The sequence below is a fragment of the Comamonas sp. JNW genome (genome assembly GCF_003105075.1).
GTDB classification, from domain to species: Bacteria; Pseudomonadota; Gammaproteobacteria; order Burkholderiales; family Burkholderiaceae_C; genus Comamonas; species Comamonas squillarum.
Genome location: NZ_QETI01000006.1, coordinates 110,693 through 224,108 on the forward strand (window position 1 = coordinate 110,693; position 113,416 = coordinate 224,108).

Annotated in this window: 104 protein-coding genes, 2 tRNA genes and 1 riboswitch (2 of these 107 cut by a window edge); of the genes, 73 read left to right on the forward strand and 33 right to left on the reverse strand. The window is 63.6% G+C overall.

All coding sequences use genetic code 11. The features are described 5' to 3' along the window. The 10 genes from thrS to DCO45_RS10900 all read left to right on the forward strand — a co-directional run. Positions 1-1,337, forward strand: partial view of a threonine--tRNA ligase gene (gene thrS, locus DCO45_RS10855; RefSeq protein WP_116925857.1) — the 3' portion only. The gene continues 595 nt to the left of window position 1, outside the view; 1,337 of the gene's 1,932 nt are visible here — the last part of the coding sequence; its start codon lies off the left edge, out of view; the stop codon is at positions 1,335-1,337. A gap of 86 nt (positions 1,338-1,423) precedes the next feature. After that, on the forward strand, positions 1,424-2,041 hold the full coding sequence (gene infC, locus DCO45_RS10860) for a translation initiation factor IF-3 (RefSeq protein WP_021025159.1): 618 nt from the start codon (positions 1,424-1,426) through the stop codon (positions 2,039-2,041). A 245-nt stretch (positions 2,042-2,286) separates the two neighbouring features. Then, the gene (gene rpmI / locus DCO45_RS10865) at positions 2,287-2,490 is read left to right on the forward strand and encodes a 50S ribosomal protein L35 (RefSeq protein ID WP_021025158.1); all 204 of its coding nucleotides are present in this window, start codon (positions 2,287-2,289) and stop codon (positions 2,488-2,490) included. A 26-nt stretch (positions 2,491-2,516) separates the two neighbouring features. After that, on the forward strand, positions 2,517-2,876 hold the full coding sequence (rplT, locus tag DCO45_RS10870) for a 50S ribosomal protein L20 (protein WP_021025157.1): 360 nt from the start codon (positions 2,517-2,519) through the stop codon (positions 2,874-2,876). Positions 2,877-3,019: 143 nt separating this feature from the next. Continuing rightward, positions 3,020-4,075 carry a phenylalanine--tRNA ligase subunit alpha gene (pheS, locus tag DCO45_RS10875; RefSeq protein ID WP_021025156.1) on the forward strand — a complete coding sequence of 352 codons (1,056 nt, stop codon included), beginning with the start codon at positions 3,020-3,022 and terminating at the stop codon, positions 4,073-4,075. Between the two features lie 150 nt (positions 4,076-4,225). After that, positions 4,226-6,679 carry a phenylalanine--tRNA ligase subunit beta gene (gene pheT / locus DCO45_RS10880; protein WP_116925858.1) on the forward strand — a complete coding sequence of 818 codons (2,454 nt, stop codon included), beginning with the start codon at positions 4,226-4,228 and terminating at the stop codon, positions 6,677-6,679. A gap of 22 nt (positions 6,680-6,701) precedes the next feature. After that, entirely contained in the window at positions 6,702-7,028 is a 327-nt protein-coding gene (locus DCO45_RS10885; protein WP_021025154.1) for an integration host factor subunit alpha, read from the forward strand. Between the two features lie 113 nt (positions 7,029-7,141). Further along, positions 7,142-7,573 (forward strand): MerR family transcriptional regulator, encoded by a 432-nt coding sequence (locus DCO45_RS10890; RefSeq protein WP_116925859.1) that lies wholly within the window; start codon positions 7,142-7,144, stop codon positions 7,571-7,573. Between the two features lie 18 nt (positions 7,574-7,591). Continuing rightward, a tRNA-Pro gene (locus DCO45_RS10895) sits at positions 7,592-7,668 on the forward strand. Positions 7,669-7,873: 205 nt separating this feature from the next. Continuing rightward, positions 7,874-10,309, forward strand: coding sequence for a DNA polymerase II (locus DCO45_RS10900; RefSeq protein WP_116925860.1), 2,436 nt, complete (start codon positions 7,874-7,876; stop codon positions 10,307-10,309). An 85-nt stretch (positions 10,310-10,394) separates the two neighbouring features. Here the strand turns inward: DCO45_RS10900 and DCO45_RS10905 are convergent, their stop codons facing one another. From DCO45_RS10905 to DCO45_RS10925, 5 genes are all read right to left on the reverse strand, one after another. Beyond that, positions 10,395-11,996 carry a bifunctional aspartate transaminase/aspartate 4-decarboxylase gene (locus DCO45_RS10905; RefSeq protein ID WP_116925861.1) on the reverse strand — a complete coding sequence of 534 codons (1,602 nt, stop codon included), beginning with the start codon at positions 11,994-11,996 and terminating at the stop codon, positions 10,395-10,397. A gap of 103 nt (positions 11,997-12,099) precedes the next feature. Next, on the reverse strand, positions 12,100-13,785 hold the full coding sequence (gene aspT, locus DCO45_RS10910) for an aspartate-alanine antiporter (RefSeq protein ID WP_116925862.1): 1,686 nt from the start codon (positions 13,783-13,785) through the stop codon (positions 12,100-12,102). A gap of 636 nt (positions 13,786-14,421) precedes the next feature. Next, positions 14,422-15,546: an NADH:flavin oxidoreductase/NADH oxidase gene (locus DCO45_RS10915; RefSeq protein WP_116925863.1), complete on the reverse strand. Its 1,125-nt coding sequence runs from the start codon at positions 15,544-15,546 to the stop codon at positions 14,422-14,424. A 139-nt stretch (positions 15,547-15,685) separates the two neighbouring features. Further along, the gene (locus tag DCO45_RS22690) at positions 15,686-15,913 is read right to left on the reverse strand and encodes a hypothetical protein (protein WP_133248134.1); all 228 of its coding nucleotides are present in this window, start codon (positions 15,911-15,913) and stop codon (positions 15,686-15,688) included. A 208-nt stretch (positions 15,914-16,121) separates the two neighbouring features. Beyond that, entirely contained in the window at positions 16,122-17,018 is an 897-nt protein-coding gene (locus DCO45_RS10925; RefSeq protein ID WP_116925865.1) for a LysR family transcriptional regulator, read from the reverse strand. A gap of 510 nt (positions 17,019-17,528) precedes the next feature. On the opposite strand from DCO45_RS10925, the gene DCO45_RS10930 reads away from it, so the two are divergent. The 6 genes from DCO45_RS10930 (at position 17,529) to DCO45_RS10955 (ending at position 24,595) form a co-directional block, all read left to right on the forward strand. Then, positions 17,529-17,822, forward strand: a complete 294-nt coding sequence (locus DCO45_RS10930; RefSeq protein ID WP_116925866.1) for a DUF3649 domain-containing protein — start codon at positions 17,529-17,531, stop codon at positions 17,820-17,822. A gap of 1 nt (position 17,823) precedes the next feature. Continuing rightward, positions 17,824-19,524, forward strand: coding sequence for a PepSY-associated TM helix domain-containing protein (locus DCO45_RS10935; protein ID WP_116925867.1), 1,701 nt, complete (start codon positions 17,824-17,826; stop codon positions 19,522-19,524). Further along, the gene (locus DCO45_RS10940) at positions 19,521-19,865 is read left to right on the forward strand and encodes a DUF3325 domain-containing protein (RefSeq protein WP_116925868.1); all 345 of its coding nucleotides are present in this window, start codon (positions 19,521-19,523) and stop codon (positions 19,863-19,865) included. Before DCO45_RS10935 ends, DCO45_RS10940 begins: the two co-directional genes overlap by 4 nt. 94 nt (positions 19,866-19,959) lie before the next feature. After that, positions 19,960-21,138 (forward strand): efflux RND transporter periplasmic adaptor subunit, encoded by a 1,179-nt coding sequence (locus DCO45_RS10945; protein ID WP_116925869.1) that lies wholly within the window; start codon positions 19,960-19,962, stop codon positions 21,136-21,138. Then, a complete protein-coding gene (locus tag DCO45_RS10950) occupies positions 21,132-23,189 on the forward strand; it encodes an ABC transporter permease (RefSeq protein WP_116925870.1) in 2,058 nt (685 codons plus the stop codon). Before DCO45_RS10945 ends, DCO45_RS10950 begins: the two co-directional genes overlap by 7 nt. Before the next feature lie 2 nt (positions 23,190-23,191). Beyond that, positions 23,192-24,595 (forward strand): efflux transporter outer membrane subunit, encoded by a 1,404-nt coding sequence (locus tag DCO45_RS10955; protein WP_116925871.1) that lies wholly within the window; start codon positions 23,192-23,194, stop codon positions 24,593-24,595. Between the two features lie 4 nt (positions 24,596-24,599). On the opposite strand, the gene DCO45_RS10960 is transcribed toward DCO45_RS10955, so the two are convergent. Together DCO45_RS10960 and DCO45_RS10965 are read right to left on the reverse strand one after the other, a co-directional pair. Continuing rightward, positions 24,600-25,406 (reverse strand): carboxymuconolactone decarboxylase family protein, encoded by an 807-nt coding sequence (locus DCO45_RS10960; RefSeq protein WP_243419317.1) that lies wholly within the window; start codon positions 25,404-25,406, stop codon positions 24,600-24,602. Next, complete coding sequence (locus DCO45_RS10965) at positions 25,384-25,851, reverse strand: cupin domain-containing protein (protein ID WP_116925872.1); 468 nt, start codon at positions 25,849-25,851, stop codon at positions 25,384-25,386. The genes DCO45_RS10960 and DCO45_RS10965 overlap by 23 nt, the downstream gene beginning before the upstream one ends. A 352-nt stretch (positions 25,852-26,203) precedes the next feature. Between DCO45_RS10965 and DCO45_RS10970 the strand changes: the two genes are divergently transcribed. Further along, entirely contained in the window at positions 26,204-26,827 is a 624-nt protein-coding gene (locus DCO45_RS10970) for an HAD family phosphatase (protein WP_116925873.1), read from the forward strand. 131 nt (positions 26,828-26,958) lie between these two features. Here DCO45_RS10970 and DCO45_RS10975 read toward each other — a convergent pair whose 3' ends face one another. The 3 genes from DCO45_RS10975 to leuC are packed head-to-tail and all read right to left on the reverse strand — an operon-like array spanning position 26,959 to position 29,928. Beyond that, entirely contained in the window at positions 26,959-27,837 is an 879-nt protein-coding gene (locus tag DCO45_RS10975) for an alpha/beta hydrolase (RefSeq protein ID WP_116925874.1), read from the reverse strand. Then, positions 27,837-28,520, reverse strand: a complete 684-nt coding sequence (gene leuD, locus DCO45_RS10980; RefSeq protein WP_116925875.1) for a 3-isopropylmalate dehydratase small subunit — start codon at positions 28,518-28,520, stop codon at positions 27,837-27,839. The genes DCO45_RS10975 and leuD overlap by 1 nt, the downstream gene beginning before the upstream one ends. Then, positions 28,513-29,928, reverse strand: coding sequence for a 3-isopropylmalate dehydratase large subunit (gene leuC, locus DCO45_RS10985; RefSeq protein ID WP_116925876.1), 1,416 nt, complete (start codon positions 29,926-29,928; stop codon positions 28,513-28,515). The genes leuD and leuC overlap by 8 nt, the downstream gene beginning before the upstream one ends. A gap of 98 nt (positions 29,929-30,026) precedes the next feature. Between leuC and DCO45_RS10990 the strand changes: the two genes are divergently transcribed. Continuing rightward, positions 30,027-30,947 carry a LysR family transcriptional regulator gene (locus tag DCO45_RS10990; protein WP_116925877.1) on the forward strand — a complete coding sequence of 307 codons (921 nt, stop codon included), beginning with the start codon at positions 30,027-30,029 and terminating at the stop codon, positions 30,945-30,947. A gap of 86 nt (positions 30,948-31,033) precedes the next feature. On the opposite strand, the gene DCO45_RS10995 is transcribed toward DCO45_RS10990, so the two are convergent. The 4 genes from DCO45_RS10995 to DCO45_RS11010 form a co-directional block, all read right to left on the reverse strand. Further along, positions 31,034-31,825, reverse strand: coding sequence for a DUF4198 domain-containing protein (locus DCO45_RS10995; protein WP_116925878.1), 792 nt, complete (start codon positions 31,823-31,825; stop codon positions 31,034-31,036). 3 nt (positions 31,826-31,828) lie between these two features. After that, a complete protein-coding gene (locus DCO45_RS11000) occupies positions 31,829-32,353 on the reverse strand; it encodes a hypothetical protein (RefSeq protein WP_116925879.1) in 525 nt (174 codons plus the stop codon). Positions 32,354-32,383: 30 nt separating this feature from the next. Then, positions 32,384-34,756, reverse strand: a complete 2,373-nt coding sequence (locus DCO45_RS11005) for a TonB-dependent hemoglobin/transferrin/lactoferrin family receptor (protein ID WP_116925880.1) — start codon at positions 34,754-34,756, stop codon at positions 32,384-32,386. A gap of 185 nt (positions 34,757-34,941) precedes the next feature. Further along, positions 34,942-35,901, reverse strand: a complete 960-nt coding sequence (locus tag DCO45_RS11010; RefSeq protein WP_116925881.1) for a LysR family transcriptional regulator — start codon at positions 35,899-35,901, stop codon at positions 34,942-34,944. 199 nt (positions 35,902-36,100) lie between these two features. Here DCO45_RS11010 and DCO45_RS11015 point away from each other — a divergent pair, with 199 nt between their 5' ends. Then, on the forward strand, positions 36,101-36,499 hold the full coding sequence (locus DCO45_RS11015) for a hypothetical protein (protein ID WP_116925882.1): 399 nt from the start codon (positions 36,101-36,103) through the stop codon (positions 36,497-36,499). Between the two features lie 92 nt (positions 36,500-36,591). Then, positions 36,592-37,674 (forward strand): linear amide C-N hydrolase, encoded by a 1,083-nt coding sequence (locus tag DCO45_RS11020; protein WP_116925883.1) that lies wholly within the window; start codon positions 36,592-36,594, stop codon positions 37,672-37,674. Between the two features lie 51 nt (positions 37,675-37,725). Here the strand turns inward: DCO45_RS11020 and DCO45_RS11025 are convergent, their stop codons facing one another. Continuing rightward, positions 37,726-38,715: a LysR family transcriptional regulator gene (locus tag DCO45_RS11025; protein ID WP_232539402.1), complete on the reverse strand. Its 990-nt coding sequence runs from the start codon at positions 38,713-38,715 to the stop codon at positions 37,726-37,728. Between the two features lie 42 nt (positions 38,716-38,757). Between DCO45_RS11025 and DCO45_RS11030 the strand changes: the two genes are divergently transcribed. Continuing rightward, complete coding sequence (locus DCO45_RS11030; protein ID WP_116925885.1) at positions 38,758-39,771, forward strand: NAD(P)H-quinone oxidoreductase; 1,014 nt, start codon at positions 38,758-38,760, stop codon at positions 39,769-39,771. Between the two features lie 15 nt (positions 39,772-39,786). Continuing rightward, positions 39,787-40,995, forward strand: coding sequence for an MFS transporter (locus DCO45_RS11035; RefSeq protein WP_198424333.1), 1,209 nt, complete (start codon positions 39,787-39,789; stop codon positions 40,993-40,995). Between the two features lie 13 nt (positions 40,996-41,008). Here DCO45_RS11035 and DCO45_RS11040 read toward each other — a convergent pair whose 3' ends face one another. Then, positions 41,009-41,374 carry a VOC family protein gene (locus tag DCO45_RS11040; RefSeq protein WP_116925886.1) on the reverse strand — a complete coding sequence of 122 codons (366 nt, stop codon included), beginning with the start codon at positions 41,372-41,374 and terminating at the stop codon, positions 41,009-41,011. Between the two features lie 400 nt (positions 41,375-41,774). Here DCO45_RS11040 and DCO45_RS11045 point away from each other — a divergent pair, with 400 nt between their 5' ends. Together DCO45_RS11045 and DCO45_RS11050 are read left to right on the forward strand one after the other, a co-directional pair. Next, entirely contained in the window at positions 41,775-44,201 is a 2,427-nt protein-coding gene (locus DCO45_RS11045) for a TonB-dependent siderophore receptor (protein ID WP_207788070.1), read from the forward strand. A gap of 356 nt (positions 44,202-44,557) precedes the next feature. Continuing rightward, positions 44,558-45,874, forward strand: a complete 1,317-nt coding sequence (locus tag DCO45_RS11050; protein ID WP_133248135.1) for an Ig-like domain-containing protein — start codon at positions 44,558-44,560, stop codon at positions 45,872-45,874. 85 nt (positions 45,875-45,959) lie between these two features. On the opposite strand, the gene DCO45_RS11055 is transcribed toward DCO45_RS11050, so the two are convergent. Continuing rightward, entirely contained in the window at positions 45,960-46,874 is a 915-nt protein-coding gene (locus tag DCO45_RS11055; protein ID WP_116925888.1) for a LysR family transcriptional regulator, read from the reverse strand. A gap of 89 nt (positions 46,875-46,963) precedes the next feature. On the opposite strand from DCO45_RS11055, the gene DCO45_RS11060 reads away from it, so the two are divergent. Continuing rightward, the gene (locus tag DCO45_RS11060; RefSeq protein ID WP_116926001.1) at positions 46,964-48,319 is read left to right on the forward strand and encodes an MFS transporter; all 1,356 of its coding nucleotides are present in this window, start codon (positions 46,964-46,966) and stop codon (positions 48,317-48,319) included. Then, the gene (locus tag DCO45_RS11065) at positions 48,312-48,716 is read left to right on the forward strand and encodes a DUF4440 domain-containing protein (RefSeq protein ID WP_116925889.1); all 405 of its coding nucleotides are present in this window, start codon (positions 48,312-48,314) and stop codon (positions 48,714-48,716) included. Before DCO45_RS11060 ends, DCO45_RS11065 begins: the two co-directional genes overlap by 8 nt. Positions 48,717-48,945: 229 nt before the next feature. Here DCO45_RS11065 and DCO45_RS11070 read toward each other — a convergent pair whose 3' ends face one another. Genes DCO45_RS11070 through imuA form a run of 3 tightly spaced genes read right to left on the reverse strand, consistent with a single transcriptional unit; the run spans position 48,946 to position 54,364 of the window. Next, the gene (locus tag DCO45_RS11070; protein ID WP_116925890.1) at positions 48,946-52,074 is read right to left on the reverse strand and encodes an error-prone DNA polymerase; all 3,129 of its coding nucleotides are present in this window, start codon (positions 52,072-52,074) and stop codon (positions 48,946-48,948) included. Positions 52,075-52,098: 24 nt separating this feature from the next. Then, positions 52,099-53,631 (reverse strand): DNA polymerase Y family protein, encoded by a 1,533-nt coding sequence (locus DCO45_RS11075; RefSeq protein ID WP_243419318.1) that lies wholly within the window; start codon positions 53,629-53,631, stop codon positions 52,099-52,101. After that, positions 53,549-54,364 (reverse strand): translesion DNA synthesis-associated protein ImuA, encoded by an 816-nt coding sequence (gene imuA, locus DCO45_RS11080; RefSeq protein ID WP_165841177.1) that lies wholly within the window; start codon positions 54,362-54,364, stop codon positions 53,549-53,551. Before imuA ends, DCO45_RS11075 begins: the two co-directional genes overlap by 83 nt. A 241-nt stretch (positions 54,365-54,605) precedes the next feature. Here imuA and DCO45_RS11085 point away from each other — a divergent pair, with 241 nt between their 5' ends. Then, the gene (locus DCO45_RS11085) at positions 54,606-55,577 is read left to right on the forward strand and encodes an MlaD family protein (protein WP_116925892.1); all 972 of its coding nucleotides are present in this window, start codon (positions 54,606-54,608) and stop codon (positions 55,575-55,577) included. Continuing rightward, the gene (locus tag DCO45_RS11090; protein ID WP_116925893.1) at positions 55,574-56,254 is read left to right on the forward strand and encodes a hypothetical protein; all 681 of its coding nucleotides are present in this window, start codon (positions 55,574-55,576) and stop codon (positions 56,252-56,254) included. Before DCO45_RS11085 ends, DCO45_RS11090 begins: the two co-directional genes overlap by 4 nt. A 30-nt stretch (positions 56,255-56,284) precedes the next feature. Here DCO45_RS11090 and DCO45_RS11095 read toward each other — a convergent pair whose 3' ends face one another. Continuing rightward, positions 56,285-56,524 carry a hypothetical protein gene (locus DCO45_RS11095; RefSeq protein WP_116925894.1) on the reverse strand — a complete coding sequence of 80 codons (240 nt, stop codon included), beginning with the start codon at positions 56,522-56,524 and terminating at the stop codon, positions 56,285-56,287. A gap of 218 nt (positions 56,525-56,742) precedes the next feature. On the opposite strand from DCO45_RS11095, the gene DCO45_RS23360 reads away from it, so the two are divergent. Both DCO45_RS23360 and DCO45_RS11100 read left to right on the forward strand, forming a co-directional pair. Next, a complete protein-coding gene (locus DCO45_RS23360; protein ID WP_260719959.1) occupies positions 56,743-56,871 on the forward strand; it encodes a hypothetical protein in 129 nt (42 codons plus the stop codon). A 54-nt stretch (positions 56,872-56,925) separates the two neighbouring features. Next, positions 56,926-57,246, forward strand: a complete 321-nt coding sequence (locus DCO45_RS11100; RefSeq protein WP_116925895.1) for a plasmid stabilization protein — start codon at positions 56,926-56,928, stop codon at positions 57,244-57,246. A 54-nt stretch (positions 57,247-57,300) separates the two neighbouring features. Here DCO45_RS11100 and DCO45_RS22945 read toward each other — a convergent pair whose 3' ends face one another. Next, a complete protein-coding gene (locus DCO45_RS22945) occupies positions 57,301-57,450 on the reverse strand; it encodes a hypothetical protein (protein ID WP_165841178.1) in 150 nt (49 codons plus the stop codon). A gap of 169 nt (positions 57,451-57,619) precedes the next feature. Between DCO45_RS22945 and DCO45_RS11105 the strand changes: the two genes are divergently transcribed. Together DCO45_RS11105 and ykgO are read left to right on the forward strand one after the other, a co-directional pair. Continuing rightward, entirely contained in the window at positions 57,620-58,678 is a 1,059-nt protein-coding gene (locus DCO45_RS11105; protein ID WP_116925896.1) for an SDR family oxidoreductase, read from the forward strand. A 111-nt stretch (positions 58,679-58,789) separates the two neighbouring features. Continuing rightward, positions 58,790-58,939, forward strand: a complete 150-nt coding sequence (gene ykgO, locus DCO45_RS11110; protein WP_116925897.1) for a type B 50S ribosomal protein L36 — start codon at positions 58,790-58,792, stop codon at positions 58,937-58,939. 45 nt (positions 58,940-58,984) lie between these two features. Here ykgO and DCO45_RS11115 read toward each other — a convergent pair whose 3' ends face one another. Together DCO45_RS11115 and DCO45_RS11120 are read right to left on the reverse strand one after the other, a co-directional pair. Next, positions 58,985-59,380 carry a low affinity iron permease family protein gene (locus DCO45_RS11115; protein ID WP_116925898.1) on the reverse strand — a complete coding sequence of 132 codons (396 nt, stop codon included), beginning with the start codon at positions 59,378-59,380 and terminating at the stop codon, positions 58,985-58,987. 69 nt (positions 59,381-59,449) lie between these two features. Continuing rightward, complete coding sequence (locus DCO45_RS11120; protein WP_232539399.1) at positions 59,450-60,355, reverse strand: LysR substrate-binding domain-containing protein; 906 nt, start codon at positions 60,353-60,355, stop codon at positions 59,450-59,452. Between the two features lie 137 nt (positions 60,356-60,492). On the opposite strand from DCO45_RS11120, the gene DCO45_RS11125 reads away from it, so the two are divergent. From DCO45_RS11125 to DCO45_RS11280, 32 genes are all read left to right on the forward strand, one after another. Further along, entirely contained in the window at positions 60,493-61,725 is a 1,233-nt protein-coding gene (locus DCO45_RS11125) for an amidohydrolase family protein (RefSeq protein ID WP_116925899.1), read from the forward strand. A 24-nt stretch (positions 61,726-61,749) separates the two neighbouring features. Then, on the forward strand, positions 61,750-63,108 hold the full coding sequence (locus DCO45_RS11130; RefSeq protein ID WP_116926004.1) for an MFS transporter: 1,359 nt from the start codon (positions 61,750-61,752) through the stop codon (positions 63,106-63,108). Continuing rightward, the gene (locus DCO45_RS11135; protein ID WP_116925900.1) at positions 63,105-63,641 is read left to right on the forward strand and encodes a GAF domain-containing protein; all 537 of its coding nucleotides are present in this window, start codon (positions 63,105-63,107) and stop codon (positions 63,639-63,641) included. Before DCO45_RS11130 ends, DCO45_RS11135 begins: the two co-directional genes overlap by 4 nt. Before the next feature lie 134 nt (positions 63,642-63,775). Beyond that, positions 63,776-64,498: an AzlC family ABC transporter permease gene (locus tag DCO45_RS11140; RefSeq protein WP_116925901.1), complete on the forward strand. Its 723-nt coding sequence runs from the start codon at positions 63,776-63,778 to the stop codon at positions 64,496-64,498. After that, entirely contained in the window at positions 64,495-64,824 is a 330-nt protein-coding gene (locus DCO45_RS11145) for an AzlD domain-containing protein (RefSeq protein ID WP_243419319.1), read from the forward strand. The genes DCO45_RS11140 and DCO45_RS11145 overlap by 4 nt, the downstream gene beginning before the upstream one ends. A 132-nt stretch (positions 64,825-64,956) precedes the next feature. Beyond that, positions 64,957-65,223 carry a 30S ribosomal protein S15 gene (rpsO, locus tag DCO45_RS11150; RefSeq protein WP_116925902.1) on the forward strand — a complete coding sequence of 89 codons (267 nt, stop codon included), beginning with the start codon at positions 64,957-64,959 and terminating at the stop codon, positions 65,221-65,223. A gap of 209 nt (positions 65,224-65,432) precedes the next feature. Beyond that, entirely contained in the window at positions 65,433-67,688 is a 2,256-nt protein-coding gene (pnp, locus tag DCO45_RS11155; RefSeq protein ID WP_116925903.1) for a polyribonucleotide nucleotidyltransferase, read from the forward strand. 99 nt (positions 67,689-67,787) lie between these two features. Further along, a complete protein-coding gene (locus tag DCO45_RS11160; protein WP_116926006.1) occupies positions 67,788-68,783 on the forward strand; it encodes an NAD(P)H-quinone oxidoreductase in 996 nt (331 codons plus the stop codon). Beyond that, positions 68,777-69,520, forward strand: coding sequence for a triose-phosphate isomerase (gene tpiA / locus DCO45_RS11165; protein ID WP_116926007.1), 744 nt, complete (start codon positions 68,777-68,779; stop codon positions 69,518-69,520). The genes DCO45_RS11160 and tpiA overlap by 7 nt, the downstream gene beginning before the upstream one ends. A 44-nt stretch (positions 69,521-69,564) precedes the next feature. Next, positions 69,565-70,023 carry a preprotein translocase subunit SecG gene (secG, locus tag DCO45_RS11170; protein WP_116925904.1) on the forward strand — a complete coding sequence of 153 codons (459 nt, stop codon included), beginning with the start codon at positions 69,565-69,567 and terminating at the stop codon, positions 70,021-70,023. Positions 70,024-70,138: 115 nt separating this feature from the next. Continuing rightward, positions 70,139-70,223, forward strand: a tRNA-Leu gene (locus DCO45_RS11175). 73 nt (positions 70,224-70,296) lie between these two features. Next, positions 70,297-70,656 (forward strand): NADH-quinone oxidoreductase subunit A, encoded by a 360-nt coding sequence (locus DCO45_RS11180; protein WP_021028557.1) that lies wholly within the window; start codon positions 70,297-70,299, stop codon positions 70,654-70,656. 22 nt (positions 70,657-70,678) lie between these two features. Then, positions 70,679-71,158, forward strand: a complete 480-nt coding sequence (locus DCO45_RS11185; protein WP_021028558.1) for an NADH-quinone oxidoreductase subunit B — start codon at positions 70,679-70,681, stop codon at positions 71,156-71,158. Positions 71,159-71,166: 8 nt separating this feature from the next. Then, complete coding sequence (locus DCO45_RS11190; RefSeq protein WP_116925905.1) at positions 71,167-71,775, forward strand: NADH-quinone oxidoreductase subunit C; 609 nt, start codon at positions 71,167-71,169, stop codon at positions 71,773-71,775. 27 nt (positions 71,776-71,802) lie between these two features. Beyond that, positions 71,803-73,056: an NADH-quinone oxidoreductase subunit D gene (locus tag DCO45_RS11195; RefSeq protein ID WP_116925906.1), complete on the forward strand. Its 1,254-nt coding sequence runs from the start codon at positions 71,803-71,805 to the stop codon at positions 73,054-73,056. Then, positions 73,053-73,544: an NADH-quinone oxidoreductase subunit NuoE gene (nuoE, locus tag DCO45_RS11200; RefSeq protein ID WP_116925907.1), complete on the forward strand. Its 492-nt coding sequence runs from the start codon at positions 73,053-73,055 to the stop codon at positions 73,542-73,544. The genes DCO45_RS11195 and nuoE overlap by 4 nt, the downstream gene beginning before the upstream one ends. After that, entirely contained in the window at positions 73,541-74,896 is a 1,356-nt protein-coding gene (gene nuoF / locus DCO45_RS11205; protein ID WP_021028562.1) for an NADH-quinone oxidoreductase subunit NuoF, read from the forward strand. The genes nuoE and nuoF overlap by 4 nt, the downstream gene beginning before the upstream one ends. A gap of 14 nt (positions 74,897-74,910) precedes the next feature. Continuing rightward, complete coding sequence (gene nuoG, locus DCO45_RS11210; protein WP_116925908.1) at positions 74,911-77,025, forward strand: NADH-quinone oxidoreductase subunit NuoG; 2,115 nt, start codon at positions 74,911-74,913, stop codon at positions 77,023-77,025. After that, positions 77,022-78,098 carry an NADH-quinone oxidoreductase subunit NuoH gene (nuoH, locus tag DCO45_RS11215; RefSeq protein ID WP_116925909.1) on the forward strand — a complete coding sequence of 359 codons (1,077 nt, stop codon included), beginning with the start codon at positions 77,022-77,024 and terminating at the stop codon, positions 78,096-78,098. Before nuoG ends, nuoH begins: the two co-directional genes overlap by 4 nt. A 15-nt stretch (positions 78,099-78,113) precedes the next feature. Beyond that, complete coding sequence (gene nuoI, locus DCO45_RS11220; protein ID WP_021028565.1) at positions 78,114-78,626, forward strand: NADH-quinone oxidoreductase subunit NuoI; 513 nt, start codon at positions 78,114-78,116, stop codon at positions 78,624-78,626. Between the two features lie 35 nt (positions 78,627-78,661). Continuing rightward, on the forward strand, positions 78,662-79,330 hold the full coding sequence (locus DCO45_RS11225) for an NADH-quinone oxidoreductase subunit J (protein WP_116925910.1): 669 nt from the start codon (positions 78,662-78,664) through the stop codon (positions 79,328-79,330). Beyond that, positions 79,327-79,635, forward strand: a complete 309-nt coding sequence (nuoK, locus tag DCO45_RS11230; protein WP_021028567.1) for an NADH-quinone oxidoreductase subunit NuoK — start codon at positions 79,327-79,329, stop codon at positions 79,633-79,635. The genes DCO45_RS11225 and nuoK overlap by 4 nt, the downstream gene beginning before the upstream one ends. Positions 79,636-79,663: 28 nt before the next feature. Further along, the gene (gene nuoL, locus DCO45_RS11235) at positions 79,664-81,703 is read left to right on the forward strand and encodes an NADH-quinone oxidoreductase subunit L (protein ID WP_116925911.1); all 2,040 of its coding nucleotides are present in this window, start codon (positions 79,664-79,666) and stop codon (positions 81,701-81,703) included. 12 nt (positions 81,704-81,715) lie between these two features. Continuing rightward, positions 81,716-83,185, forward strand: a complete 1,470-nt coding sequence (locus DCO45_RS11240) for an NADH-quinone oxidoreductase subunit M (RefSeq protein WP_021028569.1) — start codon at positions 81,716-81,718, stop codon at positions 83,183-83,185. A 27-nt stretch (positions 83,186-83,212) separates the two neighbouring features. Continuing rightward, a complete protein-coding gene (gene nuoN, locus DCO45_RS11245; protein WP_116925912.1) occupies positions 83,213-84,706 on the forward strand; it encodes an NADH-quinone oxidoreductase subunit NuoN in 1,494 nt (497 codons plus the stop codon). A 32-nt stretch (positions 84,707-84,738) separates the two neighbouring features. Continuing rightward, positions 84,739-85,065: a DUF2818 family protein gene (locus tag DCO45_RS11250; protein ID WP_116925913.1), complete on the forward strand. Its 327-nt coding sequence runs from the start codon at positions 84,739-84,741 to the stop codon at positions 85,063-85,065. A 4-nt stretch (positions 85,066-85,069) separates the two neighbouring features. Then, complete coding sequence (locus tag DCO45_RS11255) at positions 85,070-85,588, forward strand: DUF1178 family protein (protein ID WP_116925914.1); 519 nt, start codon at positions 85,070-85,072, stop codon at positions 85,586-85,588. A 329-nt stretch (positions 85,589-85,917) separates the two neighbouring features. Further along, the gene (locus DCO45_RS11260) at positions 85,918-86,688 is read left to right on the forward strand and encodes an ABC transporter ATP-binding protein (protein ID WP_021028573.1); all 771 of its coding nucleotides are present in this window, start codon (positions 85,918-85,920) and stop codon (positions 86,686-86,688) included. Between the two features lies 1 nt (position 86,689). After that, positions 86,690-87,412 carry an ABC transporter ATP-binding protein gene (locus DCO45_RS11265; RefSeq protein ID WP_116925915.1) on the forward strand — a complete coding sequence of 241 codons (723 nt, stop codon included), beginning with the start codon at positions 86,690-86,692 and terminating at the stop codon, positions 87,410-87,412. A 74-nt stretch (positions 87,413-87,486) separates the two neighbouring features. Beyond that, a complete protein-coding gene (locus tag DCO45_RS11270) occupies positions 87,487-88,683 on the forward strand; it encodes an ABC transporter substrate-binding protein (protein ID WP_116925916.1) in 1,197 nt (398 codons plus the stop codon). Between the two features lie 130 nt (positions 88,684-88,813). Continuing rightward, a complete protein-coding gene (locus DCO45_RS11275) occupies positions 88,814-89,698 on the forward strand; it encodes a branched-chain amino acid ABC transporter permease (protein ID WP_021028576.1) in 885 nt (294 codons plus the stop codon). Between the two features lie 9 nt (positions 89,699-89,707). After that, positions 89,708-90,691 (forward strand): branched-chain amino acid ABC transporter permease, encoded by a 984-nt coding sequence (locus tag DCO45_RS11280; protein ID WP_116925917.1) that lies wholly within the window; start codon positions 89,708-89,710, stop codon positions 90,689-90,691. Positions 90,692-90,770: 79 nt separating this feature from the next. Here DCO45_RS11280 and DCO45_RS11285 read toward each other — a convergent pair whose 3' ends face one another. After that, positions 90,771-91,994, reverse strand: coding sequence for an ABC transporter substrate-binding protein (locus DCO45_RS11285; protein ID WP_116925918.1), 1,224 nt, complete (start codon positions 91,992-91,994; stop codon positions 90,771-90,773). A 187-nt stretch (positions 91,995-92,181) separates the two neighbouring features. After that, a riboswitch (TPP riboswitch) is annotated at positions 92,182-92,303 on the forward strand. Between the two features lie 297 nt (positions 92,304-92,600). Here DCO45_RS11285 and thiC point away from each other — a divergent pair. Next, the gene (gene thiC, locus DCO45_RS11290; protein ID WP_116925919.1) at positions 92,601-94,535 is read left to right on the forward strand and encodes a phosphomethylpyrimidine synthase ThiC; all 1,935 of its coding nucleotides are present in this window, start codon (positions 92,601-92,603) and stop codon (positions 94,533-94,535) included. Positions 94,536-94,674: 139 nt separating this feature from the next. After that, positions 94,675-95,340, forward strand: coding sequence for a nitroreductase (locus DCO45_RS11295; RefSeq protein ID WP_116925920.1), 666 nt, complete (start codon positions 94,675-94,677; stop codon positions 95,338-95,340). Between the two features lie 18 nt (positions 95,341-95,358). Here the strand turns inward: DCO45_RS11295 and DCO45_RS11300 are convergent, their stop codons facing one another. Together DCO45_RS11300 and DCO45_RS11305 are read right to left on the reverse strand one after the other, a co-directional pair. Beyond that, the gene (locus tag DCO45_RS11300) at positions 95,359-96,042 is read right to left on the reverse strand and encodes a YitT family protein (RefSeq protein ID WP_116925921.1); all 684 of its coding nucleotides are present in this window, start codon (positions 96,040-96,042) and stop codon (positions 95,359-95,361) included. A gap of 173 nt (positions 96,043-96,215) precedes the next feature. Beyond that, positions 96,216-97,433, reverse strand: coding sequence for an ABC transporter substrate-binding protein (locus DCO45_RS11305; RefSeq protein WP_116925922.1), 1,218 nt, complete (start codon positions 97,431-97,433; stop codon positions 96,216-96,218). Positions 97,434-97,749: 316 nt separating this feature from the next. Here DCO45_RS11305 and DCO45_RS11310 point away from each other — a divergent pair, with 316 nt between their 5' ends. Next, positions 97,750-100,905, forward strand: coding sequence for an IPTL-CTERM sorting domain-containing protein (locus DCO45_RS11310; RefSeq protein ID WP_165841180.1), 3,156 nt, complete (start codon positions 97,750-97,752; stop codon positions 100,903-100,905). A gap of 326 nt (positions 100,906-101,231) precedes the next feature. On the opposite strand, the gene DCO45_RS11315 is transcribed toward DCO45_RS11310, so the two are convergent. From DCO45_RS11315 to yjgA, 3 genes are all read right to left on the reverse strand, one after another. Beyond that, positions 101,232-102,440, reverse strand: coding sequence for a multidrug effflux MFS transporter (locus tag DCO45_RS11315; RefSeq protein ID WP_116926008.1), 1,209 nt, complete (start codon positions 102,438-102,440; stop codon positions 101,232-101,234). A 299-nt stretch (positions 102,441-102,739) separates the two neighbouring features. After that, positions 102,740-103,336, reverse strand: a complete 597-nt coding sequence (gene mog / locus DCO45_RS11320) for a molybdopterin adenylyltransferase (RefSeq protein WP_116925924.1) — start codon at positions 103,334-103,336, stop codon at positions 102,740-102,742. Between the two features lie 22 nt (positions 103,337-103,358). Continuing rightward, positions 103,359-104,045, reverse strand: coding sequence for a ribosome biogenesis factor YjgA (gene yjgA, locus DCO45_RS11325; RefSeq protein ID WP_116925925.1), 687 nt, complete (start codon positions 104,043-104,045; stop codon positions 103,359-103,361). Between the two features lie 80 nt (positions 104,046-104,125). Here yjgA and pmbA point away from each other — a divergent pair, with 80 nt between their 5' ends. Together pmbA and DCO45_RS11335 are read left to right on the forward strand one after the other, a co-directional pair. Continuing rightward, the gene (gene pmbA / locus DCO45_RS11330; RefSeq protein WP_021028588.1) at positions 104,126-105,526 is read left to right on the forward strand and encodes a metalloprotease PmbA; all 1,401 of its coding nucleotides are present in this window, start codon (positions 104,126-104,128) and stop codon (positions 105,524-105,526) included. Positions 105,527-105,646: 120 nt separating this feature from the next. Next, the gene (locus tag DCO45_RS11335; RefSeq protein WP_116926009.1) at positions 105,647-106,354 is read left to right on the forward strand and encodes a riboflavin synthase subunit alpha; all 708 of its coding nucleotides are present in this window, start codon (positions 105,647-105,649) and stop codon (positions 106,352-106,354) included. Positions 106,355-106,533: 179 nt separating this feature from the next. Here DCO45_RS11335 and tam read toward each other — a convergent pair whose 3' ends face one another. Further along, positions 106,534-107,295, reverse strand: coding sequence for a trans-aconitate 2-methyltransferase (gene tam, locus DCO45_RS11340; RefSeq protein WP_116925926.1), 762 nt, complete (start codon positions 107,293-107,295; stop codon positions 106,534-106,536). Between the two features lie 98 nt (positions 107,296-107,393). Between tam and DCO45_RS11345 the strand changes: the two genes are divergently transcribed. The 4 genes from DCO45_RS11345 (at position 107,394) to DCO45_RS11360 (ending at position 111,541) form a co-directional block, all read left to right on the forward strand. Continuing rightward, positions 107,394-108,323, forward strand: coding sequence for a LysR family transcriptional regulator (locus DCO45_RS11345; protein WP_116925927.1), 930 nt, complete (start codon positions 107,394-107,396; stop codon positions 108,321-108,323). 1 nt (position 108,324) lies between these two features. Continuing rightward, positions 108,325-109,236 carry a LysR substrate-binding domain-containing protein gene (locus DCO45_RS11350; RefSeq protein ID WP_116925928.1) on the forward strand — a complete coding sequence of 304 codons (912 nt, stop codon included), beginning with the start codon at positions 108,325-108,327 and terminating at the stop codon, positions 109,234-109,236. Positions 109,237-109,334: 98 nt separating this feature from the next. Beyond that, positions 109,335-110,522 carry an alpha-hydroxy acid oxidase gene (locus tag DCO45_RS11355; protein ID WP_116925929.1) on the forward strand — a complete coding sequence of 396 codons (1,188 nt, stop codon included), beginning with the start codon at positions 109,335-109,337 and terminating at the stop codon, positions 110,520-110,522. 86 nt (positions 110,523-110,608) lie between these two features. Beyond that, the gene (locus DCO45_RS11360; RefSeq protein WP_243419325.1) at positions 110,609-111,541 is read left to right on the forward strand and encodes a tripartite tricarboxylate transporter substrate binding protein; all 933 of its coding nucleotides are present in this window, start codon (positions 110,609-110,611) and stop codon (positions 111,539-111,541) included. 13 nt (positions 111,542-111,554) lie between these two features. Here the strand turns inward: DCO45_RS11360 and DCO45_RS11365 are convergent, their stop codons facing one another. Together DCO45_RS11365 and DCO45_RS11370 are read right to left on the reverse strand one after the other, a co-directional pair. Continuing rightward, entirely contained in the window at positions 111,555-112,838 is a 1,284-nt protein-coding gene (locus tag DCO45_RS11365; RefSeq protein ID WP_116925930.1) for an MFS transporter, read from the reverse strand. 140 nt (positions 112,839-112,978) lie between these two features. Then, positions 112,979-113,416 carry the end of a PQQ-dependent sugar dehydrogenase gene (locus DCO45_RS11370; RefSeq protein ID WP_243419320.1) on the reverse strand. It continues 834 nt past the right edge of the window, so 438 of the gene's 1,272 nt are visible here — the last part of the coding sequence; its start codon lies off the right edge, out of view — the gene reads right to left on this strand; its stop codon occupies positions 112,979-112,981.

A 113,416-nucleotide genomic window follows, 5' to 3' on the forward strand; every position in this document is an offset into this window, starting at 1 on the left:
TCAAGCTGATGAAGGTGGCCGGTGCCTACTGGCGCGGCGACCACAACAACGAGATGCTGCAACGCATCTACGGCACGGCCTGGGCCAGCAAGGACGATCTGCAGCAGTACCTGACGATGCTCGAAGAGGCTGAAAAGCGCGACCACCGCAAGCTCGGCCGCGAACTCGACCTGTTCCACATCGACGAGCATTCGCCCGGCACCGTGTTCTGGCACCCCAAGGGCTGGTCGATCTGGCAGGAAGTCGAGCAGTACATGCGCAAGGTGTACCGCGACAACGGCTACCAGGAGGTCAAGGGCCCGCAGATCCTGGACAAGACCCTGTGGGAGAAGACCGGCCACTGGGACAAGTACCGCGAGAACATGTTCACGACCGAGTCGGAAAAGCGCGAGTACGCGCTCAAGCCGATGAACTGCCCCGGCCACATCCTCATCTACAAGCAAGGCATCAAGAGCTACCGCGATCTGCCGCTGCGCTTTGGTGAGTTTGGTGCCTGCCACCGCAACGAGCCTACCGGCTCGCTGCACGGCATCATGCGCGTGCGCGCCTTCACGCAAGATGACGGCCACATCTTCTGCCTGCCCGAGCAGATCCAGGCCGAGGTGACCGCGTTCACCGCGCTGCTGCAAAAGGTGTATGCAGACTTTGGCTTCACCAACATCCTCTACCGCCTCTCGACCCGCCCTGAAAAGCGCATCGGCAGCGACGAGAGCTGGGATGCGGCCGAAGCGGCGCTGGCCGAAGGCCTGCGCGCCTCGGGTTGCGAGTTCGAGTACCTGCCCGGTGAGGGCGCGTTCTACGGCCCCAAGATCGAGTACACCTTGAAGGACGCGCTGGGCCGTGAATGGCAGTGCGGCACCATCCAGGTCGACCCGAACCTGCCCGAGCGCCTCGATGCCGAGTTCGTCGGCGAAGACGGCGAGCGCCACCGCCCCATCATGCTGCACCGCGCGATCGTGGGCTCGCTCGAGCGCTTCATCGGCATCCTGATCGAGCAGCACGCCGGCGCGCTGCCCGCCTGGCTCGCGCCCACGCAGGTGGCAGTGCTCAACATCACCGATGCGCAAGGCGCCTACGTGCAGGAAGTGGCCGACAAACTGCGTAAGGCCTTGCCCAGCCAAGGGCTGCGTGTGGTTACCGATCTGCGCAACGAGAAGATTACGTATAAAATACGGGAGCATTCGTTGCAAAAGCTGCCCTATATTCTTGTCGCTGGCGACAAGGAGAAGGCAGCCGGAGCCGTAGCAGTGCGCGCCCGGGGCGGGAAAGACCTCGGTGTGATGTCCATCGATGCATTCGTCGACTTGATTGCCAAGGACATTGCCGCTAAAGCCTAAGCAGCCTTTTTCTGGTTCGTCAAAGCTTTGGACAGCGTGGACTGCGTTTTGAGCAGCTACGCTGTCGTAGTTTTTAAATTTTTAGGGTGAAAGCCATAGCTACTGAATTCCGTGATCGCCGCCACCGCGAAGAACGCAAACACCGTCTGAATCGTGAGATTCAGGCACCAGAAGTGCGTCTGTCCGGTCCTGATAATGAACCGCTGGGCATCGTGCCGCTGATGGAAGCGCTGCGTATGGCCGGAGAGCTGGACGTCGACCTGGTGGAGATTGTCGCCACGGCCACGCCTCCGGTTTGCCGCCTGATGGACTACGGCAAGTTCAAGTATCTGGAGCAAAAGAAGGCGGCCGAGGCCAAGGCCAAGCAAACCGTCATCGAAATCAAGGAAATCAAGTTCCGCCCCGGTACTGATGATGGCGACTACAACGTCAAGATGCGCAATATCCGCCGCTTCCTGGCCGAAGGCGACAAGGTCAAGGTGACCCTGCGCTTCCGTGGTCGTGAAATCACCCACCAGAACCTGGGCATGGACCTGCTCAACCGCATCCGCGACGAGCTCGCCGACCTGATCCAGGTCGAGCAGTTCCCCAAGCTCGAAGGCCGCCAGATGATCATGATGATCGCTCCGGCGCGCAAGAAGCCCGGTGGCGCTGCAGCTGGCAAGCCGGTCGAGGGAAATTCCTCGCCAGTAGCCACAGCTTAAAGAAGCGGTTAGAATACTGGATTACCGACAAGCGGCTTAGGCCGCTTTCGGTTTTTAGCAGGGTAGCGGCAGTGCTTGCCTGAGTCTGGGGTTTCGGCTCTGGTGCTTAGGATAGGCGCAGCCAACACCTTGCGCATTGATAGAGTAGATCTAATCTAGGTCTGTCACAGAAGTGGCTCGGGGCCAAATCAAGTTTCATCATGGCGATGGAACGCCTCACGAGCACAAACATAAGGAGCATTCACATGCCCAAAATGAAGACCAAAAGCAGCGCGAAGAAGCGTTTTCGCGTTCGTCCAGGTGGCACCGTCAAGCGCGGTCAAGCCTTCAAGCGTCACATCTTGACCAAGAAGACCACCAAGAACAAGCGCCATCTGCGTGGTGCAACCGCTGTGCATGAGACCAACATGGGTCACATGGCACAAATGTTGCCCGGCATGGGCCTGTAATTCACTGACGAACTAGGAGAAAACACATGCCTCGCGTCAAACGTGGTGTAACGGCACGCGCCCGTCACAAAAAAGTTCTGGCCCTTGCTAAGGGTTTCCGCGGTCGCCGTGGTAACGTCTTCCGCGTTGCCAAGCAAGCGGTAATGAAGGCAGGCCAGTACGCCTACCGTGACCGTCGTACCAAGAAGCGCGTGTTCCGCCAATTGTGGATCGCCCGTATCAATGCCGCTTCCCGTGAACTGGGCCTGACCTACAGCCAGTTCGCCAACGGTCTGAAGAAGGCTGCCATTGAAATCGACCGCAAGATGCTGGCCGATATCGCCGTGCACGACAAGGCTGCTTTTGCAGCTATCGTCGACCAAGTCAAAGCCAAGCTGGCTGCCTAAGGTCACGATCGGTAGTTACTGTTGATTTAGTAGCTGCTGGTGCACACACAGCAAGGGCTAGGGCTTGAAAAGGCGCTAGCCCTTGTTTTTTTATCGCCAGGCTGCTTTTTGGTGGCCCGGCATTACAGTCGATAAGAGTCGATATGAACGAGTTGGATTCTCTGGTCGAAAGCGCGCAGCAACTGTTTGCGCAGGCCCATACCCCCGCTGATCTGGAAAACGCCAAGGCGCAGTTTTTGGGCAAGTCGGGCAAGATGACCGAGCTCATGAAGGGCATGGCGCAGCTTTCCGTCGAAGAGAAAAAATCGCGCGGTGCCGCCATCAACGTGGCCAAGCAGGCGATTGAGGCGGCCTTGACGGCACGCCGCAAGGCGCTGGCCGATGCCGAGCTGCAAGCCCACCTCAAGGCCGAAGTGCTGGACGTGAGCCTGCCCGGCCGCCGCCGCGGCAGCGGTGGTCTGCACCCCGTATCCATCACGATGGAGCGCATCGAAGGCATCTTCGGCTCCATGGGCTTCGATGTGGCCGAAGGCCCCGAGATCGAATCCGACTGGTTCAACTTCACCGCGCTCAATACGCCCGAAGACCATCCCGCGCGCTCGATGCACGACACCTTCTATGTCGAAGGTGGCACCCAGCACGCGCCCAATCTGCTGCGCACGCACACCAGCCCGATGCAGGTGCGCCATGCGGTCCAGCACGTCAAGCGCTACCGCAACCTGATCGACGCGGGCCAGACCATGCCCGAGATCCGCGTGATCGCGCCGGGCCGCACCTACCGCGTGGACTCGGACGCCACCCACTCGCCGATGTTCCACCAGTGCGAAGGCCTGTGGATCGGCGAGAACGTGAGCTTCAAGGACCTCAAGGTCGTGTTCACCGACTTCTGCAAGACCTTCTTCGAGCAGGATGACCTGGTGCTGCGCTTTCGCCCCAGCTTCTTCCCGTTCACCGAGCCCTCGGCCGAGATCGACATCCAGTTCCAAAGCGGGCCGCTGGCCGGCCGCTGGCTGGAAGTCTCGGGCGCCGGCCAGGTACACCCCAATGTGGTGCGCAACATGGGGCTCGATCCCGAGAAATACATTGGCTTTGCCTTTGGCATGGGCCCTGACCGCCTGACCATGCTGCGTTATGGCGTCAATGACCTGCGCCTGTTCTTTGACGGCGACATCCGTTTCCTGTCGCAGTTCCAGTCATGAGCACGGAGCGGTCAATGCTGCAGATCTGCAATGTGATCCCCAGCCCCCGGGCAGCATGCGCTGCCAGCCGCTCCCGATTGAAAAGCAAGAACGCCCGGCCTGCCGCTGCCCAAGACGGCGCAGCAGGCCTGAACGCCAAAGAGTCCGACTATGCAATTTCCTGAATCCTGGTTGCGCCAATACTGCAACCCGTCGCTGACCACCCAAGAGCTGGCCGATACCTTGACCATGGCAGGCCTCGAGGTCGAAGAACTCGACCCCGTAGCGCCACCGTTCACCGGCATCGTTGTCGGCGAGATCAAGGAAGCGGTGCAACACCCCGATGCCGACCGTCTGCGCGTCTGCCAGGTCGATGTCGGTGGCCCCGAGTTGCTCAATATCGTCTGCGGCGCGCCCAATGCGCGCGTGGGCATCCGCATCCCTTGCGCGACCGTGGGCGCCGAGCTGCCCCCCGGCGCGGACGGCAAGCCCTTCAAGATCAAGATCGGCAAACTGCGCGGCGTGCAAAGCTTTGGCATGCTGTGCTCGGCCAAGGAGCTGGGCATTGCCGACGACCACGGCGGTCTGCTGGAGCTGCCCGCCGATGCGCCACTGGGCCAGAACGTGCGCGAATACCTGAACCTTGATGACACCTTGTTCACCCTCAAGCTCACGCCCAACCTGGCACACTGCCTGTCGGTCTATGGTGTGGCGCGTGAGCTGTCGGCGCTGACCGGCACGCCGCTCAAGGCGCTGTCCTTCCCGGCGGCGGCTGTGGCTTCGCAAGACAAGCTGCCCGTCAAGATCGAAGCGACCGACCTGTGCGGCCGTTTCTCCGGCCGCATCGTGCGCAACGTCAACACCCAGGTCAAGACCCCGCAGTGGATGGTCGACCGCCTGGCCCGTTGCGGCCAGCGCGCCGTCAGCCCCCTGGTCGATATCTCCAACTACGTGATGTTCGAGCTGGGCCGGCCCAGCCACATCTTCGATCTGGACAAGATCAGCGGCGGCCTGAGCGTGCGCTGGGGCAAGCAGGGCGAGACGCTCAAGCTGCTCAACGGCAACACCATCGAGATCGACGACTTCCCCAAGGTCGGCGTGATTGCGGACGCGCACGGCCTGGAGTCGCTCGCCGGCATCATGGGTGGCGATGCCACTGCCGTGTCCGACGACACCAAGAACATCTACATCGAAGCGGCTTTCTGGTTCCCAAAGGCCGTTGCCGGCCGCTCGCGCCACTTCAACTTCTCGACCGACGCGGGCCACCGCTTCGAGCGTGGTGTGGACCCGCAGTTCACCACCGAGCACATCGAGCGCATCACCCAGCTGGTGCTCGAGATCTGCGGCACGCCCGAGACCCAGGTGGCCGCCATGGACGACCAGCAGCCCAACATGCCTGCACCCAAGACGGTGCAGCTGCGCGTGGCGCGTGCAGCCAAGGTCATCGGCATGCCGGTGACCCAGCAGCAGTGCCTCGATGCGCTGAACGGCCTGGGCCTGCCCGCCACCGTGGCGCAAGAAGGCGTGATCAGCGTGACCGCGCCTACCTTCCGCTTCGACATCAACCTGGAAGAAGACCTGGTTGAAGAAATCGCGCGGATGATTGGCTACGAGAACCTGCCCACCAGCAAGCCGCTGGCGCCGATCTCGCCCAAGCTGCGTGCCGAGAACTCCCGCAGCCCCTATGCCGTGCGCCATGCGCTGGCCGGCCTGGGCTACCAGGAGACGATCAACTTCAGCTTTGTCGAAGAAAAGTGGGAGCAAGAGCTGGCGGGCAACAGCCAGGCCATCAAGCTGCTCAACCCCATCGCCAGCCACCTGAGCGTGATGCGCTCGTCGTTGCTGGGCTCGCTGCTGCAGGTGCTCAAGTTCAATGTGGACCGCAAAGCTCAGCGCGTGCGCGTGTTCGAGCTGGGCCGCGTGTTCTTCAAGGACGACTCGGTCGCCGAGTCCGACACCACCGTCAAGGGCTTCCACCAGCCCATGCGCGTGGCGGGCCTGGCCTATGGCGCAGCCGACCAGCTGCAATGGGGCCGCAGCGAGACCAAGGTCGATTTCTACGACGTCAAGGGCGATGTCGAGGCACTGCTGGCGCCGCTCAAGCCGGTGTTTGAAGCGGCTGAGCACCCCGCGCTGCACCCTGGCCGCTGCGCCCGCGTGCTGCTGGACGGCAAGGCCATCGGCTTTGTTGGCGAGCTGCACCCCCAGTGGCGCCAGGAATGGGATTTGGCCCAGGCGCCAGTGATGTTCGAGCTGGCCCTCGATGCCGTGCTGGCACGCCAGGTGCCGGTGTTCGCACCGGTGGCCAAGCACCAGATGGTCGAGCGCGACATCGCTGTCGTGGTCAAGGAAACTGTCACCCACGCCCAGATCATGCAGGCCATCACGGCTGCCAGCGCAGGTGCTATCCTGCGCAGTGCCGTGCTGTTCGATGTGTTCCGGCCCAAGAAGCTCAAGGCGGGCGAAGAGGCCGCTGCCGGCAGCCTGGCCCAGGACGAGAAGAGCCTGGCCGTGCGTCTGAGCCTGGGCCATGACGAGCGCGCGCTGGAAGACACCGAGATTGAAGCGGCCGTGCAGGCCGTGGTCGAACAACTCACACAAAGCCTGGGTGCGCGTCTGCGCTGATCCCACACGCGAGGATTGCTATATGGAATTCACCGTTGAGAGCCTGGAACAACCGGCGCTGACCAAGGCGCAGCTGGCCGATATGCTGTTTGACAACATCGGCCTGAACAAGCGCGAAGCCAAGGACATGGTCGATGCCTTTTTCGACCTGATCTCGGAGAGCTTGATCAAGGGCGAGGATGTGAAGCTGTCAAGCTTTGGCAATTTCCAGGTGCGCATGAAGAAGGCCCGCCCCGGCCGCAATCCGCGCACCGGCGAAGAGGTGCCGATCGAGGCGCGCCGCGTGGTCACCTTCCATGCCAGCGGCAAGCTCAAGGATTCGGTGCAGGCCCCCGCCGACATGGAGTGACGCAGGCCCTGGGTGCGCGGCCGCCTGCAGTGCGTGGGCACTGAAGGTCAAACCGTCGCCCGCTTTCGCCTATATGCAACACGGCCGCTTTCGCGGCTGTTTACAATTTGTCCATGGAAAAACAGCTGCCCCCCATCCCTGCCAAGCGCTATTTCACCATCGGTGAGGTGTCGGTGCTGTGCGACGTCAAGCCGCATGTGCTGCGCTACTGGGAGCAGGAGTTCACGCAGCTGCGCCCGGTCAAGCGCCGGGGCAACCGCCGCTACTACCAGCACCATGAGGTGCTGATGATCCGCCGCATCCGTGAGCTGCTCTATGAGCGGGGCTTTACGATCAGCGGGGCGCGCAACCAGCTCCAGTCACTGCCGCGCGGCCAGGCCATGCTCGATGCGCTGGAAGACGACAGCATGTTCGCACTGCAGGACGAAGGTGCTGATGTGCTGGCTGCCGGCATGGCTGAAAGCGCTGAACCGCTGAGCTGGCAGCAGGCCGCGATCGAATTGCAAGAAATTCGTCGCATTCTTTCCGGGGACCCTGAAAACTAGGTATATAATTCAAGTCTTCGGAATGTAGCGCAGCCTGGTAGCGCACTTGCATGGGGTGCAAGGGGTCGCGAGTTCGAATCCCGCCATTCCGACCAAAAAGACAAGGACTTAGCTCGAAAGAGCTAAGTCCTTTTTCTTTTGTCCAAACAGGCTCTGGAGCCAACATCTGCCACCCATGTGCAGGCGCTGCGGCACGCCGGCGATATCATCGGTGCGCAAGCCCGCCGAGGCTTTCGGCGCTTGATGCCATCGCAGCGATGGCTGCGGTTTTCGCCCCTTTTTTGCTTAGCCTGATCTACCGTGCCCACCACCCCCCTCCAAGGATTCATCCTGACCCGCCATTGGCGGGACGCGGCTGCAGGCACCGAGATGGAGTACTGGCTGGCGACCGATGCCGGGCCGCTCAAAGTGCTGCTGACGCGGCAGGTCTCGGTGGCGTTTGTCGAGGCGCGGCACCGGGTGGTGGTGCAGACGCAGCTGCTGGCCATGCCCGGTATGGAGCTGCGCGAGCTGGCCCTCAAAAATTTTCAGCAGGAGCCGGTGCTGGGCGTCTATGCCACGCATTACCGGCAGTTGGGCAAGCTCGCGCGCGGCTTGAAGCAGCTCGATGTATCGCTTTTGGAAGCCGATGTGCGGCCCCATGAGCGCTATTTGATGGAGCGCTTTATCACCGCTGGCGTGCAGGTCGAGGGCGGACAGCTGCAAGGCAATACCGTGGTGGACTGCAGACTGGTGCCGGCGCCCGCCTACCGGCCTGCGCTCAAAGTCGTGTCGCTCGATATCGAAACCAGCCAGCACCAGGATCTGTACTCGATTGCGCTCGATGGCGTGGGCGAGCGCGTGGTGTACATGCTGGGCGATGCCCCGGTACCCGATGCACCGGCGCCCGACGCACCGGCGCCCGACGCACCGGCGCTCGCTGCACCGGCAGAGCAGGCTGAACCCACCAGCGATTTCAGGCTGGTGTATTGCGCCAGCCGCAAGGCGATGATCGAAGAGCTCAATGCCTGGTTTGCGCGCCATGACCCCGACGTCATCGTCGGCTGGAATGTGATCCAGTTTGACCTGCGGGTGCTGCAAAAGACGGCGGATGATTGCGCCACCCCGCTGCTGCTGGGGCGCGAGGGCCGGCCCATTGCCTGGCGCGCGCACCCGGGCAAGCAGGACTACTGGTTTGCGCCGATGCCGGGCCGCGCGGTGATCGATGGCATCGAGGCCTTGCGGGCGGCGGTGTGGAGCTTTCCGTCATTCAGCCTGGAGAACGTGGCCCAGGCCTTGCTGAGCGAGGGCAAGGACATTGGCGACGAGTACGACAAGATGGCCGAGATCGAGCGCCGCTACCAGCAGGACAAGCCCGCGCTGGCGGCCTACAACATCCGCGACTGCGAGCTGGTGCTGCGCATTTTTGACAAGGCCCAGCTGCTGCAGTTTGCGATGGAGCGGGCGCATGCCACCGGCCTGCAGCTGGACCAGTTTGGCGGCTCGATTGCCGCGTTCAGCCACCACTACCTGCCGCGCATGCACCGCCAAGGTTATGTGGCGCCCAATGTGGGCGATGTGCGGGGCAAGTCTTCGCCCGGTGGCTATGTGCTCGATTCGCGGCCCGGCTTTTATGACTCGGTGGTGGTGCTGGACTACAAAAGTCTCTATCCGTCCATCATCCGCACCTACCTGGTCGACCCGGTGGGCCTGGCCGAAGGCCTGCATGCCAGCGATACCGCATCGCCGATCCACGGGCCGATGGACACGCGCTTTTCGCGCGACAAGCACTGTCTGCCCGAGATCGTCACTACGCTCTGGCGCGCGCGCGATGAGGCCAAGCGCACGAAGAACGAGCCGCTGTCCCAGGCGCTCAAGCTGGTGATGAACTCCTTTGCCGGGGTGTTGGGCGCGACGGAATGCCGCTTCTTCAACCCAGCGCTGATCTCGTCGATCACCCTGCGCGGCCATGAGATGGTCAAACGCACCAAGGCGCTGGTGCAGCAGCGCGGCTACGAGGTCATCTACGGGGATACCGATTCGATCTTTATCTGGCTGGGGCGTGCCCACAGCAACCAGGAGGCCCATGCGGTGGCCACATCGCTGGTCGGCGACATCAATGCCTGGTGGACGCAAGGCCTGCGCCAGGAACAGAACCTCGAGAGCTTTCTCGAGATCGAGTTCGACACGCACTACAAGAAGTTCTTCATGCCCACGATCCGGGGCTCGGACGTGGGCAGCAAAAAGCGCTATGCGGGCTTGAGTGTGGATGCCGATGGCAAGGAGGCCATGGTCTACCGGGGCCTGGAGATGGCGCGCAGCGACTGGACACCGCTGGCGCGCCAGTTCCAGGAAGGGCTGCTCTCACGGGTCTTTCAAGGCGAGCCCTACCGTGACTTTGTCATCGACTATGCGCAGGCGACCCTGGCTGGCCAAAAGGATGACTTGCTGGTCTACCGCAAGCGCCTGCGCCACCGGCTCGATGCCTATGTGGCCAACCTGCCGCCGCAGGTGCGCGCGGCCCGCATGGCCGATGACTACAACCGGCGCCTGGGCCGCCCGCTGCAGTACCAAAGCGGTGGCTGGATTCGCTATGTGATGGGCAAGAACGGGCCCGAGCCCTTGGAAGTGCGCCAGTCGCCGATCGACTACGAGCACTACCTGAGCAAGCAGCTGCAGCCGATTGCCGATGCCATCTTGCAGCCGCTGGGGGAGGACTTCAACGGCCTCACCTCGATGCAGCAGGAGTTGTTCTAACGGCCTGCTGCAGCCGCTGATGGGAGCTGGGGCGGGCAGCGCAGGGGGGCGGGCCTGCGCTGCCGCGTTGATGCGCCAGAGCGGCTCAGGGCTTGGCGGCTGACTGCGCCTGGAACAGCGCATACAGCTCGTCCACCATCTGGCGCAAGGCGCGGCCAATGGCGGCGTATTCGTACTCGTTGAGGTTGGCCAGCGACGCCCGGCCCGATGGCCTGTCCGAGCCAAAGCCCCGGCCCGGCAGCAGCACAATGCCGGTCTCGTCGGCAATGCGGAATAGCATGTCGCCGGTCGAGGACTGCTGCACGGCCCAGTCGGAAAACGCCTGGCCATAGAGCCGGCAGGTGACGCTCTGCAGGTCGATCAGGGTGTAGTAGTTGACGGAGTTGGGGTTGTGCAGCGGCGGCATGCCCAGCTCGCGGTACAAGGTGGCCTCGCGGCGGCGGATCAGCTGCTTGAGCGCCTGCTTGTAGGCATCGGCTTCATCGATCAGCGCAAACAGCGAGAACAGCACCATCTGCACCTGCTGCGGGGTGGATAGGCCGGCCGTATGGTTCAGCGCCACCACGCGGCTGTCGGCCACCAGGCGGTCGATGAACTTGAGCGAGCGCACATCGGGCAGTAGCGAGCGGTAGCGGTGGTCCAGCTCGACCTTGGCGCTCTCGGGCAGCTGGGCCAGCGCCTTGTCGAAGACGTTTTCCTTGTGCGCGGCAATCACGCCCAGGCGCCAGCCGGTGGCGCCAAAATACTTGGAGAAGGAGTAGACCAGCAAGGTGTTGTGCGGGCATACCGAGAACAGCGACTGGAAGTCATCGGCAAAGGTGCCGTAGACATCGTCGGTCAGTACCATCAGATCGGGCCGGTGGTCGGCAATGATGGCCTTGATGCGCTCCAGGCTGCGCTGGTCCATCTTGACCGACGGCGGGTTGCTGGGGTTGACGCAGAAGAAGATCTTGACGGCCGGGTCGCGCAGCTTGTCCAGCTCGGCGTCAGAGTACTGCCAGCCATTGTCCGGGTCGGCATGGATGGGCACCTCTTCCAGTGCGTACTGGGCCAGCTCGGGGATCTCGATATAGGGCGTGAACACCGGCATGCCGATGGCAACCTTGTCACCGGCCTTGAGCAGGCCGCTGATGCGCAGGCTCTCGAAGATATAGGCCATGGCAGCGGTGCCGCCTTCGACGGCAAACAGGTCGACCGACTCCACCGGCACGGCGCCGCCGGCCATCTCGCGCACGATGTACTGGCGCACAATCTTCTCGCTCACGGTCAGCATGCGCGGGGGCACCGGGTAGTTGCAGCCCAGGATGCCGTCCACCATCTCATGCAGAAAGGCAGCCGGGTCCAGGCCCAACTGGTCGCGCACATAGCTGAGCGCCTTGGCCAGAAAGCGCACGCCTTCCTGGTCGCGGTGCTCGGCGGTGTAACGCTCAAAGCGGCTCTCAATGCCTTCAATCTTGGCCAGGCCGCCAACCCCTACCGTCATGTACGAGTACGACAGCTCGGACTCGGCCGCCGCAAACAGCCCCAGGCGAAAGAACGCGCGGCGCGGCGTGGTCGCCAGAAAGTTCGGGTTGCCGCGACCGGCATTGAGCATCAGCCGATTGGCCTTGCCCGATGCCACCTTGATCAATTCATCCTTGAGCTCGAACGGGCTCAAATGGGCCAGACGCTGGTAGTCCTGAGACATGGTGCAACTCCTTGCAGTCGTTGATAAACGGGATAAACGGAAAGAGGGGAGGCGGTGCAGCGCCGCCTGGAAATCCCTGAAAAAGAGAGCGCAGCAGCGCCCCTCATGCAAACGCGATGACCAGCGGGCCCAGCAATGTCAGAAACACATTGGCCAGCGCATAGGTGATCGCAAACGGCACCGTGGGGATGGCGTTGCCCGCCTTGTCCAGCACCTCGCCAAAGGCGGGGTTGGCGCTGCGCGCGCCCGACAGCGCCCCAGCAAAGATGGCCACGTTCTCATAGCGCAGCACATACTTGCCAAACAGCATCGCAATCAGCAGCGGCACGATGGTCACCACCATGCCCATCAGAAAGAGGCTCAGGCCTTGCTCCATCACCGTGCTCACCGCCTGCTGGCCCGACTGCAGGCCGACCATGGCCACAAAGCCGGCCAGGCCCAGGTCGCGCAGCAGGGCAGAGGCGGCAGTGGGCATATTGCCCAGGGTGTGCTTGCGGCTGCGCCACCAGCCAAACAGCAGACCCGCCAGCAAGGCGCCACCGCCGCTGCCCAGGGTGATGGGGATGGAGCCGATGCGTAGCACGAGCAGCCCAATCAGCAGCCCGACAGTGATGCCCAGGCCGTGGAAGACAAAGTCCGTCTTGTCACTGGGAATGAGGATGGGGCCCACCGACTGCGCGGCGTTCTGAACATCCTGGGGCGTACCAAACAGGGTCACCACATCGCCTGGCACGATCAGCGTGGCGGGCGTGATTGGCAGCGGTGAGCCCGAGCGCGTCAGCGCCACCGCATAGACGCCATGCTTGAAATCGGGCGTGAGGCTGTCCAGAATGTCCTTGACGCTGCGGTTGAGGTACTGGCTGTTGGTGATGGACACATCACGGCGCACCATGACCACGTCCATGTCTTCGGCGCTTTGCAGCTCATCACCGATGTTGGCACCCAGCGCCACCACCGCCGCGCGCCGGCCCACCAGCAGCGCAATATCGCCCGCTTCCAGCACCAACTGCGGGTCCACGCCGACCAGCGCATTCTTGCGGCGGATACGCTCGATGGTGACCGAGCCTTGCGGGGTGCTGGCCTCCAGCTCAGTCACCGTGCGGCCTGACTGCTTGACCTTGAAAATGCGGCCCACCAGATCGGGTGCCGCAGGCGATTCGCCCGCGCCATAGACATGCACGCCCTTGAGCATTTCCTGCTCGGCCTGGATGGCGTCGTCATGGATCTTGCGGCCGGTGAGCCACTGCAGCACATTCACGCACAGCAAGATGGCGCCGAACGAGCCAAAGATATAGGTCACCGCATAGCCAATCGCCACATTGGCCTGCATGCGCTGCACCTCGTCGGCGGCCAGGCCCAGCTTCTCGATGGCCGAGCCTGCCGTGCCGATGATGGCCGACTGCGTCATGCCGCCGGCAGCCAGCCCTGCGGCCAGCCCCTTGTCCAGGTGGAAGACCCGCGCCAGCACCACGACGGTGACGAGGCCCGAGATGGCGACCACGGCCGCCATCAGGATCTCCTTGATCGACTGCCGCCCCAGCGAGCGAAAGAACTGGGGCCCACTCTCAAAACCCACGGCATAGATGAACAGCGCAAACAGCACCGCCTTGATGCCCGAGTCGATCTGTACCCCCACCTGGCTGATCAACACAGCCGCCAGCAGCGAGCCCGCCACGCCCCCCAGCTGGAACGAGCCAAACCGCAGCTTGCCGACGCCATAGCCAAGTGCCAGCGATGCAAACAGCGCGATCTCGGGCGCCTGGTGCAAGATACCTCTGAGCCAATCCATAAGAGCCTTTCAGGTCAAAAGAAGGGCTGCTCTACCGGCTATATCCAAAGTCGCCCGGTGTACAGCTTGTTAGGAATTGTTTGCAATGGGGTGCTGCCACGTTAACCGAGTCCACGAAAATCTGTATGTAGGAGAGGGCTGACAAAGTCGTTGAATGCGCTGCGCTTGTCATAGATCAGAAATTGAACTTTTTCAAGGATTTAGCATGGCATACTGCATGCGCTGATCCGGTTTTCGGTGCTTGCTCTGTGCTGGCGCATCAGTGAGTGAACACCCGCATTGGGGCGATCCAGACCCCGTTTAAGCGTCGCAAGCGGGCTGGTCATTGCTGATTTTTACGCGCGTGGAAGCCGGCCGTGCTGATGTGTTCTTGCCACAGTACAGCCCATGTTTATAGATCTGATCGATGAGTGCAAGCAAGATTGGCTTGAATGACGAAAGCCGAATTTTGGTGTGCATGTTGCTGCGCTGGGGCTGCACCGCGCCGGTTCTCCATGCCCCGGATCAGCCAGCCGCTGCACGGTGCCTCCCTCGCCTGTGCCTGCTGGCGAGCTGAAGGGCGCGCTACCGGTTCTAAAAAGCGGTAGCGCGGACCGGCCAGGAGAGGCTTGGCCGGTCTTGGAGGGTGAGGGCCGCTTAGGCCGCCACCGCCGCCTGCTTGCCCGCACCACGGTAGCGCTCCAGCCAGTGGGCGTAAGGCGCAGGCAGCACCCAGTCCGGGCGGGCGGCCTTGAGCTGCTGGGCCAGCGTGTAGGGGTAGTGCGGGTTGGCCAGCATCGAGCGGCCCATCATCACCAGCGCCATCTGGCCTTCGGCTACGACGCGCTCGGCCAGCTCGGGGTCGTCAATGCCCCAGCTCGATGCGACAGGCAGGCCCGCTTCGCGGCTGACGCGCTGGGCAATCGGGGCCAGGAAGGCGGGCTCGCTCCAGGGGATTTGCACGCCGGGGATGACAAAGTTCACGCTGACATTGAGCAGATCCAGGCCGCCTTCGCGCATGCGGCGCACCAGCTCGATCGATTCGGCCAGGGTTTCCTCATCGCGGCCATCGTATTCAATGACGCCAAAGCGGGCGGTCAGCGGCAGGTTTTCGGGCCAGACTTCGCGCACGGCGGCCAGCGTTTCCAGCGCAAAGCGGGCGCGGTTGTCAAAGCTGCCGCCATAGGCGTCCTGGCGCTGGTTGGCGTGGGCCGAGAAAAAGCTCTGGGCGAGGTAGCCATGGGCAAAATGCAGCTCCAGCCACTTGAAGCCGGCGGCCAGCGCGCGGCGGGCGGCGGCTACAAAGTCGGCTTTGACGCGTTCGATATCGGCCAGGGTCATCTCCCGGGGCACGCGGCCCAGGTCTCCACCAAAGGCGATGGCCGACGGCGCAATGGTTTGCCAGGCGCGCGGGTCGCTCTCGGGAATATGGTCGTCGCCTTCCCAAGGGCTGTTGGCGCTGGCCTTGCGGCCGGCATGCGCGATCTGGATGCCGGGCACGGCGCCTGCCGCCTCGATGCCGGCGGCAATGCGCGCCAGGCCGGGCACATGGGCGTCATCCCACAGGCCCAGGCACGCAGGGCTGATGCGGCCATCGGCCGACACGCCAGTGGCTTCAACAATCACCAGGCCCGCGCCGCCCCGGGCGATCGAGGGGTAGTGCACCTGGTGCCATTCGTTGCTGAAGCCATCGGTGGCGCTGTACTGGCACATCGGTGGCACGGCAATGCGGTTGCGCAGGGTGACGTCTTTGAGGGTAAAGGGGGTAAACAGGGCTGACATGGCAATGCTTGGGGTGGAAAAATAAGGGATGGAACGGCCGCCGAAGCTGCCGCCCGCAGATCGCTTTCACATCTGCAAGGCGGGGGGCGCCAGCCCAAACAGGGGCTGCTCCGGCCGTCCATCGCCTGCAATTGAGGTGCTACAGCCATAAATCAAATGCTGGTTTTTTATGGCGGCCATATGCCTGGCTGATATCAGGCGTGCCCCTTGCTGCGGCTTTCAAAATGCGCAGCGCCACGCCTGGCATTGAAATTTTCCCCGGCGTCACCAACACCGCCATGGGCCAGCTCACACCCAGCACAAGCCCCTTGAAGACAAAAGACTGGAACGACACGCTGGAGAAAGAAATTTGGCGCAGCGACGCCAAGAAATCAGGCGACTACTGCAACGGCGGTAAAGCCTGGTATGCCGTAGGCTGGCGTAGCTGCCAAGGCGCTCCAGCGCAGCAGCCTGCTTGCTGGGACCACTACATCCAGTCGCCGCCCTGGGCAGCGCCATAAGCGCCGCAACCCTGTTGCTAGGCGCTCATGCGGCGATCCAGAGGAGCTGCTGCATGCGGCCCCCAACCGGGGCCGCTATACCTGGGTCGCGGAAAACAGCAGCTCGCGCAGCCAGCGCTGCGCCGGGTTGTGGTGGCTGCGCTCATGCCAGACGGCCAGCTTGCTAAAACCTGGCACCTCCACGGGCGGCTTGCAGACCGACAGCCCCTCCATGCCAGCGACCAGGCGGCTGGGCAGCACGGCGACCAGGTCGCTGGAGCGCAGGATATCGGGCAGCACCACAAAGCATTTGAGCGACAAGGTCACATCGCGGCGCTGGCCCAGCTTCTCCAGCGCTTCGTCCACCACGCCGTGGAAGCCGCCGCCCTCGTACGACACCAGCGCATGGTCCAGCGCGCAGAACTGCTTGACGCTGAGCTTGCGGCCCGCAGCGGGGTGGCCTTCGCGCATCACGCAGACATAGTGCTCCTGGAACAGCTGGCGCGCATGCATGTCCTGGGGGGTGTTGTCACCAGTCAAAAACGCCAGGTCGATATCGCCGCGCTCGAGCTGGCCCTGCACCAGGCGCGGCTCCAGCGGGATCAGCGAGACGCGAATGCTGGGCGCCTGGCGCTTCAAGGCCGCCAAAAAGGGCACGGCAATGGCGCGCAGCGCATAGTCGGTGGCGGCGATGCGGAAGGTGAGCCGGGCGGTGCTGGGGTCAAATACTGGCGGCTGCAGCAGCGCATCGATCTCGCACAGCATCTGCTTGATTGGCAGGGCCAGATCCAGCGCGCGCTGCGTGGGCACCATACCGCGCTGGACGCGCGCAAACAAGGGGTCGGCAAAGCTCTCGCGCAGGCGCTGCAGCATGCCGCTCATCGCCGGCTGGGTCAGCCCCAGCCTGCCGGCGGCGCGCGTCACGCTGCGCTCATCGAGCAGTGCGTCCAGCGCCTTGAGCAGGTTCAGGTCCATCTTCTTGATATCTCGCATGCTTATCGAAGTTTACATATGGCTAAATTTGGCTGATATTGTCGCGACCCAACCATGCCAGTGGGCGCTAAAGGATTTGCCAGATCGGAAGGTGTTTTCATAGGGAGATTACTTTTTTCTGCTGTGGATATTGAGAATGATTCTCTTTACATGGCTTATGATCCAGCCCCATGGAATTGTCTGCCTCCTTCACCCGCGCGTTATGGAGCGGTTTGCGCTGGCCCTGTGCCGACCTGCTGTGGGTGGCCTGGCCAGGACGGGCAGAGCATGCCCCAGTCTGTAGACATGTTGACGAGCTTGGTGACCAGCCCCTCATGAGCGACAGGGACTGATGGGCACCTACCTGGCCTGCCGGACGGTGTGGGCGAGCCGGGGAGTGCTGGACAGCCGCTTACAAACCATTTGGCCCTTTTTTGCATCTCGCGTGTCAAGTAAGAGGAGAAGCTTTGGCGCTTCGCTGGCGCACCAAGCGCAGCTGTTTCTTATCCCACCACCACGATGCCCTTATCCATGTACCCCCTTCCTAACGCACCCAGCGCCCACCCGGGCCTGTCCGTCCTGAGCCGCTTGCTGGCCGCCTTCTTTGGCGGCTATGCATTGGCGAGCGCCTTGGCCGTCTTTTTAGCGGCTGTGCTGCCCGCTGCCCGCGCCGAGGCCGTGCTGGCTGGCATGCAGTGGAGCTTTGCGCTGCATGCGCTGGCGGCAGTGTGGGCGTTCTCGCCGGTCTCGCCGGGCAAGGTCTGGCTGGGTATTGCACTGCCCGCGCTGCTGCTGGCAGCGGGCGCTTTGGTGTTGGGGCGCTGACATGGGCAAGACCGTGATTGACAGGCGGCCGGGCAGCGGCGCAGGGCGGGGCGGGTTTCGCCAGGCGCAGGCCTGGCTGCACACCTGGTGCGGGCTGTGGTTCTCCTGGCTGCTGTATGCGGTGTTTCTGACCGGCACCCTGGCGGTGTTCCAGGAAGCGATTGGCCACTGGATGACGCCCGAGCACCATGCCGAAGAAGCGGCGCATGAGGCCGAGCAGGCGGCTGCCGAAGCGGCGGGCCTGGCCTCCAGCCGGGGTCAGCGCCTGGCCTGGGGTGCGGCCTTTATGGAAAAGCACCACCAGGGCGCCGAGATGTGGGAGATCTGGCCGACTGATGCCAAGGGCGGCGGCGAGCTGAAGGTGTACTGGTTTGACCAGCAGCGCCAGTACGCCGATGCCGAGCTGGACACCCGCACGGGCGAGCCTTTGGACGAGCACCACCATGGCGCGATGCGGGCCACGATGGGCGGCGAGCATTTTGTGCATTTCCACTACGAGCTGCATGCCGGCCAGGCCGGGCTGTGGGTGGTGGGTGTAGCCGGCATGGCGATGCTGGTGGCGCTCATCAGTGGCGTGGTCACGCACAAGCGCATTTTTCAGGACTTCTTCACCTTCCGCACCCGCAAGGGCCAGCGCAGCTGGCTCGATGCGCACAACGCGGTGGCGGTGCTAACGCTGCCGTTCCAGCTGATGATTGCCTATACCGGCATTGCGATCTCGGCGATGAGCTTTATGCCCGTCGGTATCTGGAGCCAGTACGGCACCGCGCCCGCCGCGCGCCAGACCTTTGCCGCCGAGCTGGGCGAGCCGGGCAAGCCGCCGCGCTCGGGCCAGGCCATGGTGGTGCCCGATTTGGAGCCCTTTGCCGCACGTGGCCAGGCGCTGATAGGCCAGCCCGTGCGGGCCGTGGTGGTGGACCACCCCGGCGATGCGGCTGCGCGCGTGGGCATCTATGGCTGGAACAGCGATGCCAACGCCGACAAGCGCCTGAGCCCCAACACCGGCATGGCCATGTTCTCGGCCGCCAGCGGCGAGCTGCTGCAGCTGCGCATGCCCGGCCAGGCCGAGGGCGGCGGCGCGTCGCTCGCCCAGTCGGTGATGGGTGGGCTGCACATGGTCAAGTTTGGTGGCTGGGTGATGAAGTGGCTGTACTTTGTCTGTGGCCTGGCGGGCGCCGCGATGATGGCCACCGGCGCCATTCTGTTTGTCGTCAAGCGCCGCAGCAAGCACATGGGCGAGTTTGGCAGTGCCACGGCCGCCGTCTACCGCTTGATCGAGGGGCTGAATGTGGCGGTCGTTGCCGGCCTGGGCGTCGCCTGTATCAGCTACCTATGGGCCAACCGCTTGCTGCCGCTGGAGCTGCCGCAGCGCGCGCAGTGGGAGCTGGGCGTCTTCTTTGGCCTGTGGCTGGCCGCGCTGCTGCATGGCCTGCTGCGCGCGCCGGCCAAGGCCTGGCTGGAACAGATGGCGCTGCTCGCTGCGCTGTGCCTGCTGCTGCCGGTGCTCAACGCCGTGACCGTGGGTGACCACTGGCCCGCCCAGCTGCTGCGCGGCGACTGGGAAAGCGCCGGCGTGGAACTGGTCGCCTGGGCCTTTGGCCTGGCCGCCGTCTGGGCCTGCCGTGTGCTGTGGCGGCGCCGGGCGCTGGTCGCGGGCAATGAGGCGTCTTCCGCCGCCAACAACGTACAGGTGGGCGCATGAGCAGTTGGCAAGCATCGGCGTATGCACTGGCGCTGGCCTTTGCCGGCATGACGGCCCTGGCCTTTGCGATGGAGCGCCACCATGAGCAGTTGACGGGCGAGCGAGAAATACCACGGCGGCGCGGCCAGCTGCTGCGACTGCTGGGCAGCTTGCTGCTGGCGGCCGCCGCGCTGCCCAGTGTGGGCGGCTGGGGCGCCACCGTGGGGGTGGTGGCCTGGCTGGGTTGGCTATCGGCCGGGGCGCTGGTGGCCGTGCTTTGGATTGCGGCTGCGCCGCGCTGGGCAGCGCGTGCAGCGGTTGCGCTGGCGCCGCTGGCCTTGTGGGGTTGGTGGTGGGCCTGAGGGTCTGCTGAGAAATAGGTGGGGGAGCTATGGTGGGGGAAGCAATGGCGGTTATGCAGAAGAAGTGGCTGGGCGTGGCTGAGGGAGACATCTCATGAAGGCCTCGCGTGTGGGAGTGGCAGCGGTTGCTGTGGCGGCGGTGGTGGCAGGCGCGCTGCTGTGGTGGTCGGGCCGCCCGGCCATGGCCTACCAGAGCGAGCCGGTGGCGCGCCAGGATATCGAGGCCACGGTGACGGCGATTGGCACCTTGCAGCCGCGCAGCTATGTGGATGTCGGCGCCCAGGTCTCGGGCCAGATCCTGAAGCTGCGCGTGCAGCCCGGTGCCGAGGTGGCCAAGGGCGATCTGCTGGTGGAGATTGACCCCAGCGTGCAGCGGGCCACCGTGGATGCGGGCCGTGCATCGCTGGCGGGCCTGCGTGCCCAGCTGGCCGAGCAGCAGGCCCAGCACCGGCTGGCGGGCCAGCAGCTGCAGCGCCAGCAGCAGCTGAGCGCGCACGAGGCCACGCGCGAGGAAGACCTGCAGACCGCGCAAGCCAACCTGGCGATGGCCGTGGCACGCATGGACCATTTGAAGGCCCAGATCAGCCAGACCCAGGCATCGCTCAAGGCCGACGAGGCGCGCCTGGGCTACACCCGCATCTATGCGCCGATGGCGGGCACCGTGGTCTCGGTTGAGGCGCGCGAGGGCCAGACGCTGAACGCCACCTACCAAACGCCCAATATCCTGCGCATTGCCGATCTGTCGGCGATGACGGTCTGGACCGAGGTGTCCGAGGCCGATGTGCGCCGCGTCAAGGAGGGCATGCCGGTCTACTTCACCACCTTGGGCGGAGCCGGTCAGACCAAGCCCCGGCGCTGGAAGGGCCAGGTGCGCCAGGTGCTGCCCGCGCCTGCGGCCAACCAGGCCCAGCCCGCCGGCAATGCGCAAACGCCGGCGCCAGCGACCAAGGCCGTGGCCTATACCGTGCTGTTTGATGTGGACAACGACGACGCCGAGCTGATGCCGCAGATGACGGCGCAGGTGGTGTTTGTCAGCGCCAGTGCCAGCCAGGCGCTGGCGGTGGCGCTGACGGCGGTGGAAGAAGACATGGCCCACGAAGGCGCCCATGTGGCCCGGGTGCTGGGTGCCGATGGCCAGCCCCAGACCCGCAGCGTGAAGCTGGGCATACGCAGCCGCCACCAGGTGGAGGTGCTCGACGGGCTGGCCGAAGGTGAGAAGGTCGTCATCGGCGAGACCCCGCTCGAGCGTGGCCCCAGGTGGCTGCAATGGTGAGCGACGCGGCTGAACCAAGCCAGCCATTGATCGCACTGCGCGCCATTCGCAAACACTATGGCGACCCCGCCAGCGGCCAGCCGCTGGTGACGGTGCTGCATGGCATCGACCTGGACATTGACGCGGGCGAGTTTGTCGCCATCGTGGGCAGCTCGGGCTCGGGCAAGTCCACGTTGATGAACATCCTGGGCTGCCTGGACCGGCCCAGCGGCGGCAGCTACCACTTCCAGGGCCAGGATGTGGCGCAGTTCGACTCGGACGCACTGGCCTGGCTGCGGCGCGAGGCCTTTGGCTTTGTCTTCCAGGGCTACCACCTGATTGCCAGCGAAAGCGCCAGTGAGAACGTGGAGATGCCGGCCATTTACTCTGGCCTGCCCAAGGGGGAGCGGGTGCAGCGCGCGCAGGCGCTGCTGCAGCGTCTTGGCCTGGGCGAGCGCCTGGGCAACCGGCCCAACCAGCTCTCGGGCGGGCAGCAGCAGCGCGTGTCGATTGCGCGGGCGCTGATGAATGGCGGCCATATCATCCTGGCCGACGAGCCCACCGGTGCGCTCGATTCGCACAGCGGTGCCGAGGTGATGGCGCTGCTGCGTGAGCTGGCCGCTGCCGGCCACACCATCATCCTGATCACGCACGACCGCGATGTGGCGGCGCAGGCGCAGCGCGTCATCGAGATCAGCGATGGGCGTATCGTGGGTGACAGTGCCAGCCAGGCCGAGGCAGCGCCTGCCGCTGCCAGCGCCACCGCAAGCGCCGACACAAGCACCACGCCAAGCGCCACTGCAAGCACAGTTGCCAGCGACAGCACCCGCATGCAGCTGGCGCCGGTGCCCCAGGGCGGCAGTGCCTCGGCCGCGCCGCTGGTCGCCGAGCTGCTGGAGGCCGCGCGTTCGGCCTGGCGCGGCATGCGCATGAACCGCGTGCGCACCAGCCTGACCCTGCTGGGCATTGTGATCGGCGTGGTCTCGGTGATCGTGATGCTGGCCATTGGCGAGGGCGCGCGGCGCAAGGTGGTCGAGCAGATGGGCACCATGGGCACGGCGATTCTCTACATGGGCAGCAAGCCGCCAGCGACCGGCGGGCCGGCCGGCCAGATCACCGAAGAAGACTTGGCCGCTGTGCGCGAGCTGCCCGAGATACGGCGCGTGATGCCGGTGATTGGCGACCCCATCACCGTGCGCTATGGCAATGCCGACAAGCAGGTCTATGTGTTTGCCGCCAGCCAAGAGATGCCGCTGGTGCACCACTGGAAGCCCAAGCTGGGCCGCTACTACACGGACACCGAGGACCGCGATCTGGCGCCGCTGGTGGTGCTGGGCCACAAGGCGCACCAGCATTTCTTCCCCGACACGCCCAATCCGCTGGGGCGGCAGCTGATCATCGGCACCTCGGCCTTTGAGGTGATTGGCGTGATGAGCGAGCGTGGTGCCGATTCGGGTGCGCAGAATTACGACGACATGGTTTTTATCCCCTACCAATCGGGCCGGGCACGCGTCTACCAGGCGCAGACCCAGCCGGACTATGTGGTGGTGGAGGCGATGTCGTCTGACGTGGTCAACGAGGCCGAGGCGGCCATGCACCGCGTGCTATTGGCGCGCCATGGCGGCCGCGAGGACTTTGGCATTGGCAATGCCGCCGCTCGCATCCAGGCCGAGGCGGCCACGCGCCAGAGCATGGCGGTGATGCTGGGGCTGATTGCTGCCGTGTCGCTGGTGGTGGGCGGCATTGGCGTGATGAATGTGATGCTGATGACGGTGCGCGAGCGCACGCGGGAGATCGGTATCCGCATGGCGGTGGGCGCACGCCAGAGCGATATCCTGCGCCAGTTCTTGACCGAGGCCAGCCTAGTGACCTTGTCCGGTGGCACCGTGGGCCTGGTGGTGGGCGCGCTGGTAGGCGCCGTGCTGGTGCTGGCCGGTGTGCCGGTGGTGTTTTCCATCCGGGCCATGGCCGGTGCCTTTGCCTGCGCGGTGGTCACCGGTCTGGTGTTTGGTTATATGCCGGCCAAGACGGCTGCGCGCCTGGACCCGGTACGGGCCCTGGCAGGAGAGTGAGTATGCAGATCTTCCCAATCGCCAGCGCGCTGGCAGCGGCCCTGGTGCTGGCCGGCTGTGTGTCGGCGCCCACGCAGGTGCAGCAGGCGCAGTTGCAAGCCTTGGATGTGCCGGCCCAGTGGCAGCGCAGTGATGCAGCCCAAGGCGATGCCGTCAGCCAGGGCTGGTGGCGCAGCTTTGGCAGCGCGGAGCTCGATGCGCTGGTGGACGATGCGCAGCAGCGCAGCCTGGATGTGGCCGCCGCCATGGCCAGGGTGCAGCAGGCGCAGGCCAGCGCCCGCTATGCAGGGGCTGAGCTGTTGCCTACGGTCAATGCCTCTGCCCTGGCTGGGCACCAGGGCCGGCTGGGGGGCCACGCCGAGACGACAGGCCGCAACCTGTCGGTCGGCCTGGCCGCCAGCTATGAGCTCGACCTCTGGGGCCGATTGCAGTCGCAGCGTGATGCGGCAGGCGCTGCGCTGCGAGCCAGCAGCTTTGACCATGACACGGTGCGCCTGTCGGTCACCGCCGCAGTGGCAGATGCCTGGCTGCTGAACGTGGGCCTGCGTGAGCGCGGTGAGATTGCCCAGCGCAATCTGCAAATCGCCGAGCGCCTGCTGGCGCTGGTTGAATCCAAGGCCAGTTTTGGCGCGGCCACATCGCTGGAGCTGGCGCAGCAGCGCGGCCTGGTGGCGGCGCAGCGCCGGGCGCTGGCGGCGCTGGACCAGCAGCAGGACGATGCCCAGCGCAGCCTGGCCTTGCTGCTAGGCCAGGCGCAAGGCCCTGCTGTCAGCCAAAGCAGTGTGCTGGCCTTGCAGGTGCCCCGCATCGACCAGGGCCAGCCTATCGCGCTGGTCACCCGCCGGCCCGACATTGCCCGTGCCGAGGCCCGTTTGCAGGCGGCCGATGCGGACCTGGAAGCCGCACGCGCCGCCATGCTGCCCCGCCTGACCTTGACGGCCGAGCTGGGTGCGCAAGGCCGGCAGCTGCAGCGTGTGCTGGACAACCCGCTGTACGCGCTGGCCGCAGGCCTGGCTGCCCCCATCTTTGATGCCGGCCGCCTAGCCGCCAACCGCGACCTGGTGATGGCCCAGCGCGAGGAGCTGCTGCTGGCCTACCGCCAGAGCATCGTCCAGGCCTTCAGCGATGTACAGACCGCGTTGAACGCCGTGGCCGGTGTGCAGCAGCAGGCGCTGGCGCAGGAGGAAGAACTGCGCCAGGCCCGCAGAGCGCTGGCGCTGGCCGAGGCCCGCTACCGCGCGGGGGCCGAGACCCAGCTGGTGCTGCTCGACACGCAGCGCTCGCTGTACCAGGCGCAGGACCTGGCGGTGCAGCTGCACCAGGAGCGCCTGCGCGCCAGCGTGGCCTTGTACAAGGCGCTGGGCGGTGGCTGGGGCCAGGTGCAGGGCGAGGCCAGCAAGGGCTAGCGCTTTAACGCGTCTGGCCAGCCAACGCCGCCAAGGTGTTGGCCAGTGCCGTGCGGGCGCGCTGGCCATGGGCGCCGCCCACGCGGCTGTCCAGCAGCTGCACCGCCTGCTGCAGCTGGGCGGCGCTCAGCCCGGCGTTCAGGCTGATGCGCATATGCGATTGCAGCTGTGATTCAGCTCCCGGCAGTGCCGACAGCATGCCGACGGTGGCCAGCTCGCGGCTGTGCCAGTCGAGGTTGTCGCGCTCAAAGATGGCGCCAAACAGGTGCGACTGCAGGTACTCACCCATCGCAGGCGCAAAGTCAAACAAGGGCCCTTGCACGGGCGCGCCCGCCAACTGGGTCTGGTTGGCGCGGCCGGCAGCGCGCAGCGCATCGCCTTGCGCAATGGCGCGGCTGGGTGGGCAGCCGGGTGCATCGACAATGCCGCTTTTTTCGCGCTGCTGCAGCAGCTGCATGAACGCGCTCAGCGCATTGAGGCTGCGCGGAAAGCCGGCATAGGCATAGAGCTGCACCAGCACTTCGCGGATATCGCTGATAGTCAGGCCGGCCTCCAGCCCGGCCTGCAGGCTGGAGGTCAGCCGCTCCCTGTCGCCTGCGGCCGCAAACGCTGCGATAGGCAAGATGGCCTGCTGCTGGGCGCTCAGCACCTGCGAGGGCGATGGGCTTTGGCCGTTGGCAGCGCAGGCCTGTGCGCTCGCGGCCGCCGGGCGGGTGGCCGTGCTTTGTGCCGCAGAGTCTCCCGCCATCACCACCAACCCGGTGGCGCACAGCAGCTGCTGCAGGTATTTAGCGGGGGTTGTATTGCGCATCGCTGACAAGCTCCTTCCAGTCGGCGTTCTTGCCGTTCTTGAGATAGGTCACCGCCATATGGCGCATGCCGGTGGTGGTGGCGGCCCCATGCCAGTGGCGCACATCGGCATCGATCCAGACGACATCACCGGCCTGGATGTTTTGCCGGGGCTGGCCGTCCTGCTGTATCCAGCCTTTTCCATCGGTCACCACCAGCAGCTGCCCGACAGGGTGGGTGTGCCAGGCCGTGCGGGCCCCCGGCGCAAAGTCGACCATGCCCACGCTGCCATGCTGCGCGCTGTCGCCCGCGGCCTTGATGTCAACGGCCACATGGCCGCTGAAGTTCTGCGCCGCGCCGATCATCGTGGCTGGTGTGCCGGCGGGGCTGATATGGATGCCCTGGGCTTGGGCGATGCTGCTGCTGATCAGCATGGAGGCGCCTGCTGCGATCAGGTGTTTGCTCATGCGGCCTCCTGTGGCGCACAGTGCAGGCGGATGTCAGGGATTCGGGTGGGCACGTGCGTGCCTGTGTTGCTGTCAGTGTGCATAGTCAACTCCAGGGAAGGGCCGCTGGCGCGGCTGGGTGGTCCATGGCTTGCATGCTAGAGGTGGAACGACTTTTGATTGAGCCCTTTGGGGCGCATGCCGCCATGAGCGGGGCTCATGAATGGGGCCTCTACGAGGGTGAGTTGTGATCAAGCCCAGTCATCTGTTGAGCTGCAAAGCGTTGAGCAGCAGCTAGCAAGCCCTACGCAAGCGGCAACAACATCCATCGTTTGGTATAAGGTGCAGCGGTTCTACTACTTTGAGCGATTGCATGAACGGACCGCTGATAGATACCGTCATTTTTGACCTCGGCAATGTGCTGATCCAATGGGACCCGAGACACTTGTACCGAAAGATTTTTGGCCTGGACGTTGCAGGTATGGAAGCGTTCTTGGCAGAAGTGTGCAGTCCTGATTGGAACGAACGTCAGGACCAAGGCAGGCCATGGAGTGATGCCATTGCAGAAGCTATTGAAAGGCATCCGTCCCAGGAGGCGAACATTCGCGCCTACTACGATCGATGGGAGGAAATGATGCCTGGTGCGAACAACGATGTGGTGGACATTTTGAGGGAGCTCGGGCAGCGGCATCTGCGCTTGCTGGCACTGACCAACTGGTCTACCGAGACCTTTCCTATCGCGCAAGCGCGGTTTGACTTTCTCAACTGGTTCGAGGGCATCGTTGTCTCGGGTCACGAGCGACTTGTAAAGCCTCAAGGCGAGATTTTTGAGCTCACCATCCAACGATTCGGTTTGAGCCCCAGATCCACCCTCTTCATTGATGACAGCCTGCGTAATGTGGAAGCGGCCAGGCGTGTGGGGCTCAATGCCATCCACTTTGTGGGAATTGATGATCTGCGTGCTCGGCTCAGAGAGGCTGGGCTGGATCTTTCTTAAACGTCTGCCACGCGACGCTTGTTGGTGAGGCTATTGGTTGCACCGCTGCCTGAAACAACGTTCTCGCCAAACCCAAGAAAGCCCGCTGATACCCGCAGCGGGCCTCGCAACGACCACCGCCATCCTGCCCATCAGAAAGCAAAGAATTCCCGCATCTCCTCCAGCAACTGTGCCGGCTGCTCTTCAGCAATGTAGTGGCCGCAGTCGAGCGCTTTGCCAGTGACCTCGGTGGCCGCTTCGCGCCACAGGTCCAACACCGGAAAGCAGCGCCCCACGGCGCCTTCCGCGCCCCAGAGCACGCGCAGCGGGGCCGTCACTTGGTGGCAGTTGGCACGGTCTGCCCGATCGTGCTCCAGATCGATGCCGGCGGATGCGCGGTAGTCCTCGCAGATGGCGGTGGCGGTGCCTGGGATGGTAATGCAGCGCAGGTACTCTTGCAGCGCCTCGGGCGCGAAGGCAGCCAGGCCGGCGTGGCGGCGCCCCATGACATCGCGGATATAGGCGGCGGGGTCGGCGTCAATCAGCCGCTCTGGCAGCGGTGCTGGCTGGATGAGGAAGAACCAGTGCCAGTAGGCCTTGGCGAAGGCTTCTGTGGTTTGCTCGTACATGGCCAGGGTCGGTGCAATATCGAGCAGCATGGCGCGCGTCACCCGGCCCGGGTGGTCCAGCAGCAGCCGGTGGGCCACGCGGGCGCCCCGGTCATGGGCGGCAAGGCGAAACTGCGCAAAGCCCAGGCGGGTCATCATATCGGCCATGTCCTGGGCCATCGTGCGCTTGCTGTAGGCGGCATTGTGCGGGCTGGCCCCGGGGCGGGCTGAGTCGCCATAGCCGCGCAGGTCGGCGCAGACGACGGTGAATGTTTCGGCCAGCGCCGGCGCCACGCGGTGCCACATCACATGGCTCTGCGGATGGCCATGCAGCAGCAACAGGGCTGGGCCGGTGCCTGCTACGCGGCAACGAATCACGGTGCCGTTGACGGGCACATCGCGGGTGTCAAAACGCTCGAACATCAGGCTTTTCCTCCAAGGCTGGCCGGTGGCTGTGCGCGTGGCGTAGCGCCCAGTTGCTGGCGGGTGCGTAGGGCCACATCTTGGAGCCAAGGATAGGCCGCCCAGTGGCGTTGCGCAAAATGCGTGATCTCCGCCTGGTACATCAGCGACATGCCGATGAGGTCTCTGCGTTCGAGCTGCATGCGGTGGTGGCGCTCCGACAGGCTAAAACGCGCGTCCACGCTCGGGCTCTTGACCTGGAGGGTCTGCAGGTCGATATGGACCTGTGAGGTCTCCAGGCTGCCTGCATCGGCCACAAGCTGGGCGATGTCTGCCTCAGGCAGCATGACCAGCAGCAGCTGGTTGTTCATCGCATTGGAGTAGAAGATTTCTCCGAAGCTGGGCGCGATGATGGCCTGAATGCCGTACTGCTGCAGCCCCCAGACGGCGTGCTCTCGGCTGGAGCCGCAGCCAAAATTGGCGCCAGCCACCAGCACCTCGACATCGGCGCGCTCGTGCTGGTTCAGCACAAAGCCTGGGCGCCGGTGGCCTGCGGCATCAAAGCGCAGGTCGTACAGCAGGCCCTTGTCCAGCCCGGCCTTGTCGATGCCGTGCAGAAACTGCTTGGGCATGATCTGGTCGGTGTCCAGGTTCTCGATGGCCAAGGCGGCCATCTTGCCGCTCAGGATATGTTGCTCACGCATGGCGGGTCTCCAGGCGGCGAACGTCGGTAATGGTGCCGGTGATGGCAGCGGCGGCGGCCATCGCAGGGCTCATCAGGTGGGTGATGGCGCCGCGTCCCTGGCGCCCCTCGAAATTGCGGTTGGTGGTGGATGCGCAGCGCACGCCGTCAGCGAGGATGTCGCCGTTCATCGCCAGGCACATGGAGCAGCCCGGCTCCCGCCATTCGAAGCCGGCCTCCAGCAGCAGGCTGGCAATGCCTTCTGCTTCTGCCAGCTGCTTGACCGCGCCGGAGCCCGGCACCACCATGGCGCGGACCCCTTGGGCTACCTGGCGCCCGCGCACCACCTCGGCCACGGCCCGCAGGTCTTCAATGCGGGCATTGGTGCAGGAGCCGATAAAGACATGCTGGATGGCGATGCCTTCGAGCGGTGTGCCTGCGGCCAGCCCGGTGTAGCGCAGTGCTTGCTCGGTACTGCGGCGCAGGGGCCCAGCGGCCTGTGTCTCGGGATCGGGAACCGCGCCACCAATGGGCGCGACCTGGTCCGGGCTGGTGCCCCAGGTCACATGCGGGGGTACATCGCTGGCGTCAAAACGGTGCTCCACATCGAACGCCGCGCCTTCATCGCTGCGCAGGCTGGCCCAGTGCTGCAGGGCGGCCTGCCGGAGGGGGCCGTTCAGGTCTGCGGAGCGCGCAAGCACATAGTCTGCGGCCTTCTGGTCGGGCGCAATCAAGGCGCCACGGGCGCCTGCCTCGACGGCCATGTTGCACACGGTAAAGCGGGCTTCGATCGACATGGCGTCAAATGCCGTGCCGCAGAACTCGATGACATGGCCTCGGGCACCCTGGGCGCCGATATGGCCGATGACCATCAGGATCAGGTCCTTGGCGCTGGTGCCCAGCGGCAGCACGCCATCGACCTGGATGCGCATGTCCTTGGCGAGCCGGTACACCAAGGTCTGCGTGGCCAGCACATGCTCGACCTCCGAGGTGCCGATGCCAAAGCCCAGCGCGCCCAGCGCACCGTAGGTGGTCGTGTGCGAATCGCCGCAAATGACCACCATCCCCGGCCGGACCATGCCGTGCTCAGGCGCCACCACATGCTCGATGCCTTGCAGCGCATCCTGGGTGTCGAACAAGGGGATGCCGTGCTGCTCACAGTTCTTGCGCAGTTTGCTGGCCTGCAGCGCGGGTGCGGCATCGCGGATGACCCGGATGGCGCCCGGGTCGGTCGGAATCACGTGGCTGACGACAGCCATGTTCTGGCCGGGCATCAGCACATTGCGCCCTTGCGCGTCCAGGCCAGCAAAGGCCTGGGGGCTGGTGTACTCGTTCATCAAGTGCAGGTCGCAGAACAGCAAGACGTTGTGCGCGTCGAGCTGGGCGACGGTATGGGTGTCGACCAGCTTGCGGTAAAGGGTTCGGTGCATGGGGGGTGCTCTGTGTACGCGATGGCTCCGAGTCTCACAGCTGAGGCGGAAATATACAATGCGCTGCAGAGCACGACTTTCGGTCGCTGGAGTTACGAATGGATGGATTTTCTGACATCGCCTTTTTTGCGCTGCTCAGCAAAGAGGGCAGCATGCGCAGCGCGGCCCAGCAGCTGGGTGTCACAGGTCCCGCCGTCAGCAAGCGCCTTGCAGCGCTCGAAGCCCGGCTGGGCGCCCGGCTGATGCAAAGAACCACCCGCCGCATGAGCCTGACGCCTGAGGGTGAGCGCTATCTCGTCGAAGGTGCGCGTCTGCTCTCCGAGTTGGGTTCGCTGGAGCGCGCCATTGGTGGGGCAGCCGCTGTGCCGCAGGGCCTGTTGCGGGTCAACGCCACCTTCGGCTTTGGCCGGCGGCATATTGCGCCGGCGCTGGGGGCCTTTGCACGCCGCTTTCCGCAGGTCGAGGTGCAGCTGCAACTGAGCGACCGGCCTGCCGACCTCCTGGAGGACCGTTTCGACCTGGTCATCCGCATGGGCGATATGCCGGATTCCCGCTGGACGGCCAGGGTGCTGGCACGCAACCGCCGTGTGCTCTGTGCCTCACCGCGCTATCTGCAAGCAATGGGCGCGCCATTGTCACCGCAGGAGCTGACGCGCCATGCCTGCCTCTTTATCCGCGAGGGCGACGAGGCGTTTGGCACCTGGCATCTGCGCAATGGCGCGCAGACAGAAACCGTGAAGGTGAGGGGGCCGCTGAGTGCCAACGATGGAGAGTCGGCCACGGCCTGGGCGATGGCCGGGCACGGTATCTTGATGCGCTCGGAGTGGGAGGTCGGCCCGCTCGTGCGCGCGGGCCAGCTCCAGCAGGTGTTGCCGCAGTGGCGGCTGCCACCGGCCGATATCTATCTGCAGTTCCAGGGTGGCGCCCATCTGCCGGCCAAGACCAAGGCGCTGGTGGACCATCTGGTCGAGGTGTTTGCGCCGCAGCGCCCGCCGGGGAGGGCGGATGCCAGCTGGTGATGGGCGATGCAAGGCGGGCTGTGGACTCGCGGGGAACTTGCCTGGGATGGAGCAAGCCCTGCGAGTGCCACAGCCCTGAACCAAGACTACTGCGCCAGCACCCGGAAGGTCAGCGTGTAGTTGTAGCCATAGGTCGGCGCGGCAGCGCCTTCAGGGGCCGGGGCACGGTGGCGCACCAGGGCCATGTAGATGCCCGGTTTGCTCGGCGTCCAGCTGATATCGCCTTGCGCGTCGGTGCTGAGCTCATCCACGCTGTTCTGGCCTTGCAGGTCCATCGCTGAGCGGTAGATGCTGACCTTCTGGTCAGGCAGCGGCTTGCCATCAAAGTGCACCGCAAAGTTGAATTTCTCTGCGGCGAACACGTCGCTGGGGTGCGTGCTGGGCACGATCTCCAGCCCTTTGCCGTAAGGCTTGATGGGGGTGGGTGCGCCGGCGGTGACGTAGGCCTCGGAAACCGACAGTGACTGGTAGTGCACCTTCATTACGCCACCTTCGGGCATGACGGCCTTGGGGTCGCGCACGACGATGGTTTTGCCATTCACTTCCCAGCTGCGAAAGATCGCACCCAGGCGCGGGCCGGTAGAGAGGCGATAGCTGCCTTTTTCGTCGGGCAGTTTTTGCTCCGCCACTGTGCGGGTCTTGAACTGGTGCACCTCGCCAAAGGGCAGCACGGTGCCTGAGGGCGTGGTGATGCTGAACGGCGTGGCGCCAAATTGGACTTCGGACAGGAACAGTTTTTCTGCAAAGCCCGCATCCACACTGAGGGTGGACTTGGGCTGCACATCAAACAGGCTGGGCAGCAGAAAGGGCATGTGGGCCTGGGCGGCGTTCAGGCTGAACGTCGCGGCAAGCGCAGCAAACAGGTGGCGCGCTTGCATGGCTTACTGGCCTGCCATGTCGGCTGCGTTGACCACGCCGTCGCCATTGCGGTCGGCGTTCTTGAAGGTCTTGTTGGCGATATCGATTTCCTCTTCGATGCTCAGCTTGCCATCCTTGTTGGTATCGAGAATGTGGAAGCGCACATGGGCCTGCTTGATGCTGGCTTCGTACTGCTGATCGGGCTTCTTGCCTGCGGCGGCATATTGGGCCTTGAGGCGTCCCTCAAACTCGGCCACGTATTCGTCCTCGCTCAGCCAGCCATCCTTGTTGGTGTCGGCGGCGACAAAGCGCTGTTTGCGCAGGGTGTCGTATTCGTCCCGGGTGACGACGCCGTCGCGGTTGGCGTCATAGCCGCCCATGAAGGCATTGTGGCCGTGGCCGCCCACGGGCGTGGCCGGGCCCTTGGCTTCGGTCTTGGCGGCAGCGGCGGGCGCTGCGGTCTTGCTGTCGTTGCCGTTGTTGCTGGCGCAGGCGCTGAGCAGCGCGGCGGCTGCAGCGGCGGTCATGGCGGCGGAAAAGCGGTTCATGCTGGGGTCCTTTCGTGGTGGGAGAAAAGCTTAGAAATTGACGTTCAACGACACGGCGTAGGTGCGGCCCGGGTTGGTCAGCAGCTGGATGTCGCGCTGGTCCTTGGCAACGGAGGGCTGCAGGCTGCGGCTGCTGGCGTAATCCCAGTAGCGCTTGTCCGTCAGGTTGTAGATGCCGACATTGAGGCGCGCGTTCTTGTTGATCTGCCAGTAGCCCGACAGGTCGAACAGCGCATAGCCGGGCACGCGGAACTGCGCGATGCTGGAGTCGGCAATGTCGGTGCCGGCGTTGGTATAGCTCTCGCGGTTGGTGGCCTGGGCCTGCTTGCCGGCGACAAAGGTGCCGGTCATGTTGACGCCCCAGGCGCGCATGGGCGCGTCATAGCCCACGCCGATGACGGCCTTGCGTGGCTGGACGGTATCCAGCGGCACATCCTTGTCACCCGCGTAGTTGGATTTGGAGGTGCCATGGGCCAGGCCCAGCGCCCAGGTCGAGTACAGGCCCTTGACGGCGGGTGCCCATTGGCCATGGTCCAGGCGGGCGCTCATCTCCAGGCCATAGATCGTTGCCTCGTCGCGGTTCTCGGCCTGGTAGATGGTGCCGATGTGGGCCGGCACATTGCTGAACTTGTCCGGCGCGCTGGCGCGGGTGTAGCGGGTGTAGCCGATGAAGTCCTTGTAGCGCGTGTAGAAGGTCGAGGCATTGAACAGCACGCCGTCGGCGGGCGATCCCTTGACGCCCAGCTCAAAGGCGTTGCTGGTCTCTTGCTTGAGGTTGCTGTTGCCGATCAGCGCGTACTGGGCGGAGCCCGCGTAGTTCTGGTCCATGTTCCAGGAGCCGAACACTTCACCGGCCGTAGGTGTACGGCCACTGCGCTTGTACTGGCCGTAGGCCATGAACTGGGGCGTCAGTTCATAGGTCAGACCCATACTCGGGCTCCAGATGGTGCTGCTGAGGTTGCTGTACAGCTTGGAGGCCGCGTCTTCGGTCAAAGCGCCTTCGGCAAAATCGCCCAGGTGCTTGGGTTCGACCTTGACCCGGTCCACGCGCAGCGCCGGGATCACGCCCAGGCGCTTGCCGCCCACGTCAAAACCGATGTCATCCTGGATGAAGGCGCCCAGGCGCAGGGTGTCGGTGTCGGGCTGTGGCTTCATGTAGCCAGGCACGTTCCAGGGGCGCTCCTGGCTCTGCGTCTGCGCGTTGAAGCCAAAGCTGATGCGGTGGCGGTCGATGCGCTTGTCGCCGGTGGTCGAGAGGCCCCAGGCCTTGGTCTTGTTTTGCGACAGGTTGCGCGTAACGGCGCCGCTCGCCAAGGTGGTGGTGTCGGTCACGTCTTCGGTATCGGTGTTCTGGAAGAACAGGCGCGTGTCCAGCTGATCGACAAAGGCGCTGCTGGGCGTCCACAGGTGCGACAGCTGCAGCGTGTTGCGGCTGGTGTCGCTGTCCTGCATATTGTTTTGTGTGATGGCGCTGTTGTCGGTGCTCCAGCCATAGAACTGGTTCTGGTTGCTGCGTCGGTACAGGTCGGCAGACAGCTCCAGGCGGTTCTCGGCATCGATCTGCAGGCCGCCCTTCATCAGCAGCGCGTTGGAATGCCAGTCTTCCGGCGATGCCTTGATGCCCAGGGCGCTGTTGTTCTGCGTCTCCTTGCCATCGCGGCGCGAGAAGGCAATCAGGCCATCGAGGCTGCCCGATTTGCCCGCTGCAGTGATGCTTTCGTTCCAGGAATGGTCGGCCGAGTCAAAGCCGAGCTTGCCGCCGAAATAGCGGGTGTTGCCATTGCGCAAGAAGTCGCTGGCCGACTTGGTCTTGAAGCTGACGGCGCCGCCAATGCCGCCCGCTGCGCGCCGGGCCGTGGTGGTGCCCGACTGGATGCCGACCGAGGAGAACATCTCGGGGTCGATAAAGTCGCGGCCAATGCCAAAGGTGTTGTTGCCGGCGCGGCTCACATAGGGGCGGGTGCTGGCGTCGGGCATTTCAATGCCATCCACATCCATGCCGATGCGGTTGCCTTCGATACCGCGAATGTTGTAGCCCGTGGTGCCCGAGCGGTCAAAGCTGCTGCGGTTGCGGCTGGTACCCGATGCCGTGCCGGGGGCCGACACCAGGGGCTGGTAGCGCGAGATGTCCGCCATGCTGTTGGCTTTTTCCAGCTCCTCGCCGGAGATCACGGTCACCGTACCGGGGGCCTTTTCGGCCTTGGCCTGCACCGTGACTTGCGGCATCGTCGATTCTGCTTGCGCCAGTTGCACCAGTTGCATTGGCTGATCCGGGGCAGCCTGCTGCGCAAGCGCACCGGCAGACACCAGCGCGGCGACAGCGGCGGCCAGGTAACGGGGTTGGAGAGTGGAAGTGGCGCGCGCAGAGATACGCTGCGCCTGGGAAGAGGTGCGAGAAGCCATAGGGTCCAGCCAGTTAAAGCAAGGGGGAAGAAAAGACTGCTGGCTACTGACCTGGGCTGCATGCGGATGATGCAGGCTGAGGGGTCTGCTGCGGAACCCCTATAAGGGGTGGTGCAGGAGGCCCTGGTGGCATGGTGTTGTTATTGCTGGCGCCTGTAAAACGCCATTCTACATAAAAATGATTATCATTTGCGTTGAATTTCTTGCATGTGCTTAGTTCGCAACACTGCGGGCAGATCGGCTACGTTGGCCACCTCGCTGTGCCGCAATGCATCCACCACCACGCGCATCGCGGGCGACATGCCGCGCCGGTGCGGGTAGTAGAGGTGGTAGCCGCTGAAGGGCTGGCACCAGTCGTCCAGCACCCGCAGCAGCTCGCCTTGCGCGATATGGGGCGCGGCCATGTCTTCGGGCACATAGGTCAGGCCGTAACCGGCCAGTGCGGCGCGCAGCATGGCTCGGCTGCCGTTGAACACCCATTGGCCTTGCACGCGCACCTGCACGGCAGCGCCGTCTTTTTCCAGCTCCCAGGCCATCAGCCCACCATGGGTGGGCAGGCGCATCGTGATGCACTGGTGGGCGGCCAGGTCCTGCGGCGTCTGGGGCGCGGGCATGCGCTGCAGGTAGTCGGGCGTTGCGACAATCGCCATGCGCCAGTCGGGCCCGATGCGCACCGCAATCATGTCCTTGGCGACCTGGTCACCCAGGCGTATGCCCATGTCAAAACGCTGCGCGACGATATCGCCCAGTCCATAGTCGACATTGATCTCGATGGACACATCCGGGTAGCGCTGCATCACCGGCGCGAGCTTGGGCCAGAGCACGGTGTTGGCCGCATGCTCGGCCGTGGTGATGCGGACATGGCCGCGCGGCGTGTCCCGAAAATCGCTGAGCGCGGCGACGCCCGATTCAATCTCGTCAAAGCCCGGGCCGATGCGGGCCAGCAGGTAGGCGCCCGCCTCGGTGGGCGAGACGCTGCGCGTGGTGCGGCTGAGCAGGCGCACGCCCATGCGGGCCTCCAGGCCCCGGATGGTGTGGCTGAGCGCCGACTGCGATACGCCCAGTTGCGCAGCGGCCTTGGTGAAGCTGCCTTCCCGCGCGACCGCGACAAAGGCCAACAAGTCATTGATGTTTTCGCGGGGCATGGCGGGGTCCTGCTGGGGGCTGGGTGGCGTTGCTGAACGTCATCGTCATTTTCATAGGGTGGGTGGATCGGACTATATGGAATATGATCAACACGCTGATAACGCGAGTCCAGATGAAGCGCGCAGGGCCAGCCCGCATGGCAGGCCTGAAGCTTCGCTGCTGATCGCACCGAAAAATTCAATGAGAGGATATGACACCATGAAAAAGCCTGCTGCACGCCAACTGCCCGCCCTGGTGCTGGCCACCGTCCTGGGTAGCCTGGCCTTGGCCGCGTCTGCCGCGCCCCTGTCGTTTCTCAACCAGACCATCACCGCCAGCGTGCCGGCCAAGGATGTGCCCGCGCTGCGCAAGGCCGTGGGCGATGTGCTGAACAATGCCGCTGACAAGAGCACCACGCAGTGGACCAGCAGCCATGGCCCGCGCCACCGCCAGGTGCAAATGGCGCTGACCCCGCTGCAAACCAGCCAGACCCAGAAGGCCGATACCTGCCGCCTGCTGAATGTGGAAGCCAGCCGCCCCAACGGCAAGCTTAAGGAGGAGTGGCAGTTCTGGTTCTGCAAGCAGCCCAATGGAACCTGGAAGGCCAGCGCCCAGTAAATGCAGGAGCCGGGTCGCAGCTGCCTGGTGCGGTAGGCGCGGCCCGCTGCCTTGTCTGACAGCGCCCATCACACCATGGGAGGGAGAGACCAATGACGAACAAGAAGAACCTGCTGCCTGCGCGCAAGCTGGGCACGGCATTGTTGGCGGGCGTGCTGGGCCTCAGCACCATCAGCAGCGCCATCGCCTGCACGCGGGTGGTCTATCTGGGCGCGCATGACCAGGTGATCACCGCCCGCTCGATGGACTGGAAAAACGACATCACCAGCAACCTCTGGGTCTTGCCGCGCGGCATGGAGCGAACCGGCCAGGCAGGGCCCAACTCGCTGCGCTGGACCTCTCGCTACGGCAGCCTGGTGACCTCGGGCTACGACGTCTCCACGACTGACGGCGTCAACGAAGCGGGGCTGAGCGCCAACCTGCTGTGGCTGGCCGAGTCGCAGTACCCGGCGTTCGATGACAAGAGCAAACCGGGCCTGACGATTGCCGCCTGGGCCCAGTATGTGCTCGACAACTTTGCGACCGTGGCCGAGGCTGTCCAGGCGCTGGAGCAGCAGCCCTTCACCATCGTCTCGGACAATGTGCCCGGCGAAGACCGGCTCACCACCTTGCACCTGTCGATGTCGGACGCCAGTGGTGACAGCGCCATTGTCGAGTACATCGGCGGCCGCCAGGTCATCCACCACAGCCGCAGCTACCAGGTGATGACCAACTCGCCCACCTTTGACGAGCAGCTGGCGCTCAACAGCTACTGGAAGCAGATTGGCGGCACCGTCATGCTGCCGGGCACCAACCGGGCGGCCGACCGCTTTGCCCGTGCGTCGTTCTATGTGAAAGCCGTGCCGCAGGCCCAGGAGCCCAACAAGGCGCTGGCCAGTGTGTTCAGCGTGATCCGCAATGTCTCCGTGCCCTATGGCATCACGACCCCGGACCAGCCCAATATTTCCTCGACGCGCTGGCGCACGGTGTTCGACCACAAACGCAAGCTCTATTTCTTTGAATCGGCCCTGACGCCCAATACCTTTTGGGTGGACCTGAAGGCGCTGAACTTCAGCCGCGACACCGGCAAGGTGATGAAGCTCGATCTGGGCCCGAACCAGAACCATGCGTTTGCTGGCGATGCCACGGCATTGTTCCAGCCTTCGGAGCCGTTCAAGTTCTTGGGACTGCAGTAAGGCGTTGCTTGACGAGGTCCGCCATCTGGCGGGCCGCGCAGGCTGTTCAGCTCACACCGCCCAACGATGGGGCTCGCCGATAAAGCGCTTTAACTGCTCGGTGAACACGCGCAGTTTGGCACTGGGCTCCACTGGCGCGCGCAGCAGATGGATGTCGGAATGCAAGCAGGTGCTGTCGCTGGGGCCGGCAGTCAATTTCAGCAGATGCCCCGTGGCAATGTCGTTGCCTACTACCCAATCGGGTAACAGCGCAATGCCCACGCCCGCCAGCGCAGCCAAGCGCATGGCTTCAAAATCATCACAACGAAAAACGGCCTGGTCTGGCAAAACGCCATGTCCGAGAAAGTCAGACCAGCCCAGCAAATCTGCGCCATGCAGTTTATCGATGAGCTGGTAGCTTGGTAAATCGTCCAGAGATTTTGGAGCGCCCACTGCGGAGATGTACAAAGGGCTGGCACACAGCGTACGGATTTGCGTGGCGATCTTGGTGGCGACCAGAGAACTGTCCGGAAGTTTGCCTATCCTTATCACCGCATCCAGGCGCTCAGCCACAGGATCTGCAAGCCGCTCTGTCAAATCCAGCTCCACGCGCAATTGAGGGTGGGTCTTGGCCAGCAAGGCCACCACAGGAATCACGTACCGCTTGCCGAAGGTGGGAAAGCAGGCCACGCGCAAAACACCATGGGCTCCACCACTCAGGGCCGCAATTTCCTGTTGCGCATCTGCCAACTCGTCCAGCACGCGCTTGGCTCTGACAAGCAGCGCAGCACCAGCCTCGGTCAAGGTGATGAGCCGGGTAGAGCGCCTGAAAACAGGCGTTCCAAGACGCGCTTCTAGCGTGTCAATGCTGCGCGTGATCGACGAGGGGGCGACCCCCATGCGCCGAGCTGCTGCGGAGAAGCTGCCTTCACGGGTAACGTGGACAAACACTTCCAAAAACTCGGCGATGCGCTCAGCGCCCATATTTGCATTTCCCGCAAAACCGTTAACGAATTCTGGCCAGTTATCAAGCGGGGTCTGGCCCCGTACCATCGAATCCATTGTAGTTGAGCTGATTTCGCTCGAAGAAGGAGTCGCAAGTTGATGAAAGCCGTTGTTCAGAATGTCTTTGGTGGTCCTGAGACGCTCAAGATCGAGGAATTGCCGATTCCAGAGGTACGGCCCCATGACCTGTTGGTGCGAGTCGGTGCTGCTGGCGTCAACCGGGCCGATGCCTTGCAGCGCATGGGCCGCTATGGCCGGGCCAACTTTGGCGACTCCGAGCTGATGGGGCTGGAGGTCGCAGGCGAGGTGGTTGACCTTGGTGCATCCGTTTCGGGTTATCAAATAGGTGATCGGGTGATGGGGATCGTTGGTGGAGGGGCCTACGCCGAATTCGCCCGCATGGACCACAGGATGGCTATGCCAATTCCGCGCGGAATGGACGATGTGCGAGCAGCAGCGATTCCCGAGGTCTTTGTCACTGCCCATGAAGCGCTATTTCACTTGGGCCGTCTCGAAGCGGATCAGTCCGTCCTGGTGCATGCCGCCGCTGGAGGGGTTGGCTCTGCTGCCGTGCAACTCGCCCACCGCGCTGGTGCTCGCATCTTTGCCAGCACTTCCGCTGAGAAGCTGCAGCGCGTGTTGGCCTGGGGTGCAGATCGGGTCATCGACTACCGCGCCGAGAGCTTCCAGCAAGTGATCGACGCCGATACCGATGGCCAAGGCGTCAACCTGGTTGTGGACTTTATTGGTGCGCCGTATCTGGCCGCCAACATCCATTCGCTGGCCGAAGGCGGGCGAATGATCCAGGTGGGCATTCTCGGGGGCGGCAGCGGAGGGGAGTTGCCATTGGACCGTGTTCTCTACCGGCGTCTCTCCATCATGGGGACGGTGATGAAAAGCCGCTCGCTGGAGGAGAAGTGCGCCATGGTGGAACGCTTTTCAGAACGGTGGCTAGCGCTGTTCGACGACGGAAGGCTGCATCCCGTTGTTGACAGTGTCTATGCACTTGAAGATACAGAAGCGGCCCATCGCCGATTGGAATCCGGTCAGGCAGTCGGAAAAATAATCCTGTCAACGGCAGCGCTGGGAAATGACCGGCTGGCTCAAGAGTAGAAGAGGGGAGCCATCATGCCAAAAACCATTCTGCAAAAGGTTGACGCATGCATGCATCGTTACCAGCTGCTTGCAATGACCTGGTGCTGTGCATTTGCAGTATCTGCCATCTACTACCACCAGCCGCTGCTGCCACAAATGGCGGGTACTTTTGGCGTTTCACTCGGCAACGGAAGCTGGATAGCCACCATCACGCAACTCGGTTATGCGCTGGGCCTGCTGCTCTTTGTCCCTCTGGCGGATCGGATCGAGCCGCGCACCTTGGCCGCAAGAACCATCAGCGTCAATGCGCTTGCACTGCTGGCCTGCGCTTTTGCCCCCAGCTTTACCTGGTTGCTGATCGGCTGCGCCGTGGTCGGCATGACCGCGATCACCGCGCAAATCATCATACCGACGATGGTGAGCGCGTCTGCGCCGGCAGCGCAGGGAAAGGTGATTGGTTCGCTGTTGGGTGGACTCTCAGCAGGGCTGTTGTTGGCCAGAATGCTGAGCGGCTATGGAGGCGCAGAGTTTGGCTGGCATGCCATTTTTGCAGTCGCTGCGGCGCTCAATGGTGTCATGCTTTTCATGGTGTGGCGCACGCTGCCGGTGTTACATCCCCAAGCATCGGTGTCTTACGCAGGACTGTTGAAATCCATGGTCACCATGCTGCGAGAAGAACCCCTTATCCGTCTGGCATCTGCCTCGGGTTTTTTGATGTTTGCCGCATTCAGTGCCCTCTGGGCCTCATTGGCCAGCATGCTTTCTCAGCCGCCTTACCATTTCAATCCTGCAGCCATTGGTGCGTTTGGATTTGTCGGCTTGGTGGGTTTGTTTGCTTCCAAGAAAATTGGCATGCTGGTGGACAGGTTCGGCGCCGAAAGAACCATTATTTATGGCTGCAGCCTTATCGCATTGGCCTATGTCTTTGTGGCCCTCTGCGGCTTGAGTCTGGTCTGGTTGGTGGTTGGCATGGCGTTGATGGATGTGGGAAATCGAGCCGGATTGGTGGCCAATCAATCCAGAATCTTTGCGACACATCCCGAGGCCAGGAACAGGACCAATACGATTTTCATGGTGTCCTATTTTCTAGGTGGTGCCGCCGGCGCTGCACTGGGTGGCTACAGCGCCCATGTAGATGGATGGCATGGCCTGGCATTCGTCGGTATAGCGCTTACCGCCATTGCTGGGGTGATGAACTGGGTCGCTCAAGCCTCGTATGGTCTCAAGGTCTTGAAGGGTTGAGCTTGCGTAGTGCCTATCCCGCCCGGTATTGGCGGCTTGACACGCTGATCGCGTTGCCGTCCGGATCCTTGGTATTGGCAAAGGCGTAGCCATTGGCCTGGTGCACCGGGCCAAAATCCAGCCCCTTTGCGGCGGCCTTGGCCACAAACTGGTCGACATCGGCCACGCTGAACGAGAGCTTGAGCACCGCAGAGCCAAATTTCAGGCTCTTGGCGGCCTGGTGAACCAGGATCTCCGCGCCGCCATGCAGGGGTTGGAGCGCGATCAGGCCATCGACCACAACGCAGTCGGAGGTGTAACCAAAGTGCCTCACATAGAACTGCGCCGTGCGCTGCATGTCTTTGGCGTAGATGAGCAGGGTGGTGAGCGCGATGGTCATGGCGGGCCATTATGGCAGCGCTGACCGCGCCTGCGACGGCGCGCGCACGGAGGCTGGCGACCCCACTGGCCGTTGGCCAGCACCCCCACGCTCGTTATTTCACAAAACTGTTGCCGAAACGCCACTTATTAATATTGAGTATGATACTGATTCGTATTTGAATAAGTATCATGGGGCCGTTTTGGCCAGCAGCTGTGCCCGCGTTTACCGGGGCGGCGCTGCCAGGCATTCGCGGATTTCAGGCGGTGTACAGCCCACGCCATCCACGCAGGAATCCATCTGACGGTGGCAGCGCTCAGTGTGCTGTGCGCTTTGGCAGCCTGCACTCCAAGCTTCGCACGCGCTTTGCAGCGCTGTCTCGTCCCGTCGTCGCTTTTTTATCGGACGAGAGCACTCTTTCATGTCTTCTTTCACTTTCAAGCCGCGCCGCACCGTGCTGGCGCATGCGGCGGTCTGCCTGGGCCTGGCCTTGCACATGCAGGCGACGATGGCGCAAACCGCCAGCTTCGATATTCCGGCGCAGCCGCTCGCTAGCGCGCTGGCCCAATTTGCCCGCCAGGCGAACCTGGGCTTTACCGCCGCACCAGCCGCAGCGCAGGGCCGCCAAGCGCCCGCCCTGCATGGTGCGCAGGATGTGTCGCAGGCTTTGCAGGCCTTGCTGCAGGGATCGGGCCTGCAGGGCCGGGTGGAAGGGGGCGTGTTAATGGTGCAGGCAGCCGCGCCTGCGCCCGCTGCCGCAGCATCGGCTGCCTCTCCATCTGCAGCGGGAGGCGAAGTCACGCTGTCGGAGGTGACGGTGCGCAGCAACCAGCTCGGTGAGATCACCGAGGGCTCGGGCTCTTACACGCCTGGCGCTGTGGCGACGGCGACCCGCCTGGTGCTGACGCCGCGTGAGACGCCGCAGTCCGTCAGCGTGGTGACGCGCCAGGTGATGGATGACTTCCAGCTCCACTCGATTGACGATGTCATCAACCACACGCCGGGCGTGAGCATCGTGACCTACGACAGCGAGCGCACCGAGTACTACGCGCGCGGCTTTGCGATCCAGAACTTCCAGTACGACGGCATTCCGATGGCGCGCAACTCGGCCTATTCCGCGGGCAATACCCTGACCGATATGGCGATCTACGACCGGGTGGAAGTGCTCAAGGGTGCCACCGGGCTGCTGACTGGCAGTGGCGATCCAGGCGCCACCATCAACCTGGTGCGCAAGAAGCCGACCAAGGAGTTCAGTGGCCATGCCAGCATCAGCGCCGGCAGCTACCAGAACTACCGGGGGGAGCTGGACGTCAGCGGCGCGCTCAACGACAGCGGCAGCATCCGCGCGCGCGGCGTTGCCACCTACCAGGACAAGCACTCGCAGCTCGATCGCTACGAGCGCAAGACGGGCGTGCTCTACGGCATCGTCGAGGTGGACCTGACGTCCCAAACCCTGCTGACGGTGGGCGCCGACCGCCAGGACAACAAGCCCACGGCATCGACCTGGGGCGGTATTCCCTTGCTCGATGCGAGCGGCCATTTCAACGCCATGCCGCGCTCGTTCAACAACGGCGCCGACTGGAGCCACTGGGACCAGTACACCCGCACCGCCTTTGCTACCTTGGAGCATTACTTTGACAGTGGCTGGGTCACCAAGCTGCAGCTCAACCACCAGATCAACGGTTACGACGCCAACCTGGGCGCCGCAGCCGGTGGCAACCCCGATCCAGTGACCGGTGCCGGCGTGCGCATGTGGAAGGGCCAGTACATAGGCCGCACCACCAGCGATGCGGCCGACCTGTATGCCAGCGGCCCGTTCTCGCTGCTGGGGCGCAGCCATGAGCTGGTGGTGGGCGGCAGCCTGGCCAAGCGCCTTTGGAAAAACGAAGGCTACTACAACGACAACAGCGGCTTTGATGGCGTGGTGAACAACTACTACCAGTGGAATGGCAAGGTGCCTGCCCCGGTGTGGAACAGCGCGCCTGACTACAGCGATGACGAGAGCACCTATGAGAACGGCCTCTACACGACCGCCCGCTGGAACCTGCGCGATGACTTGAAGCTCATCACCGGCGGGCGCCTGTCCAACTACAGAAACCGGGTGCAGGAGCAAAAGGAAAAGAATGTCTTTACGCCCTACCTGGGCGCCGTGTATGACCTGAACCAGAACTACTCGGTCTATGCCAGCTACAGCGGCATCTTCAAGCCGCAGTCCTACCAGACCGAGCAGGGCCGCACCTTGGATCCGCTCGAGGGCAAGAACTATGAGCTCGGCGCCAAGGCCTCGTTCTTTGGCGGCCGGCTCAATGCCAGCGCTGCTGTCTTCCAGACCTTGCAGGACAACTATGCCGTGGAGAGTGGCGGCATCACCCCCAGCGGCAACCCCGCATACCGGGCAATCCAAGGCGTCAAGACCCGGGGCTGGGAAGCGGAGGTGTCCGGCCAGATCACGCCCGCCTGGCAGATCCAGGCCGGTTACTCGCACAGCATTGCGCGCAAGGACGGTGAGCGTGTCTCCACCCTCACGCCGTCCAACCAGTTCAACCTCTACACCAGCTACAAGCTCGCTGGCAGCCTGAGCGGTTTGACCCTGGGTGGTGGTGCGCGCTGGCAGGACAAGACCTGGGGCAGCATCAACGTGCCGACCGGTGGCAATGCCGTGCACACCGTGCAGAACTACTGGGTCTGGGATGCCATGGCCCGCTACGACTTCAACAAGCAGCTGTCCGCCTCGCTTAACATCAAGAACCTGTTCGACAAGAAGTACTACACCATCTTCAGCTGGTACAGCACCTACACCTGGGGCGAGCCGCGCACGGTCAACGTGAGCCTGAACTACAAGTTCTAAGCGCCGCTGTAGTCAACGCATGCACCACCGGTCTGCAAAGGCTGGTGGTGCATTTTTCTGGGGGCAAGGCGGCCCTTGCTCAATGCTGGCGACGCGCAGAGGTCTGCCGATACATCAATGGCAGCCACGGGATACATATAGACCAGTGAATTGGAAACAAATAAATACATTTACACTGGGCGGTGTATGAGGTCTGCGCCACAGACCGCGACAAACCGGATGAAACGGTCATTGATTCACGTTATTTGACCTTCATCATGTGTTTCCCCAAGCTTTGCTAAATAGACTTCGTCTTTTGCTTTATCAGCACGATCAAATGTATTGATGGTGCCTAACATGATTGCCAAGGAAGTGTTATGACTCGTCAGCGGAACGCCCGGAACATCGTTGTTTCCTCGGCCATGTTGCTGGCCACCTCCAGCCTCTTTGCCCAGGGGCTGATCACGGTGTACCAGAACGATTTTGAAACGCCCAACGCAGCGCAGTACGCGGCAGAGATTTGCAAAGATGGCGGTGGCACCCCGGCGGGGAGTAACAACTACGGGACTTTCTCTCAAAATTACAGCGATCCGGCCAACGGCTTTTCGTTCGTTCAAGTCAAAACGGCCGATCGCCTGTGTACCAAGGCGGTCAACAATCCTACCGCCAATGCCAGCCACTCGCCGGCTTGGCAAGGCACCGGCTATGCCGATGATTCGCGCCCTTTGAACCGATTCACGGGTGGTATTGTTCGTCAGTCCGGTGACTATCGGCACCGAGAGGCGGTGGGCCTGGTTTTTCCGACACAAGGCCAGCAGTTCATGGATCTGTCGATGGATTGGTCTGGGCTTGCCGTGCAGCTCGATGGCGCCAACCCCGCCAACCCTGGCGACTTCTACAACAAGCTGTGGATCAACAGACCGAACAAAGACTACAGCGTCAAATTCCGTTTCTACCGGCTTGAAGCTGGTGACAGCTTTGTCTTGGTGGATAACGCGGCTGCGGAGTCTTCGGTGAATATCAATGCGGTGCCTGCCAGCCCTGTGCGCACAGAGGTGTTTTCTTTCTCCAGCGCTTCGCCGGATGGCCTGTCGTTTGACTGGCATGCGATGCACTATGCCTTGGATATGGCGAACATGGGCTTTAACAGTTCAACCCAGCGCCTGGGCGTGGTCTGGGAGCTGGAGACTGACCAGTCTTATGCGGCCTTTGACAATATTCTGGTAACTGCCTCACAGGTTCCAGCCGCCGAGGTGGTCAAGGGCGTTGATGATGAGCACAGCTTGCCCAATATCTCGGATGCCTTTGCGATTCCCGATGTCACCGCCAACGACTATGTGGAAGGCGGCGGCAGCGCCATCAACAAGGCATCGGTTCAGTTGTTGAGCGCGCCGCAGTATGGCGCGCTGAGCATCCCCGATCCCAGCCACCCCGAGCTGATTCTCTACACACCCGACGGCGTGTACTTTGGCGATGTGACTTTCCAGTACAGGGTCTGTGATACGTCGACCCCTACGCCTGCCTGTACGACCGATCCTGTCACCGTGACCTTGCACATTCCTGCCAAGGTCACGCCACCCGAGCCGGCTGCGCCAACGCCTGTACCCGGGCTGGCTGGTTGGGGCATCGGCTTGCTGTCGATGCTGACGCTGGGCCTGGCCGGGTTCTTCAGCAGAAAGCGCCACACTGCCTAGTGGCCAAGCCCTCTTCGGAGGGTTTTTTTCATGCTGACTAACGCACTGATCCCAGTTGAGGCCGCAATGTGAAGTTAAGCCTGGCCTAGCCTGTGCGCCGTTGCCCCAGGTGCTTGCTGAGAAAGTCGATAAAGGCGCGGGTCTTGTGCGGCAGGTGGGGGCTGTTGGGAAAAACAGCGCTGATCGACTGGCGTGGCAGGCTGTAGCCGGGCAGCAGCTGCTGCAATGCGCCGCTGTGCAGGTCCTGCTCGACCAGCCAGGCCGGCAGCACCGCGATGCCCAGCGATGACAGCGCCATCAGGCGGATAGCGGCGGAGGTGTTGGCATGGTGGGCGGCGCTGCCTTTGACCTCGGTCTCCTTGTCCTGGGGGCCGCGCAGGATCCAGTGCGTGGGGCTGTGAAGATTGCTGTTGGCAATCCAGGGGAGCGGGGCCAGATCAGCGGGCTGCCGCACCGGATGCCTTTTGAGCAACGCAGGCGAGGCGACGAGCACGATGTCGTAATCGTCCAGTTTGCGGCTCTTGAAATCCGAATCGGCCAGGCTGCCCAGGCGCACCACCAGGTCGAGCTTTTCTGCAATCAGGTCGCTCAGCGAGGAGTTGGTGTCGTAGCGGATGGAGATGGCCGGGTACTGCTGCACGAACCTGGCCACCAGCGGCAGGATGTAGCGCTCGCCATATTCGCCCGTGGTGCTCAGGCGCAAGGTGCCTGAGATGCGCTTGCGGCCCTGCATGGCCATGTCAAACTTGCTCTCCAGCTGGCCGACCAGCTCCTTGAACTCATCGTAGAAGTTCTGGCCCGCTTCGGTCAGCGCAATGCTGCGTGTGCTGCGCAGCAGCAGCGTGACGGCCAGGGCCTCTTCCAGGGCTTTGACATGCAGGCTGGCCATGGCCTTGCTGATGGACAGGTAATCGGCCGCCTTGGTGTACGAGCCCAGCTCGACAACGGCCAGAAAGGTCTGCACGCGGTGCAGCTGGGTGGAGAGAGCGATGCGGTTCATTGTTCAATCTGGCCAAACAAAGTTTCAAGCATAGCGGTATCGACGGGCCGCGCAGCCCTGCCTACCATCCTGGGCCAAAGGAATCCAAGATGACGTACCGCTACCGCATTGCCACCGTGTTCTTGCTGGGATTTTTTATTGACTGCATCAACATCTTCATGCCCGCCGTGGCCTTGCCACGCATGGCCGCCGCGTTCCAGATCGGCAGCGCGGCCAGCGCCTGGGTCGCGAATGCCTACATCCTCGGGCTGACCCTTGTCATTCCGCTCAGTCCCTGGCTGGCCAGCCGCTGGGGCGCTCGGCGCATGCTGGCAGCATCGATGCTGGTGGTTGCGGGGGCTGTTTGGGCATGCGGCGAGGCCAGCAGTTTTGGCCAGATGGTGGGCTGGCGCTTTGTGCAAGGCATGGCTGGGGGCTTGCTGATCCCTGTGGGCCAGGCGATGACCTTCAACCGTTTCCAAGGCGACGAGCGGGCCCGCATCTCGACCCTGGTCATGGCAGTGGCCCTGCTGGCGCCCGCGCTGTCTCCCAGCCTGGGCGGCTGGATCGTGGATCAGGCCTCCTGGCGCTGGGTGTTCCACGCCAATATTCCGCTGGCCCTGGCGGCCGCTGCGTTGTCATGGCTGTGGCTGCGCGAGGAGCCCAGGCCAGCGCAGACGCGGCCCGACCTGCTCGGCCTGCTGCTGATCAGCGCCGCGCTGGCCAGTGCCTTGCTCGGCATGTCGCTCTACGGTGCGGGCCAAGCGGGCGTGGTGGCATTGGCTTGTTTGGGGGCTGCGCTGCTGTTGGCCCGCCTTTATGCCAGCCATTCCCGCAAGGTGGCCGATGCCATTGTGGATGTGCGTTTGCTCCAAAGCCCGCGGCTCGCGCTGTCGATCTGGGTGTACTACGCCATCCCCGGCATTTTTACCGGCGTGAACCTGCTCAATATCTTTTATCTGCAAGACCTGCTCCATATGGGAGCGGCGCAGACGGGGCGCTTCATGGTGGTGTATGCCGCAGGGGCGCTGGTGGCCATGGTGCTGTGCGGGCGCCTGTACAACCGGGTGGGGGCTGGGCGGCTGTTTGTGCTTTCGATGCTGCTGCACAGCCTGGGCATTGCGGCGCTGGCGGCGGTGGATTCCACACAGGATCTGCCGATCCTCATCCTGGCCTATGCGCTGATGGGCACAGGCGGCGGGATGGGCGCCAACACCGCGCAGACCACGGCGCTGATGGATTTTGACGGCGCCCAAACCCACAAGGCCAGTGTGCTGTGGAACATCAACCGCCAAATGGCCTTCAGCGTGGGCGCGGCGCTGCTGCTGATGCTTTTCAATCTGCTTGCCCAGCGCTGGTCTGCGCCCCAGGCCTATCACCTCACATTTGCGATCGCCGCCTTGCTGGGATTGCTTCCCCTTCTTCCACTACGCAGCTTGCCTGCAGAAAAAACCCACCATGAATAATCCCTACACCCAGGCTGCCGAGCGCAGTGTCTACGACGTGCACGAACTGATCCAAACCATTTTTGCCGGCGCGCCGGGCATGGCGCGGGCCGCCATTGACCAGCTGATGCCCGTATTTGCGGAAGGCTTCAGCATGGTCACCACTGCTGGTGCCGTGGTGCAGCTGCCGCAGGTGGCTGCCATGCTCCAGCAGGCCGCTGCCGGTCGGCCCGGGCTGCGCATTGAGATCAGTGAGGTGAGCAGCGTCTGGCAAGCCGCTAGCAGCGTGGCGCTGCGCTACCAGGAGACCCACCATCTGAACGGCACAGCCATGGTGCGCTGGGCCACGGCGATTGTTGATTGCGCCGATGGGGCCGTGCGCTGGCAGTACCTGCATGAGACGGCCTTGGGCCGCTGATGCCAAGCGGGCAGCAGCGGAGTTCTGCGATGACGAGCGCCCGTGTTCACTTCATCCGCTGCAGCCGCATCGGCACCTGATATCGCTCGGCATGGATTGACGTGGTGCTACCAATCCGTGAATCGCCCAGGCTTTGCTAGACACTCTTGTGCTGTTGGTTGGACTGCCCCTGGTTAGGTTGACGAAATCAGCCTATCTTTGGACTGCCCTTGGTCAGGGCCAGTCCCCCTCACCGAAAATCCCGGCTCCGAATCCGCAGGCTGTCATACCAGTCCGAGACATCCCGCAACTGGTGCGCGATCAGGTTGCCGACCTCGCCGCTGCGCTGCCAGCGGCCTTGCACGGCCAGGAACTGGGCGTGCAGCAGGGCATCGCGCTGGGCGCTGCGCAGATGGGGCCAGCAGATGACTTGCAGGTTGCCGGTTTCGTCCTCCAGGGTGATAAAGACGACGCCCTTGGCAGTGGGTGGTTGCTGGCGCAGGGTGACGATGCCGCAGGCGCGCACCCAGCTGCCGTCGCGCGCTTCGCGCAGCTCGGCCTGGGTTTGGAAGCGGTGGCGCTGCAGGCGTTCGCGCAGCAAGGCCATGGGGTGGCGGCGCAGGCTCAGGCCCAGCGCGGCATAGTCCCAGTGGATGTCTTCCTGCTCACTGGCGGCGGGCAGTTGCAGCTCTTCCTCGTCGATGGGGGCTGCGCGCAGCAGGCGGCTGTGGTGCAGCGGTGCGGAGGCGTGCCAGAGCTGGTTGCGGCGGTGGCCTTCAAGGCTGGCCAGGGCATCGGCGGCGGCCAGGTACTTCATCGCCGGGGCGTCCAGCTGGGCGCGGCGGGCCAGGTCCTGGGCGCTGTCGAAGGGGGCGGCGCTGCGGGCCTGCAGCAGGCGCTCGACTTGTGTCTGCTGCAGCTGCTTGACCAGGCGCAGGCCCAGGCGCACGGCGGGGTGGGGGCCGCTGGCCGCTTCGGTGCTGCAGTCCATGGCGCTGTGCATCACATCGACGGGCAGTACCTGCACGCCATGGCGCTGGGCGTCCTGGATCAGCTGGCTGTTGCTGTAAAAGCCCAGCGGCTGGCTGTTGATCATGGCCACCAGAAACTCGGCCGGGTAGTGGCATTTGATCCAGGCGCTGAAGTACACCAGGATCGCAAAGCTGGCGGCATGGCTCTCCGGAAAACCGTATTCCGAAAAGCCCTGGATCTGCTGAAAGATCGATTCGGCAAAGGCCTGCGAGTAGCCATTGCCGGTCATGCCGTTGATGATCTTGTCATAGTACTTTTGCAGGTTGCCGGTGCGGCGCCAGGCCGCCATCGAGCGGCGCAGCTGGTCGGCCTCGCCGGCGCTGAAGCCGGCCGCATCGATGGCGATCTGCATCACCTGCTCCTGGAAGATGGGCACGCCCAGGGTGCGCTCCAGCGCCGGGCGCAACAGCTCGCTTTCGTACTGGATTTCTTCCAGCCCCTGGCGGCGGCGCAGATAGGGGTGGACCATGCCGCCCTGGATGGGGCCGGGCCGCACCAGCGCGACCTCGATCACCAGGTCGTAGAACTCCCTGGGCCGCAGGCGCGGCAGCATGCTCATCTGGGCGCGGCTTTCGATCTGGAAGACGCCGATCGTGTCGGCCGCGCAGATCATGTCGTAGGTGGGTTTGTCGTCGTGCGGGATATCACCCAGCGCAAAGCTGCGGCCCTGGCGTGCGCCCACCAGGCGCAGCATTTTTTGCAGCGCGGTGAGCATGCCCAGCGCCAGCACATCGACCTTGAGCAGGCCGACGGCATCGAGGTCGTCCTTGTCCCACTGGATGACGGTGCGGTTCTCCATGCTGGCGCGCTCGATCGGCACGATGCGCGAGAGCGGGCCCCGGGTGAGCACAAAGCCGCCCACATGCTGGGACAGGTGGCGCGGAAAATCGCGCAGGGTCTCGACCAGCTCCTGCAGCTGGCGCACGGCCAGGTCACCCGCCTGCAGGCCGCACTGGGCCAGCGCTTCGGCCCGCAGCAACTCGTCGTCCCAGCGCGAATGGTCACGTGCCAGCAGATCGATGCTGGGCGGCGCAAAGCCCAGCGCCTTGGCCACATCGCGGATCGCGGATTTGCGCCGGTAGCGGATGACGACGGCAGTGAGGCCTGCGCGGTGCAGGCCGTATTTCTTGTACAGGTACTGGATGACCTCTTCGCGCCGGGCATGCTCGAAGTCGACATCGATATCGGGCGGCTCGTTGCGCTCCTTGCTGATAAAGCGCTCGAACAGCACCCGGGTCTTGTCCGGATCGACCTCGGTGATGCCCAGGCAAAAGCAGACCGCCGAGTTGGCGGCCGAGCCCCGGCCCTGGCAGAGGATGTCCTTGCTGCGGGCAAAGCGCACGATGTCGTAGACGGTCAAAAAGTAGTGCTCGTACTGCAGCTCGGAGATAAGGGCCAGCTCTTTTTCCAAGGTGGCCTGCACCTGCGGCGGCGTGCCTTGCGGCCAGCGGCGGGCCGCCCCTTCGTAGCTGAGCTGGCGCAGATAGGCCGCTGGTGTGAGCTGGGGCGGCACCACCTCGTCGGGGTACTGGTAGCGCAGCTCGGTCAGCGAGAACTGGCAACGCGCGGCAATGTCCAGGGTGGCGCCTAGCAGATCGGGCGGGTACATCTGCGCCAGCCGCAGCCGGCTGCGCAGGTGCTGCTCGGCATTGGGCTGCAGCGCGTAGCCGCAGTCGGTCAGCGGGCGGCGCAGGCGGATGGCGGTCAGCACATCCTGCATGGGCTTGCGCGAGCGCACATGCATGTGCACATTGCCAGCGGCCACCAGCGGCACGCCACTGCTGCTGCCCGCCGCGCGCATCTGCGCCAGCCAGGCCTCGTCGCCCAGGCTGCGATCGAGCTGCACGGCCAGCCAGCAGCGGCCGGCAAAGTGCTGCTGCAGCCAGGTGGCCTGGGCCTGGATCTGCACTGGGCTGGCCTGGCGGCTGGGGGCCAGCAGCAGCAGGCAGTCTTGCAGCGCGCGCGGGTGGATGGCTGATTGCGCCAGCGCATAGCTGCCCTTGGGCGATTTGCGCCGCAGCTGGGTGATGAGGGCGCAGAGGTTGCCATAGCCATGCAGGTTGCAGGCCAGTGCCACCAGGGTGAAGGCGGGCGCGGCCGCATCGCTGGGCTGCACCTCAAACTGCGCGCCGACGATCAGCGGCAGCCCGCAGTCACGCGCTGCGACATGGGCACGCACGATGCCGGCGAGCGAGCATTCATCGGTCAGGGCCAGCGCGCGGTAGCCCTGGGCCTGGGCGCGCTCGACCAGCTCATGCGGGTGGCTGGCGCCGCGCAGAAAGCTGAAATTGCTCAGGCACCACAGCTCGGCGTAGTGGGGGATGGAGAGTTTGGGACGCGTGGCCATGGCTCTAGACGGGTGCGGCGCTGCTCAGGCAAAGCGGCCATGCAGAAACCAGGCGCCGCTGTTGGCGGACAAGCGGGTGTGGAAGATCCACAGCAAGCCGGCATGCGGGCTGTGGGCGACCCAGTAATCACGCAGCGCGGTGTGGGCGGTTTGGGTGATGGGGGCGGGTTGGGGCGGATCTTTGCGGTGATCGCTGTGATCGCTGCCGGGGGCCGCCTCATCGATGTGGGTGTCGCCATCCGAGTCGGCCGCCGGCAAAAAACCAGGGCTGCGGTGCCACCAGCCGCCTTCGATGCGCTGCGGGCCCAGCAGCAGCTGCAAGGGGCCGTGGTAGAGCGGCCGGCTCTGGCTGTCCTGCAGCAGTTGCAGGGGGGTGGGCAGCAAGAAGCTGGGCTGCGCAAGGGGCGGCACATGCAGCGGTGCATGCAGCCGTGAATGGGGCTGTGCAGCGGGCGGGGCGGCCTTGGCCTTGCCGGCTGGCTGCGCGGGCAGCCACTGCACCTGCCACTCGGGGCGGTGGTCGGGCCGCAGCAGCGGGCGCTGCACCTGGTCTTCGCCCAGGCGGGCGGTGATGCGTTCGAGCACCTGCTCCAGGCTTTCGCCATCGGCGGTTTTGTCGGGCAGCAGGCTGGCACTGCGCTCTTGCAACGCTTCGGGGGCATCGGCATGCAGGCGCAGCTCGCCGACAGGGGCTTGCAGCTGCACATGGGCCAGGTGCTCTTGCAGCAGGCGGCACAGGTGCTGCAGATCGCGCGTGGTGCTGGCGGTGTGGATGGTCAGCTCGCCGCCATCGCCTACATGGCGGGAGCGCATCGCATCATGGCACCAGCACAGCCGAAAGCTGCGTACGCCCGCCCGCTGCGCCGCCAGCCAGCCGCACAGCTGCAGCAGCAGCTGGCGCGCGCCGTGCATCAGCGCATCGGCCTGGTCGATGCGCATGGGCAGCTCCAGCCGGGCATCAAAGCGGGCGGGCAACTGGATCCAGGGGTAGCGGTCGGGCAGCAGGCCATGGGCCTGGTCAAGGGCTTTCAGGATGTCCGTATCCATGCGCCGGGCCAGCGCGCCCCGGGGCAGCGCATGCACGGCGCCCAGGCTCTGGCAGCCCAGCTGGCTCAGCAGCTCGGCATGGCGGGCCACTGCATCGATGGCCTGCAAGGGCAGGGGCGCCAGCACCTGGGGCAGCGGCTGGCCCATGCCGTGGCGGATGCTGCAGCGCGCCAGCGCAATGGCCGCCAGGCTGGTGGGGGCCCAGCTGATGGCCTGCACGCCCAGCTGCCGGCTCTCGCGCAACAGGCGCCGGGCCAGTTGCTGGCGGCCGCCAAACAGGCGTTCGCTGGCCGAGAGCTCCAGCACCAGGGCATCGCCAAACACACTGTCCGAGGGCACGCAGGCCAGGCGCGGCGTGAACTGCTGCGCCCACAGTGCCAGGCCTTGCATCTGGGCCGTGGGCGTGGCGGGCGCGGCTGGGGTGGCCTCAGTGCTGCAGGCTGGACTGGGGCGCGCGCTGGCGGCGGGGTGGGGGAGTTGGGGCAGCAGGGCGGCCCAGATCGCTGTCATGGTCTGGCAAGAGGATGGCTCGGGTCGAGGTGGTGGAAGGAAGGGTGGCTGGCTGCGGCACGGTGCCGGGCCACAGGCGCGCGGGCAGCACGGCTTGCAGGCTGGGCGGCACGGCGGGCAGCTCCAGCGTGCCCTCGTGCACAGGGCCCCGGCGTTTGAGCAGCTCCAGCTGCAGCGACCAGGGCTGGCTGCTGCGCACCAAGAGGCGCAGTGGCGCCGCCGAGGCCTGGTGCCGGCTGCTCTCGGGCCGGAACACAAACACCAGGCCTTCAAACTGCTGGGCGCTGATCTGCAGGCGGCGTATCTGCTCGGGCTGCACCTGGGGCAGCCAGGCCAGCAGGGCGGCTGCGGCATTGGCCCGGAGCAGCTGCTCCAGCGCCCAGAGCTGGTCTTGCGGGCGGCTGCCGTGGATCCAGACCAGCTGCCCAGGCGCCAGGCCGCTTTGCGCCAGCCCGCTGGCATGGGGCGGCAGCGGCGGGCCCAGTGCGATGACAGGTTTGTGCGCTGGGCACTGCTGCAGGGCCATGCCGGTCAGGCGCCATTCCAAGGTGCCCGCCTGGGGCTGCAGCACCTCCGTCAGGCCCTGGCTGGGCCAGCCTTTGCCAGGCAGCTCGGCATCCAGCGCATCCCACCCAGTGGGGATGCCCGCCATCGGCGCGCGCACCAGGTGGTCGCCGCGCCAGAGCTGGGCGGCCACCGTGGGCGGCAGGGACAGGGCATCGAGTTTAGGCATGGCAAATAACTGTATATATGTACAGTATAAGAGCTTGCGCGGCTGCGATGTGTAACAAGCGACGGGCAAGCAGCGGGCGACTGGGCTGGAAAGTGAGTGTCTGCCTTTCAAAACAACCCATTGCAGCTTTGTTTTGAAGCGGGCAGCCAGCCGGGTAAGATCGCGGTACATGCAAATACCAGAACCCCACGACTCTGCCGACCGCCCCGCGCCGCCGTCTTCTGCCGCCTCTGCGCGGCGTATGGCCGTGGTCGATGGTGTGGCGGTAGACGGCCTGGCGCCGGTGCCGCACCTGGAGCGCAAGGCCGGGGCATTGCTGCTGTTTACCTTGCTGCTGATCCTGGGCTCGGCCTTCTACCTGATGTATGCGCGCGGCGTGTTTGAGCCCAAGCAGTCGCTGATCCTGACGGCCGATGACTCCGAAGGCGTCTCCATTGGGCTGGACATGACCTTCTCCGGCTTTGCGATCGGCAAGGTCAGCAAGATCGAGCTGGCGCCCGATGGCACGGTGCGCATCCATGTGGATGTGCCCGAGAAAGATGCACACTGGCTGCGTAGCAGCAGCGTGTTCACCTTGGTCAAGGGCCTGGTGGGCGGCACGACGATCAAGGCCTACTCGGGCATTCTGGACGACCCGCAGCTGGAGGACGGCGCTGTGCGCGCGGTGCTGTCGGGCGATGCGACGGCCGAGCTACCCCAGCTGATGAGCAATGCCCGCCAGCTGCTGGAGAACCTGAACATGATGACCTCCGCTGGCTCGGCCTTGGGCGGCACCCTGGAGCAGCTGCGTGTCCTGAGCACCAAGCTCAACGGCCCCAGCGGCGCGCTGGGCGTGGTCATGGGTGGGGATGCCGAGGCACGCAAGATATCGCAGACCCTGGACCGCACCAACCAGCTGCTGGCGCGGCTGGACGGCCTGGCCAAGAATGCCGACAAGCAGGTGTTTGGGGCCGATGGCGTGATGCCCGAAGTGCGCGCCACGGTGCAGCAGCTCAATGCCGTGCTCGGCGATGTGCGCGGCAGCCTGAAGAAGGTGGATGCGGTGCTGGTGGAGGCCCAGGCCGTGGGCGCCAATGCCAAGGACGCCACCAACCAGCTGGGTGATTTGCGTGCCGATGTAGAGGCCAATCTGCGCAAGGTGGAAGGCATGCTGACCGAGCTGAACCGCAAATGGCCGTTTGCCAAAAAGGATGCCGAGGTGCGACTGCCATGAGCGCAGCTATTGCCATCACCACCCGCCTGGCCGCCGCACTGCTGGCTGCCGCTGTGCTGGGCGGCTGCGCCAGCGGCAAGAAGGCGCCCGACTGGGCGATCAACGAACAAGGCGCTGCCGAGCGCGCGACCGATGCCTACCTGTCGGGCAACAGCCGGGTGGCCGATGCCGAATGGCGGCGTGCACGCGATGAGGTAAGCCGCACGGCCCGGCCCGACTTGCTGGCCCGTTTGGAGCTGGCGCGCTGCGCTGCGCAGGTGGCTGCCTTGGATGCCGCCCCTTGCACAGGCTTTGAGGCCGTGGCCCAGGATGCCGCCGATGCCGAACAGGCCTATGCGCGCTATCTGAAGGGCCAGCTGGCTGCCGGGGATGTGGCGCTGCTGCCCAAGGCCCAGCAGGCGGTGGCGCCGCTGGCGCCTGCGCAGGCTGCCGCTGCGCTGGCGGCGATAGAGGACCCGCTCTCGCGCCTGGTCGCTGCCGGGGTGTTGGCGGTGCGCGGGCCGGTGCCGATGGCGGTCGTCACCCAGGCGGTGGACACCGCTTCGGCCCAGGGCTGGCGCCGTGCCGTGATGGCCTGGCTGATCAACCAGCAGCGCCTAGCGCGGGAGCTGGGCGATACGGCGCTTGCCGAGCAGGTGCAGCGCCGGCTGGATCTCCTGCAGGCAACGCAGAAATAAGACCGCAGGCGCTCTAAACGCTGCATCCACTCACACCGATTGACCAGTCGTCGTATCGGGCGCGGGCTCTGGCTGCGTGCCGGGGTAGGGGTGCTCGGGGTTGCCTGGGTAGGGGTGCACCGGCTCGCTTGGGTAGGGATGCTGCGGGTTGCCCGGGTAGGGATGCAAAGGGCTGGGCTCATACGTGCCCGGCTCACCAGGCGCCGGCTGGGGCTGGCCCGGGATAGGGGGCTGGGTATGCGATTGGCTGGGGTCGTAGGGCTGGGGCATGGTCGTTCTCCTGCTGCGGCATAGGCAGCGCATGCAAAAGCCCAGTGTTGCAAGCGCTATGGCTGCGCTGTGTAGGCCTGGGGAGCGCGCAAAGGTACGCGCATCGCCGTTACGCCCTGTGTAAAGCGGAACAAGCGGCAGCAAAGCGTTTTTCTGACAGGCAGCGCATTGCGCCAGGGCTAGGCTGAAAGCATTGACTCAGCCCTCGGAGAACCCCCATGCGCCATCTGCCCCCTGCAAACCTTGCGCTGGCTACACCACAAGCGCAAAAGCCAGTCCCCACCACCCCCAAGAAGCCCCAGCCCGGTGGTGGCGGCCCGCCTGCCGATGGTGATCCATCGCAGTAACCCCCATCCACCCTGAGCCACCCCGCCTCAACGCAGCACCCAAGGAGATTTGTGATGCCCCAAGGAGATAAATCCGCTTATACCGATAAGCAAAAACGCATGGCCCGCCATATCGAGAAAAGCTACGAGAAAAAAGGCGTGTCGGAAGACGAAGCCGCTGCACGCGCCTGGGCCACGGTGAACAAGGCTACCGGCGGCGGCAAGCGCTCCGGATCGGGCCGGGGCAAGGCCACAGGGCCGGGGTCGCAGCTCGCAGCCGCGCGCTCGGCAGCGGCCAGAAAAGCCGCAGCCAGCCGCAGCCCCGAAGCGCGCTCCGCATCGGCCAAAAAGGCGGCGGCTACCCGCAAGCGCAATGCCGCTGCCAAGAAAAACTGAGGATGTAAAACAGGCCAGCCACCGGGTGGTGTACTGGCCTGTTGCATTGCCCGTTTAGACGGGTTCCGGATCTTTCACCGGTGGTTCATGCCCAGGTTCCTCGATCGGCAAGGTGCTGTCCGGCGGATCAATGGGCTCGGGCTTGGGCAGATCCGGCGGCGGTGGCGCCACCGGCGGTTGAGGGGGCGTAGTAGGGGTTGGCATGGCGGCCTCCTTTCTGCCTTGTTTGTACTGCGCGCTGCGACGGCCGTATGTCGGACAAGCTTGTCAGCGGGTAAGCGCATGTAGGGCGGTCGAGATTGATGTAGCAGCGGTGTGCCGCTGCGGTATGTCGTTTCATTCTTTTAGAGTTCAAGATCCAAGGAGTTTCAGCATGAGCCCATCCACCAGCAAGTCCAAAAAGAGCGCCAGCAAGAAGCCTGCGGCAGAAAAGCGCTCGGTCGAGGAAGTGGTGGCTGCACAGCAGCGCATCCAGCATGCGCAAAGCCAAAATGACGCTCGGGCCAAGGCGTCCAAAAAAGCCAAGAGCAGCAAGGACGATAAAACCCGTAAAAAGACCGCACCCGGCCCCGGCCACGAGGTACCCACACCGCCGATGCCTGGCAAAAAGCTGGCCAAGCCCGGGCATGAGAAAGCGCTCGATCTGCAACCGCTCTACCTGGCAGACAACTACCGGGGCAGCGGCAAGCTCGAGGGCAAGACGGCGGTCATCACCGGCGGCGACTCGGGCATTGGCCGGGCGGTGGCCGTGCTGTTTGCCCGCGAGGGCGCGAATGTGGCGATCCTCTACCTCAATGAGCACGATGATGCGAAAGAAACCTGCCGCCTGATCGAGGACGAGGGCCAGCAGAGCCTGGCAATCTCCGGCAATGTGCAGGACCCGCAGTTTTGCGACAAGGCCGTCAAGCAGGTGCTGAAAAAATTTGGCGCGCTCAATGTGCTGGTCAACAATGCTGCGTTCCAGCAGCATGCGGCCGACATTGAGGACCTGAACACCGAGCGCCTCGACGAGACCTTTCGCACCAATATCTTTGGCTACTTCCACATGGTCAAGGCCGCCATTCCGTACCTGCAGCGGGGCGATGCGATTGTGAACACCGGCTCCGTTACCGGCCTGCGCGGCAGCAAGCAGCTGCTGGACTACTCTGCGACCAAGGGCGCCATCCATGCGTTTACCAAAGCGCTGGCGCAGAACCTGATGGAGCGGGGCATACGGGTGAATGCGGTGGCCCCGGGCCCGGTGTGGACACCGCTGAACCCGGCCGACAAAAACCCAGAGGACCTGCGCAAGTTTGGCGCTGACACGCAGATGGGCCGGCCCGCGCAGCCCGAAGAGCTGGCGCCCGCCTATGTGTTTTTGGCCTCCCAGGCCTGCTCCAGCTATATCTCCGGCATTGTGTTGCCAGTGACGGGGAGCGTCGGCGAATCCTGAGCGAAGGCTTGCGGATGCAGCGCTTTACATCGATCCCACGGAATGGGGTTGAAATGATAATGAGAATGCATTATCATTTTTGCTCTGTTGCTGTTTTGGAGAAGCTCTGCCATGCAAGTCCTGTCCTCGCTCAAAGAAGCCAAGAAGCGCCACCGTGATTGCCAGGTGGTCAAGCGCCGTGGCCGCATCTATGTGATCTGCAAGTCCAACCCGCGCTTCAAGGCGCGCCAGGGTGGGGCCAAGAACAAGCACAAGCGCTGACACCACGCGGGTATCTGCACGTGGTTGGGCAGGCTGGGTGGGTGCTCAGCGGGTGGTGTTGCCGTCCTCGGCCTGGCGGGCCTTGTCGGCCAGAATGTCGAACTCCTTGCGCAGCGCATCCAGCTCGTCTTCGTCCAGCTCTTCCAGTGAAAGCATGCGGTTGCGGGCGGGCTCGATCGCGCGAATGAGCTCATCTAGCTTGATCTGCATGGCCTCAGTATCGCTGTTCTGGGTGGACTGGATCAGGAACACCATCAGGAAGGTAACGATGGTGGTGCCGGTGTTGATCACCAGCTGCCAGGTGTCGTTGAAACCAAAGAATGGGCCGCTGAGGGCCCAGAGCACGATGACCGCCAGGGCACCGACAAAGCAGACGGGGTGGCCGCTGAACTTGGCAACCGAGCGGGCAATTTTGTTGAAAGGGGAATGGTGGGTCTTCACAGGAACTCCTTCGCTCAGGGCTGATGTCCAGCATAGAAGCAAAGGAGGCGGCCAGGTTGCCGCTGCAGATCAAGTGGCTGTAGGAGGGTGGCGGCATTCCTGCTGCAACCATTCACCAAAGCGCTGGTAGCTTTCCATGTCGCTGCGCCAGGTGGGGGCACAGAGGTAGTAGCCCAGCGGGCTTTCAAAGCGCTGGCCAAAGGGCTCTACCAGCTTGTGCGATGCCAGCGACTCCTGCAGCAGGCAACTGGGCACCAGCGCCACGCCCAAGCCGCCAATAGCGGCCTGGATGATGAGGGTAAAGAGGTTGAAGCCCGGGCCGATGCGTGCGCCTTCATAGGGGCCGGCATAGGCGGTGAACCAGTCGTCCCAGGAGGTGGGCAGCTCGATATGCTGCAGCAGGCTGCACTGCTTGAGGTCGTTGAAGTGCGCAATCGGGTGCTGCTGCAGGTAACTGGGCGAACACACGATGCTGGTCTCGCGCCCGATCAGGTACTGGGCATCGGCAATCGGCCAGTCGCCGTAGCCGTATTGGATGGAGGCATCGAAGCCATCGCCGGTCTCGGCGCTGTCGGTGGTGCTGTAGCGCACAAAGTGGATGGCGATGTGCGGATTGCTGGCGCGAAAGCTCTCCAGCCGGGGAAACAGCCAGTTGGCGGCAAAGGTGGGCGCGACCGACAGGCTGAGCAGGTGGGCGTTCTGCGCGGTGGAGATGACCTGGGTGGTGGCGCGTTCGAGCGACTCCATCGCCGGGCGCACGAGTTTGAGGTAGTTCTCGCCGATATGGGTCAGCGCCAAGCCATGGCTGCGGCGCATGAACAAGGGGTGGCCCAGGTAGGCCTCCAGGCCCGCGATGTGGCGGCTGATGGCGCTTTGCGTGACAAACAGCTCCTTGGCGGCCTTGGAAAACGACAGGTGCTGCGCCGACAGCAAAAAGGCATTCAGCTCTGAAATCGTGGGGCAGCGTCGGCGCATGGGGTATGAGCTCCACTCATGATGGTAGGAAGAATTGGCAGATGCATGACGTCATGTCATTGCCACATATTGTTGCAGCTTGGCTAGAGTTCGGGGCATTAGAGGCAACCATGGCGCTGTGAACGCCACAACCGATTATGCAATCCACCCTGATCCGCAATGCCAAGATTCTGGACACCCGGAATCTCGTATTGACTTCTACTCATACCATTTTGGTGCGCAACGGTCTGATCGAAAAGATCAGTGCCGAAGACTTCGAGGTGGCGGACGCCACCGTCATCGATGCCAAGGGGATGACCTTGATGCCCGGCCTGATCGACTGCCATGTGCACGTGATGGCCTCGGGCTTCAACCTGGGTGCGGTTGCCAATCTGCCCAATGCGCTGGCGCTGCTGCGCGCGCTGCCCATCATGAAGGGCATGATCGACCGGGGCTTTACCTCGGTGCGCGATGCCGGCGGTGCCGACTGGGCGCTGGCCGAAGGGGTGCGTACGCGCCAGGTGGCTGGCCCGCGCTTGTTCTGCGCTGGCAAGGCGCTGTCGCAAACTGGCGGCCATGGCGATTTCCGGGCGCGCAATGACACGCTCGACCCCTGCTCCTGCGCCTACAAGATCGGCAATATCGGCAAGGTGGTCGATGGCGTCGATGCCTGCCGCCTGGCGGTGCGCGAAGAGATTCTGAAGGGCGCCACCCAGATCAAGGTGATGGCCTCGGGCGGCGTGGCCTCGCCCAACGATCCGATCAACAACCTGGGCTTTTCGGTCTCGGAGCTGACCGCCATTGTGGAAGAGGCCCACAATGCGAACACCTATGTGATGGCCCATGCGTATACGCCCCAGGCCATCACCCGTGCCATCGAGTGCGGCGTGCGCACCATCGAGCACGGCAATCTGGTCGATGCACCCACCGCCAAGCTGATGCAGGAAAAGGGTGCCTACATGGTGCCGACCCTGATCACCTACGAAGGCCTGGCCAACGACGGCGCCAAGTACGGTCTGCCCGACGAATCGGTGCAAAAGATTGCCAAGGTGCGCACCAACGGCCTCAAGGCGCTGGAAGTGCTGGACGCCGCGGGCGTGAAGATGGGTTTTGGCAGCGACTTGCTGGGCGAGACGCACTACATGCAATCGGACGAGCTGGTGCTGCGCGCCAAGGTGCTGGGCCACGCCAAGGTGGTGCAACAAGCCACCCTGATCGGCGCCGAGATCCTGAACCACGAAGGCCTGCTGGGCGAAGTGGTGGAGAGTGCCTATGCGGACTTGCTGCTGGTCGACGGCAACCCGCTGGAAGATGTCTCGGTGCTGACCCAGCATGACGCGGCGATCAAGCTGATCATGCGCGACGGCTTCATCCACAAGAACGCCTGCTGATGGGCTTTGAGCGAGAACAACTATATGTATAACGCTTCCGAACGTCTGGAGCGGCTGCCTTTCAGCCGCTTCCATTTCACCTTGCTCATCATTGGCGGCCTGGGCTTGGCCTTTGAGGCGCTGGATGCGGGCATCATCGCCTTCATCCTGCCTTCGCTGCGCGAACAATGGGGTTTGACCGGCATTCAGTCAGGCTGGATTGCCAGCAGCACCTATGTCGGCTTCCTGGTGGGCGCGCTGCTGTCGGGCATGCTGGGCGACCGCTTTGGCCGCAAGGTCGTGATGATGTGGGCGCTGGTGCTGTTTTGCGTGGCCACCTTCATCAATGCCTTTGCCACCAACTTCCATGAGTTCTACATCCTGCGCATGATTGCCGGTGTGGGCATGGGCGCGGAGGGGGCGATCGTCGCGCCTTACCTGGCCGAGTTTGTCAGCAGCCGCTACCGGGGCCGCTTCACCGGTGCGCTGGCGGGCTTTTTTTCCTTTGGTTTTGTGATGTCGGCGCTGCTGGGGTATTTCATCGTGCCGATGAGCGACGACGGCTGGCGCTGGATCATGGTCATCGCCTCGGTGCCGGTGGTGTTCCTGCTGTGGATGCGCCGCGCGCTGTTCGAGTCGCCCCGTTGGCTCGAAGAGATGGGCCGCCATGACGAGGCCAGCCGCATCTGTACCGCCATTGAAGAGCAGGTCAAGCGCAGCAGTGGCAAGCCGCTGCCCGAGCCGGTGAAGATGAGCCTGGCTGCCAAGGCTGCCGATTCCGCCGTGCAAGGCGCCTGGGCCAAGCTGGCTACCTTGGTCAAGCCCCAGTACCTGCAAACCACCTTGGTGGTCTGGGTGTTCTGGATCACGGTGATGTTCTGCTACTACGCCTTCCTGGTCTGGATTCCGAGCCTGTTGGTGGCGCGCGGCTTTGCGGTGACCAAGAGCTTCTCCTTCACCATCCTGATCTATCTGGCGCAGATCCCCGGCTACTACTCGGCCGCCTACCTGAACGACAAGATCGGCCGCAAGTACACCATCCTGGCCTATATGCTGGTGTCCTGCCTGGCCGCGCTGGGCCTGGCCTTTGCCGGTGCGGACCAGGAGATCATCCTGCTGAGCATGCTGCTGTCCTTTGGCATGAATGGCGTGATTGCCGGCCAGTACACCTACACCTCGGAAATCTACCCGACCTCGATCCGTGCCACCGGCATGGGCACGGCCTCGGCGCTGGCGCGTATCGGCTCGATCGCCTCACCCACCATCGTGGGAGCGGCCTACCCGGTGCTGGGCTTTGGCGGCGTGTTTGCGCTGATGACGGGCGTGCTGTTTGTCGGCGGCATGGGCATCTTGCTGTTCGGCAAGAACACGCATGGCGTGTCCCTGGAAGGGATTCAGCAATGAGCACCACCCATGTCCTGGGCCGCCTGGCCCACACCCTGGGCCAGAGCAGCGATGCCGAGCGCCACTGGGCCGCGATTGCCGAGGCCTGCCAGCAGCTGTTTGGCTATGGCCTGCTGACCGGCCTGGTCTACCTGCAGCAGGAAAAGCTGATGCGCCGCATCTACTCGTCCAACGAGGACATCAGCCCGCTGGGCGGCTTCAAGGCCACCGGCAAGGGCCCCTGGTCGGGCCGGGTGCTGGACCAGGGCCTGCCCTATATCGGGCGGGATGAGGCCGACATCCGCACCGTGTTCTCCGAAGCCGAGGACCTGGTTGCCCGAGGCCTGCATGCGGTGCTGAATATTCCCGTCTGGTATGGCGGGGAGGTGCTGGGCTCCATCAATATCCTGGGCCCGCGCGGCGCCTACAACGCGGTGCCCGAGGCGCTGATCCACCTGGTGGCCGGTGTCTGCGTGCCGGCGCTGGCCTCGGCCCGCGAGACCGCGCGGGAAGCTGCGCGCGGCATTGACAGCGCCAGTCTGCAAAGCGTCTGAGCGTCTGGCTTGGTGTCACCAAAGCCCGCAAGGCCCCTGGTCCTGCGGGCTTTTTTGCGCCCAAGCAGCCCCTGGCGCCCCAAAGACATGCAGCGGCCTGCGCCCAGGTGCAACACCCTCTACAATCGCCGCCCATGGCTTCTAACAGTTCAGGGCTCTGGTCCTCGCCCGCCGTGCGCATGGGCGTGTCGATCAGCATTGCCACCGGTTTGTACGGCATTTCCTTTGGCGCGCTGGGCGTGGCAGCAGGCCTGACGGTCTGGCAGACCTGCGCCTTGAGCTTGCTGATGTTTACCGGCGGCTCGCAGTTTGCGTTTGTCGGCGTGGTCGCCGGTGGCGGTGCCGGGGCCGCAGCGCTGGGCGCAGCCAGCCTGCTGGGCGTGCGCAATGCGGTCTACGGCATGCAGATGGCCGCCTTGCTCGGCCCGCGCGGCCTGGCACGCCTGCTGTCGGCGCAGTTGACGATTGATGAATCGGCCGCCACCGCGCTGGGGCAGGCGGACAAGGACGAGCAAAAACGGGGCTTTTGGACCGCAGGGGTGGGCGTCTACCTGCTGTGGAACCTGTTCACCGCCGCGGGCGCCTTGCTGGGCAATGCCCTGGGCGACCCGGGGCGCTGGGGCCTGGACGGCGCAGCGGTGGCCGCCTTTATGGGCCTGCTGTGGCCGCGCCTGACGCACAAGGAGCCCATCGCGCTGGCGGTGGTCGCTGCCAGCATTGCGATGCTGGCGGTGCCCTGGGTGGCGCCGGGCGTGCCTATCTTGATTGCGGCGGTGGTGGGGGCCGCCTGGGGTTACGGCTCGCGCAGCAGCGGCACGGCCGGGCAGGGCGCGAGCGCGCAGGAGGCCGCACGATGAACGCGATGGCAGACGTGGGCAACCACTGGTGGATCTGGGTGCTGCTGGCCAGCGCCGTGACCTATGGCACCAAGCTGCTGGGCTACGGCGTGCCCGCGCACTGGCTGCGCCACCCGCGCATGGCCCGGGTGGCTGGTGCGCTGACGATTGCGCTGCTGGCGGCGCTGACCGCCATGAACACCCTCGTCAGCGGCCAGCAGCTGGTGCTCGATGCGCGCCTGGCGGCGATGGCCGTGGCCATCATCGCGCTGGCGCTGCGCGCGCCGTTTTTGCTGGTGGTGGTGCTGGGCGCGGCGGCATCGGCTTTGGTGCGGTTTTGGGCCTGAAAACTGAAAACTAGTTATTGGGTATAATTGCAGGGTTTTGCATGGTGCAAGACGCACGTCGCAAGCTTTTCCGGCTGCGGCGCAAGTAACCAGAATGCCAGCACAAGCCGGTGTTCCTTATAAGGAAAACACATGATCGCCGCATCTATCAAGGCCGAAGTTGTAAAGGCCAACGCACGTTCCGCTACCGATACGGGCAGCCCAGAAGTCCAAGTGGCTCTGCTGACCGCCCGCATCAACGAACTGACCCCTCACTTCAAGACGCACGCCAAGGACCACCACGGTCGTCGCGGCCTGCTGCGCATGGTGAGCCGTCGTCGTAAGCTGTTGGACTACCTCAAGTCCAAGGACGCTGACCGTTACACTGCACTGATCGCTAAGCTGGGCCTGCGTAAGTAAGCCCAGGGTGAGATGGAGACGCCTGAGTTAGTCCGCTAGCTCAGGCGTTTTTTACTTCAACGCCGCGCAAACAGAGCGAAGCTGTGTCATTCCAAGGGGGCTGAACCCCGGGTTCCAGGCCTTCAACCTCCCTGGAATGGCATCGTGTTCTGAATGCCGGCTCCTGCCGAGAACCGACAGGTTTTTGGCTGTTTAACCAGGAGCAATCTATGTCCATATTCAACAAAGTCACCAAGACTTTCCAGTGGGGCCAACACACGGTCACGATGGAAACCGGTGAAATCGCCCGCCAGGCTTCCGGCGCGGTGCTGGTCAACATCGACGACACCGTGGTGCTGGCGACGGTCGTGGGCTCCAAGATCGCCAAGGCCGGTCAGGACTTTTTCCCGCTGACCGTTGACTACATCGAGAAGACCTACGCTGCGGGCAAGATCCCCGGCAGCTTCTTCAAGCGCGAAGCCAAGCCGAGCGAGCTCGAGACGCTGACCAGCCGCCTGATCGACCGCCCGATCCGTCCGCTGTTCCCCGAAGGTTTCTACAACGACGTGCATGTGGTCATCCACACCATCTCGCTGAACCCTGAAGTGGATGCCGACATCGCTGCGATGATCGCTGTCTCCGCTGCACTGTCCATCTCGGGCATTCCTTTCAACGGCCCTATCGGTGCTGCCCGCGTGGGTTACATCAACGGCGAATACGTGCTCAACCCCGGCCAGACCCAGCGCAAGGATTCGCTGATGGATCTGGTGGTGGCGGGCACCGAAGCTGCTGTGCTGATGGTTGAATCCGAAGCCCAACAACTGCCTGAAGAAGTGATGCTGGGTGCTGTGGTCTATGGCCACGAGCAAGGCCAGGTCGCGATCAACGCCATCCACGAGCTGGTGCGCGAAGCGGGCAAGCCCGCATGGGACTGGGCCGCGCCTGCCAAGGACGAAGCACTGATCGCCAAGGTCGGCGAGCTGGGCGATGCCGCCCTGCGCGATGCATACCAACTGCGCAACAAGCAAGCCCGTACGCTGGCCTGCCGCCAGGCATACGCTGCTGTGAAGGCCGGTCTTGCCGAGCAAGGCGTGGCCTTTGACGGCGTCAAGGTCGATGGCATGCTGTTTGACATCGAAGCGCGCATCGTGCGCTCGCAGATTCTGGCCGGTGAGCCCCGTATCGACGGCCGCGACACCCGTACCGTGCGTCCTATCGAGATCCGTTCGTCCGTGCTACCCCGCACCCACGGCTCGGCCCTGTTCACCCGTGGTGAAACCCAGGCGCTGGTGATCTCCACCCTGGGCACCGAGCGTGATGCACAGCGCATCGACGCGCTGGCTGGCGAGTTTGAAGACCGCTTCCTGTTCCACTACAACATGCCTCCCTTTGCCACCGGCGAAGTGGGCCGCATGGGCTCGACCAAGCGCCGCGAAATCGGCCACGGCCGTCTGGCCAAGCGCGCTCTGGCCGCTTGCCTGCCTTCGAAGGAAGAGTTTCCCTACACCATCCGTGTGGTGTCGGAGATCACCGAATCGAACGGTTCCTCGTCGATGGCTTCGGTCTGCGGCGGCTGCCTGTCGATGATGGACGCCGGCGTGCCGATGAAGGCCCACGTGGCCGGTATCGCCATGGGTCTGATCAAGGAAGACAACAAGTTTGCCGTGCTGACCGACATCCTGGGTGACGAGGATCATCTGGGTGACATGGACTTCAAGGTAGCCGGTACCACCAACGGTATCACCGCGCTGCAGATGGACATCAAGATCCAGGGCATCACCAAGGAAATCATGCAAGTGGCGCTGGCGCAAGCCAAGGAAGCGCGCATGCACATCCTGGGCAAGATGCAAGAAGCGATGGGCGAAGCCAAGGCCGAAGTCTCGTCGTTCGCGCCCAAGCTCTACACGATGAAGATCAATCCCGAGAAGATCCGTGACGTGATCGGCAAGGGCGGCGCCACCATCCGTGCGCTGACCGAAGAGACCGGCACCCAGATCAACATCGAGGAAGATGGCACCATCACCATCGCCGCCACCGATGGCGCCAAGGCGGACGAAGCCAAGCGCCGCATCGAAGAGATCACCGCCGAAGTCGAAATCGGCAAGATTTACGAAGGCCCGATCGTCAAGATCCTGGAATTCGGTGCCCTGGTGAACCTGCTGCCCGGCAAGGACGGTCTGTTGCACATCAGCCAGATCGCCCACGAGCGCGTGGAAAAGGTGACCGACTACCTGAGCGAAGGCCAGGTCGTCAAGGTCAAGGTGCTGGAGACGGACGAAAAGGGCCGTGTCAAGCTGTCGATGAAGGCGCTGCTGGACCGTCCAGCCGGCATGGCCGAGCGTGAGCCACGCGAATCGCGTGAACCACGCGGCGATCGGGGTGACCGCGGCGACCGTGGTGATCGCGCTCCCCGCCAGCACCGCGAACCACGCGAGCCGCGCGTGGACGGTGATGCTGACCAGCAGCAGCAACAACAACAGCAATAATTTGCTGTGTGACGCACCCATGCGCCTGGCGCTGGGTGCGTTTTTCTGTTGAAAAGCGTGTGCCGATTGTGATTGGCTGAGGAAACAAGCGTGGACAAGATGCGTGCAGTCGAGATCACCGCCTTTGGTGATCCGCAGGTATTGAAGCTGGGAGAGCGTCCTGTGCCGCAGGCGGGGCAGGGCGAGCTGTGCATTCGCGTGGTCGCCAGTGGTGTAAACCGCCCCGATGTGGTCCAGCGCAAGGGCCATTACGCGCCGCCCCCGGGTGCTTCGGACCTGCCGGGTCTGGAAGTGGCCGGTGTGGTGGTGGCGGGAGACACGGCGGCCATGGCCGAGCAAGGTCTCAAGCTGGGTGACCGCGTGTGCGCGCTGGTGGCCGGTGGTGGCTATGCCGAGTACTGCGTGGCTCCCGTGGCCCAGTGTCTGCCGGTGCCCGAGGGCTTGTCGGATGTCGAGGCCGCTTGCCTGCCCGAGACCTTCTTCACGGTCTGGAGCAATGTGTTTGACCGGGGGGCGTTGCAAGCCGGTGAGACCTTGTTGATCCAGGGCGGCAGCAGCGGCATTGGTGTGACGGCGATCCAGCTGGCCAAGGCCTTTGGTGCCAAGGTGATCGTGACCGCAGGCTCCGATGAGAAATGCCAGGCTTGCCTTGCTTTGGGTGCCGACGAGGCCATCAACTACCGCAGCCAGGATTTTGTCGCCGAAGTGGCGCGCATCACCGCTGGCAAGGGTGTGGATGTGATTTTGGACATGGTGGCGGGCGACTATGTGGCCCGCGAGGTCGAGGCGCTGGCCGAAGATGGCCGCCTGGTCATCATTGCCGTGCAAGGCGGCATCAAGGCCGAGTTCAATGCCGGCTTGGTGCTGCGCCGCCGTCTGCAGATCACCGGCTCGACCCTGCGTCCGCGCCCGGTGGCCTTCAAGGCGGCGATTGCCCAGGCTTTGCAGGCCAAGGTCTGGCCACTGCTGGCAGCGGGCAAGGTGCGTCCCATCATCCACAGCCAATTCCCGGCCGCACACGCCAGCCAGGCCCATGCGCTGATGGAATCCAACCAACATATCGGCAAGATCGTGCTGACCTGGGATCAATTGTGAAAAAACTGATTGCTGGAAACTGGAAGATGAACGGCAGCCTGGCTGCCAATGAAGCCTTGCTGGCCGAGCTGCTGCAAGGCCTGGGTCAACCGGGCTGCGATGTGGCGGTGGCCGTGCCTGCCGTTTATGTGGGCCAGGTGCAGGCTTTGCTGCAAGGCTCGGCGATTGCGCTGGCCGCGCAGGATGTGTCGGCGCACGATGGCGGTGCCTACACTGGTGAAGTCTCGGCCCCGATGCTGCGTGACTTTGCGGTGCGCTACGCGCTGGTCGGCCACTCCGAGCGCCGCCAGTACCACGGCGAAACCGATGCGCTGGTGGCGACCAAGGCGCAAAAGGCCTTGGCCGCTGGCATCACGCCGATTGTCTGCGTGGGCGAGACGCTCGCTGAGCGCGAAGCTGGCCAGACCGAAGCGGTGGTCAAGCGCCAACTGGCGGCGGTGATCCATGCGGTGGGTGCTTGTGTGACGGAAATCGTCGTGGCCTATGAGCCGGTCTGGGCCATTGGCACGGGCAAGACGGCCAGCCCCGAGCAGGCGCAAGCCGTGCATGCTGTGTTGCGCGCGCAACTCGCAGCGGCCAGCACGCAGGCTGCCAAGGTGCCGGTGCTGTATGGTGGCAGCATGAATGCGGGCAACGCCGAGCAACTGCTCGCCCAGCCCGATATTGATGGTGGGCTGATCGGTGGCGCTTCGCTGAAGGCCCAGGACTTTCTGAAAATTATTGCTGCAGCTGCTTGAGGGCAAGCGGCTGCTGGCGACGACCAAGTTTGATAAAAGGGTAGATGATGGTAACGATTCTGTTGACGATTCAAATGCTGGCAGCACTGGTCATGATTGGCCTGGTGCTGGTGCAGCATGGCAAGGGTGCCGATGCGGGTGCTGCCTTTGGCAGCGGCAGCAGCGCGGGCAGCCTGTTCGGTGCTTCCGGTAGCGCCAACTTCCTCTCGCGCAGCACCGGTGTGCTGGCGGCGGTGTTCTTTGCCGCGACCTTGGCGCTGGCCTACCTGGGCAATGCACGCCCGACCTCGGCCGGTAGCGTGCTCGAAGGCCCTGCTGCGACGATCCCGCAGTCGAGCACTCCGGTGGATGCGACCATTCCTCCTGCGTCGACCCCTGCACCTGCCCCAGCCCCTGCGGCTCCCGCCGCTGGTGCGGATGCCTCGGTGCCTGCCGCTGGCGCTGCTGCGCCCGCTGCTGCACCGGCCGCACCTGCTGAGCCAGCACAGCCTGCAGGCAAATAACTCAACTATTTGAAAAGAATCCCTGAACTCAGGGTTTTTACAGAGTAGAATCTGAGTCTGTCTGGTGAGCAGATTGTTTCAAAAGCAATCGGTGCTTGCCAGGCAAGTCAAATCAGCCGTCGTGGTGAAATTGGTAGACACGCTATCTTGAGGGGGTAGTGGCGAAAGCTGTGCGAGTTCGAGTCTCGCCGACGGCACCAACACAATAAAAGGCCTGCCTGGGTCGCGTCTTGTGCTTACCTGGGTTGGCTCCTGCGGTGAGTAGACATCAAGATGAGCCTCGAACAATACCTCCCGGTCCTTTTGTTTATCCTGGTGGGAGCAGGCGTTGGCCTTGGCCCACTGGTCATAGGCTACATCCTCGGACCCAATCGCCCGAACGCGGCGAAAAACTCCCCTTACGAATGCGGCTTTGAGGCCTTTGAAGACGCGCGCATGAAATTCGATGTGCGCTACTACCTCGTCGCCATTCTTTTCATTCTCTTCGACTTGGAAATTGCGTTCCTCTTCCCATGGGCGGTTTCGCTGCATGAAGTGGGAATGCCTGGTTTTATCGCGGTTCTCGTGTTCTTGGCCATTCTGGTGGTGGGTTTCGCCTATGAATGGAAAAAGGGCGCGCTGACCTGGGAATAACCGGAAATCAAAAAGGTACACGATGATTGAAGGTGTGTTGGAGAAAGGCTTTGTCACCACGAGCTACGACTCGGTGGTGAACTGGGCCAAGACTGGGTCGATCTGGCCCATGACGTTTGGTTTGGCATGCTGCGCCGTCGAGATGATGCACGCGGCCGCTGCGCGTTATGACATTGGCCGCTTTGGCGCCGAAGTCTTCCGCGCCAGCCCGCGCCAGGCTGACTTGATGATTGTGGCTGGCACCCTGTGCAACAAGATGGCTCCGGCCATGCGCAAGGTGTACGACCAGATGGCCGAGCCGCGTTGGGTGATCTCGATGGGATCGTGCGCCAACGGTGGTGGTTACTACCACTACAGCTACTCGGTGGTGCGCGGTTGCGACCGCATTGTGCCGGTGGATGTGTATGTGCCAGGCTGCCCGCCCACGGCAGAAGCGCTGATCTACGGCATCATCCAGCTGCAGCAAAAAATCCGCCGCACCCACACGATCGCGCGCGCCTAGGAGTTGGAATGAGTGTAGAACTGATACAGCCTAGCGTGCTGCAAGAGACCATCGCCCGCGTGCTGGGCGACAAGGCGCGCTCGGTGACCCTGGCGCTGGGTGAAGTGACCGTGGAAGTCTCGGCCTCGAACTACCTGCAAGCCATGCAGCTGCTGCGCGATGCGCCCGAATGCAAGTTCGAGATGCTGATGGACCTGTGCGGCGTGGATTACTCCGCATACAAGGACGTGGGCACCGATGGCCCACGTTTTGCCGTGGTCTCGCACCTGTTGTCGATCAGCCTGAACCAGCGCCTGCGCGTGCGTGTGTTCTGCCAGGACGACGATTTCCCGGTGCTCGACACCCTCAGCCAGCTGTGGGCCTCGGCCAACTGGCTCGAGCGCGAAGCTTTTGACCTGTTCGGCATTGTCTTCGAAGGCCATGACGACCTGCGCCGCATCCTGACCGATTACGGCTTTATCGGTCACCCCTTCCGCAAGGATTTCCCGCTGACGGGCCATGTGGAGATGCGCTACGACGCCGAGCAGGCACGCGTGATCTACGAACCGGTGACGATCGAGCCGCGCGAGATCACGCCCCGCATTATTCGTGAAGACCATTACGGAGGCCTGCACTGAGGCGCTCTGACCTCACGATGAAGAACCATGGCTGAAATCAAAAACTACACACTCAACTTCGGTCCCCAGCATCCTGCAGCACACGGCGTGCTGCGTTTGGTGCTGGAGCTCGATGGTGAAGTGGTGCAACGCGCAGACCCGCATATCGGCCTGCTGCACCGCGCCACCGAGAAACTGGCGGAGAGCAAGACCTTCATCCAGTCGCTGCCCTATATGGACCGCCTGGATTACTGCTCGATGATGAGCAACGAGCACGCCTACTGCCTGGCTATCGAAAAGCTGCTGGGCCTGGAAGTGCCGATCCGCGCGCAATATATCCGCGTGATGTATTCCGAGATCACCCGCATCATGAACCACCTGATGTGGCTGGGCTCCTCGGGCAATGACGGCGGCAGCTCGACCATTCTGATCTACAGCTTCCGCGAACGTGAAGACCTGATGGACATGTACGAAGCCGTCTCCGGCGCGCGCATGCACGCGGCGTACTTCCGTCCGGGTGGCGTGTACCGCGATCTGCCAGAGAGCATGCCGCAGTACAAGGCCAGCAAGGTGCGCAATGCCAAGGCCATCGAGCAGATGAACCGCAACCGCCAGGGTTCGCTCATCGACTTCATCGATGACTTCACCGCGCGCTTCCCCAAGTGCGTGGACGAATACGAAACCCTGCTGACGGACAACCGCATCTGGAAGCAGCGCAATGTGGGCATCGGCGTGGTTGACATCGACCGCGCGATGAACCTGGGCCTGACCGGCCCGATGCTGCGCGGCTCGGGCCTGGCCTGGGACATGCGCAAGTCGCAGCCCTACGAAGTCTATGACCGCATGGATTTCGACATTCCGGTGGGCAAGACCGGCGACTGCTATGACCGCTACCTGGTGCGCATCGCCGAGATGCGCGAGTCCAACCGCATCATCAAGCAGTGCGTGGACTGGCTGCGTGCCAACCCCGGTCCGGTCATCACGGGCAACCACAAGGTGGCGCCTCCCGATCGCGAAGCCATGAAGTCCAACATGGAAGAGCTGATCCACCACTTCAAGCTGTTCACCGAAGGCTTCAAAGTGCCCGAGGGCGAGGCTTATGCATCGGTGGAGCACCCCAAGGGCGAGTTTGGCATCTACCTGATCAGCGACGGTGCCAACAAGCCTTACCGCCTGAAGATTCGTCCACCAGGATTTGTGCATCTCTCGGCGCTCGACGAAATGAGCCGTGGCCACATGCTGGCCGATGCCGTGATGGTGTTGAGCACCTTGGACATCGTGTTTGGAGACGTTGACCGATGATTACCGAAGCAACAAAAGCACGCTTTGCCCGCGAAGTTGCCAAGTATCCGGCAGAGCAGAAGCAGTCGGCCGTGATGGCTTGCCTGTCTATCGTGCAGCAGGAGCAGGGCTGGGTGAGCCAGGAGAGCGAGGCGGTGATCGCCGAGTACCTGGAGATGCCCGAGATCGCCGTGCATGAAGTGACCACCTTCTACAACATGTACAACCAGCACCCGGTGGGCAAGTACAAATTGAGCGTGTGCACCAACCTGCCTTGCCAGCTGCGTCGCGGCCGCGAGGCGCTCAAGCACCTGGAAGACAAGCTGGGCATCAAGATGGGGGATACCACCGCCGATGGCGTGTTCACCATCGAGCAATCGGAATGCCTGGGCGCCTGCGCCGATGCACCGGTGCTGCTGGTCAATGACCGCCACATGTGCAGCTTCATGGACAACGAAAAGCTGGACCAGCTGATGACCGGCTTGCGCGCAGCGGAGGACACCAAGTGACGACAGCCGCTCAAATTCTGTCGCAGTTCCAGGCCACCGGCGTGGAAACCTGCTTCCACGACCGCCATATCGAGCCCCAGATCTATGCAGGTCTGGATGGCACGAACTGGTCGATCAAGGACTACGAGGCGCGCGGTGGCTACCAGGCCCTGCGCAAGCTGCTGGGCAAGGACGGTGGCGAGGGCCTGACCCAGGACCAGGTCATTGCCACGATGAAAGAGTCGGGCCTGCGCGGCCGCGGCGGCGCTGGCTTCCCCACCGGTCTGAAGTGGAGCTTCATGCCCCGCAACTTCCCCGGCCAAAAGCACCTGGTGTGCAATTCGGACGAGGGCGAGCCTGGCACCTGCAAGGACCGCGACATCCTGATGTTCAACCCGCACATCGTGATCGAAGGCATGGCCATCGCCGCGTATGCGATGGGCATCTCGCTGGGCTACAACTACATCCACGGCGAAATCTTCCAGGTCTACGAACGCTTTGAAGCGGCGCTGGAAGAGGCGCGTGCGGCAGGCTACCTGGGTGACAACATCCTGGGCAGCAGCTTCAGCTTCGAGCTGCATGCGCACCATGGTTTTGGCGCCTACATCTGCGGCGAAGAAACCGCTTTGCTCGAATCGCTCGAAGGCAAGAAGGGCCAGCCCCGCTTCAAGCCGCCATTCCCGGCCAGCTTTGGTCTGTATGGCAAGCCCACGACGATCAACAACACCGAAACCTTTGCGGCCGTTCCCTGGATCATCCGCAACGGTGGCCAGGCCTACCTGGAATGCGGCAAGCCCAACAACGGCGGCACCAAGATCTTCTCGGTCAGCGGTGACGTGAACAAGCCCGGCAACTACGAAGTGCCAATGGGTACGCCGTTCTCCACCTTGCTCGAGCTCGCCGGCGGTGTGCGCACCGGCCGCAAGCTCAAGGCCGTGATCCCTGGCGGATCGTCGGCCCCTGTGCTGCCAGCGGACATCATGATGGCCTGCACGATGGACTATGACTCCATCTCCAAGGCCGGCTCGATGCTGGGCTCGGGCGCCGTCATCGTGATGGACGACTCGCGCGACATGGTCGAGAGCCTGCTGCGCCTGTCCTACTTCTACCAGCACGAGTCCTGCGGACAGTGCACCCCTTGCCGCGAAGGCACGGGCTGGCTGTGGCGCATGGTCGACCGCATCCAGCACGGCCACGGCCGCGCCGAGGATCTGGACAAGCTGGACTCGGTAGCCGGCAACATCATGGGGCGCACGATTTGCGCATTGGGCGATGCGGCAGCGATGCCGGTGCGCGCAATGATCAAGCATTTCCGCCATGAATTCGAAGCAAAGATCAACGCTGCTGAAAAGCAGACCGCTGCTTCTTCCTGATCGCGAGTGAGCATATGGTTGAAATTGAAATAGACGGTCAGAAGGTCGAGGTCGCGGAAGGCAGCATGGTCATGCACGCGGCCGATGCGGCGGGCAAGTACATCCCTCACTTCTGCTACCACAAGAAACTGTCGATCGCGGCGAACTGCCGTATGTGCCTGGTGGACGTCGAGAAGGCGCCCAAGGCGATGCCTGCCTGCGCCACGCCCGTGACGCAAGGCATGATTGTGCGCACCACCTCGGACAAGGCGGTCAAGGCCCAGCAATCGGTGATGGAGTTCCTGCTCATCAACCACCCGCTGGATTGCCCGATCTGCGACCAGGGCGGTGAATGCCAGTTGCAGGACTTGGCTGTGGGCTATGGTGCCAGCAGCTCGCGCTACGAAGAAGAAAAGCGCGTGGTCTTCCACAAGAATGTGGGCCCGCTGATCTCGATGGAAGAGATGAGCCGTTGCATCCACTGCACCCGCTGCGTGCGCTTCGGTCAAGAAGTCGCAGGCATCATGGAGCTGGGCATGGTCAACCGCGGCGAGCACGCCGAGATCACCACCGTGGTGGGCGATACGGTGGACTCGGAGCTGTCGGGCAACATGATCGACATCTGCCCCGTGGGTGCACTCACGAGCAAGCCTTTCCGCTACAGCGCCCGTACCTGGGAGCTGTCGCGCCGCAAGTCGGTCTCGCCCCATGACTCCACCGGTGCCAACTTGATCGTTCAGGTCAAGAACAACAAGGTGATGCGCGTGGTGCCGTTCGAGAACGACGCCGTCAACGAATGCTGGATTGCCGACCGCGACCGCTTCTCCTACGAAGCGCTCAACGGTGAAGAGCGCCTGACCGCGCCGATGATCAAGCAAGGCGGCCAGTGGCTCGAAGTGAGCTGGCAAGCTGCGCTGGAATACGTGGCCAATGGCATCAAGAGCGTGCAACGCGACCATGGCGCGAGCGCCGTGGGTGCGCTGGTCAGCCCGCACAGCACGCTCGAAGAGCTGTTCCTGGCCGGCGAGCTGGTGCGCTCGCTGGGCAGCCAGAACGTCGACTACCGTCTGCGCAACGCCGATTTTGCCAAGGCAGAAGGCGTGCGCTGGCTGGGCCGCTCGATCGCCTCGCTGTCGGACCTGAACACGGCCTTGATCGTGGGCTCGAACGTGCGCAAGGAGCATCCGCTGTTCGCCCAACGTATCCGCCAGGCCGCCCGCAAGGGCGCGGTGGTGACCGCCATCCAGTCCAAGGCTTTTGATCTGGCGATTCCGCTGGCCCACCAGGTGATCACACCTGCTGCGCAGTGGGCCTACGCGCTGTCCTCCGTGGCAGCGGCCCTCGCCCAGTCCAAGGGTGTGGAAGCGCCGAACAACGCCGGTACCGTGACGCCCGAGTCCATCGAGATTGCCCGCGCGCTGCAAAACGGCGAGCAAAAGGCCATCCTGCTGGGCAATGCCGTGGCGCACCATGCACAAGCGAGCACCTTGCTGTCGATCGCCAACTGGATTGGCGCGCAGACGGGAGCTACCGTCGGCTTCCTGACCGAAGCGGCCAACACCGTGGGTGCGCAATGGGTGGGTGCCGTGCCCCAGGCCCATGGCATGCACGCTGGCGAGATGCTCGCCGGTGGCATCAAGGCCGCGATCTTGCTCAACTGCGAACCCGCGTTCGACACGGCCGCTGGCAGCCAGGCGCTGCAAGGCTGCGAGATGGTGGTGAGCCTGAGCCCGTTCAAGGCCAACATGGACATCGCCGATGTGCTGCTGCCGATCGCGCCGTTCACCGAGACCTCGGGCTCGTTCGTGAATGCCGAAGGCCTTGTGCAGAGCTTCCACGCCGTGGTCAAGCCGCTGGGCGATACCCGTCCGGGCTGGAAGGTGCTGCGCGTGCTGGGCAATCTGCTGGACGTCGCAGGCATGGCCTTTGACTCTTCGCAGGACGTGCTGGCCGTGGCGACGGGCTCGCAAGGCCAGGTGCCTGCCGAGCTGCTGTCCAACAGCACCAAGACCAACATGGCCGTGTCGGCGCCTGCAGGCCAGGAGCCGGTGGTGGCCAGCATCTACCAACTCGATGGCATCGTGCGTCGCGCGCCGTCGTTGCAAATGACGGCGGATGCCCGCCAATCCTCGGAGGTGGTGGCAGCATGATCGACGCAATCTACAACGGCGGTCTGACCCTGATCGCGGCAGAGTGGTGGGCGACCCTGGTCTGGCCCGTGATCTGGAACCTGATCAAGATCCTGTGCATCGTCTTGCCTTTGATGGGCGCAGTGGCTTACCTGACCCTGTGGGAGCGCAAGCTCCTGGGCTTCATGCAAGTGCGTTACGGCCCCAACCGGGTCGGCCCTTTTGGTCTGCTCCAGCCTCTGGCCGACGGCCTTAAGCTGATGACCAAGGAAATCATCACGCCGACGGCGGCAAGCTCGGGCCTGTACCGCCTGGGCCCGATCATGGCCATCATGCCTGCGCTGGCAGCCTGGGTGGTCATCCCCTTCGGTCCCGATGTGGCGCTGGCCAATGTGAACGTGGGCCTGCTGCTGGTCATGGCGATTACCTCGATCGAAGTCTATGGCGTGATCATCGCCGGCTGGGCATCGAACTCCAAGTACGCTTTCCTGGGCGCGCTGCGCGCATCGGCCCAGATGGTGAGCTATGAAATCGCGATGGGCTTTTGCTTCCTGGTGGTGATCATGGTCACCGGCAGCATGAACCTGACCGAGATCGTGCTGGCCCAGGGCAAGGGCATGATGGCATCGTCGGGTGCCAGCATCCTGTCGTGGAACTGGCTGCCGCTGCTGCCGATGTTCATCGTCTACCTGATCTCGGCCGTGGCCGAAACCAACCGCCACCCCTTTGACGTCGTCGAAGGCGAAGCGGAAATCGTGGCCGGTCACATGGTGGAATATTCGGGCATGGGCTTTGCCGTGTTCTTCCTGGCCGAGTACGCGAGCATGTGGCTGGTGTCGATCCTGGCCGTGATCATGTTCCTGGGCGGCTGGCTGCCACCATTCGATTTCCTGTCCTTCATCCCGGGCTGGATCTGGCTGGCTGCCAAGACGTTCCTGGTGGTGTCGATGTTCATCTGGATTCGCGCTACTTTCCCACGTTTCCGCTATGACCAGATCATGCGTCTGGGCTGGAAGATTTTCATCCCCGTCACCCTGGTGTACCTGGTCTTTGTCGGCGGCTGGTTGCTGTCGCCATGGAACATCTGGAAATAAGCGGAGGAATACAACATGACTACTGCAGTTTCTCCCCGCTCTTTCTCGGTGAAGGATTTCTTCAAGAGCTTCATGCTCTGGGAATTGATGAAGGGCATGGCCCTGACCGGTCGCTACACGTTTGCGCGCAAGATCACGGTCCAGTTCCCCGAAGAGAAGACGCCGCTGTCGCCCCGTTTCCGTGGCCTGCACGCGCTGCGCCGCTACGAAAACGGCGAAGAGCGTTGCATTGCCTGCAAGCTGTGCGAAGCCGTCTGCCCTGCGATGGCGATCACGATCGAGTCCGATGTGCGTGATGACGGCTCGCGCCGCACCACCCGCTACGACATCGATCTGACCAAGTGCATTTTCTGTGGCTTCTGTGAAGAAAGCTGCCCCGTTGACTCCATCGTGGAAACCCAGATTCTGGAATACCACGGAGAAAAGCGCGGCGACCTGTACTTCACCAAGGAAATGCTGCTGGCCGTGGGCGACCGTTACGAACCTGAAATTGCTGCAGCCAAGGCTGCGGACGCAAAGTACCGCTGACGCGGCACTTGGAGACTGATCGAAAAGAGCCCCACATGGATGTCACAACTGGTTTTTTCTATCTGTTCTCGGTAGTGCTGCTGTACGCGGCATTCCGAGTGGTTACTGCTCCAAATCCGGTGCACGCTGTGCTGCACCTGATGTTGGCGTTTTCTCAGGCAGCCGGTATCTGGTTGCTGCTCAAGGCTGAGTTCCTGGCCATCGTGCTGGTGATGGTCTACCTGGGCGCCGTGATGGTGCTGTTCCTCTTCGTGGTGATGATGCTGGATATCCGCATCGACCAGCTGCGCAAGAGTTTCTGGAAGAACTTCCCGCTCGCTGCAGTGATCTTTGCCATCGTCGCGTTCGAGATGGGCGTGGTGCTGATCGGCGGCTTCAGTGCCGTCGACGCGCCCAAGGCCATCCCTGCGGTGGTGGATGCGGCCGGCAAGGTCGTGCCCTACAGCAACGTCAAGGCGCTGGGCACCATGCTCTACACCGAGTATCTGTTCCCTGTGCAAGTGGCTGCGGTCATCTTGCTGGTGGCGATGATTGCCGCGATTGCCCTGACCCTGCGCCATCGCAAGGATTCCAAGGCTATCGATGCATCGCTGCAAGTGCGCGTGCGTGCTTCGGATCGCCTGCAATTGGTCAAAGTCCAGGCGAGCAAGCCTGCAGCCCCCGTGGTGCAGCCTGCCGCTGAGGTCGAGGAGAAGAAGGTATGACGCTCACTCTGGGTCATTTTCTGACGTTGGGCGCGATGCTGTTCGCGCTGTCCGTGGTCGGTATCTTCTTGAACCGTCGCAACCTGATTGTGCTGCTGATGGCCATCGAGTTGATGCTGCTGGCCGTGAACACGAACTTTGTCGCCTTCTCCCACTACCTGGGAGACATGCACGGCCAGATTTTCGTGTTCTTCATCCTGACCGTTGCGGCGGCAGAGTCGGCAATTGGTTTGGCAATCTTGGTGTTGCTGTTCCGTAACAAGTCCACCATCGATGCGGAAGATCTCAACTCCCTGAAGGGTTGAGGCACCAATACTTGCAAGGTTAAGAAGAATGAGTCAAACCCTTTCTGCTTCAACACTGTTGGCGGTGCCTCTGGCGCCCCTGGCAGGATCTTTGCTGGCAGGCATTTTCGGTACCGCCCTGGGCGGCAACCGCATCGGCCGCGTTGGCAGCCGCACGCTCACCATCCTGGGTGTGTTCATTGCCTTCGTCATCTCTGCGATGACGTTCCAGAGCGTGGTGTTTGAAGGCGCGACCTTCAACCAGACGCTCTACACCTGGATGACCGTCGGGTCGCTGAAGATGGAGATCGGTTTCATGATCGACTCCATCACCGCGATGATGATGTGCGTGGTGACCTTTGTGTCGCTGATGGTGCATATCTACACGATGGGCTACATGGCGGAAGACGACGGCTACGACCGTTTCTTCTCGTACATCTCGCTGTTCACCTTCTCCATGCTGATGCTGGTGATGAGCAACAACCTGCTGCAGCTGTTCTTCGGCTGGGAAGCGGTGGGCCTGGTGTCGTACCTGCTGATCGGTTTCTACTTCAAGAAGGAAACCGCGATCTTCGCCAACATGAAGGCCTTCGTGGTCAACCGTGTCGGTGACTTCGGCTTCATCCTGGGTATCGGCCTGATTGCTGCCTACACCGGCACCTTGAACTACACCGAAATCTTCGCCAAGACCAATGAGCTGAGCGGCATGACGCTGCCCGGCTCCACCTGGTCGCTGATGACGGTGATCTGCATCTGCCTGTTCATCGGTGCGATGGGCAAATCGGCCCAGTTCCCGCTGCACGCCTGGCTGCCCGATTCGATGGAAGGTCCTACCCCCATCTCGGCACTGATCCACGCGGCCACCATGGTGACCGCCGGCATCTTCATGGTCTCGCGCATGTCGCCGCTCTATGAGCTGTCTGACGCAGCCCTGAACTTCATCCTCGTGATTGGCTCGATCACCGCGCTGTTCATGGGTATCCTGGGCATCATCCAGAACGACATCAAGCGCGTGATCGCGTACTCCACGCTGTCGCAGCTCGGTTACATGACCATCGCGCTGGGCGTGTCGGCCTACTCGGTGTCGGTGTTCCACCTGATGACGCACGCGTTCTTCAAGGCACTGCTGTTCCTTGGCGCAGGCTCGGTCATCATGGGCATGCACCACAACCAGGACATCCGCTGGATGGGTGGCGTGCGCAAGTACATGCCCATCACCTGGATCACCTTCCTGCTGGGTAACCTGGCGCTGATCGGTACGCCGTTCTTCTCGGGCTTTTACTCGAAGGACGCGATCATCGAAGCGGTGCACGCCTCCAACCTGCCTGCCGCCGGCTTTGCCAACTTTGCCGTGCTCGCTGGCGTGTTCATCACTGCGTTCTACTCGTTCCGTCTGTACTTCATCGTGTTCCACGGTAAAGAGCGCTACGACCAGAACCCCGATGCCCACCATGATGACCACCACGCGCACGACGACCACCACGGCCATGGCCACGATGCCAAGCCGCATGAGTCGCCATGGGTGGTGACCCTGCCGCTGGTGCTGCTGGCGATTCCTTCGGTGGTGATCGGTGCGATTGCGCTGATGCCGATGCTGTTCGGTGACTTCTTCAAGGGCGTCATCTATGTCGACGGCAGCAAGCACGGCGCGATGGCCGAGCTGGCCGAGAAGATCCATGGCTGGATCCCGATGGCGCTGCATGGCTTCACCGCTGCGCCGTTCTGGCTGGCGCTGGCCGGTGTGGTGACCTCCTATGTGTTCTACATGGTCAAGCCCGAGATTCCTGCCGCCATCAAGCGCATGAGCGAGAAGGTCGGTCTGTACCAGGCACTGGAAGGCAAGTACGGTGTGGACTGGGTCTACGAAAACATCTTCGCCCGCGGCTCGCGCGTGCTGGGCAGTGTGTTCTGGAAGGTGGGCGACCAAGGCCTGATCGACGGCCTGATCGTCAACGGTTCCTGGAAGCTGGTGGGCCGCATCTCCGCCCTGGTGCGCTGGCTGCAGACGGGTTATGTGTACCACTACGCATTGGTCATGATTCTGGGTATCTTCCTGGCCATGACGTACTTCGTGCTGCTCAACAAGTAAGGAAGAAGAAAAATGGGATTGTTGAGTCTTGCAATTTGGACGCCCATCGTCTTTGGTACGGTCCTGCTGGCCTTTGGCAAGCAGGAGCAGGCCAAGATGGTGCGCTGGATCGCACTGGTCGGTGCGCTGATAGGCCTTTTGGTCACCTTGCCTCTGTACACCGGCTTCCAGCTGGGTACGTCGGCGATGCAGTTCGTCGAGAAGGCGTCCTGGATTCCACGCTTTGGTATCAACTACTACCTGGGCGTTGATGGCATCTCCTTCTGGTTTGTGCCGCTGACCGCCTTCATCACGGTGATCGTGGTGCTGGCTTCCTGGGAGTCGATCACCGAGCGCGTGAACCAGTACATGGGCGCGTTCCTGATCCTGTCGGGTCTGATGATCGGTGTGTTCTCGGCTCTGGACGGTCTGCTGTTCTACGTGTTCTTTGAAGCAACCCTGATCCCGATGTACCTGATCATCGGTATCTGGGGTGGCCCGAACCGCATCTACGCAGCGTTCAAGTTCTTCCTGTACACGCTGATGGGTTCGCTGCTGACCTTGATCGCGCTGCTGTACCTCTACACCAAGGCAGGCAGCTTCGAGATTCTGGCCTGGCACCAGCTGCCGCTGACGATGACCGAGCAGACCTTGATCTTCTTTGCCTTCTTCGCCGCGTTTGCCGTGAAGGTGCCGATGTTCCCGGTGCACACCTGGCTGCCCGACGTTCACGTCGAAGCGCCTACCGGTGGTTCTGCCGTGCTGGCCGCGATCATGCTGAAGCTGGGGGCCTATGGTTTCCTGCGTTTCTCGATGCCCATCGCTCCTGATGCGTCGCACGAATGGGCCTGGCTCATCATCGCGCTGTCGCTGATCGCTGTGATCTATGTGGGTTTGGTGGCAATTGTGCAGAAGGACATGAAAAAGCTCGTGGCTTATTCGTCCGTCGCACACATGGGCTTTGTGACCCTGGGCTTCTTCATCTTCAATGACATCGGTGTCATGGGTGGCCTGATGCAGATGATTGCCCACGGCTTTGTGTCGGGCGCGATGTTCCTGTGTATCGGCGTGCTGTACGACCGCGTGCATTCACGTGATATCGCTGCCTACGGCGGCGTGGTCAACACCATGCCCAAGTTTGCCGCCTTTGCCCTGCTGTTTGCGATGGCCAACTGCGGCCTGCCAGGCACCGCCGGTTTCATCGGCGAGTGGATGGTGATCCTGGGCGCCACCAAGTTCAACTTCTGGATTGGTGTGCTGTCGGCCACCGCGCTGATTCTGGGCGCTGCGTACACGCTGTGGATGTACAAGCGCGTGTACTTCGGCCCAGTGACCAATGACCATGTGCGCGAGCTCAAGGACATCGGTTGCCGCGAATTCCTAATCCTGGGCATCTTGGCTGCTGCCGTGCTGATCATGGGTGTCTACCCTGCGCCGTTCACCGATGTGATGGGTGCCTCGGTGGCCGACCTGCTCAAGCATGTCGCCGCGTCCAAGCTGTGATGGTCGGACAGAATTGAGAGACTTGAGATGATTGATAACATCAGCTGGCTGGCTATCTATCCCGAAATCGTGCTGTTGGTGATGGCCTGTGTCATCACCATCGTGGACCTGGGCGTCAAGAGCGCAGGGCGCACGCTCACCTACATTCTGTCGCTGCTGACCCTGGTGGTCGTGGCGGTGATCACCGGTATCTATGCCAGCAATGGCAATACGTTCTACGCCTTTGGCAACATGGTCGTCTCCGACGCCATGGGCAACTGGCTCAAGTGCGCTGCGGCGATCGCGATGGCCGTCACCCTGGTCTATGGCCGTGGTTACTCGCGTGACCGTGGCATGCTCAACGGCGGTGAGTACTTCATCCTGTCGCTGCTCGCGCTGCTGGGCATGAACGTGATGATCTCGGGCAACAACTTCCTGATCATCTACCTGGGGCTGGAACTGCTGACCCTGTCGAGCTACGCGCTGGTCTGCCTGCGCCGTGACAACACCGCTGCGGTGGAAGCGGGCATGAAGTACTTCGTGCTGGGCGCGATGGCATCGGGTTTCCTGCTGTACGGTCTGTCGATGATCTACGGCGCCACCGGCTCGCTCGATATCGGTGAAGTGTTCAAGGCGGTGAACTCCGGCCTGATCCGCCACCAGGTGCTGGTCTTCGGTCTGGTGTTTGTGGTCGCTGGCCTGGCCTTCAAGCTGGGTGTGGTGCCTTTCCACATGTGGGTGCCTGACGTCTACCAAGGCGCACCTACGGCCATCACGATGATCGTGGGCGGTGCGCCCAAGCTGGCAGCTTTCGCCATCGTCATCCGCCTGCTGGTGGACGGCCTGCTGCCGCTGGCGATTGACTGGCAACAGATGCTGGCCGTGCTGGCCATCCTCTCGCTGCTGATCGGTAACCTGGCCGCTATTGCCCAGACCAACATCAAGCGCATGCTGGCCTACTCGACCATCTCGCAAATGGGCTTTGTGCTGCTGGGTCTGATGTCCGGCGTGGTCAATGGCAATGTCGAAGCGGCTACCGCTGGCAACGCCTACAGCGCCTCGATGTTCTACGTCGTGAGCTATGTGCTGACCACCCTGGCCACGTTCGGCGTGGTGCTGCTGCTGGCCCGTGAAGGCTTTGAGAGCGAAGAGATCGCCGACTTTGCCGGTCTGAACCAGCGCAGCCCGCTGTACGCTGGCGTGATGGCAATCTGCCTGTTCTCGATGGCCGGTATTCCTCCGCTGGTGGGCTTCTACTCGAAGCTGGCCGTGCTGCAGGCGCTGGTGGCTTCGGGCAGTGGCCTCTATATTGCGCTGGCCGTGTTTGCGGTGATCATGTCGCTGATCGGCGCCTTCTACTACCTGCGCGTGGTCAAGGTCATGTACTTCGACAAGCCCATCACCGCCGCCAAGGTGCATGCACCTTTGGACGTGCGTGCTGTGCTGGTGGTCAATGGCGCGCTGGTGCTGATTCTGGGCATCATGCCCGGCGGTCTGATGAAGCTGTGCTCTGACGCCGTGCTGCGCGCGCTCGCCAGCTAAGCGGCTCGGCAACCGAGCCTGACAAAGCCCGCATGTCTATCACTGCATCCATCTGGTTGGTGATCGTGGCGGGCTTTGTTGCGGCCAATCTGCCATTTCTGAACCAACGTATTTTGGCTGCGGGGCCCCTGTGCCATGACGGCGGCAGTGCCGGCAAGGCCCTGTGGATCCGCCTGGTCGAGCTGGTCGTGCTGTACTTCCTCATCGGGGCATTTGCGATGCTGCTCGAAGGCCGCGCCGGCCAGCGCAGCAGCCAGGGCTGGGAGTTCTATGCCGTCACCGGCACCTTGTTCCTGACCTTTGCCTTCCCCGGTTTTGCCTACCAGTACCTGCTGCGCAAGGTGAGCCGAGCGGGGTGAGACTGTGAAGGTCTTCAACCTGCGCTGCCCTTTGGGCCATATCTTTGAGGGCTGGTTCGCCTCGGACGCCGCGTTCGAGCAGCAACAAAGCCAGGGCTGGCTCAGCTGCCCGATGTGCAACTCGCATGAGATCGTCAAAGGCCTGAGCGCCCCGCATCTGGCGCGCAAATCCAATTCCCTGGCCCCAGCGGCTCCAGCTGCGCCGGCTTCCTCCGCCGCAGCCCCTGCACGGCCTGGTAGTGCGCCGGCGTCGTCCTCGCCATCCCGGGCCTCCCCAACCCCGCTCAGCGATGCCCAGCGCCTGCAACAGGCCTGGCTTGAGCTGTCGCGCCAGATCGTAGCCAATACCGACGATGTCGGCAGCGGCTTTGCCGACATGGCCCGCCAGATGCATGAGGGTGAGGTCGCTGCCCGCCCGATCCGGGGCACCGCCACCCCGGAGGAGCAACGCGCTTTGGTCGACGAGGGCATCGATGTGCTGCCCTTGCTGCTGCCCGAAGCGAGCAAGCACCGCCTGCAATAGGCTGGATCTGTCGCCTTGGCAGCAGCCCGACTGGCTGGCATGCTGCAGCGCCGATGATGCACAGCACGTATGGATGGGCCGGGGCAGGGCCTTTGCATTGTCGCCCGTGCTTGATTTTGATGACAAAAAGACGACCGTTTGTCCCTCAGGTGACTATCAAAAAGTGAGCGCATAAAGCCCACGGGTTAACGCGTACGCAGCCTCACCTACAGGCTTTCCCCAGTGTTGCATCGCAGTATTCTTTCCTAGTATTGGCAGCATCGAAGCGGCGTGCATTTCCAACCCGGAATAGGCGCCGCGCTTTTTTCCAGCGAAGCGGTGCGGTGCCCATGAGTGATGTCATTCTTCAAACCCGAGATCTCACCAAGGAGTTTCGGGGATTCACAGCAGTCAGCAATGTCAACCTGTCGGTGCAGCGGGGCTCGATCCATGCGCTGATCGGCCCCAATGGTGCCGGCAAGACGACATGCTTCAACCTGCTGACCAAGTTCTTGACGCCCACCAAGGGCATCATCCATTTCAACGGCACGGACATCACCAGTGAAGAGCCGGCGCAGATTGCCCGCCGGGGGGTGATCCGCTCGTTCCAGATCTCGGCGGTGTTCCCGCACCTGAGCCTGATGGAGAACGTGCGCATCGCCTTGCAGCGCAAGCTGGGCACGTCCTTCCACTTCTGGAGCAGCGAGCGCACCTTGGACAAGCTCAACGGCCGCGCCGTGGCCTTGCTCGAAGAGGTGGGCCTGGCGCACCTGGCCGACGAGATCACCTTGAACCTGCCTTATGGCCAAAAGCGTGCACTCGAGATTGCCACCACGCTTGCGATGGAGCCCGAGCTGATGCTGCTCGACGAACCCACCCAGGGCATGGGCCATGAGGACGTCGAGCGCGTCACCCAGCTGATCAAAAAGGTCTCGGCCGGGCGCACCATCTTGATGGTCGAGCACAACATGAAGGTCATCTCGACGATTGCAGACCGCATCACGGTGCTGCAGCGCGGCGCCATCCTGGCCGAGGGCGACTACCAGACGGTGTCGCAGAACCCCCAGGTGATGGAAGCGTATATGGGAACCACCGACGGCCAGCTGCAGGGAGCGCACTGACATGAATGAGAAAAACGGAGTGCCTGCACTGGAGATCAGCGATCTGCACGCCTGGTATGGCGAATCGCACGTGCTGCATGGCGTGAACATGCGTGTGATGCCGGGCGAGGTGGTGACCTTGCTGGGCCGCAACGGCGCGGGCCGCACATCGACGATGCGTGCGGTGATGGGGCTGACGGGCTCGCGCAAGGGCTCGATCAAGATCCATGGCGTCGAGACCATCCAGATGCCCACGCACAAGATTGCGCACCTGGGCCTGGGTTACTGCCCGGAAGAGCGCGGCATCTTTGCCAGCCTCTCCTGCGAAGAGAACCTGATGCTGCCGCCGGACCTCAAAACCGGCTCGGCCGGCATGTCGGTCGAAGAGATCTACGAGATGTTCCCCAACCTCGCCGAGCGCCGCCAAAGCCAGGGCACGCGCCTGTCGGGCGGCGAGCAGCAGATGCTGGCCGTGGCCCGCATTCTGCGCACCGGCGCCAAGCTGCTGCTGCTCGATGAGATCTCCGAAGGTCTGGCCCCCGTCATCGTGCAGGCGCTGGCCCGCATGATCGTGAGCCTGCGCGCCAAGGGCTACACCGTGGTGATGGTCGAGCAGAACTTCCGCTTTGCCGCGCCCCTGGCCGATCGCCTCTATGTGATGGAACACGGCCAGATCGTCGAGCAGTTCAGCGCCGATGAGCTCGAAGGCAAGATGCCTTTGCTCAACACCTTGCTGGGGGTCTAGCCCACTTTTTTGCAACCCTGGCGCAGCGCAGACTGCCGCCATGTATTGAGAACAGATATTTTTTAGGAGACAAGATGAAAGCAAAGCTCAAAGCCATTGCCCAGGTGGCATGTTTGGTCGCCCTGTCCGCAGGCGCTGCCCAGGCACAAGAAAAGGTGAAGATCGGCTTCATCACCGACATGTCCAGCCTCTACGCCGATGTGGAAGGCAAGAACGGCGCAGTCGCGATCCAGATGGCCATCGATGACTTTGGTGGCAAGGTGCTGGGCCAGCCCATCGAGATGGTCTCGGCCGACCACCAGAACAAGGCAGACATCGCAGCCTCCAAGGCGCGCGAGTGGATCGATACCGCCGGCGTGACCATGCTGTTTGGCGGCACCAACTCCGGCACGGCCCTGGCCGCTGCCAAGGTGGCGCAAGAGAAAAAGCGCGTCTACTTCAACAGCGGCGCGGGCTCCTCGGCACTGACCAATGAGCAGTGCAGCCCCTACACCGTGCACTATGCCTATGACACCGTGGCCTTGGCCAAGGGCACCGGCGGAGCCGTGGTGGACCGTGGCGGCAAGTCCTGGTTCTTCCTGACGGCCGACTACGCGTTTGGCCACTCGCTGGAAGCGGACACCACCGCCGTCATCAAGGCCAAGGGCGGCCAGGTGCTCGGCTCGGTGCGCCACCCGCTCAACGCATCTGACTTCTCGTCCTTCCTGCTGCAGGCGCAGAACTCCAAGGCCCAGATCCTGGGCCTGGCCAATGCCGGCGGCGACACCATCAATGCCATCAAGGCCGCGCGTGAGTTCGGCATCAACAAGACCATGAAGACCGCCGGCTTGCTGGTCTTCCTGTCTGACATCCACAGCATGGGCCTGAAGAACACCGAAGGCCTGCTGCACACCACCAGCTGGTACTGGGACCTGAACGACGAGACGCGCAAGTTCGCCGACAAGTTCTTTGCCAAGACCAAGCGCATGCCTACCGATCTGCATGCGGCGGACTACTCGGCGACGATGAACTACCTGAAGGCTGTCGAAGCCGTCAAGACCACCGATGCCGACAAGGTCATGGCCTACCTCAAGAGCACGCCGCTCAACGACTTCTACGGCAAGGGCGTGATCCGCCCCGATGGCCGCTACGCGCACGACATGTACCTGGTCGAAGCCAAGTCGCCTGCCGAATCCAAGAAGCCCTGGGATTACCTGAAGGTTCTGTCCACCTTGCCTGCGGACCAGGTCTGGACGACCAAGGCCGAATCCAAGTGCGCGCTCTGGAAGTAAGCACCGCTCACACCTAACCTGCGTCGATGCTGCCTGCTGCGGCTGCCCGCCATCGCTGATGGCACGGGTCGCAAAAGCAGCGGCATGACGCCAGGCGTGTTGTGTTCATTCACTGACTCGTGAGCTTTTCATGGAAATTTTTGGTATCTCATTACCGGCCTTGATGAGCCAGCTGCTGCTGGGTCTGGTCAACGGCTCGTTCTATGCCATTCTCAGTCTGGGATTGGCCGTGATCTTTGGCCTGCTCAATGTGATCAATTTCGCCCACGGCGCTTTGTTCATGCTGGGGGCCATGTTCACCTGGATGGCGGCGTCCTACTTCCAGGTCAATTACTGGGTGATGCTGCTGCTCTCGCCGATTCTGGTGGGCATCATCGGGGTGTTGATAGAGCGCTTTTTGCTGCGCCATATCTACAAGCTCGACCACCTCTACGGCCTGCTGCTGACCTTGGGGCTGTCGCTGCTGATCGAGGGCGTGTTCCGCTCGATCTACGGCGTCTCGGGCCTGGGCTACGACACGCCCGAGCTGCTCGAAGGCGCCACCAACGTTGGCGTGATGCTGCTGCCCAACTACCGCATGTGGGTGGTGGTAGCCTCGCTGATCGTCTGCTTTGCCACCTGGTATGTGATCGAGAAAACCCGCCTGGGCGCCTACCTGCGGGCCGGCACCGAGAACCCCCGTCTGGTCGAGGCTTTCGGTGTCAACGTGCCGCTGATGATCATGCTGACCTATGCGTTTGGCGTGGGCCTGGCCGCCTTTGCCGGCGTGCTGGCAGCGCCCGTCTACCAGGTCACGCCGCTGATGGGCCAGAACCTGATCATCACCGTGTTCGCGGTGGTGGTGATCGGTGGCATGGGCTCCATCATGGGCGCCATCGTAACCGGTCTGGCACTGGGCGTGATCGAAGGGCTGACCAAGGTCTTCTACCCAGAAGCCTCGGCCACCGTCGTGTTCGTGATCATGGTCATCGTGCTGCTGGTGCGCCCGGCTGGCCTGTTTGGCAAAGCGAAGTGAGGTGAGGGGATGAATTCCAAGAAGTTTGCCAAACTGGGGTATGGGTTGCTGCTGCTCGGCATGATCGCTGCGCCGTTCATGGGGGCCTACCCTGTGTTCGTGATGAAGCTGATGTGCTTTGCACTTTTCGCCTGTGCGTTCAATCTGCTGCTGGGCTACACCGGTCTGCTGTCCTTTGGCCATGCCGCCTTCTTTGGTGGTGCGGCTTATGTCACCGGCCATGCGATCAAGGTCTGGCACCTGACGCCGGAGCTGGGCATTTTGTTCGGCGTGGTGTTCGGTGCCTTGCTGGGTGTGGTGTTTGGCTGGCTGGCCATTCGCCGCCAGGGGATTTATTTCTCGATGATCACCTTGGCGCTCGCCCAGATGCTGTTCTTTGCCTGCCTGCAAATGCCCTTCACCGGTGGTGAGGACGGCCTGCAAGCGGTGCCGCGCGGCAAGCTGTTTGGCGTGCTGAGCCTGGAGAGCGACTGGACCATGTACTACGTGGCCCTGGCCATCGTGGTGCTGGCCTTCCTGCTGATCATGCGCACGGTGCATTCGCCTTTCGGCCAAGTGCTCAAGGCGCTCAAGGAAAACGAGCCGCGTGCCATCTCGCTGGGCTATGACGTCAACCGCTTCAAGCTGCTGGCCTTTGTCATCTCGGCTGCGCTGGCCGGTCTGGCCGGTTCGCTCAAGACCGTGGTGCTGGGCTTTGCAACCTTGACTGACGTGCACTGGACGGCATCGGGCCAGGTCATCCTGATGACCTTGGTGGGCGGCCTGGGCCTGCTGTCGGGGCCGATCGTCGGCTCGGCCGTAATCGTCGCGCTGGAAAACAAGATCGGCGATATCGGCACCTGGCTGTCGCGCCTGACCGGCGTCGAGTGGTTCAACACCTTGGGTGAGTCGGTGACCATTGTGACCGGCCTGATCTTTGTGATCTGCGTGCTGGCGTTCCGCCGCGGCATCATGGGCGAGTTGATCGCCTTCATGGACCGCAAGAAGAAATAGCGGGGGCTTGCAGACCCGTCCAAGTCAAAGACCCGCATTGCGCGGGTCTTTGTTTTTGGAGAGGGCGGGGAGGGCGGCGTTACTTCCAGAGCTTGCAGCTGGATTCGGCCTTGGTGGTCCAGACCTCGTCGGGGCTGAGCGTCTTGAGCACCTTGAAGTAATCCCAGGCGCCTTTGGATTCGGCCGGGGCCTTGACCTGCATCAGGTACATCTCATGGGCGTAGCGGCCATCGGGGCGGACAACGCCCTTGGCGTAGAAGTCGGACAGGGGTTCGGCCTTCAGCGCGGCCATCACCTTGTCCGAATCGGTGGACTTGATGCGGTCGGCCGTCTTCAGGTAGGTCATCATCGCCGAGTAATCGGCCGCCTGCAGCGAGGTGGGCATCTTCTTGAACTTCTCGAAGAACCGGTCCGAGAACTTGCGGCTTTCCGGGTTCAGGTCCCAATGCCAGCTGTCGGTGAACATCAGGCCTTCGGTCTGCTTGAGCCCCAGGCTGTGGATGTCCGAGCTGAACAGCAGCATGCCGGCGAGCTTCATGGTCTTGGTCACGCCAAACTCGCGCGCAGCCTTGATGGTGTTGATGGTGTCGCCACCGGCATTGGCCATCGCCAGAATCTGGGCCTTGGAGTTCTGCGCCTGCAGCAGGAAGGACGAGAAATCCGAGGCATTGATCGGATGCCGCACGGCGCCCACCACGCGGCCGCCTGCGGCCTTGATCACCTTGGTGGTATCGGCCTCCAGCGCATGGCCAAAGGCGTAGTCGGCCGTCAGAAAGAACCAGTCCTTGTCGCCCAGCGCCACAATGGCGCCGCCGGTGCCCTTGGCCAAGGCCACCGTGTCGTAGGCGTAATGCACCGTGTAGGGGCTGCACTGGTCGTTGGTTAGCGCGGATGTACCCGAGCCGTTGACGATGATGAGGCGCTTTTTCTCCTCGGCCACCTTGGCCATCGCCAGGCCGGTGCTGGAGGTGGTGCCGCCCACCAGCATCTGCATGTCGCGCTGGTCAAACCACTCGCGCGCCTTGGAGGCGGCCAGGTCGGCCTTGTTCTGGTGGTCGGCCACCATCAGCTCCACCGGCTTGCCCAGCAGCTTGCCGCCAAAGTCATCAATCGCCATCTGCAGCGCCAGCGCCCCGCCCTTGCCATCAACGTCCGCATAGACGCTGGACATGTCGGTGATGAAGCCGATCCGCACCTTGTCTTGCGCCAGCGCACCTTGCGCAAACAGGGCCAGCACACAGCCAGCGGCAGCGGCCGCAATTGCGCGTCGCCGGTGTGGCAGCGCAGAACGCAAAGAGGGCATTGCAGGAACATTCATCGGAAGGTCTCCTTGTTCAAATAGACATGCGTGCAGTGCGGCTGCCAGGTGCGGCGCACCCGTGGGCTGCTGCGCCCCGATGGTTGCAGGCTGCTTGGCGCGCGCCTACTGGGGTAAGCACCAGCGCGGCGCAAAAACGCAGCTGTGCGCGCGGCGCGAAGCGGCTATACTGCTCGCAGCTCCGGGGTGTGCGAAAGCGCTGAGATGCGAAAGGCAGTTGCAAGACTGCTGATTAGCGAACCCGACGAACTTGATCCGGTTCATGCCGGCGGAAGAAGAGCGGGACCCTGAAAGCACAGCGGTGGAAGGCAGGCAGCGTTGCATGGCACGCGCCTGTGGCCACCGGCTACGCACACCCCAGGCGCCTCGCGCACTGGGGTTTTGTCTTTTTGGGGACGGCACCTGTCAGCGCGCAACAGGTGCCGCCATGGCCAGCCAACAGCGGCCACGGCGCAACGCACAGCACGGCCGGGCCGGGGTGTAGTCGATGGGCGTGTTGCGGCCAAGCAGCCATGCCTGGCGTGTTGGAACAGAAGAGGGCCGGCACGTCTCGGAGCGTTCGATGAAATCAACCGCTTTGAGGAGACTGCCATGAACGCCCCTGAGTCCCTGTTCATCCCCGCCACCGGTGATGCCCCCGATGCCGCCCGCTTTGGCGAACTGCTGGCCCAATCACGCCAGCCTTTTCCTGCGTCGACCAAGTCTTACCTGGCCGGTGCCATCCACCCGCAGCTGCAGGTGCCGGTGCGCGATATTGCGCTGACCAACGGAGAGCAGGTCAGCGTCTACGACACCTCGGGCCCCTACACCGACCCGGCCGTGGCCATCGATGTGCGTCAGGGCCTGCCCGCGCTGCGCGCCGAATGGATCGCCGCGCGCGGCGACAGCCACTACTATGTGGGGCGCCAGCGTGTGGCGCTTGATGACGGCAGCAAGCGCGGCGAAGAAGACCTGCGCGTGGCCCAGCTGCGGGCCGAGGCCGCCGCGCTGCAGCGCCAGCCGCGCCGCGCCAAGAGCGGTGCAAATGTGACCCAGATGCACTATGCGCGCAAAGGCATCATCACCCCCGAGATGGAGTATGTGGCCCTGCGCGAGAACGGCCGCCGCGAATGGATGGCCGAGTACCAGCGCGATGCTGCGCGCGAGGCGCGCCTGGCGGGCAACAGCCTGGGCGCTGCGATCCCCAAGATCATCACGCCCGAATTTGTACGCGACGAGGTGGCGCGGGGCCGGGCCATCATTCCGGCCAATATCAACCACCCCGAGATCGAGCCGATGGCCATTGGCCGCAACTTCAAGGTCAAGATCAATGCCAATATCGGCAACTCGGCCGTGACCTCGAGCATCGAGGAAGAGGTCGAGAAGCTGGTCTGGGCGATCCGCTGGGGCGCGGACAATGTGATGGACCTGTCCACCGGCAAGAACATCCACACCACGCGCGACTGGATCGTGCGCAACTCGCCGGTGCCCATTGGCACGGTGCCGATCTACCAGGCGCTGGAGAAAGTGGGCGGTGTGGCCGAGGACCTGACCTGGGACATCTTCCGCGACACCCTGGTGGAGCAGGCCGAGCAGGGCGTGGACTATTTCACGATCCATGCCGGCGTGCGCCTGGCCTATATCCACCTGACGGCCCAGCGCCGCACCGGCATCGTCTCGCGCGGAGGCTCCATCATGGCCAAGTGGTGCATGGCCCACCACCGCGAGAGCTTCCTCTACGAACATTTCGAAGATATCTGCGACATCATGAAGCAGTACGACGTGAGCTTCTCGCTGGGCGATGGCCTGCGCCCGGGCTGCGCCTCGGACGCGAATGACGAGGCCCAGTTTGCCGAGCTGGCCACCTTGGGTGAGCTGACCCAGCTGGCCTGGAAGCACGATGTGCAGACCATGATCGAAGGCCCGGGCCATGTGCCCATGCACATGATCCAGGCGAACATGACCGAGCAGCTCAAGCACTGCCACGAGGCGCCGTTCTACACCCTGGGCCCGCTGACCATCGACATCGCGCCGGGCTATGACCATATCGCCAGCGCCATCGGTGCGGCGATGATCGGCTGGTTTGGCACCGCCATGCTCTGCTATGTGACGCCCAAGGAGCACCTGGGCCTGCCCGACCGCGATGACGTCAAGCAGGGCATCATTGCCTACAAGATTGCCGCGCACGCAGCCGATGTGGCCAAGGGCCACCCGGGGGCCCGGGCGCGTGACGATGCACTCAGCCAGGCGCGCTTTGACTTCCGCTGGGAGGACCAGTTCAACCTGGGGCTGGATCCGGACACGGCCCGCGCCTTCCATGACGAAACCCTGCCCAAGGACAGTGCCAAGGTGGCGCATTTCTGCTCGATGTGCGGGCCCAAGTTCTGCTCGATGAAGATCACCCAGGAGGTGCGCGAGTTTGCCAAGAACCAGGGCGTGGCCGAAGAGCAGGGCATTGCCGTGGGCATGCAGGCCAAGGCGGCGGAGTTCAACCGGGCGGGGGGCGATTTCTACATCCCGATCGCCAGCGACACGACGGCCAGGTAAGTACGCGGCGGGCGTTGACCCCATGCGGCCACCACCCGGTGGCCGCATTGGCGCCTCGGTGTCAGCAACATTTGCTGCGCTGCACTAAACTGCGGACTGCCATCTGCCAGCCTCTTTCAACGCCAGAAAGCCCTTTGCCATGAACGTCACGCAAGCCATGCAAGAGCGCCGCTCGGTGCGCGCCTTTTTGCCCAAAGCTCCCTCTGCCCAAGCCGTGCATAGCCTGATCGCCGATGCGGCCCAGGCGGCATCGGGCGGCAACCTGCAGCCCTGGCGGGTGGTGGCGCTGGCGGGCCATGCGCTGCATGAACTGACCGATGCCATTGCAGATGCGCAGCCGCTGCCCGAAGGCGGCAACAACTACACCTACCCGCCCAATCTCTGGGAGCCGTATCGCACGCGCCGCTTCAAGAACGGTGAGGACCTGTACAAGACTATCGACATTCCGCGCGAGGACAAGGCCGCGCGCCTGGAGCAGCTGGCTAAAAACGGCCGCTTCTTTGGCGCCCCGGTGGGCCTGCTGGTATTTGCCGACGAGCGCATGGGTTATGCGCAGTGGGTGGACCTGGGCATTTACCTGCAGTCCCTCATGCTGCTGGCCACCGAGCGCGGCCTGGCCACCTGTGCCCAGGGCTACTGGCGCCGCTATGGCGACACAGTGGAGCGGGTGCTCAAGGCGCCAGAGCCTTACCGCGTGGCCTATGGCATTGCGCTGGGCTATGAAGACCTGACGGCGCCGATCAACAGCCTGCGTGCCGACCGCGCACCCTTTGGCGACTGGGCGCAGATGCGCGGGTTTGACTAAAGCGGCTCAACGGCCGAATCAGACCGCGATATAGCGGTCCTTGCGGTGGTTCATCGCGACGATCAGGTTCAGGATCACGGCGCCTGCAATCGACCAGGCGACCGACACGGCCGGAACCAGCCACAGCGCGAACGCCACGATGAGGCAGTCCAGGCCCATCTGCACCTTGCCAGCCGACCAGCCATGGCGCTCCTGCAGGTAGAGCACCAGAATGCCAAAGCCGCCCAGGCTGACCCGGTGGCGGAACAGAATCAAAAAGCCTGTGCCCAGCAGCACACCGCCAAGGATGCCAGCCAGCGGCTGGGACACATAGGAGATGGCCAATAGCGCTGGCAGCAGCTCGGTGAGCCAGGACGTGGCCACTACCGCGATAAAGGTCTTGACCACAAAGGCAGTGCCCATGCGCTTGGCAGCCAGCCAGTAGAACGGCAAATTCAGGCAGAAGAACAGCAGGCCCAGATCGGTGCCGGTGGCGTAGTGCCCCAGCAGCGCAATGCCGGCAATGCCGCCGGTCAGCAGCCCCGCGCTCTTGTACAGCACCAAGGCGGTGGAGATCAGCAAGATGCCGACCGCCATCGCAATGCCATCCTCCAGCCAGGAATGGCCGGATGAGCCGGTCTTGAGCGCCCAGCGGAATTTGTCGGAGGTCAGTTGGCTCACGCGCGCAAAGCCTGCGCTGGCAAAGAGGCGGTATCGGGTCATGGGAAAAGGGCAAGCAAGAGTCCTGCCAGCTTGGGGCGCAGCGCATGCCCCCATTCTGACCAGGCGCAAGCAAAGGGTGAGATAGCCCTCAAATATAGGGCTAACCCTTATCCCTCAAACCCTGCCAAGGATTGGCGCAGCCCGCCTGCAGGCTGCTTTCCCAGTTCAGTCGCTTACTTCCAGATCGGGCACTGGGCCTCTTGCTTGCTGGCAAACAGCGTCTCGCCCGGCAGCGCCTTGATCAGCTTGAACGAATCATGCTTGCCCTTGGACTCCTCAGGCGTCTTGACCTGCAGCAGGTACATGTCGTGCACATAGCGGCCATTGGGCTCGATCTTGCCCTTGCCGAACATGTCGTTGAGCGGCATCGATTTGAGCGTCTGCATCACCTTGTCCGCGTCCAGGCTCTGCGCCTTTTCCACGGCCTTGAAGTAGCTCATCGCCGAGGAGTAGTCGGAGGCCTGCAGCGAGGTGGGCATTTTCTTGGTGCGGGCGTAGTAGCGGTCGGTCCAGGCGCGGGCCTCGGGCGAGCGGTCCCAGTACCAGCTGTCGGTGAACATCAGACCACCGGCGAGCTTGAGGCCCAGGCTCTCGACCTCGTTGGCAAACACCATCAGCGCCACGGGCTTCATCTTGGGGGTGATGCCAAACTCGCGCGCGGCCTTGAGCGCGTTCATGAAGTCACCACCGGCATTGGCAAAGCCCAGGATCTCGGCCTTGCTGGCCTGCACCTGCACCAGGTAGGACGAAAAATCGTTCGCATGAAAAGGCGCGCGCACCGATTTGACGATCTGGCCGCCCTGGGCCTGCACCACGTGCGTCACATCGGCTTCCAGGGTGTGGCCAAAGGTGTAGTCGGCTACCAAGAGCGCCCAGGTCTTGGCGCCTTGCTCGGACACTGCACGGCCCGTGCCGCGCGCAATGGCCGTGGTGTCGCTGTTGTAGTGCACCCAGTACGGCGAGCACTGGCTGCCCGTCAGGTTGGAGGAGTAGGCGCCATTGATCAGCAGCACGCGTTTTTTCTCATTGGCCACCTGGCCCATCGCCAGCGCCGTCGCCGTATTGGTGCCGGCAATCAGCAGCTGGACATCCTGGGTGTCGACCCATTCGCGCGATTTGGTCGAGGCGATATCGGCCTTGTTCTGGTGGTCGGCCGACAAGAGCTCAATCGGGCGGCCCAGCAGCTTGCCGCCAAAGTCTTCAATGGCCATCTGGATGGCGGTTGCGCCGCCTTTGCCATCGCCGTCCGAATACTGGCTGGACATATCCGTCAGGAAACCCAGGCGCACCGGCGCTGGGGCCTGTGCCTGGGCCGTTCCGGTGATCGCGCAGCAGGCGAGGGCACAGGCGCTGAGCGTGGGCCGAAAGCGCAGGGAGGTTGGGGTGGGCATATGAGACTCCTTTGTTATGGGTTGCTTTGGTTTTGCAACACCCATGCTAAGAGCAGATGCCAGATGGCGACAGGGTGAAAACGGGCGCAGCCCAGCGCGTTTGTCACCCACGTTACCGGCCCGCCAGACCAGGTAGATATTTGAGAGTTAGATAAATACAAATGCATACCAAATAACACATAGATATTTTTGTCCGCAGGGCATGCTGGCTTGAGAGTGGAGGTGTCAAATTTTTTCATCAGGATGTCACCCGCCGTTGCAACACTTCCGCCTTTCTTTTGGGATCCCTATGCGACGCTTACCCCTTGTGGCCGCCATGGCCTCTTTGCTCATCCTCACCACACAAACCACGACAGCGGCAGACCTGGCCTTGCAGACCCCCGCTGGCCAGGCGCTGGAGGCCAAGCTGGCCTCTGCTGACCCGCAAGGCCAGGTCTATGCCTCGCATGTGTTCAACGACCCGGCAGCGACCAAGCTGCCTGATGGCTGGCGCACCGCAAGCTGGAATAAGGGCACGGTGACTATCGATGCCAGCACCGGCCATCTTCTGATCAACGGCAAGGCCGATAGCACCGCGATGACGGCCGTGCTCTTGCCAGTAGCGCTGGAAAATCTATCCAACTACCGCGTGGATGTGGAGTTCAGCTTCGAGCAGCCCAACAATACCGCTCGCTGGGGTAGCGTGATGTACCGCACCTCGCCCGCTGCCAATACCCCAGCCCACGAGCCTTACTACCAGTTCGCGATTCGCCAGGCGGCTACGGCCAATAACGGCACCGAGTTTGCATTCCGCAAGGCCGGCGCCTGGTCGGTGCAGGGTACCAAGCCGTTCACCGAGGCGATCAGCGCCGCGAAGACCTACACCGCCAGCGTGGTGGTCCATGGCAACCGGGTGCGCCAGTACCTCGATGGCGCCTTGCAGCACGACACCATGCTGAGCGCCGACCTGGCCAAGGGCGGCATCGGCATGCAGACGGCCGGCCTCATCATGCGTGTCAAAAGCATCAAGGTGACCGAGCAGATCACGCCGCTGCCTGAGTTCGATATGCCCGTGGCCGTGCAGGACGCCGGCAGCGCAGCGGCAATGGCACCCACCCTGGTACAGGCGGCCCAAGGCCTGCAATCGCTGGCTGGCACCGGCGCCAGCCATGCGCTGTGGACGCTGGACAGCAGCCTCAATCTGCTTGATGCCAGCGGTGCCAACGTCGGCACGCTGGCGGCCTACTTTGCCCAGTCCAACCGCAACACCATTGCGCTGTTGCGCATCCAGGATGCAGCGACCCTGAACGCGCTGGTGACCTTCTCCGACCAAGTGCACAATCTCGCCGACCTGACCTTGCTGTCCAGCGATGTGGCATTGCTCAAGCAGGCCCGTGTGGCGCTGCCCAAGCTGCGCACGGCGGTGGATTTCAGCGAGCGCAAGCTGACCACGTCCAAGGCCGATCTGTTGACCATCGTGGGCGAGACCAACCGGGCGGGCGCCAAGATCGCGATCCTGCCCGAGGGCCTGACAACCCGCGCGTTTGTCGCCCATCTGCAGCGCCTGCTGATCACGGTGTGGAGCAATGCCGAGGCCGCAACCCCCGAGCAAGCAGCGAAGATGCTGGTCAGCGGTGTCAACGGCGTCGTCTCTGCCAACAGCGCCGCCTACGCCGATGTACTGCGCAAGCTGCCCGCCAACACCTTGCTGCGCAAGCCGCTGGTCATCGGCCACCGTGGCATGCCTAGCCGCGAGGACGAAAACACGCTGGAAAGCGCCAAGGCGGCAGTGGCTGCCGGTGCCGATGCCGTGGAAAACGACATCTACATCACCACCGACGACCACCTGGTCATCATGCATGACGACACCGTCAATCGCACCACCAATGGCACGGGCAATGTGGAGGACATGAGCCTCGCGCAGGTCAAGGCGCTGGCCACCAAGACCAAGGGCTACCAGGTGCCCACGATGCGTGAGTACTTCCAGGCGTTCAAGGACAAGCCCATCACCCATGTGATCGAGCTCAAGAGCAGCAACCCGCGCATCATTGCCCAGCTCAAGAAGGAAATGGACGAAGAGGGGGTGGCCGACCAGTCGGTTGCGATCTCCTTCATTGCCGACCAGCTCAAGCGCAGCGGCGAGCAAATGCCCGAGCTGACCGGCGGCTTCCTCAACAGCATTGCCGACAGCGCAGATGTCCCCGCCAGCGTGCGCAATGTGCTTGAGGCCACCCAGGCCAACTCCTCGACCTTCAACCCCAGCTACACCGCCATTCGTCAAAGCACGATGGAAGCGGCCAAGCACCGGGGCGTGACCTTCTGGCCATGGACCGTGAATACGGCCACTGACTTCTACAAGTACTACAGCTGGGGCACCAACGGCATCACCACCGACCACGCCTACCTGGCCAGCAACTTCCCGGTCGAGATCGCTGCCAAGCCGCAAACGGCCGCACTGGCCTTGAACGAGCCGCTGAGCCTGGGTGTGACCCTGACCACCCAACTGCGTGCGCAAAGCGATGCTACCGCCACCGAGCTGGTGTACCTGGGTGGTACCGCTACGGCAGTGCCCGATGGCAAAGGAGGCCTCAGCTTCAGCAGCGCAGGCACGGCCATCGTCATGCCCGGCTATCGCTACCAGATGGATGCCACCTACAGCTATGTGATCATGGGCCAGCCGCTGACCCTGGTGGTGGGCGATGGCAGCGATGGCGTGGTGGGCACACCCAATGCACCCGCTGCCGGTAATGTGAGCTGCAGCAGCGCAGTGCCCGGCCAGACCAGCACCTGCGCCGTGGTGCCCCAACCGGGCTACCAGCTGGTGGGCCTGGCGGCAGACAGCACCTGCCCGGCTGGCCAATGGAATGCCGACCAAACGGCCTACACCACCGGCACGATTGCAGCGCAGTGCCAAGTGCGTTTTGACTTTGCGGCCAAGCCCGCCAGCGCATCCCTGACCCCCATCGGCAAGGACGGCGAGATGCAAGCCACCGTGCAAGGCGGCGGCACGGGCCTGTGGGCCTTTGATGCCGCGCAGGCGGTTGCCGTAAGCCCGGCAGCGGCCGCGCCCAGTGGTCTGAGCTTTCCGTTTGGCGTCGTCAGCCTGCAGCTGACCGGCGGCCAGCCAGGCCAGAGCGCCACGGTGGAGATGACCTACCCGCAGGCGCTGCCGGCCAATGCCAAGTACTACAAGTTTGGCAAGACCGCCGACAACAACCAGGACCACTGGTATGCCTACCCCAACGCCACGATCAGCGGCAACAAGGTCGTCCTGACTCTCACCGACGGCCAGACCGGCGATGACGACCTGCTGGCCAATGGCGTCATCCGCGATCCGGGTGGTGTGGCCGTGCTCGCCGATGACCCAGGCAACCCTGGCACCCCTGGCGCTACCGCCACCCCCGTGCCTACCTTGGGCCATGCAGCGCTGGCGCTGCTGTCAGGTGGCATGGGCTTGCTGGCCTGGCGCCGCAAGCGCAAGGCGCTGCTCTGATAGCGAGTCTTTGATGGGTATTTGACCGCCAGTGGCGCCTTGGGGTGCCCTGGCGGTTTTTTTTCTATTTCTGGCTGCGGATGGCGCACCATGGGCGCAGTCAGGTGTTTCGAGGACATTAGATTTTGGCTAGCTATATACATGCGCTTGCGCTGATGCTGCCATTCCTTCACAGCGATGTGAAGCGGATGTTTTGGCCTACAGAAGACTAAATTCAGATAATCCTTCCGTTCCTCTTAAAAGGCGGAACTTGGCTATCTCTGCGGGACACTCAGCGGATCAAAACGTCAGTTGTAAGGGGCAGGGCGCACAGCGCCCTCAAGCCCTCAAGCCACCTGCCCCAGCCCCCGTGCATCCGGCATGCGCGATGCCCAGGCAAACACCGCCATCCCCAGCAGCACCGTCACCGCCAGGCCCAGCGCCAGCAACAGGCCGCTGTGAAAGAGCTGCGGCGCCACCAGGCCCGAGATGATGGTGAAGACCATCATCTGGCTAAAGCCCTGCAAGGACGAGGCCAGGCCGCGCATCTGGGGGAAATGGCCCATGGCTTCCAAGGTCAGGATGGGCATCAGCTGCGAGATGCCAAAGGTGTAGAGCGTGATCGGCAGGACGGCCCAGGGGACGCTGGGCTGTTGCGTCAGGCTGTTGTAGAGCAGGTTGCTGGCGCAGGCGATGAGCAGGCAGGCATAGCCGATGCGTTTTTGCACGGTGGGCGGAATGCGGCGGGCAAAGAGGCTAGAGACGGCCGAGCCCAGCATGGTGCCGGCGATCAGCGGGATGAACAGCCAGCCCAGCGCAGTTTCGTCCTTGCCCAGGATGGTCATCACAAACTCGGCAGCGGAGCTGATGTAGATGGAGTTGGCACCGGCCATCAGCGCCAGGCCGATGAGCATGGTGCGGAATTTGCGGTTGCGCAGCGCCTGCAGGTAGTTGCCGGCAATGACGCGCAGCTTCAAAGGCGTGCGGCGCTCGGGCGGCAGCGTCTCGGGCAGCTGGCGCCAGATCAGCAGTGCCAGCAGCGCGCCAAAGCCCGAGAGGAAATAGAAGCTGTAGCGCCAGCCACCATGGCTTTGCAGCCAGCCGCCCAGCACGGGCGCCAGCGCAGGGGCCAGGCCAAACACCATCATCACCAGCGCCATCATGCGCTGCGCCTCTGCTCCCTGGTGCTGGTCCTGCACCATGGCGCGCACGATGACCATGCCCGAGCCGGCGCACAGGCCCTGCACCAGGCGCATCAGCACCAGCGATTCGATCGAGCCGGCAAAGGCCGCTGCCAGCGAGGTGATGCAATAGCCGATGGCCGAGACCATCAGCACGCGGCGGCGGCCAAAGGTGTCGCTGAGCGTGCCGTAGAACAGCATGGTGCTGGCCATCGCAAAGACGTAGACGCTCAGCGTCTGCTGCACCGCTATCGGCGTGGCGCCAAATTCCTGCCCGATGGCATGGAAAGAGGGCAGGTAGGTATCGATGCCCAGCGGACCAATCATGGTGCACAGGGCAAACAGCAAGGTGAGCGTAACGGGTGACTTTTGCATGGGGCGCTGGGCGCTGCCCTGGGCCGCAATCACAGCAAGCGCTGCCTGGCACTGCGGGGCAAAGGCTTGGATGGAGGAAGAAGCGGGTGGGGGCTAAGGCGCCGAAATGAAGAACCACCGCCTCTCAGAAGAGGGGAGCGGCAAAGTGGCAAGCAAGCATTTAACCAAAAAATGCCGCAGCCTGTGCCAGCTGGCGGCGCCGCCGCAAAGAGCTGGGACATTGGCCGGCTGCAATGCAAAGAGCGCGAAACTGTGTACACATTTCGCGCTCTGGGCGGGGTATCGGCGTTGTTGAGCGTTTAGCCCGCGCTGGGGCGCTCGGCGCCCTTGGGGCGAAATGCCTTGCAGACCGCTTCATCGGTCTGCAGATAGGGGCCGCCAATCAGGTCCACGCAGTAGGGCACGGCAGCAAAGATGCCGGGCACCTGCTGCTGGCCATCGGCGTCCTTGAGCCCCTCCAAGGTCTGGGCAATCGCCTTGGGCTGGCCGGGCAGGTTGATGACCAGGCTGCTGCCCCGGATGACGGCCACCTGGCGCGACAAAATCGCGGTGGGCACAAACTGCAGGCTGATCTGGCGCATTTGCTCGCCAAAGCCGGGCATCACCTTGTCGGCCACGGCCAGGGTCGCTTCGGGCGTCACATCGCGCGGCGCGGGGCCGGTGCCGCCGGTGGTCAGCACCAGCGCGCAGCCCGCGTCCACCAGCTCGATGAGGGTCTGGCTGATCAGTGCCTCTTCGTCGGCAATCAGGCGGGTCTCGTACTGCAGCGGGTTGCGCAGCGCGCGGCCCAGCCAGTCCTGCAGCGCAGGAAGGCCCTTGTCTTCGTAAACGCCGGTGCTGGCGCGGTCGCTGATGGAGACCAGGCCAATCTTGACGCTGTCGTAGGTGTTGCTCATGGCCTTATCCCTTGCGCTGCCATCAGGCCTGGTCATCGTCGTCATCGCCGTCTTCGGGCGCATCGGCGCTGCTGCGGCTGGCGCTGTGGGCGGCCATCACATGGTCGCGCACCAGCTGGAACAGCTCACGGTAGGCGCGGCCCTTGCGGGGCGCCTGGCCGGTCGATTCCTGCACATTGGCCTCATGGGCGCCGGGCATGTCCTTGCGGGCCTGGCGCACCAGCGAGCGCAGCTGCTGAATGTCGGTATCGGGAGCCTCGTTGATCCACTGGGCGACGGCATCGTCGCTGACGATCATGCGGTCGCGCCACTGCTCGGCCGCATGCAGCAGAGCCTTTTCCAGGCTGGAGCCTTCCTTTTGCTCGGACAGTGCGGCATTGATGGCGGCAACTTCGCTGTCTTCGAGCTTGCGCATCAGCTTGCCGATGTACTGCATCTGGCGGCGCTTGCCCTCGAAATTGGTGATGCGCTTGGCTTCGGCCAACGCGTTGGCCAGAATCTCGGGCAAATCCAGGCGCTTGAAGAGATCGCTGCGCAAGGTCAGCAGCTCTTTGCCCAGGTCTTGCAGCTCATCCATCTCCTTTTTCAGGTCGGATTTGCTCGACTCGGTCGTGCCTTTGAGCTCGGCCTTGAGTTCGATATCGAGCTCGCTGCCTTCGGCCACGAACTTGCCGCGAACGAAATAGCCTTTTTTGGGTTTGCGTGACATGGTTAAATGCTTTTGTTCAAAAGGCCATCGCCCGGCGCAGTGCCTGGGCGATGGCGGTTATCAGTATCATAGCGGGCAGTATGAATAAATCCGTATCCAGCTCTAACAGCCAAGGCGATGCCAAGGCTGAGTCCGGCTTCAGCTACAGCCGCGCATTTTTCAAAGATCTCGTCGAGCAGGCGCTCTCGCATGCCAAAAAACTGGGGGCCAGCGACGCCGGGGCCGACGCCTCCGAAGGCTCCGGTCTGTCGGTGAGTGTGCGCAAAGGCGAGCTGGAGACGGTGGAGCGCAACCGGGACAAATCACTGGGGGTGACGGTCTATCTGGGCAAACGCCGTGGCAACGCCAGCACGTCTGATTTCTCTGCCCAAGCAGTGCAGCGCACCGTGCAGGCGGCCTATGACATTGCACGCTTCACCGCCGAGGACCCTATCGCAGGTCTGCCCGACGCAGCCGACATTGTGCCAGCAGCCGAGCACCGTGCGCTCGAGCTATTCCATCCTTGGGCCATTGACAGCGAAGCGGCGGCCCAATTGGCGCTGCAATGCGAGGCAGCGGCCTTTGCCACCGACAAGCGCATCACCAACAGCGAAGGCGCCGGTGTCTCGGCCCAGCAAAGCCATTTCTACAGCGCCCATACCAATGGTTTTGCCGGCGGCTATGCCAGCTCGCGCCACAGCCTGTCGGTCGCGCCGATTGCCGGCAAGGGTGCTGACATGCAGCGCGATGCCTGGTACAGCAGCATGCGCCGTGCGGGCGACCTGGCCGATCCGGCCGTCGTGGGCCGCTACGCTGCCGAACGGGCGCTGTCGCGCCTGGGCGCACGCAAGATTGCCACCACCGAATGCCCGGTGCTGTTCGATGCACCGCTGGCTGCCGGCCTGGTGGGCTCGCTGGTGCAGGCCATCAGCGGTGGCGCGCTCTACCGCCGCAGCTCCTTCTTGCTGCATTCGCTGGGCAAGAAGGTGTTCCCCAAGCACATCCAGCTGATCGAAGACCCGTTCATCATCGGCGGCAAGGGCAGCGCGCCTTATGACGACGAAGGCGTGCGCGTGGCCAAGCGCTCGGTGATCGAGGACGGCAAGGTGGCCGGTTATTTCCTGTCCACCTATTCGGCCCGCAAGCTGAGCATGCGCACCACCGGCAATGCCGGCGGTGCCCACAACCTGCATTTCTACTCGACCAAGACGCGCCCTTCGGACGACCTCAATGCCATGCTGCAAAAGCTGGGCACGGGCCTGTTTGTGATCGAGCTGATGGGCCAGGGCGTGAACCCGGTCACCGGCGACTACTCGCGCGGCGCCAGCGGCTTCTGGGTCGAAAACGGCCAGATCGCCTTCCCGGTCGAGGAGATCACGATTGCCGGCAACCTCAAGGACATGTTCAAGGGCATCGAGGCCGTGGGTGCCGACGAGTACAACGCCGGCTCCAAGACCTTGGGCAGCATCTTGGTCAACCGCATGAAGGTGGCAGGGTCCTGATCCCGCGCCTTTCAATAGCTTCCAGCCCGCTCAGAGCCATCCAATCCAGGGGCGGCGGGCGGGTTTTGTTTTTTGAGTGAGCAGCTGGCTAAGGCTGGCCAGCGCCGTAAGGAGTGGGCTGTGTTTACCGGCATTATTCAGGCAGTGGCGCGCATCAGCGCGATCGACGACCAACCGGGGCTGCGGAGCTTTACCGTGGCCTTTCCCAAGGGCTTTTGTGAAGACCTGGCGATAGGAGCGAGTGTCTCGCACGACGGCGTGTGCCTCACGGTGACCGAGCTGCTGGACGCCAGCCATGCCCGCTTTGATGTGATGCAGCAAAGCCTGAACATCACCACCTTGGGCGCGCTGGAACTGGGCTCGCCGGTGAATGTGGAGCGCGCAGCCAAGGATGGCGCCGAGATTGGCGGCCACCCGCTGTCGGGCCATGTGGACTTTACCGGCACCCTGGCGCAGGTGCGCCAGTTCGACAACAACCATGTGATGCGCGTGGCGGTACCCGAGGCTTTTCGCCGCTATGTGTTTGCCAAGGGCTATATCGCCATCAATGGCGCCAGCCTGACCGTTGCTGAGGTGAATCGCCAGGAAGGCTGGTTCGAGGTCTGGCTGATTCCCGAGACCTTGCGCATGACCGTGTTTGGCGACAAGCGCGCTGGTGACCGCCTGAACATCGAGATCGAGCGCAGCACCCAGGTCGTCGTCGACACCGTTCGCGAAGCGGTGGACGAGAGCCTGGGCCAACTCAAGCCCCTGCTCGAAGCGCTGCTGCGCGAAAAGGGCTTGAGTCTGGACGACCTGGTCACGCCGCCGCAGTTGCCCAAGGCTTGATGGCCAAGACGTGGACAGGGGTCCTCTGCATGACCCTCGCCCAATGGGATGGACGTGGATCGGGATGAGACGCAAGGCGTCTTTTGCAGTCGAGCCGTAGCTATTGACAAGGAAGACAACGCAGCGGATCGCCCGAGACCGCGTTCAGACCACGGCAGGGAGTTGTGTGCAGAGGATCCCTAGCGGGTGGCGACGATAAAGATCCGGGGGAAGGGCAGCAGCACCGTGCCGCTGGGCAGCGCCGGGTAGGCCTGGCGGATGGCGGCCCGGTAGTCGGCCAGGAACTGCGTCTTCTCCGGTGCATCGAGCTGCGCCAAGAACGGGCGCAGCGCCGAGCCCTTGAACCATTCCACCACCGCCTCGTGGTTGGCCAGCGGGTGCATATAGGTGGTGCGCCAGGCATCGACCCGGCGGCACAGCGGCTGCAGCAGCGCGTAGTACCAGTCCAGGCTGTGGCGGTCCGGGTGGCGCACCGCACCGATGCGCGAGGCCCAGGGGCCTTGCGCGGCCACCTCGCGCGCCAGCACATGGGCGGGCTCTTGCAGGTTGTCGGGCGTCTGCACCGCCAGGCTGCCGCCAGCGCGCAGTTGCTGCAGCAACTGCGGGTAGAGGCGGGCATGGTCGGGCAGCCACTGCAGGCTGGCATTGGCCAGGATCACATCGACGGCCGGCGCTGCCTGCCAGTGGCCAATGTCGGCCAGCGCAAACGGCGTCTGCGGCAGGCGCTCGCGCGCGGCGCGCAGCATGTCCTCGTCATTGTCCAGGCCGGTCACGGCCGCTTCGGGGTAGCGCGCCTGCAGCACCTCGGTGGAGTTGCCGGGGCCGCAGCCCAGGTCGATCGCGGTCTGCACCTCGGTGTTCGGAATGGCGGCTACCAGATCGCGCACGGGACGGGTGCGTTCGGCTTCAAACTGGCTGTATTGCTGGGCGGACCAGGTCATGGGGTTCTCCTTGTGTGGTGCTGGGCACTGTAGTGCGCTTTACCCATGCTGACAAATACGCTATAAAAACCTTATCCATACTTTTGAGGTATTGCTGGATGGAGCTGAGACATTTGAAGGCCCTGGTCTGCATTGCCGAATGTGGCAACCTGACCCGGGCTGCGCAGCAGCTGGGCATGCAGCAGCCGCCGCTGACGCGCTTGCTGCAGCAGTTGGAGGCGGAGATGGGCACGCCGTTGATGGAGCGGCTGCCCCGAGGCATGCGGCCCACCGCGGCTGGCCTGGCGCTGGTGCAGGAAGCGCGCATGGTGCTGGCCCGGGTGGCGGCCATGGCCGGCCTGGTGCAGGATGCCGCCCAGGGCGGGCTCGGCCATGTGGCCATTGGCTTTACCAGCTCGGCAGCGCTCCACCCCTTGGTGGCACAGGTGCTGCGGGCTTTCAGGGCCCAGTGGCCGCGCGTGAAGGTCACCCTGGAGGAGTCGGGCTCGGGCGAGCTGCTCGAGGCGCTGCTGGCGCAGCGCCTGCATGCGGCACTGGTGCGCTCGGCCTGGGAGGCGCAGCCCAGCCTCAGCAGCCGCCTTTTGCTCAGTGAGCCGATGGTGGTGGCCGGGCCGGCCGGGCATGCGCTGATGCAGTCCAAACGCGCCTTGCCGCTGGCGCAGCTGCGGGGCCAGCCGCTGGTGCTGTACAAGCGGCCTGCGGGCCCCGGCCTGCACGATGGCATTGTGGCCGCCTGCGTGGGCGCGGGCTTTCATCCGCAGGTGGTGCAAGAGGCCCCGCGCCTGACCGCCACCCTGAGCCTGGTGGCCGCAGGCCTGGGTCTGAGCATTGTGCCGGCCTCGCTGCAGCAGCTGCGCGGCGACGGGCTGGCCTACCGGCGGCTGAGTGCTGCGCCCGGTCTGGTGGCGCCGCTGATCCTCGTCAGCCAGCGCCGCCCTGAGGCCCAGGCCCGTGTGCTGCTCCAGCACCTGGGCAGCATTCTTGACCAGGAGCTGGGCCAGCAGCGCGCACGCAAGGGAGTGGCCTGAGATGCAAAAACGCGTCATGCCGTCGATGATGGCGCTGCAGTGCTTTGAGGCCGTGGCGCGCCACATGAGCTTTACCTTGGCGGCCCAGGATTTGTGTCTGACCCAGAGCGCGATCAGCAAGCAGATCGCCCAGCTCGAAGCCACCGTCTGCCAGGCGCTGTTCCACCGCTCGGCGCGCGGGCTGGCACTGACGCCGGCCGGCCGCATGTACCTGGGCGAGGTGCGCAGCATCCTGAACCAGGTCGATGCCTCGGCCCGCTATGTGATGGGCTATGGCGAGGCGGACGAAACGCTGGCGATTGCCGTGCAGCCCACCTTTGGCATCACCTGGTTGATTCCGCGCCTGCGGCAATTCATGCAGGCCTACCCGCATATCCAGGTTGTCACCAAGGGCGATGCCCGGCCTTTTGACCTGATGCAGGCGCGCATCGACGTCTCGCTGTTCTATGGCGAAGGCAGCCTGCCGGGTGCGGATTGCCACCGCCTGTTCGAGGCCGATGTGGCAGTCGTTTGTGCGCCAGAGATCCTGCCCGTTAATGGCCTGGCGTCGCTCGCTGAGCTGGAGCAGCTGCCGCTGATCCAGTGCTCCTTTCGGCCCGAGATCTGGCGCGACTGGTTTGGTAGCCAGGGCTTTGTGCCGTTCGATGCCTACCGGGGCCCGCGCTTTGACACTTTCTCGATGTGCCTGCAGGCCGCGCAAGAAGGCATTGGCTTGGCCATCATGCCGCGCATGTTTGCCGAGCAGGCGCTGGCCCGGGGCAGCCTGGTGCAGCCCTGGCCCTTTGTGCAGCCCAGCGATGGCGCCTACTATGTGGCGCACGCCAGCCACTGCGCGGCCTTGCCCAAGATCCGCCATTTTGTCGATTGGGTGCTGGCGCAGGCGCAGGCGCATGCCAGCGCGCCCTCTGCATGAAATTTTGGAATAGCCCGATCATTTAATTTCGTTTGCCCAGCAGCCCGGCCTTGCGAACAATGCGTGGTTTAACAAGAACAACGACGGAGACTGCGCACATGGCCGCGCTGCACCACTACCTCTCGATTGCCGATCTGGAACGCGCTGCCCGCCGGCGCTTGCCTGCCTGCGTGCGCGGCTATGTCTGCGGCGGCACGGAAGACGGCGTATCGCTGCAGCAAAGCCTGCAGGCCTTCTCGCGCCTGGGCTTTGTGCCGCGTGGCCTGCGCCATGTGGCCCGGCGCAGCACGGCCACCACCTTGTGGGGCCAGACCTATTCGCTGCCGATGGGCTTTGCGCCCACCGGCTTTGCTGCCATCGTGATGAAGGACTGCGACGCGGCGCTGGCCAAGGTGGCGCAGGCACAGGCGCTGCCCTTCATCATCAGCGGCGCATCGACCGTGCCCTTGGAGCAACTGCAAAGCGCCCATGGCCAGCGCTGCTGGTACCAAGCCTACCTGCCGGGCAATATGGCGCGCATCCTGCCGCTGCTGCAGCGCCTCGAAAAGGCCCAGATCCCCGTGCTGGTGGTCACCATCGACACCTGCGTGGGCGCCAACCGCGAGAACCTGCAGCGCCTGCGCTTTACCGTGCCGTTTCGCCCCAGCTGGACCTTGTTGCTCGACGGACTGCGCCACCCGCGCTGGAGCTGCGATGTGTTCCTGCGCACGGTCCTCAGCCAGGGCGTGCCCCGGTTCGCCAACCTGGCCCATGAGGCGGGGCCGGCCATCACTGCCGACCCGCCCCATGGCTTTCGGGGCGAGCGCGACCAGCTCGACTGGGACTGCATAGACCAGATACGCGCAGCCTGGAAGGGCAAGCTGGTGCTCAAGGGTGTCATGCACCCGGAGGACGCCAGGCTCGCCGTGGCCCATGGCGCCGATGCGGTCATCGTCTCCACCCATGGCGGGCGCCAGCTCGATGCCTGCATCTCCCCCTTGCAGGCGCTGCCCGAGATTCGGCAGGCCGTGCCTGCCGGCTACCCGGTGTTCATCGACGGCGGCTTTCGCCGGGGCAGCGATGTGCTCAAGGCCATCGCGCTGGGCGCTGACCTGGTCTTCACCGGCCGGCCCCAGCTGTTTGGTGCGGCCGTGGCCGGCGAGGCGGGCATTGCGCACGCGGTGCAGCTGTTCCGCCAGGAGCTGATGACCAACCTGGCGCTGCTGGGTGTCAACCGCCCGCAGGAGCTGACAGCGGACTATTTGCGCATTCAGGGCGATTTTTCGCTGCCCCCCAGTCAGCGTTAAACGCGCTGCACCCATTTGCCATCAAGGAGACAAAAATGATGAAACCAAGCAAGGCCGTACTGGCCCTGGCCGCTGCATGGGCCGTGATGCCTGCAGCACATGCACAAACTGCTGGCTACCCCAGCAAGCCCGTCAAACTGGTCGTGGGCTATGCGCCCGGCGGTGCCACCGATATTGGTGCGCGGCTGATGGCGGACGCGCTGGGCAAGGACCTGGGCCAGTCCTTCATCGTCGAAAACCGCCCAGGCGCCAACAGCAATATCGGTGCCGAATATGTGGTGCGTGCGCCAGCCGATGGCTATACCTTGTTTGTGGGATCCATCTCCACGGCGATTAACCAGGGCCTCTACACCAAGCTGGCCTTTGATGCCGGCAAGGACCTGGTACCGGTGGCCCAGCTCAATGTGGTGCCCAATATTCTGGCCGTGAGCGCCAAGCTGCCGGTCAACTCGGTGGCCGAGTACATCGCCTATGGCAAGCAGCACCCGGACAAGCTGACCTGCGCGTCGCCCGGCAGTGGCTCCTCGGCCCATCTGGGCTGCGAGCTGTTCAAGCTCAAGACGGGGACCAGCATCCTGCATGTGCCCTACCGGGGCAGCGGCCCGGCGGTGTCGGACCTGCTGGGCGGGCAGGTGGATTCGATGATGGACAACCTGCCGCCGCTGCTCGCGCAGATCCGCGCCGGCAAGCTCAAGGGCCTGGCGGTGACGACTGCAGAGCGCGTGGGTTTCGCGTCGGATATCCCGACCGTGGCGGAGTCCGGCGTGCCCGGCTTTGAGGTCGCCGCCTGGTTTGGCGTGTTTGCGCCCGCCGGTACACCGGCCCAGGTGGTGGAGACCGTCAACAAGGCCATCAACCGCGCGCTGAATGCCAACCCCGATGTGCGGGCCAAGTACCAGAGCAATGGCTTTATGCTGCCGCCGGCGCCCAATTCGCCCGCCAGCTTTCAGCGCTTTTTCCACAGCGAGATCAAGCGCTGGGGCGATGTGGCGCAGGCCACCAAGCTGAAGATCGACTGAGGCCGATACAGCCTTAACGCGCGTTGGCTGCCAACCGCGTGGGCAGCAGCAGCGATACGCCAGCGGCCAGCACCAGCAGCATGGCTGCTGCGCCAAAGGCAATCCAGTGGGTGCCAAACTGCTCGTAGGCCCAGCCGCCCAGCCAGCTGCTGATCATCGCGCCAATCTGGTGGCCCAGGTAGGCGCAGCCGTAGAGCATGCCCACCAGCTTGATGCCGTAGAGGTCGCCCAAAATGGCCGAAGACGCGGCAATCGAGCCGGCCCAGACAATGCCGCCCAGGGCGGCCACGGCATAGAGCTGCCAGTGGTGGATGACGGCGACCAGCCCGACAAAGCCCAGGCCCCGCACCAGGTAGATGACGGCCAGGATGTAGCGGCGCGGCACCATATCCGACAGCTTGCCCAGACCCAAGGTGCTGAAGATGGCGACCAGGCCAATGAGGCCAATGCCGCCGGCGCTGCTCCCGGCATCAAAGCCATGGTCCATCAGCATGGGCACGCCATGCGTGCCCAGCAGGTTCATGCTGAAGCCGCAGGCAAACAGGCCCAGAAAGATCTGCCAGAAAGGCGCGGTGGCCACGGCCTGCGCAAAACCCAAGGTGGGCGCGGCGGGCTGGCCGGCCATCGCGCGCAGGCGCTCCTGGCGGGCAGCTTGTTCGGCCGGGGTCAGGTCGGTGTGCTCGGGCGCGTCATCGCGCACCACCCACAGCGCCATGGCGCTGACGATCAGCGCAAACACCAGCGCAAAGCCCAGCAGGGTGTGCTGCCAGCCCCAGCGCGCAATCGTGAAAGTGAAGACCGGCGTCATCACCGCAATACCGGCCATCGAGCCGGTGGACAGAAAGAACAGCGCCATGCCGCGCTGGCGTGTGAACCAGCTGCTGATCATCGGCGTGACTGCCACCGGGCTGGTGAAGGCCAGGCCCAGCGACAGCGCCACGCCATAGGACCAGAAAAACAGCCAGGCCGTGCGGGCGTTGACCGCCCAGATGCAGGACAGCACCACGATGACGGTGCCCAGCAGCAGCACCCGCCGCGTGCCCTGGCGCGCCACCAGCCAGCCTGCCAGCGGCATGCCCAGGCCATAGCACAGCATGCCAAAGGCAACGATGGATGACAGCAGGCTGCGGCTGAACCCCAGGTCCTGCGACAGCGGCACGATAAAGGGCCCGATCCCCATGCGCATGCCCACGGTGAGCAAGGTGAGCACCGTGGACGCGGCGACGATCACCCAGCCGAAATACAGGCCGGACGGTGGGGTGGGGCCTGGAGGCAGGGAGGTATTGAGCGCTGTCATGTCGCGGGGGCCGCGAGGCGCCCGTCAAGGGGCCTGCGCAACAAGGATGTAGTAGGGCCGATGATAGGCCGGGGCGCAACAGAGGCAAGCGGGGCGCGCGGCTGGATGTCGCGCTGGCGGCAGGCGGGCCAGCGCGCGGGTCAGCGCTGTGCGGCGGGGGCGCCTGCCGTATCGGGCAGCAGCATCAACAAAGTGCGGTTGTAGTCTTCCACCACCATCAGCTGGCCGGCATGGTTCAGTGCCAGGCCCGTGGGGCGGCCCAGGGGCCGGGTCTTGCCGTCGGCCGTCCAGTGGCCCAGCCATTCGATGGGCTTGCCGCCGGGTTTGCCGTCTTTCTGGCGCGCAAAGCCCACGACGCGGTGGCCTTGGGGCCCATGCCAGGCGGCCAGCAACTGGCCTTGGAAGGGGCTGGCCTGCGTGGTGGCCAGCAGGTGCAGCGGGGCGGTATGGGCGGGCCAGCGCATATGCGGCGCCTGGGTGGCGGCGCAGCGCGCGCGTTGCTCGTAGCCGCGCGCCGGGCGCTGAGCGCCTATGCAGTAAGGCCAGCCATAGTCGGCGCCTTCCAGCAGCTCGTTGAG

Coding starts and splice junctions, on each gene's coding strand:
- DCO45_RS22945 (WP_165841178.1), bottom strand. CDS start 57,450: ATGCCAACCCCTACTACGCCCCCTCAACCGCCGGTGGCGCCACCGCCG.
- DCO45_RS11300 (WP_116925921.1), bottom strand. CDS start 96,042: ATGACCCGATACCGCCTCTTTGCCAGCGCAGGCTTTGCGCGCGTGAGC.
- DCO45_RS11060 (WP_116926001.1), top strand. CDS start 46,964: ATGACGTACCGCTACCGCATTGCCACCGTGTTCTTGCTGGGATTTTTT.
- rplT (WP_021025157.1), top strand. CDS start 2,517: ATGCCTCGCGTCAAACGTGGTGTAACGGCACGCGCCCGTCACAAAAAA.
- DCO45_RS11120 (WP_232539399.1), bottom strand. CDS start 60,355: ATGCGCCGACGCTGCCCCACGATTTCAGAGCTGAATGCCTTTTTGCTG.
- nuoI (WP_021028565.1), top strand. CDS start 78,114: ATGACTACTGCAGTTTCTCCCCGCTCTTTCTCGGTGAAGGATTTCTTC.
- DCO45_RS10955 (WP_116925871.1), top strand. CDS start 23,192: ATGCAGATCTTCCCAATCGCCAGCGCGCTGGCAGCGGCCCTGGTGCTG.
- DCO45_RS11015 (WP_116925882.1), top strand. CDS start 36,101: ATGAAAAAGCCTGCTGCACGCCAACTGCCCGCCCTGGTGCTGGCCACC.
- DCO45_RS10970 (WP_116925873.1), top strand. CDS start 26,204: ATGAACGGACCGCTGATAGATACCGTCATTTTTGACCTCGGCAATGTG.
- DCO45_RS11045 (WP_207788070.1), top strand. CDS start 41,775: ATGTCTTCTTTCACTTTCAAGCCGCGCCGCACCGTGCTGGCGCATGCG.
- DCO45_RS10945 (WP_116925869.1), top strand. CDS start 19,960: ATGAAGGCCTCGCGTGTGGGAGTGGCAGCGGTTGCTGTGGCGGCGGTG.
- DCO45_RS11185 (WP_021028558.1), top strand. CDS start 70,679: ATGATTGAAGGTGTGTTGGAGAAAGGCTTTGTCACCACGAGCTACGAC.
- DCO45_RS10915 (WP_116925863.1), bottom strand. CDS start 15,546: ATGTCAGCCCTGTTTACCCCCTTTACCCTCAAAGACGTCACCCTGCGC.
- nuoE (WP_116925907.1), top strand. CDS start 73,053: ATGATTACCGAAGCAACAAAAGCACGCTTTGCCCGCGAAGTTGCCAAG.
- DCO45_RS10890 (WP_116925859.1), top strand. CDS start 7,142: ATGGAAAAACAGCTGCCCCCCATCCCTGCCAAGCGCTATTTCACCATC.
- pheS (WP_021025156.1), top strand. CDS start 3,020: ATGAACGAGTTGGATTCTCTGGTCGAAAGCGCGCAGCAACTGTTTGCG.
- nuoN (WP_116925912.1), top strand. CDS start 83,213: ATGATTGATAACATCAGCTGGCTGGCTATCTATCCCGAAATCGTGCTG.
- DCO45_RS11250 (WP_116925913.1), top strand. CDS start 84,739: ATGTCTATCACTGCATCCATCTGGTTGGTGATCGTGGCGGGCTTTGTT.
- secG (WP_116925904.1), top strand. CDS start 69,565: ATGATGGTAACGATTCTGTTGACGATTCAAATGCTGGCAGCACTGGTC.
- yjgA (WP_116925925.1), bottom strand. CDS start 104,045: ATGTCACGCAAACCCAAAAAAGGCTATTTCGTTCGCGGCAAGTTCGTG.
- DCO45_RS11190 (WP_116925905.1), top strand. CDS start 71,167: ATGAGTGTAGAACTGATACAGCCTAGCGTGCTGCAAGAGACCATCGCC.
- DCO45_RS11225 (WP_116925910.1), top strand. CDS start 78,662: ATGGATGTCACAACTGGTTTTTTCTATCTGTTCTCGGTAGTGCTGCTG.
- DCO45_RS10990 (WP_116925877.1), top strand. CDS start 30,027: ATGGATGGATTTTCTGACATCGCCTTTTTTGCGCTGCTCAGCAAAGAG.
- DCO45_RS11270 (WP_116925916.1), top strand. CDS start 87,487: ATGAAAGCAAAGCTCAAAGCCATTGCCCAGGTGGCATGTTTGGTCGCC.
- DCO45_RS10975 (WP_116925874.1), bottom strand. CDS start 27,837: ATGTTCGAGCGTTTTGACACCCGCGATGTGCCCGTCAACGGCACCGTG.
- DCO45_RS11280 (WP_116925917.1), top strand. CDS start 89,708: ATGAATTCCAAGAAGTTTGCCAAACTGGGGTATGGGTTGCTGCTGCTC.
- DCO45_RS11365 (WP_116925930.1), bottom strand. CDS start 112,838: ATGACAGCGCTCAATACCTCCCTGCCTCCAGGCCCCACCCCACCGTCC.
- DCO45_RS11360 (WP_243419325.1), top strand. CDS start 110,609: ATGCCTGCAGCACATGCACAAACTGCTGGCTACCCCAGCAAGCCCGTC.
- DCO45_RS11355 (WP_116925929.1), top strand. CDS start 109,335: ATGGCCGCGCTGCACCACTACCTCTCGATTGCCGATCTGGAACGCGCT.
- tam (WP_116925926.1), bottom strand. CDS start 107,295: ATGACCTGGTCCGCCCAGCAATACAGCCAGTTTGAAGCCGAACGCACC.
- DCO45_RS11075 (WP_243419318.1), bottom strand. CDS start 53,631: ATGACAGCGATCTGGGCCGCCCTGCTGCCCCAACTCCCCCACCCCGCC.
- DCO45_RS11130 (WP_116926004.1), top strand. CDS start 61,750: ATGTATAACGCTTCCGAACGTCTGGAGCGGCTGCCTTTCAGCCGCTTC.
- DCO45_RS10965 (WP_116925872.1), bottom strand. CDS start 25,851: ATGAGCAAACACCTGATCGCAGCAGGCGCCTCCATGCTGATCAGCAGC.
- thiC (WP_116925919.1), top strand. CDS start 92,601: ATGAACGCCCCTGAGTCCCTGTTCATCCCCGCCACCGGTGATGCCCCC.
- DCO45_RS11140 (WP_116925901.1), top strand. CDS start 63,776: ATGGCTTCTAACAGTTCAGGGCTCTGGTCCTCGCCCGCCGTGCGCATG.
- DCO45_RS11260 (WP_021028573.1), top strand. CDS start 85,918: ATGAGTGATGTCATTCTTCAAACCCGAGATCTCACCAAGGAGTTTCGG.
- DCO45_RS11085 (WP_116925892.1), top strand. CDS start 54,606: ATGGCCGTGGTCGATGGTGTGGCGGTAGACGGCCTGGCGCCGGTGCCG.
- leuC (WP_116925876.1), bottom strand. CDS start 29,928: ATGCACCGAACCCTTTACCGCAAGCTGGTCGACACCCATACCGTCGCC.
- DCO45_RS11350 (WP_116925928.1), top strand. CDS start 108,325: ATGCAAAAACGCGTCATGCCGTCGATGATGGCGCTGCAGTGCTTTGAG.
- DCO45_RS10950 (WP_116925870.1), top strand. CDS start 21,132: ATGGTGAGCGACGCGGCTGAACCAAGCCAGCCATTGATCGCACTGCGC.
- aspT (WP_116925862.1), bottom strand. CDS start 13,785: ATGGATTGGCTCAGAGGTATCTTGCACCAGGCGCCCGAGATCGCGCTG.
- DCO45_RS11160 (WP_116926006.1), top strand. CDS start 67,788: ATGCGTGCAGTCGAGATCACCGCCTTTGGTGATCCGCAGGTATTGAAG.
- nuoH (WP_116925909.1), top strand. CDS start 77,022: ATGATCGACGCAATCTACAACGGCGGTCTGACCCTGATCGCGGCAGAG.
- DCO45_RS10905 (WP_116925861.1), bottom strand. CDS start 11,996: ATGTCTCAGGACTACCAGCGTCTGGCCCATTTGAGCCCGTTCGAGCTC.
- DCO45_RS11065 (WP_116925889.1), top strand. CDS start 48,312: ATGAATAATCCCTACACCCAGGCTGCCGAGCGCAGTGTCTACGACGTG.
- DCO45_RS11135 (WP_116925900.1), top strand. CDS start 63,105: ATGAGCACCACCCATGTCCTGGGCCGCCTGGCCCACACCCTGGGCCAG.
- DCO45_RS11000 (WP_116925879.1), bottom strand. CDS start 32,353: ATGAACCGCTTTTCCGCCGCCATGACCGCCGCTGCAGCCGCCGCGCTG.
- DCO45_RS11040 (WP_116925886.1), bottom strand. CDS start 41,374: ATGACCATCGCGCTCACCACCCTGCTCATCTACGCCAAAGACATGCAG.
- DCO45_RS11265 (WP_116925915.1), top strand. CDS start 86,690: ATGAATGAGAAAAACGGAGTGCCTGCACTGGAGATCAGCGATCTGCAC.
- imuA (WP_165841177.1), bottom strand. CDS start 54,364: ATGCCTAAACTCGATGCCCTGTCCCTGCCGCCCACGGTGGCCGCCCAG.
- DCO45_RS11285 (WP_116925918.1), bottom strand. CDS start 91,994: ATGCCCTCTTTGCGTTCTGCGCTGCCACACCGGCGACGCGCAATTGCG.
- DCO45_RS11025 (WP_232539402.1), bottom strand. CDS start 38,715: ATGGATTCGATGGTACGGGGCCAGACCCCGCTTGATAACTGGCCAGAA.
- DCO45_RS10885 (WP_021025154.1), top strand. CDS start 6,702: ATGGAATTCACCGTTGAGAGCCTGGAACAACCGGCGCTGACCAAGGCG.
- DCO45_RS10930 (WP_116925866.1), top strand. CDS start 17,529: ATGTACCCCCTTCCTAACGCACCCAGCGCCCACCCGGGCCTGTCCGTC.
- DCO45_RS11180 (WP_021028557.1), top strand. CDS start 70,297: ATGAGCCTCGAACAATACCTCCCGGTCCTTTTGTTTATCCTGGTGGGA.
- nuoG (WP_116925908.1), top strand. CDS start 74,911: ATGGTTGAAATTGAAATAGACGGTCAGAAGGTCGAGGTCGCGGAAGGC.
- DCO45_RS10940 (WP_116925868.1), top strand. CDS start 19,521: ATGAGCAGTTGGCAAGCATCGGCGTATGCACTGGCGCTGGCCTTTGCC.
- DCO45_RS11295 (WP_116925920.1), top strand. CDS start 94,675: ATGAACGTCACGCAAGCCATGCAAGAGCGCCGCTCGGTGCGCGCCTTT.
- leuD (WP_116925875.1), bottom strand. CDS start 28,520: ATGCGTGAGCAACATATCCTGAGCGGCAAGATGGCCGCCTTGGCCATC.
- DCO45_RS11345 (WP_116925927.1), top strand. CDS start 107,394: ATGGAGCTGAGACATTTGAAGGCCCTGGTCTGCATTGCCGAATGTGGC.
- DCO45_RS11090 (WP_116925893.1), top strand. CDS start 55,574: ATGAGCGCAGCTATTGCCATCACCACCCGCCTGGCCGCCGCACTGCTG.
- DCO45_RS11020 (WP_116925883.1), top strand. CDS start 36,592: ATGACGAACAAGAAGAACCTGCTGCCTGCGCGCAAGCTGGGCACGGCA.
- DCO45_RS11095 (WP_116925894.1), bottom strand. CDS start 56,524: ATGCCCCAGCCCTACGACCCCAGCCAATCGCATACCCAGCCCCCTATC.
- nuoL (WP_116925911.1), top strand. CDS start 79,664: ATGAGTCAAACCCTTTCTGCTTCAACACTGTTGGCGGTGCCTCTGGCG.
- DCO45_RS11070 (WP_116925890.1), bottom strand. CDS start 52,074: ATGGCCACGCGTCCCAAACTCTCCATCCCCCACTACGCCGAGCTGTGG.
- ykgO (WP_116925897.1), top strand. CDS start 58,790: ATGCAAGTCCTGTCCTCGCTCAAAGAAGCCAAGAAGCGCCACCGTGAT.
- DCO45_RS11125 (WP_116925899.1), top strand. CDS start 60,493: ATGCAATCCACCCTGATCCGCAATGCCAAGATTCTGGACACCCGGAAT.
- pnp (WP_116925903.1), top strand. CDS start 65,433: ATGTCCATATTCAACAAAGTCACCAAGACTTTCCAGTGGGGCCAACAC.
- DCO45_RS11105 (WP_116925896.1), top strand. CDS start 57,620: ATGAGCCCATCCACCAGCAAGTCCAAAAAGAGCGCCAGCAAGAAGCCT.
- DCO45_RS11315 (WP_116926008.1), bottom strand. CDS start 102,440: ATGCAAAAGTCACCCGTTACGCTCACCTTGCTGTTTGCCCTGTGCACC.
- DCO45_RS11145 (WP_243419319.1), top strand. CDS start 64,495: ATGAACGCGATGGCAGACGTGGGCAACCACTGGTGGATCTGGGTGCTG.
- DCO45_RS11240 (WP_021028569.1), top strand. CDS start 81,716: ATGGGATTGTTGAGTCTTGCAATTTGGACGCCCATCGTCTTTGGTACG.
- DCO45_RS11005 (WP_116925880.1), bottom strand. CDS start 34,756: ATGGCTTCTCGCACCTCTTCCCAGGCGCAGCGTATCTCTGCGCGCGCC.
- DCO45_RS10995 (WP_116925878.1), bottom strand. CDS start 31,825: ATGCAAGCGCGCCACCTGTTTGCTGCGCTTGCCGCGACGTTCAGCCTG.
- mog (WP_116925924.1), bottom strand. CDS start 103,336: ATGAGCAACACCTACGACAGCGTCAAGATTGGCCTGGTCTCCATCAGC.
- nuoK (WP_021028567.1), top strand. CDS start 79,327: ATGACGCTCACTCTGGGTCATTTTCTGACGTTGGGCGCGATGCTGTTC.
- DCO45_RS10925 (WP_116925865.1), bottom strand. CDS start 17,018: ATGCGAGATATCAAGAAGATGGACCTGAACCTGCTCAAGGCGCTGGAC.
- DCO45_RS10960 (WP_243419317.1), bottom strand. CDS start 25,406: ATGCGCAATACAACCCCCGCTAAATACCTGCAGCAGCTGCTGTGCGCC.
- DCO45_RS11050 (WP_133248135.1), top strand. CDS start 44,558: ATGACTCGTCAGCGGAACGCCCGGAACATCGTTGTTTCCTCGGCCATG.
- DCO45_RS11100 (WP_116925895.1), top strand. CDS start 56,926: ATGCCCCAAGGAGATAAATCCGCTTATACCGATAAGCAAAAACGCATG.
- pmbA (WP_021028588.1), top strand. CDS start 104,126: ATGAATAAATCCGTATCCAGCTCTAACAGCCAAGGCGATGCCAAGGCT.
- DCO45_RS11035 (WP_198424333.1), top strand. CDS start 39,787: ATGCCAAAAACCATTCTGCAAAAGGTTGACGCATGCATGCATCGTTAC.
- rpmI (WP_021025158.1), top strand. CDS start 2,287: ATGCCCAAAATGAAGACCAAAAGCAGCGCGAAGAAGCGTTTTCGCGTT.
- DCO45_RS11010 (WP_116925881.1), bottom strand. CDS start 35,901: ATGCCCCGCGAAAACATCAATGACTTGTTGGCCTTTGTCGCGGTCGCG.
- DCO45_RS11030 (WP_116925885.1), top strand. CDS start 38,758: ATGAAAGCCGTTGTTCAGAATGTCTTTGGTGGTCCTGAGACGCTCAAG.
- rpsO (WP_116925902.1), top strand. CDS start 64,957: ATGATCGCCGCATCTATCAAGGCCGAAGTTGTAAAGGCCAACGCACGT.
- DCO45_RS11310 (WP_165841180.1), top strand. CDS start 97,750: ATGGCCTCTTTGCTCATCCTCACCACACAAACCACGACAGCGGCAGAC.
- DCO45_RS11055 (WP_116925888.1), bottom strand. CDS start 46,874: ATGAACCGCATCGCTCTCTCCACCCAGCTGCACCGCGTGCAGACCTTT.
- DCO45_RS11195 (WP_116925906.1), top strand. CDS start 71,803: ATGGCTGAAATCAAAAACTACACACTCAACTTCGGTCCCCAGCATCCT.
- DCO45_RS11305 (WP_116925922.1), bottom strand. CDS start 97,433: ATGCCCACCCCAACCTCCCTGCGCTTTCGGCCCACGCTCAGCGCCTGT.
- pheT (WP_116925858.1), top strand. CDS start 4,226: ATGCAATTTCCTGAATCCTGGTTGCGCCAATACTGCAACCCGTCGCTG.
- DCO45_RS11275 (WP_021028576.1), top strand. CDS start 88,814: ATGGAAATTTTTGGTATCTCATTACCGGCCTTGATGAGCCAGCTGCTG.
- DCO45_RS23360 (WP_260719959.1), top strand. CDS start 56,743: ATGCGCCATCTGCCCCCTGCAAACCTTGCGCTGGCTACACCACAAGCG.
- DCO45_RS10935 (WP_116925867.1), top strand. CDS start 17,824: ATGGGCAAGACCGTGATTGACAGGCGGCCGGGCAGCGGCGCAGGGCGG.